Genomic DNA, 113,968 nt, shown 5'->3' on the forward strand with positions numbered 1-113,968 from the left:
GCTGCTGCGCCGCATCCCCACGATTCGGCTCGCCGTGCCGCTCGACGAATTGCCGTTCAAACACGACGCCCTCGCCTACGGCCTCTACGAGCTGCCGGTCACCTGGTGAAGGACGGCCTGACCCTCGACGTTCCCGAGCTCACCGGCAGACTCGCCGTCGTCACCGGCGCCAACAGCGGGCTGGGCCTCGGGCTGTCGCGAGCACTGGCAGCGGCCGGCGCCGACGTGGTGCTCGCGGTCCGCAACCGCGCCAAAGGCGAGACGGCCGCCGCCGACATCCGTGCCGCCATGCCCGCCGCGAAATTGTCCATCGCGCAGCTTGACCTCGCTTCCCTGGAAAGCGTTGCCGCGCTGGGGGAGTACCTCGGATCCGAGGGCCGGCCGATCGACATACTGATCAACAACGCCGGGGTGATGACGCCACCGCACCGCCAGCAGACCGGCGACGGCTTCGAGCTGCAGTTCGGCGCGAACCACCTCGGGCACTTCGCCCTGACCGGTCATCTGCTGCCGCTGCTGCGCGCGGCGCCGTCCGCGCGGGTGGTCACCGTCAGCAGCATCGCCGCCACCCAGCGCCACCTCGACTTCACCGACCCGAACGCCGAGCGCGGTTACAAATCGATGCAGAGCTACGGCATCGCCAAGCTGGCGCAGTTGATGTTCGCGATGGAACTCGACCGGCGCAGCCGCCGCAACGGCTGGACCGTCAGCTCCAACGCCGCGCATCCGGGCCTGGCCAAGACCAACCTGCTCAGCGGCGCCTCTTACGGTCGCGACGCCCCTACGCTGCAGGCCCGGCTCACCCAGCTGACGTGGCAGCTGCTGCCGTTCATGTGGCTCGAGGTCGACGAGGCGATCAAGCCGACGCTGTACGCCGCCGTGTCATCGGCCGCCGACGGCGCCGCCTACTACGGGCCGCGCGGGTTCTACGAAACTGCAGGCGGGGGAGTCACATTCGCCAAGGTGCCACGACGGGCGCACAGCGAGAACGACTGCCGCGAACTGTGGGCCCTCTCCGAGCGGCTCACCGGGATCAGCTATGGCGGGTGACGAGCTGTTCCACCCGCCGGGGGACGACCCGTACTGGAACGAGAGCGGCTGGTTCGGCTTCGCCGTGCCCGAGCGCGACATCAACGGGTTCATCTACTACTTCCATGACGCACGCACCGGGATCTCCGGCGGCGGACCGGCACTGTGGGACCCGACGGGCGAGGAGGTCTACGACTGCCTCTTCTACGACTGGCGGTGGCAGCAACCACCGACCGGCGCCCTGGACTTCGGCGACTTCACCCTGCCGAACTCCTTGCGCCACAAGGTCGTCGAACCCACGCACCGCTACCGGCTGTCGTACGACGCGCTCGGGTTCGAACTCGACCTGGAATGGTCGTCGCTGATGGCGCCGCACACGCTGGGCGACGGCACCGGCGGTGCGCCGCACCACTTCGACCAGCCGGGCCGGATGACGGGATCGCTCGTGCTCGACGGCGAGCGAACCGACGTGGACTGCTACTCGATGCGCGACCGCACGTGGGGTCCGCACGACCCCGGCGCCAGGCGGCCGGGTGACTACCTGTGGGCGATCGCCTCACCCGAAGCGCACTGGCACACCATCACGATCGCCGGCCGCGAACCGGGCGGCGACGTCGTCATCGGTGGCTACCTGATGCGCGACGGTGAACTCGGCGAGCTGGTCAAGGGCACCCGGCGCGTGCTGAGTCGACGTGCCGGCGCGCCCGCGCAGGTGGTGCTCGACGCCGAGGACCACCTGGGCCGCAGCCTGCATGCCGAGGGCGAGGTCCGCACCGCGCTGCGCTGGCTCGGTTGGCCGGGCCGCATGACGTTCTGGACGTTGACCGACTGGCGGTGGGACGGCCTGCAGGGCTGGGGCGAGGACCAGGAATTCTTCGCCCGCGAGCAGGTCCGGTCGCTCATCCGCTCGTCGGACCCGGACGTCTCGTCCCGCTGACCGCTATCCCTTCGCCGCTCGACTCAGTTCCGCGGTTGCCTGGTCGGCGGTCATCGGCTTGCCGAGGAGGAAGCCCTGCGCGAGGTCACATCCGCACGCCCGCAGGATCTCCAGTTGCTGCACCGTTTCGACGCCTTCGCCGACGACGGTGAGATCGAAAGCGCGGGCGAGCATCACCACCGCGGCGACGATTGCACTCGGGCGAGCGGCGGGAAGGTCCTGGATGTACGACTTGTCGATCTTGAAGCACTCGAACACGGGGTAGCGAGTCAGATAGGCGATCGAGCTGTATCCGCTGCCGAGGTCGTCGAGCGAGATCCCGATGCCCATGTCGTGCAATGCCGTCAGCGTGCCCGCTACCCGCGCGGTGTCCGAAACCCACACCGTCTCGGTGATTTCCAGCCCCAGAGCGGCGGGATCGAGCCCGGTGGACACCAAGACGGCGACCACCTTGTTCACGAATGCGGCGTCGCGCAGCTGCAGCGCGCTCACGTTGACGCGGACACCGACATCACAGAACGTGCGCCACGAGGTCGCCTGCGCACAAGCCGTGTAGAGCGCCCATTCGCCGAGATCGCCGACCACACCGGTGCGCTCGGCAACCGCGACGAACTCGGTCGGGTCGATCACGCCGAGGTCCGGGTGCGACCATCGGGCCAGAGCTTCCATGGCCACGAGCTCGCCGGTGGCGATGGAGAAGATCGGTTGATAGAACAGATTCAGCTCGCCATCACCGAGCGCGGTGCGCAGATCGACCGAGAGGCGTCGCGTCCGTTCGGCGTCGTAGAGGTCGCCGTGGTCGAAGACGGCGCTGCCACCGTTTCCGGAATCCTTGGCCCGATACATCGCCAGATCGGCGTGGTGGATCAGCTGCTGCCGCGTGGAGTCGGCTTCCGAGACCGCGATGCCGATGCTGACGCTGAGCGGTGTCGGGTCGACGCCCGTCGGTGGTGGACTGTTGACCGCGGTGGTCAGCGCGCTCGCCAACTCGCATGCCTGGTCGATTCCCCGGATGTCCTCGGCGATGACGAGGAATTCGTCGCCGCCGACGCGGGCTACCGTGTCCTGCGGTCGGACGGCCGTGGCGAGACGACCGGCGAGACGGACGAGTGCGCGATCGCCGGCTTCGTGCCCGAGACTGTCGTTGATGATCTTGAAGTCGTCGATGTCGAGCACGAGCACCGCCATCGTCGTCCCGTCGTGTTGTGCGCGGGCAAGCGTGTGTTCGATGCGTTCGTAGGCCAGTGTCCGATTGGGCAGTCCGGTCAGCGAATCATGCATACTGCGCTCGCGCAGTTGCCGATCGAGTTCGACGCGCCGGATCGCTGCCGAGAGCACGTCTGCCACGGTCTGCAGGAAGGCCACGTCGCGTTCGCTGTACACGCGATTGTCGTTGCTGTGCACCGACAACGCTCCCCACGGGCCGTCGGTTCCGGGTATGGGTACGCAGGCGCCGCTGCGAAAGCCGTAACTTGCCATTCCCTCTGTGGAGAATCGTGATTCCTGGTCGCGGTCTTCGCACACCACCACGTCGTTGACGGCGAGTGTGTATCCCATCAGCGACCGGTGTCCGGCGGGCAGGAGCAGCGGTCTCGGCGGTTGACCGGAGAACCCCACCACGGCAATCGATTCGTCGTCGCCCTCGACCGGGCAGGTGACCATCGATCGATTGACGCCCATGAGCGTCGAGGCCGCGGTGGTGGCCGAGTCGAGTAGCTGATCGAGGTCCCCATCGAGGGCCAGCCTGCTCAATTTGGCCACCGCCCTCTGCTCAGCGGCCAGGTAGGTCGATTCCCGCGCGGCAGCATGCCATTTGTCGTGACTCTGGGCGCTTCTGCGATCCCGGATGACGGACACGACGACATTGCCCCGGCCATCGGGTCGGTCGACGACGAAAGTCGTGATCTCGACCGGTATGGGCCCGTCGCTGGCGAAGGAGAAGTTCTTCAGTTCCGAGAATCCGTGCCCCTCCCTCGAGAAGTCGACGGGCATCTCCGTCTCGACCGTGCTTCCGGATCGAACGAAGAATTCATCCATTGTCAGCGGCCGAACCGGTGACAATGCCGTCATTCCCACCATGGCCAGGCCGGACGAGTTGATGTAGAGGACGTGTCCCGAGGCTTCCGAGATGGTCACCATGTCCGGTGAACTGTCGAGCACCGCCTGGAGGACATCGACATCGTTCAGCGCATCGCGCACGATGCTCTCGATGTCTGACGAGCGTGGAGTCGGCGGTCCGCGAAGCTGCCTGCGACGGTCGCGCCCGCCGGCACGCGGAGGGTCCGCGACCTCCGGCGCACTTTCGTTTCCAGCGGACAAGATTTGCTCCATACCCTTCCCGACCGCGTCGATTGTCACAGAACCACTGGACGATGCCGCCGTGTGTTTGCTAGGCACCGATCGTGACGATAGCAAAGCGGGCTGAGGACGTCACTCCCAAGCGCGCTACCCGAGTTCGGTCAGGGCCGCGGCCAGGTCCCGGGTACGCCAGAGGTTGAGGACGTTGCTCAGCATCTGCAGCGGTGCCCGCACGCTCTCGTCGTCACGGATGCGCGGGTCGAAGCGGGTGGTGTCCGGGCCGGCGTCGGGCACCCGGGCCGCCACCAGCGCCGGCACACCGAGCAGCCAGGTGATGCCCATCAATGCGGTGTAACGCAGCACGTGCCGGCGCAGTCCGGCGGGATCGAGGTGCGGTCCGCCCGAGGCGGCCACCTCGGCGCAGAACACCTGGGTCAGCTCGTCGAAACTCTCGTCCCACAACGCGGTCTCGGCGCCGCTGAGCGATCCCCAGATCGCCATCGCGACGTTCATCCGGCTCACACAGCCCCAGTCCAGCAGTCCGCAGCGCATGGTGCCGTCGGCGTCGCGCCAGAACCAGGCGTTGTCGACGTTGGCGTTCCAGTGGCACAGCGCGATGTGATCCGACGCGGCGGCCAGGCTGTGCCAGATGTCCGGTTCGCGGCGCATCACCTCGTGGGCCTGTTCGCCGAGCCGGTCGAGGAAATCCGGCGCACCGGTACCGGTGGGCAGCAGCGCGGGGTGGGCGCGCGCGAACTCGCCGAGCCGGGCCAATCGTCGATCGAGGCGGTCGGCGGTCAACGGCGCGGGTTCGCCGACGGCGGCGGCCTGCAGGTCGACGGGAAAGGACCCGGTGAGGTGGGCGGGCAGCAGCCCGGACCTGTGCGCCCCCACCAGCCGGGCCAGGGCGGTGAGCAGCGCCCGGTAGTGCTCCTCGGGCGACGCCATCTCGTCGTCGCGGCACTTGTGATGCTGCGGCTCGATGCCGTTGCGGCCGAACGGTATCCGCTCGGTGATCAGCACCCCGGTGCCGCTGGCGCCGTGGTAGTCGGCGAACATGGTGCGCGGTACCGCGATCGGGAAACCGGGCGCCTGGGCGAGCATCGCGAACGTGACCTCGGCTGCCATCTGCGTTCTGCCGTGGTCGCGTACCGGATTGTCGAAGTCGCGGGAGAACTTCACGAACAGCGCCGTGGGTGGGCCTGCGCGCTGATACTCCACGTCCAGCGACGCCTTGCGCCCCGTGCTGCCGCCGGGCACCTCGTCGCAGCCGACGACCCGCACGATCCGGTTGTCGGCGTCCAGCGCCCCTGCCGCCCGGAACGCCTCGGTGAGGAACGCCGCGCCGCCGTCGCGCAGGGCGGCTATGTGTGCGGGGAACGCGATGCCGAGGTGGTCGCCGGTGGGCCAGGCGCCGCTCACCACGTCTGCTCGGCGGCACGCACCAGAATGTGGTTGACGGCCACCCGCCGATCACGCGTCACCATGTAGGTCACCGCGTCGGCGACGTCCTCCGACCGCAGCTTCACCATCCCGGCGGTGCGCTGTTCGATCGCCGCGCGGGAGTCGGCGGGCAGGTGGTCGTTGATCTCCGTGTCGACCGTGCCGGGGCCGACGACGCCGACGCGTACCCGGCTGTCGACGAGTTCCTGCCGCAGTCCCTCGCTGAATGCGTTGACGCCGAACTTCGTCAGCGAGTACACCGCGGTGCCGGGCCGGGCCACCCAGCCTGCGGTGGAGCTCACGGTGACCACGTCGGCGACACCGCGCGGCGAGTCGGCGGCCGCGTCGACCAGGTGCGGCAGCGCGGCGCGCGTCGCGTACAACACCCCCTGCACGTTGACGGTGACCAGGTCGTCCCAGTCGTCGAGGGAGGCGCCGACCGCCTCGCCCGTGCGGATCAGCCCGGCGTTGTTCACCAGGATGTCCAGCCTGTCCCACCGGGACACCGCGGCGGCCACGGCTGCGGTGACCTGCTCCCTGTCGCTCACATCGGCGGGCACGGCCAGCGCGGCGCCGCCGTCGGCCTCGATGGCCGCGGCCACCTCGGCGAGGCGGTCGGCGCGGCGAGCCAGCAGCGCCACGTTCGCTCCCTGTGCCGCGAGCATCCGCGCCGTCGCCGCGCCGATGCCGCTGCTCGCGCCGGTCACCAGGGCGACGGTGCCGGTCAGTGCTGCTGTCATCGCATCTCCTGCGCGCCGAGGATGTCACCGAACACGTAGTCATTGTGCTCGCCGAGGTCGGGTGCCCCTCGTTCGACGCGGGCGGGGTCCCGTGCCATCCGCCACGACGGCCCGAGCACCGGCCGTGCGCCTTCCCGGTGGTCGGACACGAATCGGTACAGGCCGCGCTCCCACAGGAGTTCGTCACCGATCACGTCGAGCGCCGTGGCGCTCTTGGCGGCCGCAACCCCGGCGTCCTGCAGGCGGATCGCCAGCGGCCCGGCGTCCAGGCCGGCGGTGAGACCGGCCAGGGCGGCGTCCAGCGCGGCGGCATGGCGCAGCCGGTCCGGCTTGGTCCGGTACCGCTCGTCGCCCCCGAGGTCGTCGGCGCCGAGCGCGGCACACAGTGCCGACCACTCGGCGTCACCGTCGACGGCGATGCTGACCCAGTCCCCGCCCGTGCAGGGGTAGCAGCCGTGCGGCGCCATGTCGGGGTGCCGGTTCCCGGCGGGTGCGGGAACGCGTCCGGTCAGGTCGTGGGCGAGCAGGCTGTCGCCGATCATCGACGACAGCACCTCGACCGCGGACACGTCGACGAATTGTCCTTCGCCGGTGCGGTCTCGGTGCAACAGTGCCGCAACGGCGGCGAAGGCTGCGGCGGCGCCGACCGTGGAATCGCCGTACCGCATGCTGGCGCCGAGCGGTGGGCCACCCTCGTAACCCACCAGCGAGGCGAGGCCGGCCAGTGCGGCGAAGCACGGCGCGTAACCGGTCTGGTAGCCCAGCGGTCCGTCGTTGCCCCACATCTTGATCGACACCGAGATGAGGTCCGGTCTGATGGCCGTGAGGTCCGCGTAGCCGAGGCCCTGACGTTCCATCGCGCCGGGCCGAAGATTGTTGAGGACGATGTCGCTGTGGGCGATCAGCTCGCGCAGCCGGCCCATCCCGTCGGACGTCTTGATGTCGAGGTCGACGCTGAGGATCTCGGGATTGATGCTGAGGAAGTAGGGGGCGTGGTTGACGTCGGTGCCGCCGTAGGCCCGCATCTCCTCCGGCCGGGCGGCGTTCTCGACCTTGATCACCTCGGCGCCGAGGAAAGCCAGCAGCTTGCCGGCATACGGCCCGGCCCACACCTTCGTCAGCTCGACGACGCGCACCCCCGCCAGCGGTCCGCCGCGCTGCGTCGTCGCCGGCGGGTGCGTAGGCCCGTGCCGGTCGGGTCGCGGGGGCCACGGTGTCTCGGCACTGTGGCGGCCGAGAGCCGGTGCGGCGCAGGGCACCTGTGCCGGCGACGCGCTCATCACGTAGGGGACAGTGGGGTGATGACCGACGCCGAGGACCGGGTGAACCACGTCGCGGAAGAAGCCGCGGTGGCGGTACTGCGGCGAGCGGTGCAGGTCCTCGGCGTCGTTGACGGGCACCAGCGGCACGCCGGCGCGCTGAGCCTGCTCGGCGACGGTCTCCCGGCGGCGGCCCTCGATCCAGCCGGCGAAGCCGCGGTGGAAGGTGGCCACCTTCTCGGGAGTGACGGAGAACTCCAGCCAGTCGTCCTCGAAGGCGTCCAGCCACGCCGGGTGGCCCATCAGCACTTTGAGGTTCGCCCAGTGGGTGCCGCTGGTCATGTACAGGTAGACGTGGCCATCGGCGCAGGTGAAGAACGACGCCGGGCCCTGCTGGTCGAAATCGTCGCGGGTGTTCTCCGGTGCGATCTCACCGGCGACGAATCTGCCGAGGATGCAGTCGGCGCGCGAGACCAGCACGGCCTGCTGCGAGATGTCAACGAACTCGCCTGCCCCGCAGAGTGATAGGGAGTACAGGCACGCGGCGACACACATCGCCGCGTCCAGCCCGGCCTCGTAGTCGGTGAGCAGCCGGCCCGGCGCCTGAAGCGGTGGCCTGGTCGGATCGGCGTGGCTGGGTGTGTGGTAGCCCCAGCCGCTGCTGTGGAACACGTTGATGCCGCGCGCGTTCTGCCGGGTGGGTGACGCGCCGCGGCCGTAGGCCGTCACCGAGCAGAACACCACCGCCGGATGGCGCCGGTGCGCCTCGGCGGCCCACTCGGGATCGTGGTCGTCGATCACGGCGTCGGCCGTGGCGACGAGGGCGTTCACGGCGTCGGCGTCGTCGACGCGATCGAGTGCGACGGATCGCTTGTTGGTGTTCAGGTAGGCGAATACCACACTCTCGCCGTCGATCACGGGTGCCATGGCCCGGGTGGGACTGCCCCACCCGGGCCGTTCGACCTTCACCACGTCGGCGCCGAAGTCGGCGAGCAGCTTGCCGCAGTACTCGCCGGCCACCGACTCGGCGAGTTCGACGATCCGCATGCCCGTCAGTGCCGACATGGCAGGTCAGGGCTTGGCGCGGCCCGAGCGGCTCAACCGCCACTCCGGCGGGAAGTTCATGTCGTTGTCCTTGACGACGTTGTTGAGCCCCTTCTCGAACGTGCCCGCCGTCAGGTCGACGTCGTTCTGCTGGTCGTTCTGGATCAGCGGCAGCATGCCCTCCACCATGCCGGTCAGCAGGCTGCCGAAGTACTCGCCCTTGTGCTGCTTGTACAGCTCGAGGAACGTCTTCTGCACGGCCACGGTGTCGGTGGGGCGCGACCGCGAGCAGGCCATCGCGTACTTGAGGGTCTCCGCCTCGAGATCCTCGCGCGGCACCACGCTGTTGACGAAACCGCAGTCGTACATCTCCTTGGCGCTGAACGGTCTTCCGGTGAACAGCATCTCGGAGAACTTTCGCAGGCCCATGGTCTCGGCCCACCACCACAGCCGCGGACCCCAGCCGACGTAGCGGAACGCCGGGTGGCCGAACAGCGCGTCGTCGGAGGAGATCACCAGGTCGGCGTCACCGGCCTGGTAGAAGTGCCAGCCGTAGCAGTACCCCTTCGCCTCGATGATGCTCACCTTGCGCAGCTCCTGGAGCGGCCGGTTGCCCGCGGGCGCCTTGGCGTAGAAATCGGTGACCGTCGAGAGATACCGGTAGGACCCGCCGGGCGGGTACTTGACGCTGTCGTCGTTGATGGCCAGCTCGTGCAGCAGCGGCATCCCCGGGTTCTCCAGCATGCCGCGCTGCTCGGGCAGGTCGCCGCCGCTGCCGAAATCCTCGCCCTCGCCGCGAATCACGACGACCTTGACATCGTCGTCGACGTTGCACTTGTGGATCAGGTCGGCATAGTTCTGCCGCATCCCCAGCGTCGCCGAGTTCTGCGCATCGGGGCGGTCGAAGGTGATGTAGGCGATGCGGTTCTTGGTGTCCTTCTCGAACTTGATGTACTGCTCGGCTTCCTTCTTCATCTCTTCGTAATCGTGCTCGGGCATGGGTGTCTCCGCTCTTTTCGGTTCGATCGGTTACTTGAGTAGGCAGCCCGCATCGACGGGCAGCTGAACGCCTGTGACGTATCGGGATTCGTCAGAGGCGAGGAACAACACGGCGTTGCTGACGTCCTCGGGTTCCACCCACGGAATCGGCAGCGTGTGCATCATCTGGGAGATCGGCGCGAAGTCCTCCGGCCCCGGGTGCTCCTTGTGCGGTGCGAACAGCCGGAAGGTGGCGTCGTTGATCGCCATCGGCGTGTTGACCTGTGTCGGGTGTATCGAGTTGACACGGATCGACTGCGGGCCGAGCTCGACGGCAAAGGTCCGCATCAGGCCGACGACGCCGTGTTTGGCGGCGATGTAGTGGCCGGTGTGCGGGTGGGCCTTCATGCCGCCCACGGAGCTGGTCAGGATGATCGATCCGCCCCTGGCGCCGGAGAGTAGATGCGGCACTGCGGCTTTGACGGTGTGCCAGACGCCGGTGAGGTTGATGTCGATCATGTCCTGCCAGATGTGCTCCCGCAGCTTGTGCAGTTTGTTGCCGGCGTTGCCGATGCCCGCGTTGGCCACGACGATGTCGAGGCGGCCGAGCTCGTCGACACCGGCGGCGAGCGCCGCCTGCAGCGCGTCGTAGTCGCGGACGTCGACCTGCGCGGCGACGATGCGCCGGTTCTGGGCCTCGACCAGGGCCACCGTCTCGGCGAGGTCGGCGGGCGTGGACGCGGGATAGACGACGTCGTCGATCGCCCTGCAGATGTCGATCGCGATGATGTCGGCGCCCTCCTGCGCCAGGCGCACGGCATGGCTGCGGCCCTGCCCGCGCGCCGCGCCGGTGATGAACGCGACCCTGCCCTCGACGCGGCCCGTCATGGCAGCAGCGCCGGCATCGATTCCCACCCGCGCACCGTCGACGTCGGGCTGAGTTCGGCGTCGGTGAGGTCGACCTCCCATTCCGGAAAGCGGTCGAGGATCTCGTCGAGCGCGATCCGGCCCTCGAGCCGGGCCAGCGCATTGCCGAGGCAGAAGTGCGTGCCGACGCCGAACCCGACGTGCTGGTGCGGTTCGCGGTGGATGTTGAACGATTCGCTGTCTGGCCCGAACCGGCGTGGGTCGCGGTTGGCGGCGCCGAGCAGCATCATCATCGCGCTGCCTGCCGGAACGGTGTGCCCGTGGTACTCGACGTCGCGGGTGACATAGCGGCTGATGTGCGGGGCGGGCGGTTCGAAGCGCACCAGCTCCTCGACGGCGGCGGGCAGCAGTGTCCGGTTGGCGACCAGGGTGCGGCGCTGGTCGGGATGTTCGGCGAGCACCTTGCCGGCCCAGCCGAGCAACCGGGTGGTGGTCTCGGCACCCGCGGTGGCGATCACCTGGAGGTAGAGCAGGAGTTCGTCGCGCCGGAGCCGCCGGGTGGCACCGGTCTCGTCGGCGAACTCGGCGGTGAGCAGTTCGGTCATGATGTCGTCGGACGGGTGCTCGGCGCGCCAGTCGATGAAGGAGGCGAACACCTCGCCGGTGGCGATGGCGCCGTCCGGGTTCTCGGTCATCTTGCCGCCGCGTTCGGTGCGCAGCGTGGAGTCGCCGTGGTCGACGACATGCTGCTGGTCGGCCTCCGGGATCCCCAGCAGCATGCCGATCACCCGCATCGGCATCTGCGCGCCGAGGTCCTTGACGAAGTCGAAGCGGCCCGTGCCGACCAGCGGGTCGAGGCAGCCTGCGGTGAATTCACGGATCTTCGGCTCCAGCGCGCTGACCTTGCGGGGGGTGAAGATCCGCGACAGCAGCTTGCGGTGGACGTTGTGGATCGGCGGGTCCTCGAAGATCAGGGTGCCGGGCGGGATCTCCATCCCGGACTGGATGATCTCGAGCACCGCGCCGTGGGCCGAGCTGAAGGTCTCGTGATCGATCAGTGCGGCGTCGACGTCGTCGAAGCGGCTGAGCGCGTAGAAGTCGTGCCGGTCGTTGCGATAGAGCGGCATCTCCTCGCGGATCCGGGCGAACATCGGGTACGGATCGAGGTTGAGCGCCACGTCGTACGGGTCGTAGTGGATGTCCGGCGGAGCCCCGTCCCGGACGCCGTCCTCGGTGCTGACTGACACGAGATCCCGCCTTTCCCTGCGGGTTCCACACGCCGACCAGCGGTGCCGAAGTGGAACCTCCGCCAGTTTGGCAGGCGGGCCGCGGCATTCGGGCGGTTTACACTTTTCGCTTAAGTCGTCCGCTCGTCGGCTAGAGGCGGGCGGCCAGTTCGGTGCCCTGACGGATGGCCCGCTTGGCGTCCAGTTCGGCGGCGAGTGCGGCGCCACCGATCACGTGTGGTTCGACGCCTCGGCCGCGCAGGCCGTCCTCGAGATCGCGCACCGACTCCTGGCCCGCGCAGATCACCACGGTCTCGACGGCGAGCAGCCGGGCGTCGAGTCGCTTGGGTCCGAAGGTGATGTGCAGCCCCTCGTCGTCGATCCGCTCGTAGTTGACTCCCGACAATTGCTGCACCCCTTTGGCTTTCAGCGACGCCCGATGCACCCAGCCGCTGGTCTTGCCGAGCCGGCGGCCCTGGGCGCCCGCGGTGCGTTGTAGTAGGTACACCTCGCGCACCGCGGGTGCGGGGATCGGTGTCACCAGCGCGCCGCGGGCCTCTTGCGGGTCGGCCGCGCCCCACTCGGCCTTCCATTCCTTGAGGTTGAGTGTGGCCGACTCGTCGGTCACCAGGAACTCGCTCACGTCGAACCCGATGCCGCCTGCGCCGATCACCGCGACCGACCTGCCGATCGGCCGGGCGCCGATGATCGCCTCGGCGTAGGACAGCACCTTCGGGTGGTCGATACCCGGGATCGCGGGAATGCGCGGGGTCACCCCGGTGGCCAGCACGACGTCGTCGAACGACGCGAGATCGTCGACACCTGCCCGGGTGCGCAGCCGAACGTCGACGCCGTGCTTGGCGAGCATCGTGGCGTAATAGCGCAGCGTCTCGGTGAACTCCTCCTTGCCCGGGATCCGCCGGGCAAGGTCGAACTGGCCGCCGACTGCGTCGCCCGCCTCGAACAGCGTGACCCGGTGGCCGCGTTGGGCGGCCGCGACGGCGGTGGCCATGCCCGCCGGTCCGGCGCCGACGACGGCCACCCGCCTGGCGCGCCGCGTCGGGCTCAGCACCAGTTCGGTCTCCCGGCCTGCCACGGGGTTGAGTAGGCAGGACACCTTCTTGTGCGCGAACGCGTGGTCCAGGCAGGCCTGGTTGCAGGCGATGCAGGTGTTGATCTCGGCGGCGGCGTCCCCGGCGGCCTTGTTCACCCAGTCGGGGTCCGACAGCAGCGGGCGCGCCATGGACACCAACTGGACGTGGGTGTCGGTGAGGATCTGCTCGGCGGCCTGCGGCATGTTGATCCGGTTCGACGCGACGACCGGGATGCGCACGTGGTCGGCCAGTGCGCTGCTGATGTCGACGAAGGCACCGCTGGGCACCGAGGTGACGATGGTGGGCACCCGCGCCTCGTGCCAGCCGAATCCGGAGTTGATGATGGTGGCGCCCGCGGTCTGCACCTCGGTGGCGAGCGCGACGATCTCGTCCCAGCTCTGACCGTTCTCGACGTAGTCGGCCATCGACATCCGGTAGCAGATGATGAAGTCGTCGCCCACCGCGCGCCGGGTGCGCCGGACGATCTCCACCGGGAACCGGCGACGCTTCTCCGGGCTGCCGCCCCAGGCGTCGGAGCGCCTGTTGGTGCGAGGCGCCAGGAACTGATTGAGCAGGTATCCCTCGCTGCCCATGATCTCGACACCGTCGTAGCCGGCTTCCCTGGCGCGCAGCGCACAGCGGACGAAGTCGTCGATCGTGCCGTCCACGTCGCGCAGCGCCCGCGGGCGGAACGGATTGATCGGCGCCTTGACGGCCGATGCGCTCACCGAGAACGGGTGATACGCATAGCGTCCCGCGTGCAGGATCTGCAGCAGTATCTTGCCGCCGTGGTCGTGCACCGCCCCGGTGACGGTGCGGTGCCTGCGTGCCTCGGACGAGGAGGTCAGCTGCGATGCGAACGGCAGCAGCCACCCGGTGCGGTTGGGCGCGTATCCGCCGGTGATGATCAGGCCGACGCCGCCGCGGGAACGTTCGGCGAAGTAGGCGGCGAGTCTGTCGGTGTCGCGCGCCCGGTCCTCCAGCCCGGTGTGCATCGACCCCATCACCACGCGGTTGCGCAGCGTGGTGAAGCCGAGGTCCAGCGGCGACAACAGAGTCGGATACGGGTTCATCGCGTCTCCTCGGTTCCGCGCGCCAGGGCTGCGCCCACCTCGTCGAGCCAGTCGACGGCGCTCTCCTCGGCGCGGATGCCGCCGCGCAGCACCAGGTACTGGTGCAGTGCACTGCCGGCGAGTCGGGTGGGGTCGGGGAACTGCCGTTTCTCGAAGACGCGGAAGGTGTCCAGCAGGGCCGCGCGTTCGGTGCGCAGCGCGGCGACCTGGACCTGCAGCGCCGCGACGTCGCCGTAGGTCGCTGCGCGAACTTTCACGGCGAGGTCGCGGGTGCGGTTGTCGGCGACCGAGCCTCCGCGCCCGGTCAGCGGCGCGGCGATCCAGCGGGCGAGTTCGGCGCGGCCCTCCGCGGACACGGTGTAGACCTTCTTGTCCGGCCTGCCCTGCTGAACGACGGGGGTGACCTGTACCCAGCCGTTGTCCTCGAGGGTGTGCAGTGTGCGGTAGATCTGCTGGTGGGTCGCGGACCAGAAGTAGCCGATGGAGCGGTCGAAGCGGCGGGCCAGCTCGTAGCCGGAACCGCTCTGCTCGCACAGCGACACCAGGATCGCGTGGGGAAGTGCCACCTGCGCACGGTAGAACGCCCGACGGCCATATGCAACTGAGTGCACAGCAACGAGGTGCATACATGGCCGAATCGGCGTTCACATCGTGGCAACCGCAACCAGTTTGCTGACTTCGCCAGATCTGCATCCCTGTGTGCAGTAGATCACACGGCTATGCCATTCAACAGCCTGTATAGGAAGGCATTGGCAGATGGTTCGTAGTCCTTTACGCTTTGCCAATGCCGACGACCTCAACGCAAAGCGCGCCCAAAGGGCCTTTGGTCCGAGATATCGTGACTTCGCTCTACGAGCGATCCGACGGTGGCACCGAGGCGCCGGTCAGCGTCTTCGGGCTGGGGTATGTCGGTTGGGTCAGCGCCGTCTGCCTCGCCAGTCGTGGCCACCGCGTGGTCGGCGTGGACATCGACGCGGCCAAGGTGGCGACCCTCGGCAGCGGTGCGGCGGCCGTCGGCGAGCAGCTGCTCCCCGAGATGGCCGCCAGCGTGGTCGACAGCGGCAGGCTCACCGCCACCACCGACGCCCGATCGGCCGTCGCTGCCACGGACATCTCGCTGATCTGTGTGGGTACACGGTCGGGCACCGACGGCGAACCGTCGGTCGCGAACCTGGAGACCGTCACCGACGAGGTGGGTTCCGCGCTGGCCGCCAAGGACGGCTGGCACGTCGTCGTGTACCGCAGCACGATGGTGCCCGGCACCTGCGAGAAGCACCTCGTGCCACGGCTGGAGGCGGCGTCGGGCAAGCGCGCAGGCATCGACTTCGGTGTCTGCGTCAACCCGGACTTCCTCCGCGACGGGACCGGGGTGCGCGATTTCATGGCCCCGCCGAAGACCGTCGTCGGGCAGAGCGACACCCGCAGTGGCGACATGGTCATGGAGCTCTATCGCGGCCTGCCGGGGCCCCGCCTGCGGGTGCCCGTCGCGGTCGCCGAGATGGCCAAGTACGTCGACAACTCTTTCCACGCGCTGAAGGTGGGATTCGCGAACGAGATCGGGGCGATCTGTGCCGCCGTGGACCTCGACTCGCACGCGGTGATGGACGTGTTCCTCGCCGACACAACACTCAACGTCAGCGCCGCGTATCTGCGACCGGGCTTCGCCTTCGGCGGGTCATGCCTGCCGAAGGACGTCCGCGCGCTCACCCACACCGCCCGCCACAACGACGTCGACACCCCTCTGCTGGCGAACCTGTTGGCATCGAACGAGACGCACCTGCGTCGCGCCGTGGACATGGTGATCGCACGCGGGCGGCGCAACATCGGCATCTTCGGACTCTTCGCGAAGCCGGGCGCGGGCGACCTGTGTGACAACCCCATGGTCGAACTGGCTGACCGTCTCATCGGTAAGGGCTTCGACGTGAAGATCTACGAGCCGAGCGCCAGGCTGTCCCGGCCGCTCGACGCCGACATGGCCTACCTGAAGAGACGGCTGCCGCACATCGCGGAGCTGCTCACCGACGACGTCGACGCCGTGCTCGCACACGGCGAAGTCCTCATCGCGGGCTCGAGGTCTGGCGAGGTGGTCAAGGCCGTCGACCGGGCGAAGGCCGATCAGCTGATCATCGACCTCGTCCGCCTGCCCGACGCCGACCGGCGCCGGGGCACCGTCGGTTACGCCGGCATCGGTTGGTGACGACGCCCGATCCGTAGGCGGCTGCCTGAGCACCGGCCGGCACGACGTGCGGCATGCACGCATGGCGTTGCTGAGCGATCGTCCAGCAGTTGGGTATCGAGGTGGTGTGGCGACTAGGCACTTGTATGTGCGACGTCTAGTATCAGTAACCACGCGCCACCCGTAAGGGCGGCGCGTGAAGTTAGGGCACACTGAGACGAACGTCCAGGTATCGCTCCTTCATACTTGCGGCGAACTCTCAGGGCCCGCCATATACCGCAGCCCAACTGGACATTCAGACAGGAAGACTGAGGAGACCCCGGTGACGTACACGATTGCCGAACCCTGCGTGGACATCAAAGACAAGGCGTGCATCGAGGAATGCCCTGTCGACTGCATCTACGAGGGCGCACGCATGCTGTACATCCACCCGGACGAGTGCGTCGACTGCGGCGCCTGCGAGCCGGTGTGCCCCGTGGAGGCCATCTACTACGAGGACGATGTCCCCGACCAGTGGAGCCAGTACACCCAGATCAACTCCGATTTCTTCACCGAGCTCGGTTCTCCGGGCGGCGCCTCGAAGGTCGGCCAGACCGACAACGACCCGGCGGCGGTCAAGGAGATGCCTCCGCAGGGTGAGGGCTGATCACGTCGCCTGACCCGGCCCGCGAACGGGCCCGGCAGCGGGTGTCGGCGAAGCTGCCGACCTTCCCGTGGGACACCCTGTCGGCGGCGACCGCCCAGGCGCGCTCGCACGCCGGGGGCCTGGTCGACCTCTCCGTCGGCACACCCGTCGACCCGGTGGCGCCCGTCATCCGCGATGCGCTGGTCGCAGGCAGTGCCGCGCCCGGATATCCGACCACCGCCGGCGGTCCGGAACTGCGCGCCGCCGCCGAGCACGCACTGCGTCGCCGTTACGGCGTCACCGGCCTGACGCCCGACGCCGTGCTGCCGACGATCGGCACGAAGGAACTGATCGCGTGGCTGCCGACGCTGCTCGGCCTCGGCGCGGACGACGTGGTGGTGGTGCCGGAGCTGGCATACCCGACCTACGACGTCGGCGCGCGACTGGCGGGAGCCCAGGTGGTCCGCGCGGATTCCCTGACCCAGCTCGGACCGCAGACGCCCGCGCTGATCTACCTCAACTCGCCCAGCAATCCGACCGGCAAGGTGCTCGGTGTGGACCACCTCCGCAAGGTGGTCGGCTGGGCACGCGAGCGCGGCGTACTGGTCGCCTCCGACGAGTGTTACCTCGGCCTCGGCTGGGGCCAGCGGCCGTTCTCGGTGTTGCACCCGAGCGTCTGCGACGGCGACCACACCGGACTGCTCGCCATCCACTCGCTGTCGAAGACGTCGTCGCTGGCGGGATACCGCGCCGGTTTCGTCGCGGGTGATCCGGCGGTGGTCGCCGAGCTGCTGGCGGTCCGCAAGCACGCGGGCATGATGGTGCCGACGCCGGTGCAGGTCGCGATGGTCACCGCACTCGACGACGACGAGCACGAACGCCTGCAGCGCGAGCGCTACGCCCGTCGGCGGGACGCCCTGCTGCCCGCGGTCCGCGCGGCCGGCCTGCGCGTCGACGACTCCGAGGCCGGGCTCTACATCTGGGCCACGCGCGGCGAGCCGTGTCGCGACACCGTCACCTGGTTCGCCCGGCTCGGCATCCTGGTCGCGCCCGGGGAGTTCTACGGGCCGCGCGGTGGCGAATACGTCCGCATCGCGCTGACCGCCACCGACGAGGCCATCTCGGCGGCGGTCGACCGGCTGAGCTGACCGGGCGTCAGCCCATCGCCGCCAGCCGCTGGAACACCGGGGCGGCCTTTATCAGCAGATCGGCCTCCTCGCCGGTCATCTCCGCCAGCTGATCCCGCACGGCGTCCGACCAGACCGCGTCGATCATCTTCTTGTGTCCGGCGGCCTTCGCCGTCAGCCGGAGCCGGATCGACCGACGGTCGTTGGCGTCGACCGCACGCTCGACCAGCCCGCGGTCGACGAGTCGGCGGACGGTGGTGCTGACGTTGCTCGGCTGGACGGCCACCATGCGCGCCACGTCGGACACGCTGATGTCCGGGTGGTCGGAGACGGTGCGCAACACCTCGAACTCGGAGTGCGGCAGCGGTTCCAGCCCGGCCTGGCGCTCGCCGAACCGGCGCAGCGACCACACCACGGTCCGTACGGCCACGGCGATGTCGCGAACATCACGCGCACTGACGTCTTCTCGGACGGGAGCCATGCCGCTATATTAGCTCTAGAAATAGCTATAAATCTATACATAGTGAATCGAGTGTGATGAGTTCCCAGACCACCGTCGGCGTCGACGCTCCAGCGACGCACGCCGCTACCCGCCCGCTGCCCCTGAGCTGGCTCGGCGTGCTCGCGCTGCTGACCGCCGTCGCTCCGCTGGCCACCGACATGTACCTGCCCGCGTTCCCGGCGATGGCCGAGGAGTTCGGCACCACGGCGTCGGCGATCCAGCTGACGCTGACCACGTTCATGATCGGGCTCGCCATCGGTCAGCTGGTCATCGGCCCGCTCTCCGACCGGTTCGGCCGGCGCCCGTTGATGCTGGCGGGAACGCTGGTGTGCGTGCTGGTCGGCGCGGCATGCGCGCTGGCGCCCACGATCGAACTGCTCACGGCCTTCCGCTTCCTGCAGGGTTTCAGCGGGGCGGCCGGCGTGGTGCTCAGCCGCGCCGTGGTGTCCGACCGGGCGCACGGCGCCGCTGCGGCGCGGGTGTTCAGCCTGATGATGATCATCAACGGCGTCGCCCCGGTGGTGGCACCCTTGCTCGGCGGATCGCTGATGAGTCACATCGGGTGGCGCGGCGTCTTCTGGATCATCACCGGGCTGGCGGCGGCGATGTTCGTCGGCGTCGTCGCGGTGCTCGGCGAGACCCATCCCAGGGAACGCCGGATGACCGGCGGGGTGACGGCCATGCTGCGCGACGCCCGGTCGGTCCTGTCCAATCGGCACTACATCGGCTACACCGCGGCCTTCGCGTTCAGCTTCGCGGTGATGTTCGCCTACATCGCGGCCTCGCCGTTCGTGTTGCAGAACGTCCTCGGGCTCTCCGAGATCACCTATGCGATCGCGTTCGCCGCCAACGCCGTCGGCCTGGTACTGATGAACGCGCTCAACGCCAGGATCGTCGGCCGCTTCGGTCAGCGCCGACTGCTCGCGCTGGGCACCTCGCTGCTGGTCGTGTTCGCCGCGCTGCTGCTCGTCGACGCCGTGCTCGGCCCCGTGCTGTGGGCGACGCTCGTGCTGCTGTGGGGCACGGTGACCTCGCTGGGCTTGGTGATGGCGAACGCGACGTCGCTGGCCCTCGACGAGGTGCGGGCCACGGCGGGCACCGGATCGGCGGTGCTCGGCGCGCTGCAGTTCGGTCTCGCCGCGGTGGTCTCACCGCTGGTCGGGGTCGGTGGCGACCACACGGCGGTGCCGATGGCGGTCGCGATGACGGTCAGCGCCGTGATCGGGGCGGGCGCCCTGTTGCTCACCCGGCGATCGGCCTGACCTGCCGCGGTGGAGGCCCGCGCCGTAATACGGTCGTCGCATGCGCGACTACGACGTCGAAGCCGTCGACCGGCTTCCGTTCAGCACCGAGGAGAAGGCCGACCGGTACCGCACTGAGGACTTCGGTGGCGCCGTCGGACTGAACTGGTACGCATGCGATCCCACGCTGCAGGCCACCATGGCCTACTACCTGCAGCCCGACGAACTCGCCTTCGCCGAACCGCACCTCACCCGGATGGGCGAGTTGATGGGCGGCCCGGTCGCGCGCTGGGCCGAGGAGACCGACCGGAACCCGCCGCGGCTCGAACGCTACGACCGCTGGGGACACGACGTGGGCCGGGTCGTCATGCCGGAGTCGTTCACCGCGGCCAAGCGTGCGGTGCTCGACGCCCAGCAGTCGCTGCGCGCCGATGCGCGTGCGGGCGGGCACAGTTCGGGTCTGATGCTGTTCGCGTCGAACTATCTTCTCGACCAGGCCGACATCGGAATGGGATGCGCGCTGGGCACCGGCGGCGGCATGGTGCAGTCGCTCGTCGCGGCCTACGCGCCTGACGACGTGCGGGAGCACGTGCTGGCCAAGTTCGGCTCCGGTGAGTGGGCCGGCGAGACGGCCCAACTGCTCACCGAGCGCACGGGCGGATCCGACCTGGGCGCCCTGGAGACCACGGCCACCCGCCGCGGCGACGCCTGGCTGCTCAACGGCTTCAAGTGGTTCGCCTCCAACTGCAACGGCGAGGCGTTCGTCGTGCTCGCCAAACCCGAAGGCGCGCCGGACTCGTCGCGCGGCGTGGCCACCTTCCTGGTGCTGCGCACCCGCCGCGACGGTTCCCGCAACGGCGTGCGGATCCGCCGGCTGAAGGACAAGCTCGGCACGAAGTCGGTGGCCTCGGGTGAGATCGAGTTCGTCGACGCGCAGGCCTTCCTGCTCTCCGGTGAGCCCAGCGACGATGCGGGTCCGTCCGACGGCAAGGGCCTGGGCCGGATGATGGAGCTGACCAACTCCGCACGGCTGGGCATCGCGCTGTTCGCGCTCGGCAACGCGCGCCGGGGCCTGGTCGAGTCGCTGTGCTATGCCCGGCGCAGGCAGGCGTTCGGCGGCGCGCTGATCGACAAGCCGTTGATGCGGCGCAAACTCGCCGAGATGATCGTCGACGTCGAGGCCGCCCAGGCCATGGTGTTCGACGGCACCGGCGCGGCCAACCATCGTCAGCCCCGCCGGATCCGGCAGCGCATCGCGGTGCCCGTCACCAAGCTCAAGGTGTGCCGGCTCGGCATCACCATCGCCTCGGACGCGATCGAGATCCACGGCGGCAACGGCTACATCGAGAGCTGGCCGGTGGCGCGGCTGCTGCGCGACGCACAGGTGAACACGATCTGGGAGGGACCGGACAACATCCTGTGCCTCGACGTGCGCCGCGGCATCGAACGCGCGCAGGCGCACGAACCGCTGCTGTCGCGCATGCACGACGCGGTCTCGGTGTCCGACGGCGACGACGTGACGGGGCTGGTGGCGCAGCGCATCGGCGACCTCGAGGCCGCCATCACCGCGTGGACCAAGCTCGACGGCGCGGTCGCCGAGGCGCGGTTGTTCCCGCTGACCCGGTTCATGGGCGACGTCTATGCCGGCGCCCTGCTGACCGAACAGGCGGCCTGGGAGCGGGCCGAGGGTCGTGGCGAACGGAAAGCGTTGGTGGCGCGCCTGTATGCGCAGCGACACCTCGCCGACCACGGACCGCTGCGGGGGATCGACGCCGACGGCGACGAGGCGATCGAACGGTTCGACGAGCTGGCCGCCGGCGCGCTGCGGGTCTAGTTCTCTTGCGCTAGGTGGGTTCGGTCGCACGCAGGCCGAGCGCCAGCACCAGCCGGTCGTCGGGGTCGGTGAGCGACGTCGACAGCAGTGTCTCGATGCGCCGGACGCGGTAGCGCACGGTGTTGGGGTGCACGTGCAGCCGCTGCGCCACCGCGGCGATGTCACCGAACCCGTCGAGATACGCACGCAGTGTCTGGGCCAGCATCGGGTCCTTCTCGCGCAACGCCCGCACGCGCGGATCCACCAGCCGGGGCTGGGCGGCGACCTGGGACACGATCTCGTCGAGCAGCACGGTGGTGCGGGCCTCGTCGACCGTGGTGACCTCGGCGATGGCGCCGGGATGGCGTGCGGCGCTGTCCAGCACCCGATCCACCTCGGCGCGCGCGGCGGCGATCCCGGCCAGTCCCTCCGGTGAGTGGGCGACCACCGCGCGCACGCTCAGACCGAGTTCGCGGCGCAGCGCGGCCACCACGCCGCGGGCCCACGAACCGATGGTCGACACGGCGCCGGCACGCGGGATCAGCACGTACACCCGGTCGCCCGACGAGGCCACCTGCGCGTCGCCGCGAAAAGCGCCCGCGCTCAACGCGATCACCTCCGGCGGCACCGCTGCCCCGGCGCCGTGGAAGCCGATCAGCGCGGCGCGGCCGGCGGCGTCGATGCCGAGTTCGCGGGCGGCCGTCAGCACGTCCCCGGGGTCGTCGCCGGCGAGGCCGAGCAACTGCTGCACCAGGCGGCTGTGCGACGACGGCGCGGTGGCCAGCCGCGACAGCACCCGTGCGGCGAGCACCGCCCCACCGCGCAGCACGTCCTCGGCGTCGTCGGCCAGCGGCCCGGCGCCCTGCTGCAGCCAGATCGTGCCCGCGAACCCCGGCGGGCGGCGATCACCGGCCGACGGCAGGTGGACGCCGACGGCGAGCCGGGGCCGCAGGCCCAGCTCCGGGCGCTCGGCGACGCGCACCACGTCGCCGCCGGCCCGCAGGGAGTCGAAGATGCCCCACTGGCCGATCCACTCGAGATGCTCCGGCGGCCCGGCGCGACCGAGGATCGACAGCCGCCGCAACTCGTCGGCTTCGGCGTTGGACGAGGAGTACGCCAGCACGTGGGAGCTCGCGTCCTCGATGCTGACCAGGCCGCGGGTGCGGTCGGCGATCGACTGGGCCAGCGCGAAAAGATCGGTGCCGCCGGGCAATTGCGTGTCCGCGAGGTCGTTGCGGTGGTCGAAGATGTGGTTCACCAGCCGGTAGAGCCGCTCCCACCTGGCCTGCGGGTCCACCGCCACCACGGCCACCCCCGCCGCGCCGGCGTGCTCGACGAGCCGCGGCGCCGGCGCCTTGACGAAGATCGCGACCGGTGGCCGGGACTGGCCGGCCAGCCAGCGCGCCGCCGCGTCGTCGGGCACACCGAGCAGGAAGAACAGATCGGCACTGCCCGCGCCCAGCGCCAGACCCAGCCGGACGTCGTCGGCATCGACCAGCGCCACCGAACCGACCGGGACGTCGAGGCCGCGCGGGGCGTGCTCGAGGCCGACCATGGTGCGGTCCAGGGCCAACAGCAGCTCACCGAGCGGTATGCGGGCCGACGCCATACTGTCCGATTCTATAGCCGACGCCACTATCTCTTGGCCGATCGGCCAGTCTGCTGGAGGCCCGGTTCGGGGATCCTCATTCCATGGACGCCATCACCGATGTGCCGTTGCCGGCGAACGAGCCGGTGCACGACTACGCCCCCGGCTCGGGTGAACGCACCCGCCTCACCGACGCACTCGCGGCGCTGGCCGCCGACCCCCTCGACCTTCCGCACGTCATCGGCGGTGAACACCGGATGGGCGGCGGGGCGCGCATCGACGTGGTGCAGCCGCACCGCCACGGCGCGCGGCTCGGCACGCTGACCAACGCCGAGCACGCCGACGCCACCGCCGCCATCGACGCGGCCCTCGCCGCCAAGGCCGGATGGGAGGACACCCCGTTCGACGAACGCGCCGCGGTGTTCCTGCGCGCGGCCGACCTGCTGGCCGGGCCGTGGCGGGAGAAGCTCTGTGCGGCAACCATGCTCGGGCAGTCGAAGTCCGCCTACCAGGCCGAGATCGACGCGGCGTGCGAGCTGATCGACTTCTGGCGGTTCAACGTGGCGTTCGCCCGGCAGATCCTCGAACAGCAGCCGCTGAGCACCCGCGGTGTGTGGAACCGCACCGACTACCGACCGCTCGAGGGGTTCGTCTACGCGATCACCCCGTTCAACTTCACCGCGATCGCGGGCAACCTCCCGACCGCCCCCGCCCTGCTCGGCAACACCGTGGTGTGGAAGCCGTCACCGACCCAGACGTTCGCCGCCTACCTGACCATGCAGCTGCTCGAGGCCGCGGGCCTGCCGCCGGGGGTGATCAACCTGCTCGCCGGCGACGGTCAGGCCGTCTCCGAGGTGGCACTGTCCGATCCGCGGCTGGCGGGCATCCACTTCACCGGCTCGACGGCGACCTTCCAGCACCTGTGGCGCGAGGTCGGCGGAAACATCGACCGCTACCGCACCTATCCGCGGCTGGTGGGGGAGACCGGTGGCAAGGACTTCGTGCTCGCGCACACCAGCGCCGACCCCGACGTGCTGCGGACCGCGCTCATCCGTGGCGCGTTCGACTACCAGGGACAGAAGTGTTCGGCGGCCTCGCGGGCATTCGTGCCCAGGTCGGTATGGCAGCGGATGGGTGACGACTTCCTCGGCGCCACCGAGACCCTGCGCTACGGCGACGTCGCCGACCTGGCGAACTTCGGCGGCGCGCTGATCGACGACCGCGCATTCGCCAAGAACGTCGCCGCGATCGAGCGGGCCAAGAGCGCGCCGAACGTGACGATCGCCGTCGGCGGTGAATATGACGACAGCGAAGGCTATTTCGTGCGGCCGACCGTGCTGCTGTCCGACGACCCCGGCGACGAGTCCTTCAGCACCGAGTACTTCGGGCCGATCCTCAGCGTGCACGTCTACCCCGACGGCGACTACGAGCAGATCCTCGAGACCGTCGACGCCGGTGCCGCCTACGCGCTCACCGGCGCGGTGATCGCCACCGACCGCACAGCGGTGCTGGCCGCACAGCGCCGACTGCGCCACGCGGCGGGCAACTTCTACGTCAACGACAAACCGACCGGCGCCGTCGTCGGCCAGCAGCCGTTCGGCGGATCCCGCGGGTCGGGCACCAACGACAAGGCCGGGTCGATGCAGAACCTGCTGCGCTGGACGTCCGCCCGGTCGATCAAGGAGACGTTCGTCCCGGCCACCGATCACCGCTACCCGCACATGGGCGCCTGACATGGGTGTCTTCCAGCGGGTGGCCCGTCCGGCGATCCTCGCGGCCGGCCGGTCGAAGCGGTTGCGGCGCACCGCCGAACGAATCCCGCTGACCCGCAGCGTCGTGCACCGGTTCGTCCCGGGGGAGACGGTCGACGATGCGCTCGCCTCCGTTGCGGCGCTGCGTGACTCGGGTCGGATGGTCAGCATCGACCACCTCGGCGAGGACGTCGCCGACGCCGAGGCCGCCACCGCCAACGTCGACGCCTACCTCGGTCTGCTGGACGCGCTGGGCCGGCGCGGTGACACCGGTACGGCGGTGCGGCCACTGGAGGTGTCGCTGAAGCTGTCGGCGCTTGGGCAGGCGCTGCCGCGCGACGGCGAGAAGATCGCACTGGAGAACGCACACACGATCTGCGGGCGGGCCCAGCAGGTCGGAGCCTGGGTGACCGTCGACGCCGAGGACCACACCACCACCGACTCGACACTGTCGATCGTGCGGGAACTGCGCGCCGACTTCGGCTGGCTGGGCACGGTGCTGCAGGCCTATCTGCGCCGGACACAGGGCGACTGTGAGGACTTCGCGGCGGCCGGGGCACGGATCCGGTTGTGCAAGGGCGCCTACGACGAACCGGCGGCGGTGGCCTACCGCGACGCCGACGACGTCACCGACTCGTACCTGCGCTGCCTGCGGGTGCTGATGAACGGATCGGGCTACCCGATGGTGGCGTCCCACGATCCGGCGATCATCGACGCGGTGCCCGCCCTGGTGCGCGAATCCGGCCGCGGCGCCGACGAATTCGAATACCAGATGCTCTACGGCGTCCGGGACCCCGAGCAGGTCCGGCTGGCCGAACGCGGTGACCCGGTGCGGGTGTACGTGCCGTTCGGCACCCAGTGGTACGGCTACTTCGTCCGCCGGCTGGCCGAGCGCCCCGCCAACCTGACGTTCTTCCTGCGCGCGCTCGCCGAACGCCGCTGACTCTGCGCCCAGGGCGCATTGACATTGCTCACAGATCGCCGCAACGCGGCATTTCGCGATCTGAGTGCAAACTCAACGCGCAGAGGCTCTCAGAAGACGGGGGAGGCGTCGACGGCCATCTCGACCGAGCCGTTGCACGGCCCGCCCTGGATGTCGGTGCGCCAGTTGCCCCGCAGGACGCCGTCGGAGCTCGGCGCGTACCACGCCACCGATCGGGCAGGCGCCCACACCTTCTCCACGCCCGGGCCCTGATAGCAGTCCCACTGCCAGTCGTAGACGTGCACCCACTTCTCGCCGTCCCAGGTATAGCGGGGCGGCTGGGGCAGGGTCGGGTTCTGCGGCTTCGGCCCGCCGATCACCGTGGCGATGCACCGTCCCGTCGAGCAGTCGGTGCTGAAGAGGTACACGTCGCTGAAGGTGGGCTCCCACTGCTGGGCGGCCAGGCTCGTCCCGGTCTTCTCGGCGGCGTAGCGCACCAGCGAGTACCGGCCGGACCACACCTGTCCCGCCGCCTGGGCGGTCGAGGGGATCACGAACGCGGCCGCGGACACGGCGGCCAGCAGGACCGCGCCGAGGCGGCGAATGTGCATTGACCCACCGTATGACGGTGAACGCCGAGCAGCCGGTTACGCCACGCCTTACTCGCGGCTGCGCCGGGAGAACCGGCCGTCGGTGACCTCGTCCCACTTCTGGCACACCGCCTCGACCCGGGGGTCGCCCTGCTGTCTGATCCATTCACAGGTCGCGACGTCGGTGGACGGGTTCGTGACGATGATGGTGTGCAGTTCGGGCCGTTCCTCGGCGAGCTCGCGCAACTGCTGCGGCGAGGTCGACGGGTCGGCCGCCCGCAGTGCGTCGAGCGGATCGGGCAGCGCGCCGCGCGGCGCGTCGTAGGCGGCCGGGCTGTCGTCCTCGTCCGGGGCGGCCCGGTGGCGGTTGAGCAGCAGGTTGAGCGCGATCGCCGTCACGGCTCCCGCCGAGATGCCGGAATGGAAGATGGTCTGGAACCAGTCGGGGAACCGGTGGTAGAGGTCGAGTGAGACGTTGACCGGGCTGCCCGCCAGGGCGCGGTCGGTGTAGTACAACTTGGCCTCGGTGAGCATCGCGACACCCACCGAGATGGCCACCACCAGCACGTTGGTGTTGTCGAATCGCACCTTCGCCAGGGTGCGCACCCCGCTCGCGGCGACCATCCCGAACAGCGCCAACCCGGCGCCGCCGAGCACCGGCAGCGGGATGCCCTCCACCACGGCGGCCATCTTCGGCAGCAGGCCCAGCAGCACCAGGATCACCCCGGCTGCCGTCGCGACATGGCGGCTGCGCACGCCGGTGATCGCGACCAGGCCGACGTTCTGCGCGAACGCCGTGTACGGGAACGTGTTGAAGACGCCGCCGAGCACCGTGCCGAGCCCGTCGGCGCGCAACCCGTCGGCCAGCCGCCTGGGTGTGATCTTCTCGTCGACGATCTCGCCCACCGCCACGATGTCGCCGGTGGTCTCGGTCATGATCACGATCGCCACGATGAGCAGCGCGATGATCGAGCTGATCTCGAAGGTCGGCAGCCCGAACTGGAACGGTGTCACCACGCCCACCCAGCCGTACTCGCCCATGTGGCTCCAGTCGGTCATCCCGAGCGGGATAGCCACCACCGTGCCGACGATCAGGCCGAGCAGGATCGACACCCGCCGCACACTCTCGGGGGCGAAGCGTTCGAGGGCGATGATGACGGCGAGGGTGAAGAAGCCCATGCCGACGGCCTTCGGGTCACCGAAGTCGGGACCCGTTCCGCCGCCGAACCAGCCGGCGGCCACCCGCATCAGCGACACCCCGATGATGAGGATGATCGTGCCCGTCACCAGCGGCGGGAAGAACCTGATCAGCTTCCCGAACACCGGTGCGAGCGCCATCATGAACAGCCCGCACGCGATGACGGACCCGTAGATCGTCGTGATGCCGTGGTTGGTGCCGATGGTGATCATCGGCCCGACGGCGGCGAAGGTGACGCCCTGCATCAGCGGCAGCCGGACCCCGAACCGCCAGAAGCCGACCGCCTGCACGATCGTCGCGATGCCTGCCACCAACAGGTCGGCCATGATCAGGTGCACGATGTCGGACTGCTCGAGCCGGCCGGCAGCGACCATCGCCCCACCGACGATCAGGGGCACCGCGACAGCGCCGGCATACATCGCGAGCACGTGTTGCAACGCCAGCGGGACGAGCCGGCGCAGCGGCGGGATCTCGTCGACCGGGCGGCCGTTCGCCGTGCCGTCGATGAGCGTTCTGGTCAACGTGGCCATGGTGCACCCATCTTGAGGTGGCGCTGTTTCGCGGCTTTTCCGCGCCGATGACCGTTGTATTACTCCGCTCAGTCGAGCATCGGGAAGGAATGGTGCTCGTGGGTCACCCGCCAGCGGCCGTCGACCCTGCGCAGGCCGATCGTGATCCGCAGGCGATTGTCGGGGTTCGTCTCGAACTCCGCAGGTTTCCCGCACCGCAGCAGGCCCCACGCGAAGGCGACATCATCGCCTGCGGTGACGTCGAGCTCCTCGATCTCGAATTGCGCGCCCTGGCGGATGTATTCGAAGAACGGCGGCCACGACGCCCGGTACTCGTCGATGCCGCGCACGCCGCGGAAGGGCGGTGGGACGTCGAACATGACGATGTCGCGGTCGTGGTCGACCAGCACACCGTCGTGGTCGCAGTCGCGGATGGCGGCGGCCCACCGGGTGATGACGTCGCGGATCTCGGTGTCGTCGGAACTCATGGGATTTCCTTTCGTCCTGAGTGCTGACCTCACCCGGCCGCCCGAGTCATCGGCCGCCAGGCGTGCTCGCTGAGCGACAGCAGGGTCCACGCGGCCATGGACTGAGCATCGGTGATGTCGCCGTCGCGCATCATCGTCTCGACCTCGGCGCGGGAGAACCAGGCGCTGCGCATGTCCTGCTCCTCGTGCTCGCGGTCGTGGTCGCCCTCGGTGACGCCGGTGGCCAGGAACACCCAACCGCGCTGGCTGCTCATCCCGGGGGCGACGTCGAGCCGGCCCAGCAGTGTCAGCGTCGCCGCACGCAGCCCGGTCTCCTCGCGCAGTTCGCGGGCGGCCAGCGGCTCGGCGTCCATCGCCGCCATCCCGGGCGCGGTGCCCTGCGGGAATTCCCAACGCCGCAGACCGAGCGGATACCGGTACTGCTCCACCAGCGTGAACCGGTCACCGTCGCGCGGGATCACCAGCGCGTAGGTCGGCTTGTCGACCACCGCGTAGGTGCCGGGGCTGCCGTCGGGGCGGCGGATGTCGTCCTCACGCAGCGTCAACCACGGATTGCGGTACACCTCTCGCGACCCGACGCGTTCGATGGAACTCACCGGCACAGTATCGCCGAGCCGCGGCGAGTAGCCTCGCTGGCGTGTTGCTGGCCTCGCTGAATCCCGCCGCGGTCGCCGGGGGAGCCGACATCGCCGACGCGGTCCGCATCGACGGCGCAGTGCTCAGCCGCAGCGATCTCGTCGGCGCCGCGACCTCGGTGGCCGAACGTGTCGGCGGCGCGCAACGGGTCGCGGTGCTGGCCACACCGACCGCGACGACGGTGCTGGCCATCACCGGCTGCCTGATCGCCGGTGTCCCCGTCGTGCCGGTGCCCGCGGACGTCGGCGCCGCAGAACGCCGCCACATCCTCACCGACTCGGGCGCGCAGGCGTGGCTCGGCACCCCGCCCGCCGACGACGGCGGGCTGCCGGTGGTGCCGGTGCGGATGCACGCGCGGTCCTGGCACCGCTACGCCGAACCGCCGCCCGAGGCGCCGGCGCTGATCATGTACACCTCCGGCACCACCGGCCCACCCAAGGGCGTGATCCTGAGCCGGCGGGCGGTCGCCGCCGACGTCGACGCCCTGGCCTCGGCGTGGCAGTGGACCGCCGACGACACCCTGGTGCACGGCCTCCCGCTGTTCCACGTGCACGGCCTGGTGCTGGGCCTGCTCGGTTCGCTGCGCATCGGGAACCGGTTCGTGCACACCGGGCGGCCCACCCCGGCCGGCTACGCCGAGGCGCGGGGATCGCTGTACTTCGGGGTGCCCACGGTGTGGTCGCGCATCGCCGCCGACGCCGACGCGGCACGCGCCTTGTCGTCGGCGCGGCTGCTGGTCTCGGGCAGCGCGCCGCTGCCGGTGCCGGTGTTCGAGCGGCTCACCGAGCTCACCGGCCAGGCGCCGCTGGAGCGGTACGGCAGCACCGAGACCCTGATCACCGTGAGCACCACGGTCGATGGCGAGCGCCGGGCCGGCTGGGTCGGACTCCCGGTGTCCGGTGTCCGGACGCGGCTGGTCGACGAGGCCGGGGCCGAGATCGCGCACGACGGCGAAACCATCGGCCGGCTGCTGGTGTCGAGCCCCACGATGTTCGACGGTTACCTGAACCTGCCCGACGCGACGGCCGCGGCCGTCGACGGCGACGGCTGGTTCCGTACCGGTGACGTCGCGGTGGTGGACCACAGCGGCATGCACCGCATCGTCGGCCGCGAATCGGTGGACCTGATCAAGTCGGGCGGTTACCGGGTGGGGGCCGGCGAGGTGGAGGCCGCACTGCTCGGACATCCCGGCGTCGCGGAGGCCGCGGTCGTCGGCGTGCCCGACACCGACCTCGGGCAGCGGATCGTCGCCTACGTCGTCGGCACGGCGGATCCGGACACGCTGATCGCCTATGTCGCCGACCAGTTGTCGGTGCACAAGCGGCCGCGGGAGGTCCGGGTGGTCGCCGAGCTTCCCCGCAATGCGATGGGCAAGGTGCTCAAGAAGGAACTCGCACAATGGGATTGAGGTTCACCGAGCTGTGCGTCGACGCGGCCGACCCCCGCGCTCTCGGCGCCTGGTGGGCCCGGGTGCTCGGCTGGCCGCACGAGGTGGACGACGACGGCGACGTGCTGCTGCGCGCGCCCGACGGCGCGGGCCCGGACTGGTTGTTCCTGGCGGTCCCCGACGACAAGATCGTCAAGAACCGGATCCACTTCGACTTCACCCCAGCCGACCAGCAGGCCGAGGTCGACCGGCTGATCGGCCTCGGGGCGCGTCACGTCGACATCGGGCAGGGCGACCGGAGCTGGGTGGTGCTGGCCGATCCCGAGGGCAACGAGTTCTGCGTCCTCGCCGCCTCGTAGACGGGCCCGTCGGTCAGTTGGCGTGCAGCGCCTCGTTGAGCGTGATGCCGGTGCCGTCGCGTTTGACCACCTCGACCGCCCCGGACAGCGAATTGCGGCGGAACAGCAAGTTGTTCGAGCCGGACAGGTCGCGCGCCTTGACCGTCTGCCCGTCGGTGGTCTGCACCTTGGTGCCCGCGGTGACGTACAGGCCTGCCTCCACCACGCAGTCGTCGCCCAGCGAGATACCCAGCCCGGCATTGGCGCCCAGCAGGCAGCGTTTCCCGACCGAGATCACGTCCTTCCCGCCGCCGGACAGCGTGCCCATGATCGACGCGCCGCCGCCGACATCCGATCCGTCGTCGACGACGACACCCGCCGAGATCCGGCCCTCGACCATCGAATTGCCCAGCGTTCCGGCGTTGTAGTTGACGAAGCCCTCGTGCATCACCGTGGTGCCGGTCGCGAGGTGCGCGCCCAGCCGCACGCGGTCGGCATCGGCGATCCGCACGCCCGTCGGGACGACGTAGTCGACCATGCGCGGGAACTTGTCGATGCCGTAGACCGTCACCGGCCCGCGTCGGCGCAACCGGGCCCGCACGGTCTCGAAGCCGGGGACAGCGCACGGGCCGAAGTTCGTCCACACCACGTTGGCCAGCACGCCGAACACGCCGTCCATGTTCGCCTCGTGCGGCTTGATCAATCGGTGGGAGAACAGATGCAGCCGCAGGTAGGCGTCGTAGCCGTCGACCGGCTTGTCGGCCAGCGAGCCGATCACCGTGCGCACCACGATGGTCTCGACGTCGCGCTCCTCGTCACGCCCGGCCAGCACCGCCAGCTCCTCGGGCACCTCGGCCACCGACAGCCGCACCGTGCCCGGATCGCCGTCGATGTCCAGTTCGGGAGCCGGGAACCAGGTGTCGAGCACCGTCCCGTCGGCCGCCAGCGTCGCCAGGCCGATTCCTACAGCAGAAGTCACGGTGCCCCAGGCTACTGGAATAGGGTCTAGTGCTGTGGCCCTGGACCTGCATGCCGACCCCGTCGCGCTCACCGCCGCGCTGGTCGACATCCCCAGCGAATCGCGGCACGAGCAGCGCATCGCCGACGAGATCGAGGCCGCGCTGCGCGCACAGACCCAAGGCTTCGAGATCGTCCGCAACGGTGACGCGGTGCTGGCGCGTACCAACCTCGGCCGGCCGTCGCGGGTGCTGCTGGCCGGGCACATCGACACCGTGCCCGCCGTCGACAACGTGCCGAGCCGGATGGACGGCGACGAACTGCACGGCTGCGGCACATCGGACATGAAGTCCGGCGATGCGGTCTTCCTCCACCTGGCCGCCACCATCGCCGAGCCCAGCCACGACCTGACCCTCGTGATGTACGACTGCGAGGAGATCGAGGCCAGCGCCAACGGCCTCGGCCGCATCGAGCGGGAGCTGCCGGACTGGCTGCAGGCCGACGTCGCGATCCTCGGCGAGCCGTCCGGGGGTTATATCGAGGCGGGCTGCCAGGGCACGCTGCGGGTGGTGGTCAGCGCGACGGGCACCAGGGCGCATTCCGCGCGATCATGGCTGGGCGACAACGCGATTCACAAGCTCGGAGCGGTCCTCGACCGGCTGTCGGCATATGAGGCGCGCAGTGTGGACATCGACGGCTGCGTCTACCGAGAGGGGCTGTCGGCGGTGCGGATCGACGGCGGCGTGGCCGGCAACGTCATCCCGGACGCCGCGTCGGTGACGGTGAACTTCCGCTTCGCGCCGGATCGCAGCGTAGAACAGGCCCTCGCCCACGTGCACCAGGTCCTCGACGGCCTCGACGTCCGGATCGAGCAGACCGACGCCGCGCCGGGTGCGTTGCCCGGGCTCACCCAACCGGCGGCGGCGAAGCTGGTCGAGGCCGCAGGCGGACAGGTGCGGGCCAAGTACGGGTGGACCGACGTGGCGCGGTTCGCGGCGCTGGGCATCCCGGCGGTCAACTACGGGCCCGGCGACCCCAACCTCGCCCATCGCGCCGACGAGCGCGTGCAGATCGGCCGCATCACCGAGACAACGGACATGCTGCGGGCTTACCTGACGGCCTGACGACTCCCGAAATCAGCGTCACGTTCACCTCGGTACCGCGGATTAGCCTCGAGGCAGGAGACGGGGGTGTGGGCCGATGCGGAGCGTGAATTGGCGTCAGGCGTTGTACTCCGGCGCCGCGGGGGGCGGCTTGCTGTGGGGCGTACTCACCACGCTGTTCGTCGGGTTCGGTGCCGACAGCCCCGGCAGAGACCGCGAATTCGGCGGCGGGCAGTGGTTCGCGGCGGCCATCGCGACGGTGCTGGCGCTGACGGTGGCCGCGACGCTGGTAATGCGGGGGCAGTCGATCGGTCGACGCAGCGCGGGAGTCGGCGTCGCGGTGGCCGTGCTCAGCGGTTGGCTGGTGATCGGCTGGGTTGCCGTGCAAGTCAGTGGAATCTGAGCACGGTGTCCTACGAATCGGAGGCGGCGAAGCGTCCTTCGCTCGACCGGTCACCGGGGTCGCCACTGATGCTCGTCGGGTTCGGGCTCGGTGTCCTGGCGGCGTCCAGCAACGTCTTCCTGTACTTCTGGCTGTACGCCTGGCTGGCGCCGCTGATCCTGGCCGGACTGTGCAGCCTGCTGTCCCTCCTGCCCCGATGCCGCCGACTGCTCGAGGTGGCCGAAGGGGCCTTCGCCGCGGTCGTGTTCGCCGCGATAGCGGTGTGCGTCAGTTTCGTCGGGCTGGCCGCCTCGCTGGGTTGACGGTCCGGATATCCGCTTGACGGCGCTCCTAGAGTGGGCAGCGGACGAATGTTCCCGATCGAGGTGGGCTGAAGACATGTGGGGAGACGACGACATCTCCGGGTGATCCGGAGAGATCGCAGTCGTCCATCGTCCTTGTCGCGGCACCGGTCTGTCCGCGACCCCACGAAAGCCTCCTCATGTCTTCGATCATCGCTACGAATCTGTCCTTCGCGTGGCCCGACGGGTCGCTCCAGTTCGCCGACCTGTCCTTCGCGCTCGGTGACGGGCGCACCGGCCTGGTCGCGCCCAACGGTGCAGGCAAGACCACCCTGCTCAGACTGATCGCCGGCGAACACGACCCGACCTCGGGCGCGGTCACCGTCGACGGGGTACTGGGCTACCTGCCGCAGGCACTGCCCTTCACCGCCGAGCGCGGCGTCGCCGATGTGCTCGGAATCGCCGGTGCACGCGACGCTTTGGCCGCCCTGGCCGCCGGCGACGCACGCGAGGAGGTCTTCACCGCGATCGGTGACGACTGGGATGTCGAGGAGCGCACCCGCGCGCAACTCGACCGCCTCGGACTCGGGCACGTCGCGCTGGACCGCACCCTGGGCACGCTGTCCGGTGGTGAGGTGGTCACCCTGGGTCTGGCCGCGCAACTGCTCAAGCGGCCCGACGTGTTGCTGCTCGACGAGCCGACGAACAATCTCGACGCCGATGCCCGGCACGCGCTGTACGCCGCTCTGGACGACTTCGCGGGGTGTCTGGTGGTGGTGAGTCACGACCGGATGCTGCTCGACCGGATGGACCAGATCGCGGAGCTCTACCGCGGCGAGATGCGGTTCTACGGCGGGGGTTTCACCGCCTACGAGGAGACCGTCGCGGCGGACCAGCAGCTCGCCGAGAGCAACCTGCGCAACGCCGGGCAGCAGCTCAAACGGGAGAAGCGGCAGATGCAACAGGCCCGCGAACGCGCGGTCCGCCGCTCGGGCACCGCTGCGCGCAACGTCAAGGACGCCGGCCTGCCGAAGATCATCGCCGGTGCGTTGAAACGCAAGGCGCAGGAGTCGGCGGGCCGGGCCGACGACGTGCACGAAAAGCGCGTCGACGACGCACGCTCCCGACTCGACGATGCCGAGCGGGCGCTGCGCGACGACGACGCCATCGTGCTCGACCTGCCCGCGACCGCCGTGCCCGCCGGACGAACCGTGCTGGCGGCCGAGGGGCTGCAGGTCACGCGTGGTGACCGAAAGCTGTTCGCGGACAACGGAGTCGGGCTGACCGTCCAGGGTCCGGAGCGCATCGCGCTGACCGGTCCGAACGGGGCGGGGAAGTCGACTCTGCTACGCCTGATCTCCGGTGATCTGCCGCCCGACGCGGGCAGCGTGAAACGGGCCGAGGGCAGGGTCGCGTACCTGTCGCAGCGACTGGACCTGCTCGACACGCAGCGCTCGGTCGCCGAGAGCCTGGCGGCGTTCGCACCGAGCCTGTCGCACACCCGCCGGATGCACCTGCTGGCGCAGTTCCTCTTCCGCGGTGACCGCATCCACCTGCCGGTCGGGGCGCTGTCCGGCGGCGAGCGACTGCGCGCCACCCTGGCGTGCGTGCTGTTCGCCGAGCCGGCGCCGCAGCTGCTTCTGCTCGACGAGCCGACCAACAACCTCGACCTGGTGAGCATCGGGCAGCTGGAGGCGGCGCTGAACGCCTACCGGGGCGCGTTCGTGGTGGTGAGTCACGACGACCGCTTCCTCGACGAGATCGCGGTGCAGCGCCGACTGCATCTCGCCGACGGGGTGCTGGTGCCTAGGTGAGTGTCGCGTCGGCAACCGGGGGACGTGTCGGCGCGGGCGCAGGCCGCTCGTCCTCGGGCTTCTTCTCCGGCGCGGGTTCCTGCTCGCCGCGCTGCCGGTCATCCGCGTCCTTCTCGTCGCCGGGCTGCCGGTCGTCCGCACCGGCCGGGCCACCGCCGGCCGGATCGGCGGGCGCCGCAGGGGTGTCGCCGCCGGCCGGGCCGGTGGCCGCCGCGGCGGTGTCCGTGCCTGCGCCCGTGGCGGCCTCGACGATGCCCTGCACGCCCTGCAGCACCTGCGCCGGAATCTGGCCGATGCCGGCGACGGCCTGACCGGCCGTCTGCGCGAGCTGACCGACCTGCTGGCCGGCCTGCTGTCCGAGTTGACTCAGCATCTGGCCCGCCCCCGACGAGGCGCTGTTCGCGGTCGACGGCGATCCGGTGGAACCGGTCGATGCGGCGTTGATCGACTCGGCGCCCTGCTGATCGCTCTGCTCGTACAGGCCCGCCGAGTTCATCAGACCATCCGCCAGCTGCCGGGCCTTGGACGCCGTCGAGGTCAGTGCGCCGCCCCGTGCGCCGAGCAGATCACCCAGTGCCGTGGAGACACCCGAGGCGATGTTTCCGTAGGTCGTGGAGATCGCGGAGACGTCGGGAGTGTTCGCAGAGACCTGCGTGACGGCACTGGCGACGTCCCCATGCTGCTGGGAGTACGTCCGCAGGCTCCCGGGTTGGACGGACAGCGACCCTGACATGTGCCACTCTTTCGGTTCGACGGCGACGTGCAGCAATCCTAAAGCCGCGCGGTCGCTGCTCCTCGCACCGATGTGGCGTCAGGTGGGGCGACCACCCGGGACCGGCAGAGGAGCGGGCGCGCCGGCCGGGGGTGTGGTGGTGATGTCGGGGAACGGGAAGTCCACGCCGCCACCCCAGGCGCCTTCGATGCGCTGCGCCCCGTCGTCGTCCAGGCCGGCGTATTCGCGCGCCGCCGTCTGCAGCATCTCGGCGATGCCGTCGCCGCTGCCCGCCGTCGTCTGCAGGCTTCCCAGACGCGCTCCGAGCAGTTCCTTCAGCGCGGCCTGCATGCCGAACCCGATGGTGCCGTGCGTCGACGCGACCTCGGCTCCGTCGGGCGCGCGCCGGGCCAGTTGCGTGATGTCGGACGCGACGTCGGCGTGCCTGCGCGAAAACGCGCGCAGGTCGCCGGTTTCCACGGACAACGGCTCACTGAACACGACGCACCTCCCGGATCGGCTGGTGTTTCGAGCTTAAGCGGGGGCTGTGTGCGCCCTGTGCACCAAATTCCGACGGCGGCCGGGACTAGGACGGACGGGAATCCGCCGCCTGCCGTCGGGCATCGCGCGCGGCGCCGTGCATCCCGACCGCATCGAAACGCCCGGCGACGGCGTTCAGCGCCGAATGGTCCCCTGCAGTCAGAGCTTTCGCGTACTCGAGGGTGAGCCCGCCGAACACACATCGCACGTCGAGCCGGGCGAGCGTGCCGGCCGCCCGTACGTCGCCCAACCGCACCGCGTCCAGCAGTGCCCGCAGCGCCAGCGCCGTCTGCCCGCCCCGCTCGGCCGTCTTGGCGGCATCTCTCGCGGCCGCCACCGCGGCGTGCACGTCCCGGCGCGCGTGATGCGTCCACGCCCTGGCCAGCCCCAGCTCCGGAGCGAACAGCATCGACTTGAGGCCGTGCCGGGACTCCGCGCGCGCCAACGCCTTCCCCGCCTCCACCGTGGCGCCCTGCTGACCGAGCGCCTGCGTCAACAACATCCACGCCAGCGACGCCCAGGAGTAGCCGGTCGGCGCCAACTCCGCCGTCGCCCGGCGCAGCAGTTCGGTGGCAGCCACCAGCTCACCCCGGGCGATGAGCACGTCGGCGACCACGACCTCGCCGATCGCCTGGCCCGGCTGCTGCAGCTGCGTGACATCGGCCAGTTGCCGGGCCAGCTCCAACGCCTGCTGCAGCTCGCCGGCCATCAGCAGCGCGGTGGTCTGGCCGAAGCCACTGGTGAATCGCAGCAACCCCGGGTGATCAGCGGCCTGCGCCCGCTCGGCCAACGCGTCCACCTCGTCGAACCGGCCGAGCCGGGCACAGCTGAGTGCGGCGGCCGAGGCGGCCCAGCCCACCGCCGTGCCGTCGGCCTCGGGAGTGGCCAGCACCTCGGTGGCGATCTCGACCGCCCGTGCCGGCGTCCCGGCGTTCATCGCGAACGTCGCCGACAGCGCGTCGACCGTCGCGCGGGCGCCCGGTGCGGACACCCGGGCCCGCACCGTCCGCAGGAATGCCGTCGCGCGCTCGGGCTCCGACAACATCCAGAACTGGTTCGCCGCCCGCGGCAGCGCCCACTCCATCAGGTCGTCCTCGCTGAGATCGGTGGGGTCGACCGCGGCGAGCACAGCGTCGGCGTCGCGGCCGCGCCCCTGCCACGCCAGCGCGTAGGCCAGCGGGAGCCGGGTGGCCAACCCACTGGCCGGGGTGACCGCCGCGCGGCCCAACTGCTCACTGAGGTGCAGGTCGCCCAGCCGCAGTGCCTCGGCGGCCGCATCGGCCATCACATCCGCCGGAAGTGCGTAGTCGCTCTCGGCGGCGATGACGGCCAGCCACAACCGGTCGACCACCCCACCCGGCCCCGCCGCCGCCAGCTTCTCCACGAGTTCGGTGCGCATCCGGCGCAGGTCGGGTCCGCCGAGTTCGTCACGGGCCGCGTCGACGAACAGCGGGTGCCCGGCTCGCACCAGTTCGTCGTCGACGGCGATCAGGCCGTGGCGCTGCGCGTCGGCGACCGCGTCGGCGCCGACGAGCGCCCGCAGAACCGGCAGCGGCACCGGGTCGGTGACCACCAGGTAGTGCACCGCCCTGCGGGTGGCGGCAGGCAGGTCGGCGAGGAACTCGGCCACCTGGGTCTCCAGCCGGGCATCGTCGTGAGCCGCCGGATCGACGTCCACCCGGGCCAGCAGGTCGTCTTTCCACAGCGCGGACACCTCGTCGGGCGCCGGACCGCCGACGGTGACGACCAGCCGGGTCGTCCCACGCAGGGCGAGCCGGTACAGCAGCGTCGCCGACAGCCGGTCGAGCAGATGCGCGTCGTCGACCACGATCAGCCGCCCGGCGAGCGCCGCCTCGGCGGCCCGCAGCACCGCCGCCGTCTTGCCGTGCGCCGGGATGTCGACGACATCGCGGAACGCCCCGAACGGCACCGCCCTCGCCGGCGCCGTCGCGATCACCCAGTCGGCAGGCCCGAGGTGCTCGACGGTCTGCCGCGCCAGCGTGGTCTTGCCGACCCCGGCCGGACCGACCAGCACCACCCCGCCGCGGTCTCGCACGCCCGCCTCGAGCGCTCGCAGCGCCGGTTCGTGGTCAGCGGTAACCCAGTCGACAGGCACCGCCGGATCCTATGGCCAGCAGCTCAACTGCGACCGCGGAATCCCGATGCCGGCCGTGCGTCCGGGCCGGTGTGGCTCGTCTAGGTTGGCGGAATGTCTTCCCCAGCCGATCCCGTCGCCGACCGCCAATGGGCGGTGTGCGTCTACTGCGCGTCGGGTCCGACGCACCCCGAACTGTTGGATCTCGCCACCCGGGTGGGGGCGGCGATCGCCGACCGCGGCTGGACGCTGGTGTCCGGCGGCGGCAACGTCTCGGCGATGGGAGCGGTCGCCGACGGCGCGCGCTCACGCGGCGGCCGGACCATCGGCGTCATCCCCAAGGCGCTGGTGCACCGCGAGCTGGCCGACGTCGAGGCCGACGAACTCGTCGTCACCGACACCATGCGGGAGCGCAAGCAGGTCATGGAGGACCGCGCCGACGCCTTCGTCGCGCTGCCCGGCGGGATCGGGACGCTCGAGGAATTCTTCGAAGCCTGGACCGCCGGATATTTGGGTATGCATAGCAAACCCCTGGTCATGCTCGACCCGTTCGGGCACTACGCCGGCCTGATGGCGTGGTTGCACGGCCTGGTCGACAGCGGCTATGTCTCTCCCGGGGCGCTCGACCGGCTGGTTGTCGTCGACGACGTCGACGCCGCCATGGCGGTATGCGCACCGGTCGGGTGATGGCGGTCACACGCGGGGATAGGGTGTTGCGCACATACGACCATCGGAGGGGACGCACCGCATGACCGACGAGAAATCCGGCACCCGCAGCAGCGTGGGGCTGCTCGACATCGCCAGCCGCGTGCCGGGCCTGATCATGGACGTGCCGACCATCGTGCGAGGCGTGGTGACCGGATTCGGCGCCCGCCCGTCGGCCAAGACGTCGATCGGAAAGGTCTTTCAGGACCGGGCGGCCCGCTACGGCGACAACCTGTTCCTGAAGTTCGAGGATCAGGAGCTGACCTACCGCGAGGCGAACGAGACCGTCAACCGGTACGCGGCGGTGCTTTCGGCCCGTGGCGTCGGCCACGGAGACGTCGTCGGCATCATGCTGAAGAACTCGCCGGAACCGGTGCTGATCATGCTGGCCGCGGTCAAGTGCGGCGCCATCTCGGGAATGCTGAACTACAACCAGCGCGGCGACGTTCTCGAGCACAGCCTTGGCTTGCTCTCGGCGACCGTCGTCGTCGCCGACCCGGACTTCGTCGACCCGATCAAGGAGAGCGGCGCGGACACCGACGCGCTGCTCACCCTCGACGAGCTCAAGCGTCTCGCCGAGGAGGCGCCGACGGAGAATCCCGCCACCGCCTCCGCGGTGCTGGCCAAGGACAAGGCGTTCTACATCTTCACCTCCGGCACCACCGGGATGCCCAAGGCGAGCGTGATGACCCACTACCGCTGGCTGCGCGCGCTGGCGGGATTCGGTGGCCTCGGCATGCGGCTCAACAGCGACGACATCCTGTACTGCTGCCTGCCGCTGTACCACAACAACGCGCTGACGGTCGCGCTGTCGTCGGTGCTCAACTCCGGCGCGACGCTGGCGCTCGGCAAGTCGTTCTCCGCGTCGAAGTTCTGGGACGACGTCATCCGGTACGACGCGACCGCGTTCGTCTACATCGGCGAGATCTGCACCTACCTGCTCAACCAGCCCGAGAAGGACACCGACCGGAAGCACCGGGTGCGGGTGATCGGCGGCAACGGGTTGCGGCCGGCCATCTGGGACGACTTCACCGAGCGCTTCGGTATCGACCGGGTGTGTGAGTTCTACGCGGCCAGCGAGGGCAACACCGCCTTCGTCAACTTCTTCAACGTCGACAAGACCACCGGCATCTGCCCGACGCCGGTGGCGTTCGTCGAGTACGACGAGGAATCCGGCGACCCGGTGCGCGACGACAAGGGCCGGGTGAAGAAGGTCAAGAACGGCGAGCCCGGCCTGCTGCTGTCCAAGGTGAGCAACTTCCAGCCGTTCGACGGCTACACCGACGAGAAGGAGTCGGAGAAGAAGCTCGTCCGCGATGCGTTCAAGAAGGGCGACGTGTGGTTCAACACCGGCGACCTGATGCGCTCGCAGGGCTTCGGGCACGCCGCGTTCACCGACCGCCTCGGCGACACGTTCCGCTGGAAGGGCGAGAACGTCGCCACCACCGAGGTCGAGGCCGCGGTCTCCAGCGACCCCCAGGTCGAGGAGTGCACGGTGTTCGGCGTCGAGGTGCCCGACACCGGCGGCAAGGCGGGCATGGTCGCCATCCAGCTCAAGGACGGCAAGGAGTTCGACGGGAAGGCGCTGGCGAAGGCGGCCTTCGACAAGCTGCCGGTCTACGCGGTGCCGCTGTTCGTCCGGGTGGTCGAGGAACTCGCGCACACGTCGACCTTCAAGAGTCAGAAGGTCGACCTGCGCAAGGAGGGTTACGGCGGCAACTCCGGCGAGGGCGACGAAGAGGCGAACGACATCGAGGACCCGATCTACGTGCTGTCCGGCAAGGACGAGGGATACGTCGAGTACTACGACGAGTACCTCAGTGAGGTGAAGGACGGCAAGAAGCCCAAGTAGCGGGTGATCTCGGCGTGGAAAGGCGCCCTCAGCGTGCTGAATCACGCCGTAATCGCCGGCGTCGATAGCCTGGACGGGTGGCGGCGACATTCCTCGGCCGCCCGGTCACCGGTGACCGGGCGCTGATCATGGCGATCGTGAACCGCACGCCGGACTCGTTCTACGACCGCGGCGCCACGTTCAGCGACGACGCCGCCAAGGCAGCCGCGCACCGCGTGGTCGCCGACGGCGCCGACGTGGTGGACATCGGCGGGGTCAAGGCGGGGCCGGGAACGGTGGTCGACGCGGCCGAGGAGATCGCCCGGGTCGTGCCGTTCATCGAGTGGCTGCGCGGCACGTACCCCGACGTGGTGATCAGTGTCGACACCTGGCGCGCCGAGGTGGCCAAGGCGGCGTGCGCGGCGGGGGCCGACCTGATCAACGACACCTGGGGCGGGCACGATCGGGATCTGCCCGAGGTGGCCGCCGAGTTCGGCGCCGGGCTGGTGTGCTCACACACCGGCGGCGCCGTCCCGCGGACCCGGCCGTTCCGGGTGCGCTACGGCATCTCCGAGCGCGGCGTGGTCGACGACGTCATCGCCGAGGTGACGCAGTCCGCCGAGCGGGCTGTCGCCGCCGGAGTGCCGAAAGACCGCGTCCTGATCGATCCGACGCACGATTTCGGCAAGAACACTTACCACGGTCTTACTTTGTTGCGTCACGTGGAAGACCTTGTAAAAACTGGATGGCCGGTCCTGATGGCCCTGAGCAACAAGGACTTCGTCGGGGAGACTCTCGGTGTGGGTCTGACCGAACGCCTGGAGGGCACGCTCGCCGCCACCGCACTCGCGGCGGCGGCAGGAGCGGCGATGTTCCGTGTGCACGAGGTCGGACCCACTCGACGTGTACTCGAGATGGTCGCGTCGATACAGGGCGTGCGTCCACCGACGCGCACGGTGAGGGGACTGGCATGACTGCGATATCCGATCTGACAGCCGCCGAGGCGATCGCACGACACCGGTGGCTCGCCGACCACAGCTGGAACCGACCGTCGTGGACCGTCGCCGAACTCGAGGCCGCCAAGGCCGGCCGCACCGTCTCTGTGGTGTTGCCGGCACTCAACGAAGAGGCCACCGTGGCGAGCGTGGTGGAGACCATCACGCCACTGCTCGGCGGGCTGGTCGACGAACTGATCGTGCTGGACTCGGGATCCACCGATGACACCGCCATCCGCGCGATGGCCGCAGGCGCCCGGGTGATCAGCCGCGAGGCGGCGCTGCCCGAGGTGGCGCCGCAACCGGGCAAGGGCGAGGTGCTGTGGCGGTCCCTGGCGGCCGCCACCGGTGACGTGATCGCCTTCGTCGACTCCGACCTGATCGACCCCGACCCGATGTTCGTGCCGAAGCTGCTCGGGCCGCTGCTGACCTGCGACGGCGTGCACCTGGTCAAGGGCTTCTACCGGCGTCCGCTCAAGGTGAGCGGTAGCGAGGACGCCAACGGCGGCGGCCGGGTCACCGAACTGGTGGCGCGTCCCCTTCTGGCCGCGCTGCGCCCCGAACTGACCTGTGTGCTGCAGCCGCTGGGCGGCGAGTACGCGGGCACCCGCGAACTCCTCACCGCGGTGCCGTTCGCCCCGGGCTACGGGGTGGAGATCGGCCTGCTGGTCGACGCCTACGACCGGCTCGGCCTCGACGCGCTGGCCCAGGTGAACCTCGGCGTGCGGGTGCACCGGAACCGTCCGCTCACCGAACTCGCGTCGATGAGCCGTCAGGTGATCGCCACCCTGCTGACCCGCTGCGGCATCACCGACTCCGGGGTCGGGCTCACCCAGTTCTTCGCCGACGGCGACGGCTACACGCCGCGCTCGTCCGGCGTGTCGCTGGAGGACCGGCCACCGATGGTGACGCTGCGCCCCCGCTGACCCTGCTGCAGGCTGTCACACCGGTCAGGCAGTATCGAGGACGTGACCCTGATCCTGCTCTACCTGGTGGTGCTGGTACTGGTGGCCATCGTGCTGTTCGCCGTGGGCAGCGCGCTGTTCGGCCGCGGGGAGTCGCTGCCACCCCTGCCCCGCGACACCACCGCCACGGTGCTGCCGGCCTCCGGCGTCACCGGCGCCGATGTCGACGCGCTCAAGTTCACCCAGACCCTGCGCGGTTACAAGGCCGGCGAGGTCGACTGGGTGCTCGACCGGCTCGGCCAGGAACTCGACCAGCTTCGCGGTGAACTCGCCGCGGTCCGCGGTGCACACGGACTCGACGCGGACACCGGGGCCCGACGGGACCCCGCCGAGGCCGGCGCGCACGCCGCACCTTCGGGCGAGCCGGAACAGCCGTGACCACCCCCACCGCGGACGACGGCCGGACGCGGTGCGGCTGGATCGACCAGAGCCGGTTGGCGCCGCCGGATTTCGTTCTCTACCGCGACTATCACGACACCGAGTGGGGCAGGCCGCTGCACGATGCCGGCGCCCTTTTCGAGCGCATCAGCCTCGAGGCGTTCCAGAGCGGGCTGTCCTGGCTGATCATCCTGCGTAAGCGGGACAACTTCCGGCGCGCCTTCGCCGGGTTCGACGCCGAGAAGGTCGCCCGCTTCACCGACCGCGACGTCGAACGCCTGCTGGCCGACACCGGCATCGTGCGCAACCGCGCGAAGATCGACGCCACCATCGCCAACGCCCGCGCGGTCGCCGACCTCAACGACGCCGGAGTGGACCTCGGTGAACTGTTGTGGTCGTTCGCGCCCGCGGCCCGGCCGCGCCCCGCCGACCTCTCGCAGGTGCCTGCCGTCACGCCCGAGTCCACCGCGATGGCCAAGGACCTCAAGCGGCGCGGGTTCCGGTTCGTCGGTCCCACAACGGCGTATGCGTTGATGCAGGCCACCGGGATGGTCGACGACCACGTCGCGGACTGCTGGGTTCCGGTCGCCGCCGGGCATCGGGCGGGGGCCGCGTCGGACTGATCTTGGCGTCGTCCTGGGCGCGTCATCGACGGGTCTTGCACATCCACCCCGGTGGATAGGGAACAATAGAGGTCGTAGCAGTTCAGCTCCGGGTGCTGCCGACGAGTGGGCAGCCCGGCCGACCAGGTGTGGCGCAGCCGCACCCGGCGGGATGGTTCATGGTGGAGGGAGCACTCGATGGCGGCGATGAAGCCCCGGACCGGCGACGGTCCTCTGGAAGCAACCAAGGAGGGGCGCGGCATCGTGATGCGGGTACCACTTGAAGGCGGTGGTCGACTCGTCGTCGAACTCACACCCGATGAGGCGGCCGCCCTGGGCGACGAACTCAAGGGCGTCACCAGCTAGTCGGTCAGCCGGCTTCGGCCGCTACGGGCAGATGTCGCGGTAGATCTGCAGGGTCTCCTCGGCGATGTGCGCCCACGAGAACTCCTTGATGCAGCGCTGCCTGCCAGCCTGCCCGTATTCGCGGGCCTTGGCCGGCTCGGCGACCAGGGAGTTGACCGCGTCGGCCAACCTGGTCTCGAAGAACGCCGTGTCGGTGGGGTCGTAGTGCACCAGTAGCCCGGTCTGGTGGTCGGCCACCACCTCAGGGATGCCGCCGACGTCGGAGGCCACCACCGGCGTCGAGCACGCCATCGCCTCGAGGTTCACGATGCCGAGCGGTTCGTACACCGAGGGACACACGAAAACCGTCGCGGCAGAGAGAATTTCGCGGATCTTGCCGATCGGCAGCATCTCGCGCACCCAGAACACGCCCGTGCGCGCCCGCGCCAGCTCCTGCACGGCGGCGGTCACCTCGGCGGCGATCTCCGGTGTGTCCGGGGCGCCTGCGCACAGCACCAGCTGGACCTCGGGGGCGAACCCGTGGGCGGCGGCGACCAGATGGGCGACGCCCTTCTGGCGGGTGATCCGACCGACGAAGGCGGCGATCGGCCGGCTCGGGTCGACGCCGAGTTCGGCCAGCACCGATTCGCCTCGCTGCGGCTCGGCGGGGTACCACACCTCGGTGTCGATCCCGTTGCGCACGACGTGCACCCGAGCGGGACTCAACGCCGGGTAGGTGCGCAGCACGTCGGCGCGCATGCCGGCGCTGACCGCGATCACGGCGTCGGCGGCCTCCACCGCGGTGCGCTCGACCCAGGACGAGACCCGGTAGCCGCCACCGAGCTGTTCGGCCTTCCAGGGCCGCATCGGCTCCAGCGAGTGCGCCGTCAGCACGTGCGGAACGCCGTAGAGCAGCGCCGCGAGGTGACCGGCCAGCCCGGCGTACCAGGTGTGCGAATGCACGACGTCGGCCTGGCCGGCGCCGTTGACCATGGTGAGATCGGCCGACAGCGTGGACAACGCGGGATTGGCGCCCTTGAGCGCGGGATCGGGCTGCGCGACGAATGCGCCGGGGCGTTCGGCGCCCATGCAGTGCACGTCGACGTCGCACAGCTTGCGTAGCTGGGCGACGAGTTCGGTCACGTGCACGCCGGCTCCGCCGTACACCTCGGGTGGGTACTCCCGCGTCATCATCGCCACCCGCATGCCTACGACGGTAGTTGTCGCGACGCGCCACCGCAGGCTTGTTTTGAAGCTGCCGTGAGCCGGGTACGCCTATGCCGTTGCGGAGCCAAACGCCTTGACAGACCGGCCTTCAAAACGGTCAATGGCTGGCCCTGGTGGGTACCGGCGGATAGGTTTGGATCATGAGGGAATTGCCACATGTGCTGGGCATCGTCCTGGCCGGCGGGGAAGGCAAGCGGCTCTACCCGCTGACGGCTGACCGGGCGAAGCCCGCGGTTCCCTTCGGCGGCGCCTACCGGCTCATCGACTTCGTGCTGTCGAACCTGGTCAACGCCCGGTATCTGCGGATCTGCGTTCTCACGCAATACAAGTCGCATTCACTCGACCGCCACATCTCGCAAAACTGGCGGCTGAGCGGCCTGGCCGGCGAGTACATCACCCCGGTGCCCGCCCAGCAACGGCTCGGGCCGCGCTGGTACACCGGGTCGGCCGACGCGATCTACCAGTCGATGAACCTGATCTACGACGAGGATCCCGACTACATCGTCGTGTTCGGCGCCGATCACGTGTATCGGATGGACCCTGAGCAGATGGTCCAGTTCCACATCGAGAGCGGTGCCGGGGCGACCGTGGCCGGTATCCGGGTGCCCCGCGCCGAAGCGAGTGCGTTCGGGGTCATCGACGCCGACGAGTCCGGACGGATCCGCAGCTTCATCGAGAAGCCCGCCGATCCGCCGGGCACGCCGGACAATCCCGACGAGGCGTTCGTCTCGATGGGCAACTACATCTTCACCACCAAGGTGCTCATCGACGCCATCCGCGCCGATGCCGACGAGGACCATTCCGACCACGACATGGGCGGCGACATCATTCCGCGGCTGGTGTCCGACGGCATGGCCGCCGTCTACGACTTCTCCAACAACGAGGTGCCCGGCGCCACCGAACGCGATCACGGCTACTGGCGCGACGTCGGAACCCTCGACGCGTTCTACGACGCGCACATGGACCTGGTGTCGGTGCACCCGGTGTTCAACCTCTACAACAAGCGCTGGCCGATCCGCGGGGAGTCCGGGAACCTGGCGCCGGCGAAGTTCGTCAACGGCGGTTCCGCGCAGGAGTCGGTGGTCGGCGCCGGGAGCATCATCTCCGCGGCGTCGGTGCGCAACTCGGTGCTGTCCAGCAACGTCGTCATCGACGACGGCGCGATCGTCGAGGGCAGCGTCGTCATGCCGGGCGCCCGCGTCGGCCGGGGTGCGGTGGTGCGCCACGCGATCCTGGACAAGAACGTCGTCGTCGGGCCGGGGGAGATGGTCGGCGTCGACTTGGAGAAGGACCGCGAACGCTTCGCGATCAGCGCCGGCGGAGTGGTCGCCGTCGGTAAGGGCGTCTGGATCTAGCTCGTCACCCGCCGCGGAACGGCGTTCCCGGCGCTCAACTGGGCGGCTCGAGCGCCGTGCCCGCCGTCTCGGTTCGGCGGCGCCGTCGCCGGCGGCGCAGCAGCGCGACCGCCATCCACGCCAGCAGCACCAGTGCGACCAGCACCAGCACGGGCAGCAACACCGCCACGAACACCAGGCCGATGCTGGTGACGTCCTCGAGTGTGGAGAGCACCGGCGCGGCGACACCGGCGGTGGCGACGTTGGCCGCGGGCCGCATAGCCGACTTGGTCAGCGACACGGCGAGCGCGGTGACGACGCCGATCGCGACGGGCACCCACTGACCGGACTCGGCGAACGCGCCGGGGTCGGTGACCGCACCGGTCTGTGCCGCGGTGCCGGAGCCGAAGACGATGCCGCCGGCGGTGGGTCGCACGAACGTCTGGATCATGTCGTTGACGGTGTCGAGCGCCGGGATCTTGTCCGCCACCACCTCGACGGCCAGCAGCGCCGCGACGATCACCATCACCCAGCCGTTCTCCAGCCAGGACCAGGTGTGTGGCAGCGACACCAGGTCGGTGAACCGGGCCAGCAGCCCGAGAGCGAGCAGCGGGATGTAGGCGTTCAGTCCCGCGGCGGTCGCCAGGCCGAGGCCGGTCAGCAGCTCCACTGGGTCATTATGAGCGCGTCACCACACGAAGGGCAGCAACCTGAAGCGCACCTGCCCGGTGTATTCGCGGTACCCGGCGAGTTGTTCGACCAGCAGCTTCTCCTCGTCGAGGATCCGCAGGGCGAGCAGCGCCAGTCCCGGCACGATCGCGACGAGACCCCAGTAGGAGTCCAGGGCCGGCGGGGTGCCGAGGAGCATGACGACCGCGCCGGTGTACATCGGGTGCCGCACGATGCCGTACAGCCCGGTGGACGCCAGCGGCTGGTCCGCCTCGACGGTCACCGTCGCTGCGGCGTAGCGGTTCTGGATCACCACCAGCTGGGCGACCAACAGGCCCACCGCGACAAGCACGTAGCCGATGACGACGACGGGTCCCGGCACCGACGACCAGCCGAACCGGTGATCGAGGGCGCTGACCACGAGCATCGCGACGACCAGCAGCACGACACCGGCGACGACGAATCGTTGCACCGGACGCGCCTCGGCGGTCGGGCCTGCGTTCATCCGGCGCTGCATGGCGGCGGGATCGCGGATCGCCAGGTACAGACTCGGCCCGATCGTCGACACCACGAACACGGCGATGAACACCCACGCCTGCCAGTAGTGGACGGTGCCGGCGGGCACGAACAGTGCCAGCCCGAAGAAGGCGAAGGAGAACAGTGCCGATCCGAAAGTCTGCAGTGCGATCTTCACGGTGCTCCTCAGCGCACGTCGCGGCGGCGGAAGGCGAGGACGCCCGCAGCGATCAATGCGGCGTCGATCGTCAGCAACCACAGTAGCGGCGTCGCGGTGAACCCACCGGTGCCGACATGCGGGATGTGCACGAACGGTTCGAGATCGATCAGCCACTGCGGTGAATTGCCCAGCGATCCCAGCAGGAACACGGCGACGAACACCACCAGGACACCCCACGCGACCGGCGTGAACCGCGGCGCGATCCCGAAGATCGCCACCGTCACCGCCGCTAGCAGCCACACCGCGGGCAGCTGCACCGCGGCGGTGCCCAGCACCGTGGGCAGCGTGCCGGAGACGTCTCCCGCACTTGCGCCGTAGACCAGGCCGGTGACCGCGCCCGACAGCAGCAGTGCGACTGCCGATCCCACGATGGGAAATACGAGATGACCAGCCAGCCAACGGGTTCGGGCAATGGCGCCGGCGAGCAGTGTCTCCGCCCGCGCGCTGCTCTCCTCCTGGTGCAGCCGCAGGGTCAGCGAGATCGCGAACGCCGCGGTCACCATGCCGAGCATGTTGAAGGCCACCGCGATGAACGCCTGTTCCATGACCTCGCTGCCGCCGAGACGGCTCACGATGTCACGGGAGATCTCGCTGTTGCCGATCTCTTCGCCGATGCCGTTGACGATGCTGCCGATCAGCAGTCCGTACAGACAGAGGCCGACCGTCCAGACCAGCATCGACCCGCGGTTGAGGCGCCATGCCAGCGACGTCGCGCCGCGCAGGCCGCCACCAGCGCGAGGTGCGCCGGGCCGCTCGGCGATCAATCCGGCGCCGACGTCGCGACCGGCCAGCAGCCGATAGGCGACGACCGCCAGGATCGCGGTGAGCAGCACGTGCAGCGCCAGCACCGCGAACCGGTCGCCTGCGAACGGGCGCACCTGCAGCGACCAGCCCAGCGGAGACAGCCACGTCAGGAACTCCGCGCGAGGTCCGGCGTCGCCGACGGCGCGCAGGGTGAACGCCGCGCCCAGCGCACCGAATGCGGCGCCACGGGCGAAGCGGGCGCTCGGCGAGAGCTGGGCCGCCACGGCCGCGACGGCGGTGAAGACCAGGCCCGAACACGCCAGCGCCAGTGCGAAGGCGAGTGAGCCGGTGACGGGAATGTCGAGGGTGGCCAGGCCCGCGAAGCCGATGACCCCGGTGAGCACCGACGCACCGGCCGACAGCAGCAGCGCCGCAGTGAGGCTCGCGTACCGCCCGACAGCGGTCGAGTCGAGGAGTTCGGTGCGGCCGGTCTCCTCGTCGGCGCGGGTGTGCCGGATGACGGTCAGGATCACCGCCACTGCGATGAGCACGTGGAACATGCCGGCCTTCCAGATGCCGACGGCACCGAGGCTGTCGTTGTAGACCTGGCCGTAGAGCGCCCGTTGGGCCGGGCTGGCCATGATGGTCGCGGCCAGCGACGCGCGGTCGGCCTGCGTGGGGTAGACGGCCTCGGTGCTGCCGACGTACACGGTGGCCAGCGGGACCGACAGCAGCAGCACCCACAGCGGCACCACGATGCGGTCGCGACGGAGGTAGAGACGAAGCAGCCCAGCGGTTCCCGAGAAATGAGAGCCCCGTGGCGGGGCCTGATGGGCGGGCTGGTGGTGCGGGCGGTCCAGTGTGGTGCTCACGCCGTCACCTTCTCGGGCTCGTCGTCGGAGGTGTCGCTGGTGTCGTAGTGCCGCAGGAACAGGTCCTCCAGCGTGGGCGGCTGGCTGATCAGGCTGCGCACCCCGGCGTCGCCGATCGCCTTGATCACCTCACCGAGCCGTTCGGCGTCGACCTGCGCACGCAGCGTGTGCCCGTCGACCGAGACGTCGGCCACGCCGTCCATGCCCAGGAGGCGCTCGAGCTGACCTGCGTCGCCGACCATCTCGGCCTTGATCGACGTCCTGGAGAGGTGCCGCATCGACTCCAGCGTGCCGGATTCGACGGTGCGGCCCGCGCGGATGATGGTCACCCGCTCACACAGCGCCTCGGTCTCGGCGAGGATGTGGCTCGACAGCAGCACCGTGGCGCCACGGTCGCGCGCCTCGGCGACGCACTGCTGAAAGACGTTCTCCATCAACGGGTCGAGTCCGGTGCTCGGCTCGTCGAGCAGCAGCAGGCGGGCGCGTGAGGAGAACGCGGAGATGAGCGAGACCTTCTGCCGGTTGCCCTTCGAGTACGTTCTGGCCTTCTTCGACGGGTCGAGGTCGAAGCGCTCGATGAGCTCCCGGCGGCGCGTCTCGTCGAGACCGCCGCGCATCCGGGCCAGCAGGTCGATGGTCTCGCCGCCCGTGAGCGACGGCCACAGCGTCACGTCGCCGGGCACGTAGGCGATCTGCCGGTGCAGGTCGACCGCGTGGGTCCACGGGTCGCCGCCGAGCAGTCGCACGGTGCCGCCGTCGGCGCGCACCAGGCCGAGCAGGATGCGAATGGTCGTCGACTTGCCCGCGCCGTTGGGGCCGAGGAAGCCGTGCACCTCGCCTTCGGCGACGGACAGTTCGAGCCCGTCGAGTGCGCGGGCCGCGCCGAATCTCTTGACCAGGCCGTGGATCTCGATGGGTTGGTTGCCGGGTGTCGTGGCCATCACTTCTCCTTCGACGTGGGGATGGGCTCACCCGTCGCCTGTTGGGCGACGAAAGCGTCGTACATCGTCGAGTCGGTCATCAGGCCGTGGGAGTACACCTCGAGCGCGGGGACGACCATGTCCTGGGCGTAGTCGCGCAGCACGGCGCGCAGATCGGTCGGGTCGGCGTGCATCTGCAGGTACAGCAGGAAGCTGCCGCCGTTGGTCATCGCAAGATATTTGGCCCGCGCCTTGGGGTCCCGGCTCGGCTTGATCGTGCCGGCGCGCACGCCTTCCTCCATGTACTGCTCGACGTTGTCGATCATGTTGTGCCAGAACGCTTTCGCCAGATCGCCGCCGGACTGCATGCTGCGCACCAGGTAGGCCATCATCGGCGCGTAGGACTCGATCTCGGCCATTTGGGCGAACCACGTCGACGGGTCTTTGCTCTGGATCGATGCCGACTTGGTGCTGCGGATCTGCTCGGTGATGTAGTCGTCGCACACTTTGCGCAACCCGTCCTTGGAGCCGAAGTGGTGGATCACCAGTGCGGCGCTCACCCCGGCGGCGTCGGCGATCCTGCGCAGTCCCACCGTGAAGCCGTTCTGACCGAACTGGTCGATCGCCGCGTCGCGGATGCGTGCGACGGCCGTCCTGTCCTCCGGTGCTGAACGCATGTTCAGTAGACTAAACGCGCGTTCAGCCCACGGTCAAGAGCTGACCACGAGAAGGCCCCCGCAAGCGGGAGGTGCCCCCCGCAAAGTGGCCCGACACGCCGTCGAACCGGCGCACTTTGTGTCTGCTCGCGCTGAGATCAGGGGCGTGCAGAGGGTGTCAGTCGCGCGCGGCGGCCAACAGGCCGTCACCGAGCGGTACCAGAACGGGGGTGAACCGCTCGTCCTCGGCGATCAGCCGGGCCGCTTCGCGCACCGCGCTGACCTCGGCGTCGTGCGCCGACGCGTCGCCGGCACGGCCGCCGAGTGCCGCCCGGTGCACCACGATCGCGCCGCCGGAGCGCAGCAGCCGGACGCCTTCGACGACGAACTGCGGCTGGTCGATCGGGTCGGCGTCGATGAACACCAGATCGTAGGACTCGTCGGCGAGGCGGGTCAGCACATCCTGGGCGCGGCCGCTGATCAGCCGGCTGCGGCCCGGCCCGATTCCCGCTTCACCGAATGCCTGCTTGGCGATCCGCTGGTGCTCGGGTTCTACGTCGATGGTGGTGAGCACGCCGTCCTCGCGCATGCCCGACAGCAGCCACAGGCCGCTCACCCCGGCGCCGGTGCCGACCTCGACGACCGCTCGCGCGCCCGTCAGCCGGGCGAGCACGCTGAGCAGCGCGCCCACCGCGGGCGTGACCGCGCCGGCGCCGATGTCGACCGCGCGCTCACGGGCGGCCGCGACGATGGAATCCTCCGAGATGGACTGCTCGGCATGGTTGACGATCGCCGCGGCACGGCTGGACGGCTGCGCGGTCGGGTCGTCGGTGCTGGCCATGCCCGCAGCGTAGATCGCGCGTCCTGCGGCCAAAGCGTCGACACGCCCGCGCGGCAACGTGTGATTTGCGTCGTAAATCCCGGGTTTTCGCTGGTTGGACTAGGGGTAGACACGTTTCTCAGGGAAACTTCAGTGTGCTCATACGCGCTGCACACAGCGATGAGGAACGGTATCGGCATGGAGAACGGCGGACGCTGGCGCTTCGGGAATAACGACCTGGACGGTCGCGTTGCCGCGAACATCGAGCAGTCGTCGTCTGACGACGGCCCTGACCTGGAGGATCTGACGACCACCACCGCTGCACAACCGGCTCCCGTCACGATGGCGCACCTCGAGCAGTACGCCGACTCGGACTGGGTGGAGACGACCGACGAGCTGACCGGAACCGCGGTCTTCGACGCCACCGGCGACAAGTCGTCGATGCCGTCCTGGGACGAGCTCGTCCGCCAGCATGCGGATCGGGTGTATCGGTTGGCCTACCGCCTGTCGGGCAACCAGCATGACGCCGAGGACCTCACGCAGGAGACGTTCATCCGCGTGTTCCGGTCGGTGCAGAACTACCAGCCCGGCACCTTCGAGGGCTGGCTGCACCGCATCACCACCAACCTGTTCCTGGACATGGTCCGGCGTCGCGGCCGCATCCGCATGGAGGCGCTGCCCGAGGACTATGACCGCGTCCCGGCCGACGACCCCAACCCGGAGCAGATCTACCACGACTCGCGCCTGGGCCCCGACCTGCAGGCCGCCCTCGACTCGCTGCCGCCGGAGTTCCGGGCCGCGGTTGTGCTGTGTGACATCGAGGGCCTGTCGTACGAGGAGATCGGCGCCACGCTCGGAGTGAAACTGGGCACCGTGCGCAGTCGCATCCACCGCGGCAGGCAGGCGCTGCGTGACCACCTGGCCCGCCACTCGTCGGAAACGGCCAGATCCGCCTGACCGTCACAGGTGTCCGGCGGGACGTCTCGCGCTACATTCGAAGTGAGCACCGCGCGCCGTGATGAGTGGAGAGGAGCTGGGTGATGGTCGACCCGGGACATGTGTTCCGTCGCGCTTTCTCCTGGTTACCCACCCCGTTCGCGTCGCAGAACGACGCGCCGGTCGGAGCGCCGCGGCAGTTCGGCTCCACCGAGCACCTCTCGATCGAGGCGGTAGCCGCGTTCGTCGACGGCGAACTCGGCATGAACGCCCACCTGCGCGCCGCGTCGCATCTCTCGCTGTGCGCACAGTGCGCAGCCGAGGTGGAGGCGCAGGGCCAGGCCCGCTCGGCGTTGCGGGACTCGCGCCCGATCGCCGTGCCGACCTCCCTGCTCGGGATGTTGTCGCAGATCCCGCACTGCACCCCGCCTCAGTCGGCCGAAGAGCCGGCACAGCCGCAGTTTGCTGACGACCCGAGCCGAGCCCGTCGCAAGCGCCGGTAGGCTAGATGCGAGTCAGCTCGACCTGCGCCGGCGACGGCGGGCGCTCCCAGCAGAAGGTGAATGACGCGTGACCAACCAGGACCCGTCCGGCGACAGCCAGCGTCTGGACCCGCGCCCTGTCGACCGCCCCGCAGTCGACCCCGCTGCCCAGCGCGCGTTCGGCCGCCCCGACGGGTTCCGCGGCTCCTTCGTGGCCGAGGCCGAATTCCGCGACCGCGGCGAGTACACGCCGAGGGACAAGGCGGCCGACCCCGTGCTGGCCGAGGCGTTCGGGCGGCCGCGGGCAGGCGGCGAGTCCCTGCAGCGCCACCCTGCGGACGCCGGCGCACTGGATGCCGAACGCGACGCCGGACTCGCCGACGAGACCGACGACCCCTGGCGCAATCCCGCGTCCGCCGCGTCGCTGGGCACCCCCGCCATGCCGCAGTCCACGGCGACGCACGCTGCCGCGCCTGCCGGCCGGCTCGGCGTCCGTGACGTGGTCTTCGGTCGGCGGGTGTCGTTCGTGGCACTCGCGATCGTGGGCGTGATCGCCCTCGTCGTCGGCGTGCTCGGCGGCTGGATCGGCTACCTGACGGCCGACCCGGTGTCGGCATTCACCACCTCCGAGGCGACGCTCGACACCGCCGACGCCGACGACCCGCCCGAGGGCCGGTTCATGAAGGTGGCCGCCGAGGTCGCCGACGCGGTGGTCACCATCGAGGCGACCGTCGGCAAGGAGGGCTCCCAGGGCTCCGGGGTGGTGGTCGACCCCCGCGGCTACGTCGTCACCAACAACCACGTCATCTCCGAGGCGGCCACCAAACCGGCCGAGTCGAAGATCAAGGTCGTGTTCAACGACGGCAAGGAGGTTCCGGCCAACCTGGTGGGCCGCGACCCCAAGACCGACCTCGCCGTGCTGAAGGTCGACAACGTCGACGACCTGAGCGTCGCGAAGCTCGGGGACTCCGACAAGCTGCGGGTGGGCGAAGAGGTGATCGCCGCGGGCGCGCCACTCGGCCTGCGCAGCACGGTCACCCAGGGCATCATCAGCGCGCTGCACCGGCCGGTGCCGCTGTCGGGTGACGGCTCCGACACCGACACCGTGATCGACGGTGTCCAGACCGACGCGTCGATCAACCACGGCAACTCCGGCGGTCCGCTGATCGACATGAACGCCAACGTCATCGGCATCAACACCGCGGGCAAGTCACTCTCCGACAGCGCCAGCGGCCTCGGCTTCGCGATCCCGGTGAACGAGGTCAAGATGGTGATGGACGCGTTGATCAAGGACGGCCGGATCTCGCATCCGACCCTCGGCCTCACCGCGCGGTCGGTCAGCAACGACGTCGCGTCCGGCGCCCAGGTCGCCAACGTGAAGGCAGGCAGTGCCGCGGAGCAGGCCGGCATCCTGGAGAACGACGTCGTCGTCAAGGTCGGGTCGCGGGAAGTGGCCGACGCCGACGAGTTCGTCGTCGCGGTGCGGCAGCTCAAGATCGGCGAGCCCGCGCCGATCGAGGTGATGCGCGAAGGCCGTCCGGTGACGCTGACCGTGACCCCGACGCCCGACAACACCGTCTGACCGTGTTCGCCAACATCGGCTGGGGCGAGATGCTGCTCCTGGTGATCGCGGGTCTGGTGATCCTCGGCCCGGAGCGGCTGCCCGGCGCCATCCGGTGGACGTCGGGGGCACTGCGCCAGGCCCGCGACTACGTCAGCGGCGCCACCACCCAGTTGCGCCAGGATCTCGGACCGGAGTTCGACGACCTGCGCGAGCCGCTCAGCGAGCTGCAGAAGCTGCGCGGGATGACGCCGCGGGCCGCGCTGACCAAACACCTGCTCGACGGCGACGACTCGATCTTCACCGCGTTCGACAAGCCGACCGAGAAACCGGTGAGCGCACCGACTCCGCCGGTCCCGCCGCAGGCCGCGACCGAGCCGCCGAGCCCGAGTACGCCGGCGACCACGCGGTTCGACACCGACGCGACCTGATCAGCGCCCGTCGATCCGTTCCGTAACAGCCGCGGGATCAGACGAAGTACTTCTCGTTCCCGCTCGGGTATCCGCCGCCGTTGGTGGCGATGTGGACGTGGTCGAAGTGGTTGAGCGTCTGGTTGCCGTAGTCCGCGGTCCAGCTGGGGGCACCGACGCCCGGATAGAAGCCCTGCCGCCAGATGACGTGGATGACGCCCCAGCGCTTGGCGTTCGCGAGGGCGTAGCCGGCGATCTGGTTGCCGAGCGCGATGCCTTCCTCGCTGCCGTGGTTCGGGATCATCACGTCGATCGCCAGACCGTTGGGGTGCCATTTCAGCGCGTCCTGCCGGTATCCGCCGATGGTCTTGATCTCCGGGAACAGCGCACTGATGGCACGCGCGGCGCGGATGGTGTTCACCTGCAGACCGGATTCCGGGGCGATGCCGCGCGGCAGCTCGAACAGGGTGGGGGTGGTGGCGACCGGCGCCTGTGCCGCCAGCAACTCGGCGACCGGCGCGGGATTGCCGGCAGGCGGCGGCCCGGGGGGGACGATGGCCTGCTGGCTGGCCGCCTCGGGGGGTGCCTCGGCGGACGGCGGCTTGGCGGCCTGCACGTAGAGCAGCGCTGCTGAGACGACAACGGAACCCGCCAGCGCCAGCAACCGGCCGCGGCCGTTGGCGGAAGGTGCGCTAGTCACGAGTCAGCACTCTAGTGTCGTGGGTCGCGTGGTGTGGGGCTGTTGGTGTTGATGGTAAGAAAATCGACCCTCAGCGGCCGGCGGGATCGAGGCCCAGCGACATGCCTGCCAGCCCGCGCTTGCGTGCCGACAGCGCGTCGGCGACGCCGCGAAGCTCCTTGCCCGCCGGCGAATCCGGGGCGCTGAGCACCAGCGGAACGCCCGAGTCGCCCGCGTCGACGAGCGCCTTGTCGATCGGCACCTGACCGAGCAGTGGCACGTCGGCGCCCACGGAACGGGACAGGCTCTCGGCCACCTTGCGGCCACCGCCCTCGCCGAACAGCTGCAGGGTCGACCCGTCGGGCAGCAGCAGTCCCGACATGTTCTCGACCACGCCGACGATTCGCTGACGGGTCTGCAGGGCGATCGCGCCCGCCCGCTCGGCTACCTCGGCGGCGGCCGCCTGCGGCGTCGTCACCACCAGGATCTCCGCGCCCGGGATCAGCTGTGCCACCGAGATCGCGATGTCACCGGTGCCGGGCGGCAGGTCGAGCAGCAGCACGTCGAGATCGCCCCAGTACACGTCGGCGAGGAACTGCTGCAACGCGCGGTGCAGCATCGGCCCGCGCCACACCACCGGGGTGTTGCCCTGGGTGAACATCGAGATCGAGATGACCTTCACCTCGTGGGCGATCGGCGGCAGGATCATCGAGTCGACCTGGGTGGGCCGGTCCGTCGTGCCCATCATCCGGGGCACCGAATGGCCGTAGATGTCGGCATCGAGCACACCGACGGCGAGTCCACGCGCGGCCATCGCGGCGGCCAGGTTCACCGTGACGCTGGACTTGCCGACGCCGCCCTTGCCGGAGGCGACCGCGTACACGCGGGTCAGCGAATTGGGTTGGGCGAACGGGATCACCGGTTCGCGGGAGTCGCCGCGCAGCAGTACGCGCAGTTCGGCCCGCTGCTCGTCGTTCATCACGTCGAGGCTGACCTTGACGGCGCCGGTGCCGGGCACGTCGGCGACCGCCTGCTGCACGCGTTCGGAGATCTCGGTCTTCTTCGGACACGCGGAGGTGGTCAGGTAGATCTCGACGTGGACGCTCGAGTCGGCCTCGATCGTCACGTCCTTGACCATGCCGACCTCGGTGATCGGCCGTCGCAACTCGGGGTCGATGACCTTGGTCAGCGCGGCGCGCACCGCACTCTCGAGCTCAGAGGAAGAAGAAGACATCACCCGCGAGTGTAGGCCGCTGCTGCGGTCCGTCGTGACCGCGGCCGGTCAGGCGGGAGGGCCGGGCGCCGGGCCCGGTGCCGGGCCGGGCGCCGGTGGAGCTGCCGCGCCTGCCGCCGGCCCGGGGCCGGCCGCCGGGGGAGCGACGGGGCCGGGCGCAGGAGCCGATGCCGGAACACCGGGGCCGGGAGCGGGAGCCGATGCGGGAGTGGCGTTCCCGTCGAGGCAGAACACCACGCAACGCGGTGCCGGCGGTGGCTGCATCCACGGCGGTGTCCACGGCGGCGGAACCGGCGCGGGGGGTGCGGAGGCGACGGATGCCGGTGCCGGTCCGGGCAGCGGGCCGAGTGACTGGCCGGGCGCGAAGCCGGGGACGTCTCCGGGAGGGGCGCCGGCGCGGCCCATGAGCGGCATCAGAGCCAGCGGGTCGTCGGCGGGCAGGCCTGACGCGTCGCGCGGCATCCCCGGGCCCAGTCCCTGGTAGGCGGCGAGGTGACCGGCATCCAGCGGGCCGAGTACCGGCGCGCTCCCGGTGATCGGCGGCAGGTTCACCGGCATCACGCCGGTCGCGTAACCGGCGGCCCAGCTCAGCACGTTGCGGGCGTAGGCGACGGAGTTGTTGTACCGCAGGATCGCCGTCATCACCTGGGACTGGTCGCGAAGGTTGAGCCCGCCGCTGCAGAGGTAACGCGCGGCGCCCAGCGTCGCGTCGAACAGGTTCTGCACCTCGGCCTTGCCGTCGCCGTCGCCGTCGGACTTGTAGCGGGCCCATGTGCCGGGCAGGAACTGCATCGGACCCTGCGCCCTGGCGTACGTCACCCGGTCGGCCGTGCGGCTCTGGACGATGACCTCGTTGCCCGCCAGGGTGCCGTCCAGTGCCGGACCCAGGATCGGCTGCCGTGCGGTGCCGCGGGCGTCGGTGGCGCCGCCGTTGGCGTGCATGGACTCGATGCGTCCGATTCCCGCCAGCAGGTTCCAGCTCACGCCGCACCCGGGGTACGTCTTCGCCATCATCCGTTCGGCATTGCGGTACGCGCTCAGTGCCATGGCCGGGATGCCGAGGCTGCCCGGCGCGTTGACGACTGCGGCCGGGGGCGGGGCGGACGCCGACGAGGCGGCGATCCGGTAATCCCGCGGCGCCATCTTGACCGCGATCACGTTGGGACCCACCCGGTCTCGGGGAGAAGGCTCGACGGCGGCCAGGGGAGTCACCGCCGAGTCCCGCGTCGTGGAGCTCGCATCGGGTGCGGAGGCGCCGACGGCGCCGACGAGAATGACGGGTATCAGCACGGCGATACCGAACGCGGGCGAGCCCAAGGCCCGCCCTGCGTGACGTCGTGCGGCCGCGACGGCCGCCCCTCCCCCTATGCGCACTCAACCGTCCTCGGTCCGCGGTGACGTGTGAACCAAGTCACCATACCCATCTCTTGTTACGCGTGTTATCGCATTGGTCCACTGATGCGTTAACTGGACCGCTTGCCCCGGCGTTCGCTCCCGTCGGGCCTCGCGTCCCTTGTCGCTGCATCCCCGGCCGGTTCGAGCGCGGCGATCATTTCGCGGATCTCCTCGAGTTCGCGCCTCATGTAGTCGCGGGTGACCACCTCGCCGACGGCCAGTCGCAACGCCGCCAGCTCACGCGCCAGGTACTCGGTGTCCGCCTTGGTCTGGGTGGCGCGGCGCCGGTCCTCTTCGAGCGACACCCGGTCGCGGTTCTCCTGCCGGTTCTGGGCCAGCAGGATCAGCGGCGCGGCGTAGGCCGCCTGGGTGGAGAACGCCAGGTTGAGCAGGATGAACGGGTAGGGGTCCCACCGCAGGCCGACCGCGAACAGGTTCAGCGCGATCCAGACGATCACGATCATCGTCTGCACCGCCAGGTAGCGGCCGGTGCCGAGGAAGCGCGCGAGTTTCTCGCCGTACTGCCCGACGACCTCGCGGTCGAAGTTGACGGAGAAGCGCCGCCGCGACGACCGCGGGGTGTCGAGCCGGCTGCGCGCCGACGAGTCGCTCATGCCGAACCCTCGGTGCCGGAGAGCTCCGGTTCGTCGGCACGCTCGCGCCAGTCGTCGGGCAGCAGGTGGTCGAGCACGTCGTCGACCGACACCGCGCCGACCAGATGGTTCTCCTCGTCGACCACCGGACCGCAGACCAGGTTGTAGGCGGCGAAGTAGCGGGTGACGGCGGCCAGCGAGTCCTCGGGCGCCAGGCTCGGCAGGTCGGAGTCGAGGATGCCGCTGACGAGCGCGGCCGGCGGCTCCCGCAGCAGCCGCTGCAGGTGCACGCAACCGAGGTACTGGCCGGTCGGGGTGGCGGTGGGTGGCCGGGCGACGAACGCCAGCGACGCCACCGCCGGCGTCAGGTCGGGGTCGCGCACCCGGGCGAGTGCCTCGGCGACGGTGTTGTCGGGGGCCAGCACCACCGGTTCGGAGGTCATCAGTCCGCCCGCCGTGTCGGGTGAATGGCTGAGCAGGCGTCGGACGTCCTCGGAATCCTCGGGATCCATCCGCCGCAGCAGCGCCTCGGCGTCGGCCGGCGTCATGGTGCCCAGCAGGTCGGCAGCGTCGTCGGGGTCCATCGCCTCCAGCACGTCGGCGGCGCGGTCGGTCTTCAGATGATTCAGCACGTCGGCCTGGTCGTCCTCGGGCAGCTCCTGCAACACGTCGGCGAGGCGTTCGTCGTCGAGGGCCGCGACGAGTTCGTAGCGCCGCTTGGCGGGCAGCTCGCGGATCGCGTCGGCAACCTCGATCGGCCGCTGGCCCTCGAACTGCTCGAGCAGTGAGGCCACTCCCTGGTCGGGCATGGCCAGCCCGGACGGCGTCAAGCCGTGCACGTTCTGCCAGTCGACGATGTGGATATTGCTGCGCCTGCCGAGTCTTCGCTGCGGGCGCACCGCGACGCGGGTGACCTTCCAGTCCCTCGTCCTGGTCTGCTCGATGCCGAGATCGACCACCACGACGTCGATTCCGGCGAGCTGCGGCAGATCGGGATCGTCGACTCTGACCCGGGTCTCGAGCACCTGCCCGAGCACCAGCACCTCACCGGGCCGCTGCGAGAACTTGCGCAGCGACACGTTCGCGGTGTTGAGTGTCGCCGCGCTCGGCTCGATCGCCGTCACCCGCAGGATCGGCACGAAAATCCTTCTGCGGGTGAGCAGTTCGACCACGAAACCCAGAACACGAGGCTGATGCCTGACGATGCTGATGCTGATCACGACGTCGCGCACCCGGCCGATCGATTCGCCGTCGGGACCGAGCACGGCCATGCCCGCCAGCCGTGCCGCATAGACCCTGTTCACCGACGCCATGCCTCAAAGGGTAAAGAGTGGACCCGTGCACAACGCATATCGACCCCGCCGAACCTGCCTGTCCGTTCCCGGTAGCAGCGCCAAGATGATCGAGAAAGCCAAGGGCCTGCCCGCCGACGAGGTGTTCCTGGACCTCGAGGACGCGGTGGCCGCCGACGCCAAGGCCGACGCCCGACGGCAGGTGGCGGCCGCCCTGGCCGGCCCGGGGTGGTCGGGTCAGCTGCGCGGTGTCCGGGTCAACGACTGGACCACGCCGTGGACCCACGCCGACGTGATCGATGTGGTCACCTCCGTCGCCGAAGCCGGCGCGACGCTGGATCTCATCGTGCTGCCCAAGGTCACCGACGTGGCGCACGTCCAGGCGCTCGATCTGCTGCTGACGCAGCTGGAGACGATGCACGGCCTCGAGATCGGCGGAATCGGCATCGAGCCGCAGATCGAGAATGCCCAGGGGCTGACCAACATCGACGCGATCGCCGCGGGCCCGCGGGTGCAGGCGCTGGTGCTCGGCCCCGCCGACATGATGGCCAGTCTCAACATGCGCACGCTGGTGGTCGGTGAACAGCCCGAGGGCTACGACGTGGGCGACGCGTATCACCATGTGCTGATGCGCATCCTGATCGCCGCGCGCACACACGGGGTGGCGGCGATCGACGGTCCGTTCCTCAAGGTGCGCGACGTCGACGCCTTCCGCCGGGTCGCCGGCCGGTCGGCAGCGCTGGGCTACGACGGGAAGTGGGTGCTGCACCCCGGGCAGATCGCGGCGGGCAACGAGATCTTCAGCCCGCGGCAGGACGACTACGACCGCGCCGAGCTGATCCTCGAGGCCTACGAGTGGCACACGTCGCGCGCGGGCGGTGCACGCGGTGCGGTGATGCTCGGCGAGGAGATGCTCGACGAGGCGAGCCGGAAGATGGCTTTGGTGATCGCCGCCAAGGGCCGTGCCGCAGGGATGAGCCGTACCGGCGAGCGGTTCGAGCCGCCCGCTCAGGCAGGTAGCGCTACGGCGCCCACTGCGGGCTCATGAACACCAGACCCGCGATGACGATGAGGTAGATCGCGTAGAACGCCAGTACCACGGCGCCGAGGATGACCGCCGTCAGAGCCAGCCCGTGACCCTCCTGGCCGGTGCGGCGGGTGTCGCGCATCGCGATGACGCCGAGGACCACGCCCACGATCGCCGGTACGCCGCACAGCACGAGGCCCACCGCCGACGCGATCAACGCGATGATCGCGTTGGTGTTGGTGCCCGGCGGACGGCCGTACCCACCTGGCGGTGGGGGATACCCGGCATAGCCCGGATGGCCCGACGGGTGATTCGGAGTCGCGGCCCACTGGCCGGGCCATGGCGCTTCGGGTGGACGCGGCGAGTTTCCCAGCGACGGGTACTCGATGCCGCGCGCGTGCGGTTCCGGGTCGCCGGTCACGCCGAACTCATCATCGCGCCCCAGACGATCAGACTCAGGAACAGCGTGACTCCGCCGACCGCGATGCCCGCGATGGCGAGGCCCCTACCGCCCTCCTGGTCCTGTTTGATCTGGTTCAGCGCGACGATGCCGAGCACGATGCCGATGATCGACCCGATGAAGCACAGCAACCCGACGGCCGAGGCCACGAGTGAGCCGATGGCCAGACCGTTCGTCTTGCCCGGCGCGCCGTAGGCGCCGTAGTAGTCGGGCGGGGGGTAGCCGGCGGGCGAGCCGTAGCCGGCCGGTGGCGGATATCCGGGCTGAGCCGGGTAGCCCTGCTGCGACGGGTACCCCGAGGGCGGCGGGTAGCCGGAGGGCGGCGGATAGCCCGCAGGCGGCGGATAGTCGCCCGGGGTGCCGTAGCCGCCCCCGGGCGCGGTGTAGCCGCCGGCGTCGTACTGCGGCGGCGGGTAGCCGCCCTGGCCCTGGTACGACTGATCCGGGTAGGACGGCGGCGGGTAGGAAGAACCCGGGTAGGCCGGCGGCGGCGGGTAGTCCGGCGGCGAGAAGCCCGGCGGCGGATAGCTCGGGGGAGCGGCGTACGCGGGCGGCAGGTCGGTGGGCCCGGCCGACGAGGGAGCCACGTCGGCCTGGGCGGACTGCTCGATCGGCGGCGCCTCGTATCCGCTGGTCCCGGGCGCCTCGTAGCCGCCCGAGGCCGGCTCGGCGGACCCGGAGGAGGACTCGGATGATGACGTCTCGCCTGCGTTCCCGTCCGGATTGGTCATGGGTTTCAACCTAGCGCAACACGCCCATCGCCCGTGATCATGTGCGCGGCGGGCACCAAGTCGGCCGCAGGGGCGTTGAACTGGTGTGAGAAGGCTGCGACGGAGGCCTTCATAGAGGAGAATGACCACCGATGACGAGCCCCTTTTCCGCCGGCCAGACCCCCGGCGCGACGCCCGCCAACCCTTCGCCGGTGCGCGGCGGGCCGGCCGCGCTGCCCACCCCGCCGAAGGGGTGGCCGATCGGCTCGTACCCCACCTACGCCGAGGCGCAGCGGGCCGTGGACTACCTGTCCGACCAGGAATTCCCGGTGCAGCAGGTGACCATCGTCGGGGTCGACCTGATGCAGGTGGAACGGGTCACCGGCCGGCTGAGCTGGCCCAAGGTGCTCGGCGGCGGGGTGCTCTCCGGTGCCTGGCTCGGCCTGTTCATCGGTCTGATCCTGGGCTTCTTCAGCCCCAGCCCCTGGGGCGCGCTGCTGACCGGCCTGATCGCCGGCGTGTTCTTCGGGCTGATCACCTCGGCCATTCCCTACGCGATGGCGCGCGGCACAAGAGATTTCAGCTCGACCATGCAGCTCGTCGCCGGACGCTACGACGTGCTGTGCGATCCGCAGGGCGCCGAGCGGGGCCGGGATTTGTTGGCCCGCTTGACCATCTGACGTCCCCCGGGGGACCCGTGGCCCGCCCGGGAAACGGCCGGGCGCGGAGGCGTCCGCAGGTCACGATTGCCCGTCGATATCCCGGCACGCGCCGAAAGTGTTGCGCATCACGCGCGAATCGCTCTACGGTTTGCGCGCGGGAGGTTCCCGCAGCGGAGCCGCCTCGGCGGTGACATCGGATGTGGACGGGAGACCGGTGGTGCGCGCTCGGCGGCTATGTGCTGCAGCAGTCGCCGCGTTGTCGACGGCGTCGGTGGTGTCGGCGTGCGGATCGGATGGCGGCGGCAATGTCATCAATCTGTACACCTCGGCTAACGAACTCGCGACGTTCTCCGCACTGGCCAAGCGGTGCGAGGAGCAGCTGGACAACGGCTTCTCCATCCGACAGATCAGTTTGCCCAAGAGCGCCGATGAGCAGCGGTTGCAACTCGCCCGCCGATTGACCGGCAACGACAAGACGCTCGACATGATGGCGATGGACGTGGTCTGGACGCCAGAGTTCGCCGAAGCCGGCTGGATCGTCCCGCTCTCCGATGACCCCGCCGGGCTTGCGGAAACCGATGCCACCACCGACACGCTGCCCGGGCCCCTGGAGACGGCGACGTGGGACGACGAACTGTACGCGGCGCCGGTCACCACGAACACCCAGGTGCTCTGGTATCGCGCCGATCTCATGCCCGAGCCACCCGCGACGTGGGACGCGATGGTCGCGGAGGCGGGCCGGCTGAAGGCGGCCGGTCAGCCGAGCTGGATTGCCGTGCAGGGCAAGCAGTACGAAGGTCTGGTCGTGTGGTTCAACACGCTTCTGGAAAGCGCGGGCGGACAGGTGCTTTCCGACGACGGCAAGACGGTCACGCTCACCGACACGCCGGAGCACAGGGCTGCGACCGTCAAGGCGTTGCAGACCATCAAGTCGGTTGCCACCGCACCGGGTGCCGATCCGTCGATCACCCAGACCGACGAGAGCACCGCCCGCCTGGCGCTCGAGCAGGGCAAAGCCGCACTGGAGGTGAACTGGCCCTTCGTGCTGCCGTCGATGCTGGAGAACGCGGTCAAGGGCGGCGTCGGTTTCCTCCCGCTGGACAAGCGACCGGACCTGACGAGCGCCATCAACGAGGAGGGGACGTTCTCGCCCAGCGACGATCAGTTCCGCACCGCCTATGACGCCAGCCGCGAGGTGTTCGGGTTCGCACCCTTCCCGAGGGTCGACCCGAGCCGACCCGCGAAGGTCACCCTCGGCGGGCTCAACCTCGCCGTGGCCGAGACCAGCCGGCACAAGGCGGAGGCGTTCGAGGTGGTCCGCTGCCTGCGCAGCCCGGAGAACCAGCGGTACACGTCGGTCGAGGGCGGCCTGCCCGCGGTCCGGGCCTCGCTGTACGACGACCCGGCCTTCCAGGCGCGCTACCCGCAGTACGAGATCATCCGTCAACAACTCACCGACGCCGCGGTCCGACCGGCCAGCCCGCAGTATCAAGCGGTGTCCACCCGGATCTCGGTAACCCTCGCGCCGATCACCGCGATCGATCCTGAACGCACCGCCGACGAACTCGCCGAACAGGTTCAGAAGGCGATCGACGGTAAGGGACTCATCCCGTGACGGCCGGAGTGGACTCCGTGGCGACAACCGGTACCGACGACACCAGGTCGGAGCGTCGGCTCGCGTTCCTGCTGATCGCCCCGGCCGTGCTCCTGATGCTCGCCGTCACCGCCTACCCGATCGGGTACGCGGTGTGGCTGAGCCTGCAGCGCTACAACCTCGCCACCCCCGACGACACCGAGTTCGTCGGATTGTCGAACTACGTCACGGTCCTCACCGACGGTTACTGGTGGACGGCACTGCTGGTGACCCTGGCGATCACCGTGGTGTCGGTCGCGATCGAATTCGTGCTCGGCATGGCGCTCGCCCTGGTCATGCATCGCACCATCTTCGGCAAGGGCGTGGTGCGCACCGCTGTCCTCGTCCCGTACGGCATCGTCACCGTCGCGGCGTCCTACAGCTGGTACTACGCGTGGACGCCGGGCACCGGCTACCTGGCGAACCTGTTGCCCGAGGGCAGCGCACCGCTGACCGAACAACTGCCGTCGCTGGCGATCGTCGTGCTGGCCGAGGTGTGGAAGACCACCCCGTTCATGGCGCTGCTGCTGCTCGCCGGGCTCGCGCTGGTGCCCCAGGATCTGCTCAGCGCCGCGCAGATGGACGGAGCCGGCGCCTGGAAGCGGTTGGTCAAAGTCATTCTGCCGCTGATCAAACCGGCGATCCTGGTGGCCCTGCTGTTCCGTACGCTCGACGCGTTCCGGATCTTCGACAACATCTACGTACTGACCCAGGGCGCCAACAACACCGGTTCGGTGTCGATTCTCGGCTACGACAACCTGTTCAAGGCCTTCAACATCGGGCTCGGTTCGGCGATCAGTGTGCTGATCTTCCTGTGCGTGGCGCTGATCGCGTTCATCTACATCAAGCTCTTCGGGGCGTCCGCGCCCGGATCCGACGAGGAGAGGCGCTGACGTGGCCGAGCGGATTGGTCCCGGACGCGGCGCCGGGTGGGCCGTCGCGAACGTCCTCGTGGTGATCTACGCGCTGGTGCCGGTGTTGTGGATCTTGAGCCTGTCCCTGAAGCCGACGTCAACAGTCAAGGACGGCAAGCTGATTCCGTCCGAGATCACCTTCGAGAACTACAAGGGCATCTTCTCCGGTGACGCCTTCTCCTCGGCCCTGATCAACTCGATCGGCATCGGCCTGATCACCACGGCGATCGCCGTGCTCGTCGGCGGCATGGCGGCCTACGCGGTGGCGCGGCTGGTGTTCCCGGGCAAGAAGCTGCTCGTCGGCGTCGCGCTGCTGATCGCGATGTTCCCGCAGATCTCGCTGGTGACCCCGCTGTTCAACATCGAGCGCCGGATCGGCTTGTTCGACACCTGGCCCGGCCTGATCATCCCCTACATCACCTTCGCGCTGCCGCTGGCGATCTACACACTGTCGGCGTTCTTCCGGGAGATCCCCTGGGACCTGGAGAAGGCGGCGAAGATGGACGGCGCCACACCCGCCCAGGCGTTCCGCAAGGTGATCGCGCCGCTGGCGGCGCCGGGCATCGTCACCGCCGCGATCCTGGTGTTCATCTTCGCCTGGAACGACCTGCTGCTCGCGTTGTCGCTGACCGCCACTCAGCGGGCCATCACCGCGCCCGTGGCGATCGCGAACTTCACCGGCAGCTCGCAGTTCGAGGAGCCCACCGGGTCGATCGCGGCGGGGGCGATGGTGATCACCATCCCGATCATTATCTTTGTTCTCATCTTCCAGCGACGGATCGTCGCTGGCCTGACGTCCGGTGCGGTGAAGGGGTAGTCGATGGCCGAAATAGTGTTGGACGGGGTGACGAAGAGTTACCCGAACGGCGCGACGGCGGTCAAGGACCTGTCGATCTCCATCGCCGACGGCGAGTTCATCATCCTGGTCGGCCCGTCCGGGTGCGGAAAGTCCACCACGCTCAACATGATCGCCGGGCTGGAGGAGATCTCGTCGGGTGAACTCCGCATCGGTGGCGAGCGCGTCAACGAGAAGGCGCCCAAGGACCGCGACATCGCGATGGTGTTCCAGTCCTATGCGCTGTACCCGCACATGACGGTGCGGCAGAACATCGCCTTCCCGCTGACTTTGGCGAAGGTCAAGAAGGACGAGATCGCCTCGAAGGTGGCCGAGACGGCCAAGATCCTCGACCTCACCGAACTCCTCGACCGCAAGCCGGGTCAGCTGTCGGGCGGGCAGCGGCAGCGGGTGGCGATGGGACGCGCGATCGTGCGCGACCCCAAGGCCTTCCTGATGGACGAGCCGCTGAGCAACCTCGACGCCAAGTTGCGGGTCCAGATGCGTTCGGAGATCTCGCGTCTGCAGAGCCGGTTGGGCACCACCACGGTCTACGTCACGCACGACCAGACCGAGGCGATGACCCTGGGTGACCGGGTGGTGGTGATGCTGGCCGGTGTGGCTCAGCAGATCGGCACCCCCGAGGAGCTCTACAACCGGCCGGCCAACCTGTTCGTCGCGGGCTTCATCGGCTCCCCGGCGATGAACTTCTTCCCGGCGACGATGACCGACGTCGGGGTGCGGTTGCCGTTCGGCGACATCACCCTCACACAGCACGTGCACGACATGCTCGCCCGCCACCCCAGGCCGGCCAACGTCATCGTCGGGATCCGTCCCGAACACCTCGAGGACGCGGCCCTGCTCGACGGCTATGCCCGTATCCGCGCACTGACCTTCGACGTCGAGGTCGACATCGTGGAGTCGCTGGGCGCCGACAAGTACGTACACTTCAGGTCCGAAGGAGCAGGCGCGCAGTCCGCTCAGCTGGCCGAGCTCGCGGCCGAGTCCGGAGCCGGTGAGAACGAGTTCGTGGCAAGGGTTTCCACGGAGTCCAAGGTCGCGGTGGGCCAGTCGCTGCAGCTGGCCTTCGATACGTCGAAGCTGGTGATCTTCGACGCGGACACCGGTGCGAACCTGACCATCCCGCCTGCGGGGGAGCGCACGGAACCCGCGGCCGCCGACGAGGTCCCCGCAGCCGAGAAGCCTGCTGCGGAGAAGCCTGCCGAAGCGCCCGCCACCGAGACATCCGCCGAGGGGGCGCACGACAAGCACGACAAGCACGACAAGGCGCCTGCCGACGCTGCCGAGGAGCGCGACCCCGACCAGCCGACCAAACCGCCTGCCGAGTGACCGACGTCCTGGCCGTGGTCCGCGCCCGGCTGGGCGAGCACTTCGCTCGGGCCGGCATCGTCGCGGACCCCGCCGCGGCCAGCATCACGTTCCTGGGCACCGAGCGCATCGACGTGCTGCGCTTCGGTCCGGACGGCCGGCCCGGGATGGAGGGCGTCAATCACTTCGTCTCCCTTGGCTGTTCGCGACACCCGATGTTCGATCCGACCGAACTGGTGACCGACGCCATCCACGGCCCCCGCGCCGAGGTGACCGTCGCCCTGCGGGGCACCACCCCGAAGGGCCTCGCCCGTTCGGTGGCGGTACTGGCCGCCGCACCCGCTGTCGAAGGGCTGGTGCTCGAACCCGGCGCACTCGTCGACCTCGGCGAGCCGCTGTTCGACCGGGCGCCCTTCACCGCATTCCTGTTGAGCGACAGCGACATCGGCGAGATCGCACTGCCCGGGCCGATCGCCCCGGTCGCCGTGCTGACGGCGACACCCATCACTCCCACCGAGGCGGCGTGGGTGCGACTCAAGGGCGCCGACGCGATGCGGGACGCCTGGACCGCCGACGGGGTCGACATCCTGGACCCGGACAGGCCCGCGGCGCGCCCCGTTTAGAGCCAGTGGTTGCGGCGGAACGTGCGGTACAGCAGGAAGCACACCGTGACCATCACCAGCAGCACCGCCGGGTAGCCGTACGTCCAGTGCAGTTCGGGCATGTTGTCGAAGTTCATCCCGTAGATGCCCGCCATCGCGGTCGGCACCGCCGCGATCGCCACGTACGCCGAGATCTTGCGCATGTCGGTGTTCTGCTGCATCGACACCTTGCCCACCGCCGCCTGCACCAGTGAGCTGAGCACCTCGTCGTAGCTGGCGATCCGGTCGGCGGCCTGGGTGTTGTGGTCGAGCACGTCGCGCATGTAGCGCCGGACCTCCTTGGAGATGAGGTCGTTGTGATCGGTGCCGATCCGCTGCAACGCCAGCGTCAGCGGGGTGACCGCGCGGCGCATCTCCACCACTTCCCGCTTGAGGAGGTAGATGTGCTCGATGTCGGTGGTGCTGGCGGGGGAGAAGATGTTCTCCTCCATCGCGTCGATGTCGGTCTCGACGAGGTCGGTGACGTCGAGGTAGCCGTCCACGACGTGGTCGGCGATCGCGTGCATCACCGCGTACGGACCCAACGCGCAGTTGGTGGGGTTGGCGTCCATCCGCTTGCGCACCCCGGCCAGCCCGCTGAAGTCGCCGTGGCGGACGGTCACCACGAAGTCCGCGCCGACGAACACCATGATCTCGCCGGTCTCGACGATCTCCCGCGCGTTGTCGATCGACGAGTGCTCGACGTAGTTGATGGTCTTGAGCACCAGGAACAGGGTGTCGTCGTAGCGCTCCAGCTTCGGTCGCTGGTGGGCGTGCACCGCGTCCTCGACGGCCAGTTCGTGCAGGCCGAAAACCTCTGCGACAGACTGCATCTGGTGCTCGTCGGGCTCGTGCAGCCCGATCCACACGAACGCCGGGCGGCCGTCGGCCTCCAGTTCGCGCACCCGGGAGAGCGCCGCGGCGTGGGTGAACTTGCCCGGCAGCCGCCTGCCCTCGCAGTACACCCCGCAGTCCACCATCGCCCGCGCGACGGGGACGTGGATGGTCGAGGCGTCGGGATGCACGGACCTGTTGCGGGTGGAGGTTCGCACCATCGACGGCGGCAGGGAGCGGAACGACGGCATGGGCCCACCTCCTGCGACACGGTCGAAACCCCTGTTCGGGCCGTACAGATGCTACGCGCCGAAGCTGGGGCCCACCTGCGCGCCGCGGTACTCACGCGGGGGGAATGGGGCACTGTGAGATTTCGCGGTCCGATACCCTTGCGCAGTGTCGGAAAGCATCGTCGCCTCCTCGCCTGACCGTGAGTCGCAGGCGCGCACCCCACAGGTCGTCATCGATGACGCCGAGATCTTCGCGGCGCACGAGGGCGGAAAACTCTCCGTCGGCATGAATTCGCCGCTGGACACCCAGCGCGCGTTGTCGATCGCCTACACGCCGGGGGTGGCTCAGGTCAGCCGCGCGATCGCCGCCGACCACACCCTCGCCGCGAAGTACACGTGGGCCAGCAGGCTGGTCGCCGTCGTCAGCGACGGCAGCGCGGTTCTCGGCCTCGGCGACATCGGTCCCGCCGCGTCGCTACCGGTGATGGAGGGCAAGAGCGCACTGTTCAAGACGTTCGGCGGGCTCGACTCGATCCCGATCGTGCTGGACACCAAGGATCCCGACGAGATCGTCGAGACCCTGATCCGGCTGCGCCCGACATTCGGCGCGGTCAACCTCGAGGACATCTCCGCCCCGCGCTGCTTCGAGATCGAGCGCCGGGTGATCGAGGCGCTGGACTGCCCGGTCATGCACGACGACCAGCACGGCACCGCCATCGTGGTGCTGGGCGCGCTCCTCGGCGCGGTCCAGGTGCTCGGCCGCGACATGCACGCCCTCAAGGTGGTCATCTCCGGCGCCGGCGCCGCGGGGGTGGCCTGCGCGAACATCCTGATCGCCGCGGGCATCCGCGACATCGTCGTGCTGGACTCCAAGGGCATCGTGCACAGCGGGCGCGACGACCTCAACACCTTCAAGGCCGAACTGGCAGCGAGCACCAATCCGCGGAATCTGACCGGCGGCATCGCCGAGGCCGTCAACGGGGCCGACATGTTCCTCGGCCTTTCGGCCGGGGTGGTGCCCGAGGAGATCATCGCCACGATGGCGCCCAAGGGCATCGTGTTCGCCCTGTCGAACCCGGATCCGGAGATCCACCCCGACGCCGCCCGCAGGCACGCGGCGGTGGTGGCGACGGGGCGCAGCGACTTCCCGAACCAGATCAACAACGTGCTGGCGTTCCCCGGTGTGTTCCGCGGTGCGCTCGACGCCGGCGCCCGCCGCATCACCGAGAAGATGAAGGTCGCCGCCGCCGAGGCCATCTTCTCCGTGGTCGGCGACGACCTGGCCGTCGACCACATCGTCCCGAGCGCGCTCGACCCGCGGGTCGGGCCCGCGGTGGCCGAAGCGGTGGCCGCGGCGTCGCAGGCCTGAGCCGACGATGCGCCGGCTGGGGTTGGCGCTCGTCGCACTCGTGCTCAGCGGCTGCGGCGGTCCGCCCGCGCCGCCGCTGATCACGATCGGCTCCTATACCGACACCGAGTCGGTGGTGATCGCGCACCTGTATGCGGCGGCGCTGCGCAACTACGGCACGGCCACCGTGGTGCTGCCGTCGGACGATCCGCTGACTGCGCTGGACGCCGCCGAGGTCGAGGTGGTGCCCGGGCTGACCGGCCGCCTGCTGCAGCGCTTCGAACCCGGCGCCACCGCCCGTGCGGGCGAGCAGGTGTACCGGCAGCTGCTGGGGGCGCTGCCCGAGGGGGTGGCCGCAGGCGACTACGCGATGTCGGCGCAGGACCGGCCGGCGCTCGCGGTCACCGAGGCGACCGCCGAGGCGCAGGGGGAGCGGCTGTCCGCGCTGACCGGCCGTTGCGCCGAGGTCCGCCCGGGGAGGGTGGCCGGGGTGCAGACGCCGTCGGTGGTGGGCACTTGCCGGCTGTCTGCGCCGCGCGAGTTCCCCGACGAGGCCGCGCTGTGGACGGCGCTGCGGGGTGGCCGGGTGAACGCCGCTTGGACCACCACCGCCGCAGCCGCGATCCCGGACGACATCGTGGTGCTGGCGGACCGATCGGCGCTGATCCGGGCCGAGAACGTGGTGCCGCTGTACCGGCGCAACGAACTCGACGAGTCACAGGTGCTGGCGCTCAACGAGGTCGCCGGGGTGCTCGACACCGCGGCGCTGGCGGAGATGCAGCAGGCAGTGGACGACGGGGCCGACCCGGGGCGGGTGGCCGACGACTGGCTGTCCGCCCACCCGCTGCGCGACTGACGTCTGCCCGCGTCCGTGCCTGCCGGGCGTGCGGCTACTTCGGCGGCGGTGGCATCATCCGCGACGTGAAGGCCGCGAACAGCCGCTGGTAGTGCGGCCCGGTGATGCGGACGATCGCGTCGAGCACCTTGGCGTCGTTGCCGATCAGGACGCGGGCCTTGTTCTTGCGCACGCCGTCGAGGATGACCACGGCCGCACGGCGCGGCGACATCGACGCCAGCTTCTTGTCGAAGACATTCGCCAACTGCTCGGCGTCGAGTCCTTCGGCCGCGGTGGCGTTGCGCGCGATCGCGGTCTTGATGCCGCCGGGGTGCACGGTCGTCACCTTGACCGGATGCTGGGCCAGGATCATCTCCTGCCGCAGCGCCTCGGTGAATCCGCGGACCGCGAACTTGGCGGCGTTGTAGGCGGCCTGGCCGGGCACCGAGAACAGCCCGAACACGCTCGAGACGTTCACCACGTGGCCGTCACCGGACTCGATGAGGTGCGGCAGGAACGCCTTGGTGCCGTTCACGACGCCCCAGAAATCGACGTCCATCACCCGTTCGATGTCCTTGTACTGGCTGACCACCACGTCACCGGTGAAGGCGATCCCGGCGTTGTTGTAGATCTGGTTGACCTTGCCGAAGTGGTTCTTGACCTCGTCGGCGTAGAGGTGGAACGCCGCGCGCTCGGTGACGTTGAGGCGGTCGGCCTTCACCGATGCCCCGATGGCCCTCAGCCGCTCCTCGGTGGCGGCCAGCCCCTCGGTGTCGACGTCGCTGATCGCCAGCTTGGCTCCCGAGCGGGCCAGTTCGATGGCCAGCGCCTGGCCGATGCCCGATCCAGCTCCGGTCACCACGGCGACCTTTCCGGCGAAGCCGTCCATGTGTGCACTCCTCTTGTCGTTGCCTCGGGACGAGGTTAGTCGGTACCCGCGGTACCACTCCCGCGGGGGCGAGGCGTAACGGCGCCGCCGCCGGCCGCGATGCCAAGTCATGCAGCGAAACAAGCGCAACCACCGCGTGGCGGCCGCCGCGCTCGCCGTGACGGCAGGCGTGTTCGGCGCCGCCCTGTCGGTCGGGGCGGCTCCCGCCCAGGCCGATCCCGCCACCGATGTGTTCCTCGACAGCCTCGGCGGTCCGGGGCTCTCGGGGATCGACCCGGCGACCGCGACTCAGGTCGGCCAGCAGATCTGCCCGATGCTCGTCGAGCCCGGCCAGAATGCGGCCAACGTCGCCGGCGAGGTGTCCGACGCGCTCGGCCGCCCGCTCGGCCCGGCCACGATGTTCACCGGCCTGGCGATCTCGGCGTTCTGCCCGGGCGCGATGGCGTCGCTGGCCAACGGCCAGACCCCGTTCCCGCTGCCGATGATGGGCTTCTGAAGTCTCGAAAGCGAAGTCAGGGTCGTGGTCCGCTACGGATCACGACCCTGACTGCTCTCTGGTGAACCAGAACTACGGGGCGAAGGCCTCGTCGAGGATCTCCTGCTGCTCGACCGCGTGCACCTTCGACGACCCGGACGACGGCGCCGACATGGCCCGCCGCGACACCCGCTTGATGCCGGTGAAGTAGTCCGGCAGCAACTCGGGCAGGATCAGGCCGAACGACGGCCACGCACCCTGGTTGGCCGGCTCCTCCTGCACCCAGAACTTCTCCTCGACGTTCGGGTACATGTCGAGCGTCTCGGCGAGTCGCCGCCGCGGCAGCGGCGCCAACTGCTCGACGCGCACGATCGCGACGTCGTCGCGGTTCTCCTTGGCCTTGCGGGCTGCCAGCTCGTAGTAGATCTTGCCGCTGGTCAGCAGCACCCGCTTGACCTTCGACCGGTCGCCGTCGCCATCGGTGTAGGTCGGCTCCTCCAACACCGAGCGGAACTTGCCCTCGGTGAACTCGCGCAGATCGCTGACCGCGGCCTTGTTGCGCAGCATCGACTTCGGCGTGAAGACGATCAGCGGCCGCTGGATGCCGTCCATGCCGTGCCTGCGCAACAGGTGGAAGTAGCTCGCCGGGGTCGACGGCACGGCGATGGTCATCGAGCCCTCGGCCCACAGCTGCAGGAACCGCTCGATGCGGCCCGACGTGTGGTCGGGACCCTGCCCCTCGTGGCCGTGCGGCAGCAGCAGCACCACGTCGGAGAGCTGACCCCACTTGGCCTCACCGGAGCTGATGAACTCGTCGATGATCGATTGCGCGCCGTTGACGAAGTCGCCGAACTGCGCCTCCCACAGCACCATTGCGTCGGGGTTGCCGACCGAGTAGCCGTACTCGAAGCCGACCGCCGCGAACTCCGACAGCGCCGAGTCGTACACCAGGAACTTGCCGCCGGTGGGCGTGCCGTCCGGGTTGGTCGCCAGCATCTGCAGCGGCGTGTACTCCTGCCCGGTCTTGCGGTCGATGATCACCGAGTGGCGCTGGGTGAACGTGCCGCGTCGGGTGTCCTGACCGGACAGCCGCACCAGCTTGCCCTCGGCGATCATCGAGCCGAGCGCGAGCAGTTCGGCGAAGGCCCAGTCGACCTTGCCCTCGTAGGCCATCTCGCGGCGCTTCTCCAGCACCGGCTTGACCCGTGGGTGCACGGTGAAGCCGTCGGGGACGTTGAGGAACGCGTCGCCGATGCGGGCCAGCTCCGCCTTGTCGACCGCGGTCGCCAGCTTCGCGGGCAGCACCTGGTCGGCCTCGACGGACTCACTGGGCGCGATGTCGTGCTTCTCGAGTTCGCGGACCTCGTTGAACACCCGCTCGAGCTGGCCCTGGTAATCGCGCAGGGCGTCCTCGGCTTCCTTCATCGAGATGTCGCCGCGGCCGATCAGCGCCTCGGTGTAGGTCTTGCGGACCCCGCGCTTGGTGTCGATCACGTCGTACATGCCGGGCTGCGTCATCGACGGGTCGTCGCCCTCGTTGTGCCCGCGGCGGCGGTAGCACAGCATGTCGATCACGACGTCCTTCTTGAACTTCTGCCGGAAGTCGACGGCGAGCTTGGCCACCCACGCGGCGGCCTCGGGATCGTCGCCGTTGACGTGGAAGATCGGCGCACCGATCATCTTCGCCACGTCGGTGCAGTACTCCGACGACTTCGAGTCGTGCGGCGAGGTGGTGAATCCGATCTGGTTGTTGACGATGATGTGGATAGTCCCGCCGGTGCGGTAGCCGCGCAGCAGCGCCAGGTTCAGTGTCTCGGCGACCACGCCCTGGCCGGCGAACGCCGCGTCGCCGTGCAGCATCATCGGCACGACGGTGAACGCGTCGTCGCCGTCACCCTTGTCGAGCAGGTCCTGCTTGGCGCGCACCAGGCCCTCGAGAACCGGGTCGACGGCCTCCAGGTGTGACGGGTTGGCGGTCAGCGACACCGCGATGTCGTTGTCGCCGAACATCTGCAGGTAGATCCCGGTCGAGCCGAGGTGGTACTTGACGTCGCCGGAGCCGTGCGCCTGCGACGGGTTCAGGTTGCCCTCGAACTCGCTGAAGATCTGCGAGTAGGGCTTGCCGACGATGTTGGCCAGCACGTTGAGCCTGCCGCGGTGCGGCATGCCGATGACGACCTCGTCGAGGCCGTGCTCGGCGCACTGGTCGATGGCGGCGTCCATCATCGGGATGACGGTCTCGGCGCCCTCCAGGGAGAACCGCTTCTGCCCGACGTACTTGGTCTGCAGGAACGTCTCGAAGGCCTCGGCCGCGTTGAGCTTGCTCAGGATGTACTTCTGCTCGGCGACGGTCGGCTTCTCGTGCTTGACCTCGACGCGCTCCTGGATCCACGTCTGTTGCTCGGGCTCGAGGATGTGGGTGTACTCGACGCCCACGTGGCGGCAGTAGGAGTCCCGCAGCAGGCCGAGCACGTCGCGCAGCTTCTTGCGCTCGGCGCCGGCGAAGCCGCCGACCTTGAACTCGCGGTCGAGGTCCCACAGCGTCAGGCCGTGGCTGTTGACGTCGAGGTCCGGATGGCTGCGGAACCGGTTCTTGTCCAGCCGCAGCGGGTCGATGTCGGCCATCAGGTGACCGCGGTTGCGGTACGCCGCGATCAGCTCGATCACCCTGGCGTTCTTGTCCTCGATCGGATCGGGGTTGTCGATGCGCCAGCGCACCGGCTCGTACGGGATGCCGAGCTCACGGAAGATCTCGTCGAAGAACTCGTCGGACAGCAGCAGCTGGTGCACCGTGCGCAGGAAGTCGCCGGACTCCGCGCCCTGGATGATGCGGTGGTCGTAGGTGGACGTCAGCGTGATGAGCTTGCCGACGCCCATGTCGTTGATGCGTTCCTCGCTGGCGCCCTGGAACTCGGCGGGGTACTCCATCGCGCCGACGCCGATGATGGCGCCCTGGTTGCGCATCAGCCGCGGCACCGAGTGCACGGTGCCGATGGTGCCCGGATTGGTCAGCGAGATCGTGACGCCGGAGAAGTCCTCGGCGGTCAGCTTGCCGTCGCGGGCGCGCCGCACGATGTCCTCGTAGGCGGCGATGAACTGGCCGAACGCCAGCGACTCGGACTTCTTGATGGCCGCGACCACGAGTTGACGGTTGCCGTCCTTGCCGGGCAGGTCGATCGCCAGACCGAGGTTGGTGTGGGCGGGCGTGACGGCGTTGGGCTTGCCGTCGACCTCGGCGAAGTGCCGGTTCATGCTCGGGAACTTGTTGACGGCCTGCACGATCGCGTACCCGATCAGGTGGGTGAACGAGATCTTGCCGCCGCGGGTGCGCTTGAGGTGGTTGTTGATGACGACGCGGTTGTCGATCATCAGCTTCGCGGGGATGGCGCGCACGCTGGTGGCGGTCGGCACCTCCAGCGAGGCGGACATGTTCTTGGCGACGGCCGCGGCGGCGCCGCGCAGCACCTGGTTCTCGTCGGAGTCGGCGTCACTCGAGGCGGCCTTCGGCTTGGCGGCCGGCGCCTTGTCGTTCTTGTCGTCGTTCTTGTCGCTCTTCTCGGCGGGCTTGTCGTTCTTGGCGGCAGGCTTCTGGGAGGACTTGTCGGCAGGCTTCTCGGAGGACTTCTCGGAGGACTTCTCGGCGGGCTTCTCGGCGGGCTTGGCCGGTGCCGGCTTGTCGTCCTTGGCGGGTGCCGATCCCGATTTCGCGGTGCCGTTGGCGGCGGCCTTGTCAGCTGATGTGTCAGCCGACTTGTCGGCCGATTTGGCCTGCGGCGGCGGCGCGGGTGCGGGTTCCGGTGGAGACTTCGGCGACGCGCTGCGGGCCGGTTGGCCGTTACCGGCCCTGGCCGTTGACGAGTCCCCGGTCGGCTCGGGGTTGTAGTCGACCAGGAATTCGTGCCAGCTGGGGTCGACCGACGAGGGATCCTCGCGGAACTTGCGGTACATCTCCTCGACCAACCACTCGTTCTGTCCGAATGGTGAAGGTGAACTGCTCACGGCAGCTACTCGCCTCGATTCCGTCGCCTCGGGCAAGCATTGGCAAGGTGCTCGCCGCTTTCGTGTCCTGGTTTAGCGTCCTCGTGTTCGCGGCCTACGTTGCGGTTACCCGCTCGTCCGCCGCCTAAAGGCTAGCGCTCTGGCATCGGCCGGACCACGTCGATGCACTTATGGTCTTAGTGGTCTCGCGGGGCGCATCGATCTGCGCCGAGTCAGGGCTGCGCGGACGGCAGCACATGCAGCGTCGACGGCCACCGCGGCGGCGGCGCACCGAACGCCTTGCGGGCGTTGTCGACGATCTTGCGGCCCATCATGCGGTTGCCCACACCGCCGACGACCGCGCCGATGCCGACCGGCAGCACCTTGCCGAACGCCAGCGCACCGCGCTTGAGGGTGTAGCGCTTGACGAAGTACTTGAGCAGCCGCGAGTTGAGTTGTGTCACGGCGGGCAGCGGGAGTGTCGCCGCGCCGTCGCTGATCCACCCGCCGCTGGTGCGGCCGGGTCCGATCAGGTCGGCGAGGGCGTGCTTGCTGTCCTCGCCGACCAGGACCGAGAGCACCAGCGCGCGGCGGCGCTCGCGGTGCTCGGCGGGGATGCCGTGCACCTCGGCGACCGCGAGCACGAACACCGACGTCGCCTCGAGGAACAGCACGGTCTCGCCTGCCACCGCCGACATCGCGGTGAGCGTGCCGATGCCGGGGAACGCCGCGGCCGATCCGACGGCTGCGCCGCTGGCCATCACCGCGCCCACGTAGTGCTTCTCCAGCGAGGTGATGATCTCGGCCGGTCCGGCGTCCGGACGGGCTTTGCGCAACCGGTCGACGTAGGCGCGCACCGCAGGCGCCTGCACCCGCGTACTGCCCTCGATGATCTGGGACAGCACCCGCGCGGCGGTGCCAGGACTCTCGGCCGAGCCGTCCGTGGTCGCAGGCAGCTTGGTCTTGCGGGACCGAGCGCTCATTCCGGGCCTCCCCGTGGGCGAACAGTGCGTGAGCCGTGGTTGTCCAGGCTATCGGGTCGACAACGAGCGGCGACCGGCGCGGGTGCCCGGCGGTGATCGCGGTCACGGCCGGGAAGAAAATATTGATATGCGGTGCTAACCAATTGCATGGCATCATCCCCACGCGTGAGCCCGCCTGTGCCAGCAACCCGCGCCTCGCGGCGCGACGCCTCGCCGCGGCGGGTGAAGATGATCCTCGTGCTCGGCGCCCTGGTCGCGCTCGGTCCGCTCACCATCGACATGTACCTGCCCGCCCTGCCCAGCATCGGCGAGGAACTCGGGGTGTCGTCGTCGGTCGTCCAGCTGACCCTGACGGGCACGCTCGCCGGCCTGGCGCTGGGCCAGCTCATCGTCGGCCCGCTGTCGGACTCGCTGGGCCGCCGCCGGCCGCTGATGGTCGGCATCGTGCTGCACATGCTGGCGTCGGTGCTGTGCGTGCTGGCGCCGAACATCGCCGTTCTCGGGGTGGCCCGCGGCCTGCAGGGGATGGGCGCCGCGGCCGCCGCCGTGGTGGCGATCGCCGTCGTGGGTGACCTGTTCTCCGGGTCGGCCGCCGCCACCGTCATGTCGCGGCTGATGCTCGTGCTCGGCGTGGCGCCGGTGCTGGCGCCCTCACTGGGCGCCGCTGTGCTGCTGCACGCCTCCTGGCACTGGGTGTTCCTCGCGCTGGTCCTGCTGGCCGGTCTGCTGCTGCTTCTCGCCGCGCTGGCGCTGCCGGAGACGCTGCCGGTCGCACACCGGCGGCCGCTGCGGGTGCGCGGCATCGCCGCCACCTACGCGGGCCTGCTGCGGGACGCCCGCTTCGTGATCCTGGTGCTGGTCGCCGCGCTCGGGATGTCGGGCCTGTTCGCCTACATCGCCGCCGCTCCGTTCGTGCTGCAGGGCCGCTACGGCGTGGACCAGCAGGACTTCGCGCTGCTGTTCGCCGCGGGCGCGGTGGCGCTGATCGGGGCGACGCAGTTCAACGTCGTGCTGCTGCGCCGGTTCACGCCGCAGACCATCGTCGTGTGGGCGCTGTCCGCGGCGTCCCTGGCCGGAGCGGTGTTCGTGGGGATCACCGTCGCCCAGGTCGGTGGACTGTTCGGCTTCCTGGCGCCGGTGTGGGCGATCCTCGCCGCCATGGGACTGGTGATCCCGAACGCACCCGCCGTGGCGCTGTCGCGGCACTCCGAGGCCGCGGGCACCGCCGCCGCGTTGCTGGGCGCCGCCCAGTTCGGGCTCGGCGCCGCCGTGGCACCGCTGGTCGGTGTGCTCGGCAACGGCGAGTTCGCGCTGGCCGTGGTGATGACGGCGGGCATGGTGATCGCCCTGTTAGCCCTGCTCGCAGTGGGCGCACCGGCTTCTGAAGACGAGGCCGACGCCGAGCGTGAGGCGGTCGCCGAAGCCGTGTGAGCGGCGGCGCAGCGCCGACCCGGACTTGTCGTGCCTGCAGCGGGTACGTAGCGTCGGTGGATCGTTGGTTAGCGAGTCGACGCCATATGTTCTCTTCACCTGCTGCCCGGAGGCCGGGACGTGACGGTGCGGCCATGCCGCGACCGGGCGATGCCGTGACCCCTGACGAGCCGGCGGCCAACCCGTGGCATGCCCTGTGGGCGATGATGATCGGCTTCTTCATGATCCTCGTCGACGCCACCATCGTGGCCGTCGCCAATCCGTCGATCATGCAGAGCCTGCGCACCGACTACGACGCGGTGATCTGGGTGACCAGTGCCTACCTGCTGGCCTACGCCGTGCCCCTGCTGCTCGCGGGCCGGCTCGGCGACCGGTTCGGTCCGCGCAACGTATACCTGGCCGGGCTTGCGGTGTTCACCGTCGCCTCGTTGGGGTGCGGCCTGGCGGGCAGCATCGAGATGCTGATCGCCGCGCGGGTGGTCCAGGGTGTCGGGGCGGCGCTGCTCACCCCGCAGACCCTCTCGACGATCACCCGCATCTTCCCGCCCGAGCGGCGCGGTGTGGCGATGAGCGTGTGGGGAGCCACCGCGGGCGTCGCGACGCTGGTGGGTCCGCTGGCAGGCGGCGTGCTGGTGGACACCCTCGGCTGGCAGTGGATCTTCATCGTCAACGTGCCGGTCGGCGTGGCAGGTCTGCTGCTGGCCGCCCGGTTCGTGCCTGCGCTGCCCACCAGGAAGAACGGCTTCGACATCCCCGGTGTGCTGCTCTCCGGGCTGGGCATGTTCCTCATCGTCTTCGCCCTGCAGGAGGGCCAGTCACACAGCTGGGCGGCGTGGATCTGGGGTTGCGTCGCACTGGGTATCGGCGCGATGGCCGGGTTCGTCTACTGGCAGTCGGTGACCCCGCACGAGCCGCTGATCCCGCTGCAGATCTTCCGGGACCGCGACTTCAGCCTGTCCAACCTCGGCATCGCCACGATCGGCTTCGTCGTCACCGGGATGATCCTGCCGCTGATGTTCTACGCGCAGGCCGTCTGCGGCCTGTCACCCACCCGGGCGGCACTGCTCACCGCGCCGATGGCGATCGCGACCGGGGTGCTGGCGCCGCTCGTCGGGCGCATCGTGGACCGCTCGCACCCGCGGCCGGTGGTCGGGTTCGGCTTCTCCGCGCTTGCCATCGCGCTGACCTGGCTGTCGATCGACATGACGCCGTCCACGCCGATCTGGCGGCTGGTGCTGCCCATCATGCTGATGGGCATCGGCATGGCCTTCATCTGGTCACCGCTGGCCGCCACCGCCACCCGCAACCTGCCGCCGACGCTCGCCGGTGCCGGGTCGGGGGTCTACAACGCCACCCGCCAGGTCGGCTCGGTGCTGGGCAGCGCCGGGATGGCGGCGTTCATGACGTCGCGGATCGGCGCGGAGCTGCCGGGGGGCGGGTCGGCGCCGGTCGGGGAGGGGGCCGTCACGGCGCTGCCGGCGTTCCTGCACGAGCCGTTCGCCGCGGCGATGTCCCAGTCGATCCTGCTGCCCGCGTTCGTGGCGCTCTTCGGGGTGGTGGCCGCACTGTTCCTGCTGGGCTTCGGCGGGCGGTCGGGGCGGACGTCCGGCGCGGCAGGCGAGGTGGATCCCGAGGCGCGCACCGACGTGATGCACGCGGCCGCGCACGCCGACGACATGTACGACGCCTACGACTTCGACGACGACGATTACCTCGAGTACACCGTCGAGTGGGACGACCCGCCGCCCACGCCCGCGCGGCCCGCACCCGTCGCGGACGTCGACGATGCGGTGACCGAACCCCTGGCGTCGCGAGTCGAGCATCCGCTGCCCGCCCCCGCCGAGGTGTGGCACAGCGATCCGGTCGAGTCGTGGCACAGCCTGCTCGCCGCCGACGAACCGGCCGACGAACCGGCCGACGCGCCCGCCGACACAGATCCCGCTCCGGAGCCCGCGTTCATCCCGATGCGGGCCGAATCCGAGCCCGACCCCTGGCGCAACATCCTGGAGGCGTTGATGGCCGACGCTCCGCCGGAGCCGTCGGGCGAAGCAAACGGGCGCGCGCACAACGGTTTCCACGTCGACGAGGAGCAGCGCCTGCAACTGCTGCCGCAGGTCGAGCCGCCGCCCGTCGAGCCGCCTGCGCCGCCGCGCGACCCGTTCCAGACCAACGGCCACCCTCGCGACCGACACGTCGAGGCGCCGCGATCGAACGGGTCCGCCGGCAACGGACGGCACTACCGGCACGACGACCACGACTCAGCCCCACGCGGCCGTCACTCCCGGCCGTGATGCGGCACCGGACGCCTCAGCGGAACAGCACCGCCGCGTTCAGGTAGCCGGTCGGATCGAGCGCCGACTTCAGCGCCCGCATCGTGGAGACGTCGTCCTCGGTGCGCGACATCGTCAGATAGTCGCGCTTGCGTGACCCCACGCCGTGTTCGGAGCTGACGTTGCCGCCGTGTTCAGCGATCAGCGTCATCATCGCCGCGTACAGGTGCCGCTCGGCGGCGGTGTCCACCCGCAGCACATTGAGGTGCAGATTGCCCTCGCCGATGTGGCCGAACAGCACCGGTATCGCGTCGGGAGCGTGCGTGCCCACCAGGTCGGTCGAGGCCGCGGCGAACCCGGCGACCGATTCCAGCGGCAGTGACACGTCGAACTTCAGCGGCGGGCCGTACACGCCGAGTATCTCCAACACCGCCTCGCGCACCCGCCAGAGCCGTTGCTGCGCAACAACGTCCACACCGACGGCGGGTTCTCCGCTGACGTCGATGTCGTCGAACGCCGCCGCGAGCCGCTCGCCGGGATCGTCGGTGCCTGCGAGTTCGACCAGCAGCAGCCACGGCGCGTCCACCGGCGCCGCGACGCCCATCTGCTCGGCGGTCACCGCGCAGGCGCGCCCGTCGATCATCTCGAGCGCCGCGATCCCGTCGAGGTCACGGAACAGGCGGCCGGCGGCGACGAGTGCCGACAGGTCGGTGAACCCGCAGACGGCGGTGATCCGGTGTGCCGGTGTCGGATACAGCCGCAACTCCAGTTCGGTGAGCACACCCAGCGTGCCCTCCGCTCCGACGAAGAGCGACGCCAGGTCATATCCGGTGTTGTCGCTGCGCACCCGGCTGAACCGGCGCAGCAGCGTGCCGTCGGGCAGCGCGACCTCCAGCCCGAGCACCTGCTCGCCCATGTTGCCGTAGCGCACCGTGCGCAGCCCGCCGGCGTTCGTCGACGCCATTCCGCCCACGGTCGCCGAATCGCGGGCCGCCAGGTCGACGCCGAACACCAACCCCGCGGACACGGCGGCCTGCTGCACGGCGCCGAGCGTCACGCCCGCACCCACCCGCAGCCGTCGGTCTGCGACATCGAGTTCGCCTGTCTGCGTGAGCCGTTCGGTGGACAGCAGCACGTCGTCGTGTTCGGGCACGGTGCCCGCGACCAGAGACGTCCGGCCGCCCTGCACGGTGACGTGGGCGCCGGCGTCCCGGCACTCCCGCAGCACCTGTGCCACCTGCGCCGCGTCGCCCGGCCGGACCAGCGCCGCGGCCCGGCCGCGGTATCTGCCGGTGTAGTCCACGCTGCGCCCGGCCAGCAGGTCGGCGTCGGTGCTGACGTACGCCGCGCCGACGACCTCGGACAGCGTGCGGGGCAGCGAGCCGGTCACTGCGATGCCACGGTCAGGAACGCGCCCAGCTCGACGAGCCGGTCGGGGGTGGCGGGCAGGTACTCGGTGAGTGTCTCCGCCCGCACGACGAACGCCGCGTACTTCGCCCGGCTGATCGCCACGTTGAGCCGGTTCCTGTTGAGCAGGAACGAGATTCCGCGCGGAACGTCGTCGATGGATGAGGCCACCATCGACACGAACACCACCGGCGCCTGCTGGCCCTGGAATTTGTCGACGGTGCCTGCCCGCACGCCGTCGAGGCCCGTGGCGTCGAGGTGCCTGCGCAGCAACGTCACCTGCGCGTTGTAGGGCGTGACGATCAGCACGTCGTGCTGGTCCAGCGGGCGGGTACCGTCCTCGTCCGACCACGCCGAGCCGATCAGTCGCCAGATCTCGGTGAGGATCGCCGCGGCTTCCTCCGGACTCTCGGTCGCATTGCCGTCGTGGCGCACGGGCAGCACCCGCACGCCCGGTGCCAGACCCTCGAGCCGACGGGCCGCGGTCACGGCCTCGAACGAACGCAGCCGCCCGTCGTAGGACAGCCGCGACACCGCCGTGCACACGTCGGGATGCATGCGGTACGAGCGGTCGAGGAAGTAACCGAGCTCGGCGGGCAGCGTCTGCGCGTCGGCGACCAGCCAGCCCAGGGCCGAGCAGTCGACGGGCTCGGGATGGGTGCCCGCACTGACCTGCGGCAGCTGCTGCGGATCGCCCAGCAGCAGCAGATTCGCGGCGGCAGGCGCCACCGCGATGGTGTTGGCCAGGCAGAACTGGCCGGCCTCCTCGATCACCAGCAGGTCGAGGCAGCCGCGGGGAACCCGGGAGTCATTGGCGAAATCCCATGCGGTGCCGCCGATCACGCAACCGGTGCGGGCGGCGGCGTGCTCGGCGAGGAATGCCGGGAACTTGGCTTCGTCGAGCACCGTCCAGCCGGGGTCGGCGCCGCCCTTCTTCTTGGCGACGTGGACGGCGTCCACACCCGCGGCCAGCACATCGCGGAACAGGTTCTCCACCACGGCGTGCGACTGCGCCACCACACCGACGCGCCAGCGGTGGTCGTTGACCAGCCGCGTGACGATCGCCGCCGCGGTGAAGGTCTTGCCGGTACCCGGCGGACCGTGCACGGCCAGATACGACGAGTCCAGGTCGAGCAGCGCGGCGGTGATCGCCTCGGCGGCGCCGGCGTCGGTGCCGGGCAGCGGATCCCCGGAGCGGGTGCGCGGCGGCCTGCGCAGCAGGATGTCGACGACGGCGTTGACCGGCAGCCGCGGCAGCCCGGCGGCCAGTGCCGTCGCCGTGGTCTCGATCGAATCCTGCAGCGCTGTCGTGCGGATGGGCGGGCCTGGGGTCAACGCGAAGGGCAGTGCGTCGAACGTGCCGCCGCCCTTCGGTTCCCGCTCGATCACCAGCACCTCGGTTGGCGCCTCGGGGTCGTCGCACGCCTCCACCCGCACCGGGGCGAACGCCCGCCGGTCGGGATCGTCGGACAGTCCGGCGGGCGCGGGGGGTTCGTAGAGGGCGTACATCTCGCGGCCGAGCCCGCCGGCGGCGACCGACCCGGTCAGCGTCAACCAGCGCTGCGGCTTGCGCGCCCGCGGCGGGGTGTGCCAGTCGGTGTGCACCTCGGCGTGCTCGGCGAGGAAGACGTCGGTGGTGTCGGCCCACTCGTCGACCGGGTTGTTGAGCCGGTCGAAATGCGCCCACCAGTACGGCTTGTCCTCCCGGCGGTGGTATCCGCGGGCGGCGGCGACCATCGCGACCGCGGACTGCTCGGGGGTGCGCAGAGCGGCGTCGTCGCCGACGAATCGGGCCAGCCGGCGGGCCAGATGGTCATCGGGGTCCACCGTCGCGCCGTCGGTGACCGGCTGGGGCCCGCGCGGCGGCACCGCACAGTCGATGGCACGGCAGATCAGCCAGTCCCGCAGCTTGCGGGTGGACGTGCAGTCGTAGCGGTTGTATTCCTCGATCTCCTTGAGCACCACCGCGGCCTCGTCGTCGCGCCCTTCGGCGCGCAGCTCGCAGTAGCGGGCGTACTGCGTGATGGAGTCGGTCGCGGTGGTGACGTCACCGCTGCGCAGCTGGGCGCCCATGTACAGCGGCTCCAGCGACTTGAGGCTGTAGTTCTCGGTGCCCACCCGGATGCTCTTGCGCACCAACGGGTAGAGATCGACGAGCACGCCGCTGCGCAGCAGGTCGTCCACCTCGTCCTCGCCGACGCCGTAGCGGCCGGCCAGCCGCAGCAGCGCCGTCTTCTCGTAGGCGGCGTAGTGGTAGACGTGCATCCCGGGGTGGCGCTTGCGGCGCTTGCGCACCACTGCGAGGAAGTCCAGCAGCGCCCGGCGCTCCTGCCCGCGGTCGTGCGCCCACAGCGGGGTGAACGTGTCGGCGGTGTCGAGGACGCCGAAGAGGTACTCGATACCCCATTCGCGGCCGTCGGCCGTCCAGAGCGGATCGCCCTCGAAGTCGAAGAACAGGTCGCCGCGATCGGGTTCGGGCAGCGCCATCAGCGGCTGCGGATCAGCGATCTCGTAGGGCGGCTTGCCGTCGATCCGGGCGGTGGTCTGCAACCGCGCCTGCGCACTCAGCGCCGTGTCGGCGCGGGCCGGGAGCTCGAGCACCGGACCGTGATGGCCGGCCAGCTCGGCGACGGTGGTGATGCCTGCGTCGATCAGGCGGGCGCGCTGGCTGACCCGCATGCCGGCGACCAGCAGCAGGTCGTCGTGCGCCCGCACCTGGGCGGTGCACTCGGGGCAGCGGAAGCAGGCCCGCACCTCGGTGTCCTCCCACGACACGGCGGCGTCGCCGGCGAGATGGCGGTCGAGCAGGCGCTGCAGCGCGGCGCGCCGCGGCCGGTACACCGGCAGCAGTTCGTCGACCGCGTACCGGGCCACCGCACCGTCGCCGAGCACCAGTTCGACCTCGGGCGCCACCTCGATGCCCGCGGCGGTCAGTGTCTCGGCATAGGCGGCCAACTGCAGCAGGGCCTCGACCTTCACCGAGCGGGCCAGCTTCGTGTCCCGCAACCGGTAGCGGCCGTCGTCGTCGAGGAGCAGGAAGTCGGCGAACCCGGCGAAGCGACCGTCGAACATGGCGGCCTGGTAGATGACCGGGGCCCGCCGCTCGACCGCGCTGCGGGTGGCCTCGGCCGCGGCCGTCAGCCCGGCGATGGTGTACCGCGGACGGCCGATGACGGTGACCGTCGCGTCGGCCGTCGCGCGGATGGCATCGAGGTGCCGCTGCTCGTGGTCGTCACCGAGTTGCGCAGTGCGCGCGAGCAATTCGTCTTCGGCGGCGACGGCGGGCCCGCGGCTCAGCCGGGCGTCGAACGAGCGCAGCAGCGCGTACTCGCAGCGGGCGGCCGCGGCGAGGTCGGAGGCGCTGTAGACGACCAGTGGTCCGGACGTGGCGCCCGGGCCGTCGTCGTCGATGACGAACACGAGGGCAATGCTAGGGGAGCGGGCCGACAGCAAGACCCCACGCCGAGTCTGCGGTGAGAGCGCGTCACCCACCTGATCGGCGCTCCCACCGCAGTGTCGCGGCCCGGGTGTACCTCGGGTTACCTCTGCGGGCCGCGGCCGTAGCCCTGCTGCGGGTAGTCGCCGTAGCCCTGCGGCGGCGCCTGGTGCTGCGGCGGCGGGGGATAGGACGCGCCGCCCTGACCCTGCGGGTAAGGCTGCTGCCCTGGGGCCGTCGGCGTGGGACCGGTGGGCGTCGGGCCCGAGGGCGCAGCGCTGTAGGCAGGCAGCTGCTGGGTCGGCTGCTGGACGCCTGCCGAACCGCCCGACGAGCGCCGGTCCAGGTGCTCGCGCATGTTGCGGCCCTCGCGCTCGGCCTTGTCGAGGTAGTCCTCCCAGCGCTGTTGCATCGGCTTGATCAGGCCGCCCCCGACGCCGACCACGAGGATCCCGCCGATGGTGCCGAGGATCGCGACGAGCACGGGCAGCGTCACGGTGAGCGCGATACCGACCTGGTTCAGCGCCGCGATGATCCCGAGCCCGAGGATGAAGATGCTGGCGATGTTGGCGAGCATCCGCCCGTAGGACAGGCCGCCGAGCGCGTTCGACACGATGTCGCGGACGGCCGCGGCGATCGCGGCCGCCACGACGACGATGATGAGCGCGACCAGCAGCTTGGGCAGGAAGGCGATGACTCCCGCCAGCAGGTCGCTGATCGGGTTGGAGCCGAACACCCCGAACGCCAGCTGCAGGACGAACAGCAGCAGTGCGTAATAGACGATCTTGCTGACGATGGTCGAGGCGTCGTAGTTGCTCTGCTGCAGCGCTTTCCTGATGCCGCCGCGCTCGACGGCCCGGTCGAATCCGACCCGCTCGAGCACCTTGTCGATGGCCTTGGCGACGAGCTTCGCCACCAGCCAGCCGACGATGAGGATGACGATGAACGCCAGGAGTTTGGGTGCGAATGTGGCCACCGACCGCCACATGTCTCGGAGTGCGTCCTCCATTGGACCTATCCCTTCACCGGAGTCCCCGAACTATTGACACCGGCGTCATACCCGGGCGGGTGTGATGTAAACCACAACCGCGCTGTGGCTGGTCAGCCGGTGTTGCCGATCAGCTCGACCCCATTGCCGTTCCAGCGGAAGCGCACCACGCTGTCGAGGCCCTCGATGCCGCCGGAGTACCGCAGCGCGACGGTGTCCCCGGTCGACGCGGAGTCCTCGATCCCGTTGAACCCGTAGGTGTCGGGCACCCCGGTCGGGATGAACTTGCCCTGGTGGAACATCACCGCGCGGGTGTTCGGACCTTCGGCGTTGGTGTTGGCCCGCACGATCACCGCGGACAGCTGGGCGCACTCGTTGTAGTTCCCGGCCACCGGCTCCGGACTCCAGGCCTGATTGCTGCGCGGGTCGCGGGGCAGTTCGGACACCGCCTTGGCGATCTCGGGCGCCGCGAGGTTGACCGCGCACGGGTCGACGGGGCCCGCTGTCGCGGCGGTCGACGGGCCCATGGTCGGCCGGACGGCGGGCGGCGGTGCCGCGCTCGGGGCCGCTGTCGCGGCCTCGGGTGTCTTGGACGCCGTCGAATCGCCCGATCCGCACCCGACGACGACCAGCGCCAGGGCCGCGACCGGTGTCACGAGCCACTTCACACCAGGCACCGTACCGGCCGGCTCGCGACTCGCCGGGGAGGTCATGCGGGGCGCGTCAGCGCACTGCGCACCTGATCGATCTGTTCGTGGGCGAAGTTGACCATCTCGTTCGTCGAGGTGGTCGCCCCGGCGTGCGCCAGCGATGCGTACCGCGTCTCGCCGAGAGCCTCCTGCAGATGCTCGAGTGCGTCCTGGATCTCCGGGAACACCGCGGTCGCGAACGGACTGGCCGCGAAGCCGGCGAGGCGCGCCGCCGGTTCGTAGCGCCCGATCCGATCGAAGAGGTAGGCGAGTATCGCCAGCCGGCGGCTCGCGACGATCCTGTTCGCGGCGTCACCCTGGTTGCCGATGGCCATCGCGACGTGGTCGAGCGCCGTCATGGTGTCGCCGTGGGTGGCCTCCACGATCGCCATGTTGACCGCCAGGTGCGATTCGTTGGTGCGGTTGCCGCTCTCCCTGGCGATCGTCAGGCCGCGGCGCATCGCGTCGAGGGCGCGGATGTGATCGACGCTTCTGAACGCGCGGCCGTAGGCGAACAGCGCGAAAGACATCATGTGCGGATTGCCCGTGCCTTCCGCCGTTTCCAGCAGGCCTTCGGTGGCCGCCGTCGCCTCCTCGACCGTTCCGAGGTTCCACAACGCCATCACCAGGCAGGCCCGCACCAGGCCGTGGGAATCGGGGTGGCGGGCCAGCCGGCTGCGGCACCACGCGGCGGCGCGGTCGGGTTCGCCGATCGCCAGGAGGGGACCGGCGAGCCAGCCCTCGAGACCGAAGGCCATTCCCGGGCTGTCGCCGATCGCGAGCTGTCCCCACTCGCTGTAGCGGACAGCGTCTTCGAAGCGGCCGGGCCACATGGACAGCGCCGACGCGACGCAGAGTGCGGCGAGTCGGGGATGGTCCGTGTCTCGCGCCGGCTCGACGAGTTCCTCGGCCCACGCGATCGCCTCGAAGTTCTCCACCATGTATCCGAGCGGCGCGCAGCTGCAGGCGATCGCGGCGGCCGCCTCGATGTCACCGCTGTCCGCGGCGCACCGGAACGCGGTGCGCAGGTTCGCCCACTCGGCATCCAGCCAGGCGTAGGCCTCCCGCTGGCGCGGGCCGTCCCACAGAGTCAGCAGATCGTGTTCGCAGCCTGCGAAGTGCCGTGAGTGAGCCGATCTCGTCGCGGCGGCGTCGCCATCGGCGGCGAGTTGCTCCTCACTGAACTCGCGGATGGTCTCGAGCATCGAGTACCGCGTCGCGCCCGCGCGCTGATCGGCGCTGAGCAGCGATTTGCGCACCAGGGCGTCGAGGACGTCCAGCACCGCGACCTCGTCGTCGCAGCCGGGTCCGGCGACGGCGCACGCGCTCGTCAGCGTGAAGCCGCCGACGAATACCGAACACCTCGTCAACATCGCCTTCTCGCGATCGTCGAGGAGTTCGTAGGACCAGCCGACGGCGTGCCGGAGCGTCTGGTGCCGCTGCAGCCCGCGCCGCGTACCGGTGAGCAGCCGGAAGCGCTGGTCGAGATGGTCGCGGATGTCCATCGCCGACATCGACGCCATCCGTGACGCCGCGAGTTCGATGGCCAGCGGTATGCCGTCGAGGCGGCGGCAGATCTCGAGTACGGCGTCGGCTGTTCGCTGGTCCTGCATCGAGAAGCGCTGTGACGCGGCGTCGGCGCGCTCGACGAACAGGGTCACCGCAGCGGAGTCGGTTCCGGCGACCGCGAGGGACGGCACGGTGCGGACGCGTTCCTCGGCAAGGCCGAGGCCTTCCCGGCTGGTCGTGATGATCTTCACCGTCGCCGAGTGCGCGACGACGACGTCGATCAAAGCCGCGGACGCCTCGAGGAGGTGCTCGCAGTTGTCGAACACGAGCAGTTGGTTCCGGTCCTGGAGCGCGGCGCCGATGGTGTCGACCAGACTTTCGCCCGGCTCCTGGGTGATGCCCAGCACGGTGGCGACCGCGTCGGGCACCGCGGCCGGGTCGGCCACCGCGGCCAGTTCGATCACCCAGACGCCGTCGGGCATCTCGTTCTCGAGCCGCGCCGCGACGGCTAGCGCCAGCCGGGTCTTGCCGACACCGCCGACGCCGGTCAGCGTGACCAACTGGTGACTGCGCACGGTGTCGGTGATCTCGGCGAGGTCCGCGTCGCGGCCGACCAGCTTGGCCACCTGCGGACGCAGATTCCCCGGTGTCGGGCCGCCGGCCCGCAGCGGCGGGAACGTCGCCTGCAGGCCGTCGGCGCAGACCTGGAAGATCGTCACCGGGACGGGGACGTCGCGCAGGCGGCGCGGCCCGAGGCGGATGAGTTCGACGTCGCCGATCAGGGCCGCCGTGGTTTCGGCGAGCAGGATCTGGCCACCGTGACCGGCGGCCATCACTCTTGCGACCCGATTGAGCACGACACCGAAGTAGTCCTGGCCGCGCCGCTCGGCCTCGCCGGTGGCGATGCCCATCCGCACGGGCAACTCGAGTGCCCGCTGCGCCGCCACCGCCGCGTCGACTGCCGCACGCGGTGAGGCGAACGCGGCGCAGACACCGTCGCCGGTGTGCTTGAACAGCCAGCCGCCATGCGAGTCGATCACCTGCCGCAACGATTCGTCGTGCTCGGCCAGGGCGACTCGCATCCTGCCTGCGTCGGCCTCCCACCGACGCGTCGAACCCTCGATGTCGGTGAAGAGGAACGTCACGATTCCCGAGGGCCCCACCGGAGCGGACACCCACGCAGGATGTCACGTCGCAGACCTGGCGGGTCGAAAGTCATCGAACATGCGCGCTGGGCGACCGGCGTGCTTCGGCGCATTAGACTTGCCTCGCTATGACGCCGCCTGAGCCGGAAGAATCCGGAGCCGAACCTTCCTTCGCTGACCTGCACATTCACCCTGAGGTGCTGCGGGCAGTCGCTGACGTCGGCTATGAGTCGCCGTCGCCCATCCAAGCCGCCACGATCCCGGCCATGCTGGCGGGGTCAGACGTCGTCGGCCTGGCGCAGACGGGCACCGGCAAGACCGCGGCATTCGCCATTCCGATCCTGTCGAAGATCGACACCTCGAGCCGCACCACGCAGGCGCTGGTGCTGGCGCCGACGCGCGAGCTGGCACTGCAGGTCGCCGAGGCGTTCAGCCGGTACGGCGCTCACCTGAAGGTCAACGTTCTGCCGATCTACGGCGGCTCGCCGTACGGTCCCCAGATGGCCGGCCTCAAGCGCGGCGCGCAGGTCGTCGTCGGAACGCCGGGCCGGGTCATCGACCACCTCGAGAAGCGCACTCTCGACCTGTCGCACCTCGACTACCTGGTCCTCGACGAGGCCGACGAGATGCTGCAGATGGGCTTCGCCGAGGACGTCGAACGCATCCTCTCCGACACCCCGGAGTACAAGCAGGTGGCGCTGTTCTCGGCCACCATGCCGCCTGCCATCCGCAAGATCACCAACAAGTACCTGCACGACCCGGTTCAGGTGAAGGTCGAATCCAAGACCGCGACCGCCGACAACATCACCCAGCGCTACATCCAGGTCTCCGGACATCGCAAGATGGACGCGCTCACCCGGTTGCTCGAGGTCGAACCGTTCGAGGCGATGATCGTGTTCGTCCGGACCAAGCAGGCCACCGAGGAGGTCGCCGAGAAACTGCGCGCCCGCGGGTTCTCCGCGATGGCCATCAACGGCGACATCGCGCAGGCCCAGCGTGAGCGCACCATCGCCTCGCTCAAGGACGGCAAGCTCGACATCCTCATCGCCACCGACGTCGCCGCCCGCGGCCTCGACGTCGAGCGCATCTCACACGTGTTGAACTACGACATCCCGCACGACCCCGAGTCCTATGTGCACCGCATCGGCCGCACCGGCCGGGCGGGCCGCTCGGGCACCGCGCTGTTGTTCGTCACCCCGCGCGAGCGCCACCTGCTCAGCTCGATCGAACGCGTCACCCGGCAGAAGCTCGTCGAGTCCCCGCTGCCGTCGGTCGACGACGTCAATGCCCAACGCGTGGAGAAGTTCCGGGACTCCATCAGCGAATCGCTCAATGCTCCCGAGCTCAGCCTGTTCCGCCGCCTCATCGAGGACTACGAGCGGGACAACAACGTCCCACTGGCCGACATCGCGGCGGCGCTTGCGGTGCAGGCCCGCGACGGTGCGGAGTTCCTGATGGTCGAGCCGCCGCCGGAGAAGAAGCGGGAACGCGACGAACGTCCCCGCAAGGAACGCGGTGAGGGCAGGCCGCGCGAACGGCGCAGCGATCTCGCGCTGTACCGCATCGCAGTGGGCAAGCGGCACAAGGTGATGCCCGGCGCGATCGTCGGCGCCATCGCGAACGAGGGCGGGCTCAACCGCAGCGACTTCGGTCACATCACCATCAAGCCCGACCACTCGTTGGTCGAGCTGCCGGCGAACCTGCCGAAGCAGACGTTGAAGGCCTTGGAGAAGACCCGGATTCAGGGTCAACTCATCCACCTCGAACCCGACAGCGGGCCCAAGGCGCACCGCAAGGACAAGTGACCGCACCGCGAGGCGTTCAAGACACCGGGCAGCAGAACGACGCCCAAGGCGGGCTCGAGTCCGTCAGCGCCGCCGAGCGGGTCGCCTCGCTCACCGGTGTGCGGGCAGTCGCCGCCTTGCTGGTCGTGCTCACCCATGCCGCCTACACCACCGGCAAGTACACCCACGGGTACGAGGGGCTCGTCTACGCCCGCATGGAAATCGGCGTCCCGGTCTTCTTCGTGCTGTCGGGTTTCCTGCTCTTCCGGCCGTGGGTGAAAGCCACGGCGACGGAGGCTGATTGGCCGTCGGTGCGCCGGTACGCCTGGCACCGGGTCCGACGGATCATGCCGGCCTACGCGGTGACGGTCATCGCGGCGTATCTCGTCTACCACTGGCGCATGGCCGGGCCGAATCCCGGGCACACCTGGGAGGGGCTCTTCCGCAACCTCACCCTGACGCAGATCTACACCGACCAGTACATGTATTCGTTTCTGCACCAAGGCCTCACCCAGATGTGGAGCCTGGCCGTGGAAGCCGCGTTCTATGTGGTGTTGCCGCTGTTGGCCTGGCTGTTGTTGGCGGTGCTGTGCCGCCGCCGGTGGCGGCCGTGGCTGCTGCTCGGCGGCCTGGTGCTGCTGGGCGCTGTGACGCCCGCCTGGTTGATCTTCGTGCACACCGTCGACGGGTTACCCGACGGGGCGCGTCTGTGGTTGCCGACCTACCTGCTCTGGTTCGTCGGTGGCATGCTGCTCGCGGTCCTTTCCGTGATGGGTGTCCGCTGCTACGCCTTCGCGGTGCTGCCCATCGCGGTGGTGAGTTACTTCATCGCCTCGACACCGCTTGCGGGAGAACCGACGACGTCGCCCTACGCGTTGGCGCCTGCGATGTGGAAGGCGGCCTTCTACGCCGTGATCGCGACGCTCATCGTGGCGCCGGTGGCACTCGGCGACCGGGGGCTGTACTCGAAATTCCTCGCCAGCAGGCCCATGGTGTTCCTGGGCGAGATCTCCTATGAGATCTTCCTGATCCACCTCGTCACCATGGAATTGGTGATGGTCGAGATCTTGGGCTTTCCGATCTACACCGGGTCGATGCCGGCGCTGTCCGTCGGCACGCTGGTGGTGACCATCCCGCTCGCGTGGCTGCTGCACCGCTGCACTCGCGTGCGCCCTGCGCGCTGACGGACGAGCCAACCGGGGACCGACTAAGGGTACCCTTACCTGCATGGCTGATCAGAAGGCGACGCGCGGTTGGCAGGGCACGGTCCTCAAGCTGTTCCGCGCGGGTGACCACGAGTTCACCGTCACCGGCAAGCGGCAGGTCGGCCCGCACTACCTGCGTGTCAGCTTCACCGCAGGCGGCATGTTGGCCGGGCGGCCGACACATCCGACGCAGTGGGTGCGGATGTGGTTCGCCGACGGCGAAAGGCTGCATCAGCGCGGCTACACGCTTGTCGACCCCGACCCGGAAGCCGACACCGTCGACGTCGAATTCGCGTTGCACGAGGGCATTGCGTCGCAGTGGGCCGAAGACGCCGAGCCGGGGGACACCATCGAGGTGACGGTGCTGGGCAGCAATTTCGCCCTGCCCGAACCACGGCCCGCCGGCTACGTGATCGTCGGTGACACCGCGTCGCTGCCGGCGATCAACTCGTTGCTCGACGCCATCGGCGACGCGCCGGCGCGGGTGTTCCTCGAGGCCGGCCACGCCGACGACAGAGAACTGCCGGTGGCGCGCGCCGTCGACATCACCTGGGTGGACCGGGAGAACGCCGGCGCCGGACTGGTCGATGCGGTGACCTCCTCGGCGTTCGACGCCACCGACCACTTCGGCTGGGTCGCCAGCGACAACCGGACCACCCGCGCGGTGGCCAAGGTGCTGCGCGAGGAGTACCGGATTCCGCGCAAGTCGATCAAGGCGCAGGCCTACTGGGTGGCCTGACGGCGAACAGTTCTTTCGGCGGGTCGATTACGGGGCGGCCCGGAGTCGGCGGACATAGGCTGGCCCCCTCGGGCTACAGACACGTGGTCCGTGCCACCCGCGGTGGTGCCTGCGTCGATCGGACATTCATGAACCCTGACCTTCGGCGCGACATCCTGCCGATCCCCGACGTCGCCCATGTCGGTCTCACCACCTACGACGCCAAGGATCCCGACACCAGCTATCCGCCGATCTCCGACGTGCGGCCGCCCGATGGTGCGCCCAACGTGCTGGTCATCCTCATCGACGACGTCGGCTTCGGCGCCAGCAGCGCCTTCGGGGGGCCCTGCGAAACCCCGAACTTCGAGAAGCTCGCGACGGGTGGCCTCAAGTACAACCGCTTTCACACCACAGCCCTGTGCTCACCGACGCGCCAGGCGCTGCTGACCGGACGCAACCACCACTCGGTGGGCATGGGCAATATCACTGAAACCGCCACCGCCGCACCCGGGTACACCTCGGTTCTGCCCAATACCAAGGCACCCTTGGCATTGACCTTGAAGCTCAACGGCTACTCCACCGCGCAGTTCGGCAAGTGCCACGAGGTGCCCGTCTGGCAGACCAGTCCCGCCGGGCCGTTCACCGCATGGCCGACGGGCGGTGGCGGATTCGAGTACTTCTACGGCTTCATCGGTGGCGAGAACAATCAGTGGGACCCCGCGCTGTATCAGGGCACCACGCCGATCGAGCCGCCGAAGACCGCGGCCGAGGGCTATCACCTCACCGAGGACCTGACCGACAAGGCGATCAACTGGGCACGTCAGCAGAAGGCCCTGCTTCCGGACAAGCCGTTCTTCATGTACTTCGCACCAGGCGCCACCCACGCTCCGCACCATGTGCCGGCCGAGTGGATCGAACGGTATCGTGGCAAATTCGCCCACGGCTGGGATCGCCAGCGGGAGATCACCTTCGAACGACAGAAGGAACTCGGTGTCATCCCGCCGGACGCCGCGCTCACCCCACGCGATCCGGAGATCCCAGCGTGGGACGACATGGACCCGGCGCTGAAACCCGTCCTCGAGCGCGAGATGGAGGTGTACGCCGCCTTCCTGGAGCACACCGATCACCACGTCGGCCGACTGCTCGACTCGCTCGGGCCCGTCCTCGAGGACACCCTGGTCTACCTGATCATCGGCGACAACGGAGCGTCGGCCGAAGGCACGTTGCAGGGTTCGTTCAACGAGATGGCCAACTTCAACGGCATGGCGGCAATCGAGACCCCCGAGTTCCTGATGTCGAAGATCGACGAGTTCGGCGGCGAGGGCTCCTACGGGCATTACGCCGTCGGGTGGGCGTGGGCGATGGACACGCCGTATCAGTGGACCAAGCAGGTGGCGTCGCACTGGGGCGGCACCCGCAACGGCACCATCGTGCACTGGCCGAAGGGGATCGAGGACAAGGGTGGACACCGCAACCAGTTCAGCCACGTCATCGACTTCGCGCCGACCGTGCTCGAAGCGGCGGGGATCCCGGCGCCGACGATCGTCAACGGTGTCCTGCAGAGTCCGTACGAGGGCACCAGCATGGTGTACAGCTTCAACGAGGCCGACGCGCCCGAACGACATCAGACGCAGTACTTCGAGATGTTCTGCAACCGCGGCATCTATCACAAGGGCTGGAGCGCGGTGACCAAACATCGCACGCCCTGGGCAATGGGCGGGGCCGTCATGCCCGCCTTCGATGAAGACGTGTGGGAGCTCTACGACGGCAACGTCGACTGGACACAGGCAAACGACCTCTCGGAGCAGAACCCGGACAAACTCCACGAGCTGCAACGGCTCTGGTTGATCGAGGCGGTCAAGTACAACGTGCTGCCGCTCGACGATCGCCAGATCGAGCGCATCAACCCCACGTTGGCCGGTAGACCGTCCTTGATCAAGGGCAACAGTCAGATGCTCTTTCCGGGCATGGGCCGGTTGTCGGAGAACAGCGTCGTCGACATCAAGAACAAGTCGTTCGCCGTCACCTCCGAAGTGGAGGTCCCCGACGGCGGCGCCGGCGGTGTGATCATCGCCCAGGGCGGGCGATTCGGTGGCTGGAGCCTGTATGCCGCGAACGGTCGCGCCAAGTTCCACTACAACGTGCTCGGCATCACGTCATACGACATCGAGGCCGCCGAGCCCATCCCGGCAGGCAGCGTCCAGGTACGGATGGAGTTCGCCTACGACGGTGGCGGGATGGGTCGTGGCGGCGACGTCACGCTGTACTACGACGGCAAGGAGGTCGGCAGGGGACGCGTCGACCAGACGCAGGGCTTCATCTTCTCCGCCGACGAGACCACCGACGTCGGCTACGAGTCCGGGACCACGGTCAGCCCGGAGTACACCGCCCACACCAGTGCGTTCAACGGCAGGATCGACTGGGTGCGCATCGATCTCGGGGAAGACTCGAAGGATGCCGACCACTACATCGACCCGGAGGAGCGCTTCCGGGTGGCGATGGCGCGGCAGTAGTCAGCGCGTCGCTTCGTTCACCGGCACCACCGTCGGCACCACGAACTGGGTCAGCATCGCCCGTTCGTCGGCCTCGTCGCGGCCGGGGAACATCAGCAGTGACGTCAGCACACGCACCAGCCAGCGTGCCCGCCGCTCGACGTCGTCATCGTCGTCGACGCCCAGCGCTCTCACGAACGACTCGACGAGTGCCTTGATCACCTCCGACTGCTCGGCCATCTGGCCGCCGATCGGCCGCTCCGTCGAGGCGAACCACGATGACATCGCCGGGCTGTCGCGGACGCTGGCGACCGCGGTCAGCACCCCTTCGACCATCCGCTCCGCCGGATCGGTCAGTCCGCCCACCCGACGCGCCAACTCCTGGTAGAGCCGCTGGGCCTCGCGGTGCACATAGGCAGCGTGCAGCGCGTCGCGGTTCTCGAAATACCGGTACAGCGTGGCCCTCGAACACCCCGCTGCTTTGGCGATGTCGTGCATGCCCACGGTGGCGGCGTCGCGTTCGGTGAACAGCTGCTCCGCGGCGTCGAGGATGCGGTCGGCGGCAACCTCGGTGCGCCGGTCGGCCAGCCAGTCGCCCGGCATCAGGCGGTGACGGTGAACGGCACGGACAGCGGTCGCCGGACGTAGCTGCCGCCGGCCCACACGACGCCCGCCTCGTCCACCTCGAATTCGGGTATGCGGGTGAGCAATTCCTCGAGTGTCACCCGCGACTGCATGCGCGCGGCCGCGGCGCCGAGGCAGTGATGTGCGCCGTGGCTGAACGTCAGGATGTTGCGCGGCCGGCGGGCCACATCGAGTTCGCCAGCGTCGTCGCCGTACTGGCGCTCGTCGCGGTTGCCCGAGCCGTAGAGGAACATGGCCCGGCGGCCCTGGGGGATGGTGGTGTCGCCGATGGTGACGTCCCGGGTCACCGTGCGGCCGAGCATCTGGACGGGGGAGGTGAGTCGGAGGAACTCGTCGATGGACTCCGGGATCAGTTCGGGGTTCTCGGCCAGCAGCCTGCGCTGGTCGGGCCGCTGGTGCAGGAGTTGCACTGCGCCGCCGAGCATTCCGGTGGTGGTGTCGTTGCCGCCGGTGACCATGGTGAACGTGAAGGCGAGGATGGACAACACTCCGGCGATGTCACCGTCGGCGCCGACACCGGCCGCGACGAGGTGCGACACGGTGTCGTCCTCCGGCTCGACGCGCCTGCGTTCGATCAGCGCCGTGAAGTAGGCCATCATCGCGCCGAGTGAATCGCCGAGGGTCTCCAGCGCGCCGCCGAGCCCGCCCTCGGCGGTGTTGGCGGCGACGATCGCGTCGGTCCATCCGTCGAACTGGTGGCGGTCGGCGTCGGGCACCCCGAGGTAGTGCGCGACGACCATCGACGGCAACGGTTTGAAGAGTTCGGCGACGATGTCCCCGCCGCCGTTGGAGCGCAACCCCTCGATGCGCTCCACGACGAACTCGCGGACCTTCGGCTCGACGGCCTCGACCTGCCGCGGGGTGAAGCCACGTGACACCAGTCTGCGGAACTCGGTGTGCACGGGCGGGTCCTGCATGACCATCGGCGGATTGTCCTGCAGGCCGATCATTTCGAGCTCGCCATAGTTCACGGTCAGGCCCTGGGCAGACGAGAAGGTCTCGTGATCGCGGGCCGCGGTGAAGATGTCGGCGTGCCGGGAGAGCACGTAGTAGTCGTGCTCGGGCTGGTTGCTGGGGACCACGTGATGCACCGGGTCGTGATCCCGCAGCGCGCGGTACATCGGCCACGGGTCCGGCCAGGTCTCGGCGTCGGCGAGTTCGAACCGCGCCGACGACTCATGAGACAAAGTCGCTGTCATGTCTCATGCCTACGACAGTAGAGCGTGAATGTCAAGGGTTGCGCGGCTGGATCTGCTTTGCCGCGATCCTCAGCCGGGGAGCGATCGTGGTAGCCCGAACGACGGCAGCACGTCGTTGTCGAAGCGGGTCAACGCGCAGATCCGGTCGCCCGAGACAGTGAGGACGAGCAGGCCTGACCCGTGCCGGATGCCGCCGGCGGGGGTGCGGAGGTAGGCCCCGAACGCCAGCTGGCCGTTGGCCCGCGTCGGCATGAGGTCATATCTCGGCCCACGGCCGAAGATGCTGGCGTAGAAGCGTGCCACGACGTCGCGGCCGTGGTACTCGAGAGGAATCGGCGGCATGGACACGGAGACGTCGGCGGTGAGTAGGGCGACCAGCTCATTGACGTCACCAGACTCGTACGCGCGCACGAACTTCGCCACCAGCTCCCGCTCGGCGGGGGAGTCGGGAGCGGGTGGCGGGGAGTCTTCGCCTCTTGGCGGTAGGCGCCGCAGCAGCGTGCTACGGGCTCGTTTGAGCGCGCTGTTGACCGAGTCGACGGTCGCCCCCAGCATGTCGGCGACCTCGTCGGCGTGGTATCCGAGCACCTCGCGCAGGACGAGCACCGCCCGCTGGCGGGCCGGCAGGACTTGCAGCGCGGTCACGTAGGCAAGAGAAATGGCTTCGGTCTGCTCGTAGCGAGCCTCCGGGCCCAGCTGCGTGTCGGCCGCACCCTCGAGGAGAGCGTCGGGAAAGGGCTCCAGCCAGACGATTTCGCCCAGCCGACTCGGTTCTGGCAGTTCGATCTCGGAGATGTTCCACTCCTTGGCCGGGCGGCGTTTGGCCGAGCGAAGCGCGTCAAGACATCGGTTGGTGGCGATTCGGTAGAGCCAGGTGCGGATCGAGGCGCGTCCCTCGAACCGTTCGAGCCCCTGCCAGGCGGACAGCAGTGTGTCCTGCAGGGCATCCTCGGCGTCCTGAAAGGAACCGAGCATCCGGTAGCAGTGCACCAGCAACTCTCGGCGGTACGGCTCGGTCAGCGTCTGAAACGCGTCGCCGTCTCCGGCCCGCGCCCTCGCGATCAGCTCGGTTGTCACCACGCGTCACCACTTCGCCCTCGCGTCACGGCACTCCCTCTGATTGCACCTACACAAGTATCGACGCCGGCCGGGCCGCCAACTGGGCGCACAATCCGCGCCCAGTTTCGCGGTGTCGCTGCGCCTACATCTTCGACAGTTCGAAATCCCTCAGTAGGAGGACGCATGACCATCTCAGACAAGGCGGTTCTGGTGACCGGGGCCAATCGCGGAATCGGACGGGCACTCATCGAGGAAGCCCTGGCGAGAGGCGCGAAACGGGTGTACGCCGCCGCGCGTCAGCCGATGACGCACTCGGATCGGCGCGTTACACCCCTGACCCTCGACGTGACCAACCCCGCGCAGATCCGGAGGGCCGTCGATGACGTGGAATCTCTCGACATCCTCATCAACAACGCCGGCCTGGCGCTGTACGACGACTTGAGCGATCCCGCCGCGCTCGAACAGCAACTCGCCGTCAATCTCTTCGGCACGTACGGCGTGACCCGGGCTTTCCTGCCGATGCTCACTCGTTCCCGCGGAGCGATCGTCAACGTGGGATCGGTGACGGCCCTGGCCGCCCTGCCGGTCATACCGGCCTACTCGATTTCAAAAGCAGCCGTCTTCAACCTGACGCAATCGCTGCGTGCTCTCTTGGCCGGACATGGCGTGAGCGTGCACGCCGTTCTGGCCGGCCCGGTGGACACGGACATGTCCCGAGACCTCGACGTACCGAAGGCCTCCCCGGAGTCCGTTGCACGCGCCATCTTGGACGGACTGCAGATCGGGGAGGAAGACATCTTCCCCGATCCGATGTCGCAGTCAATGGCCGAGAGCTGGCGCAGCAGTGCGGCCAAAGCGCTCGAGCGTCAGTTCGCGGCACTCCACAACGCACAGCCGGTCACGTCGTGATCAGAGGCCACACGGAGAAAGTCGGCCCTCCCTCCAGCGCCCAGTTCTCGGCTCGGCCGCAGTCAATACAGACAGGCGAAATCGTGAGACTCGAAAGGCGGAGACCGCAATGAACACACCACCGATCGTGTCGGCGCAGGAGTGGGAGGCTGCACACCAGCAGCTGCTCGTCAAAGAGAAGGAGATCCTGCGCGCCCGAGACGCGCTGGCCGCCTCGCGTCGACGGATGCCATGGCTGCCCGTGGACGAGCAGTACGAATTCGACGGGCCCAGCGGCCGGGCCACTCTGCACGACCTGTTCGACGGACGCCGTCAACTGATCGTCTACCGCGCCTTCTTCGAACCCGGCGTGCACGGATGGCCCGACCATGCCTGCCGCGGTTGCTCCATGGTTGCCGACAACATCGGCCACGTCGCCCACCTGAACGCCCGCGACACCACGCTCGTGCTGGTTTCACGCGCACCGCAGGCCGACATCGAGCGGGTGAAGGCGAGGATGGGCTGGCGGATGCCGTGGTACACGCTCACCGACGACTTCGACGTCGACTTCGGGGTGGACCAATGGCACGGAACCAACGCGTTCATCCGTGACGGCGACACGGTGTACCGCACCTACTTCGTCAACAACCGCGGCGACGAGTCCTTGGGCAGCACGTGGAGCTACCTCGACATCACCGCCCTCGGGCGGCAGGAGAATTGGGAAGACTCACCCGACGGCTACCCGCAGACCCCGCCCTATGAGTGGTGGAACTGGCACGACGAATACGGTGACCCCGCGTCGTCGTCCGAGGAATGGAAGCAACGGTCGGCTGCCGCACAGGCCCTGCTGCGCACGGATCCGAAGGCCCGCGCCACATGAAAGACCGTGCCGCCGTCTTCGGGCGCAGAGCGTGTGCCGCACTGGCAGCGTGTTCAGCTGTGCTGCACGGCGTTGCGCTCCCGCACACGACGAGCGTCTCTGCGGCCGCGCTGATTGTGGTGATGCTCGCAGCGTGCTTGTTCTGCGCGCGTGACCTGTGGACGCGCGGCACGCTGCGGGCCTGGGTCCTGGTTGCGTTGATGAACCTCGCCATGATCGCCGTCCACGCCCCTCTGTCGGCGACGCATCACCACGGGGGCGGTGTCAACGCAGATGCGTCAGCGCACCATTCGACGGTCATGACCCTGGCCACCGCACTCGCGGCGGTCGAGGTCATCGCCGCCACCGCGGTGCTGTACTACCGGACCCGCGCACGTCGGCCCGGCCGGTCAGCTACGGGCGAACACGGGCTGAGCTCGCACCGAGCTTCGGTACTGTCATCGAATGATCGTCACACGCGAAATCACCTATGAGGCCGACGGATTGACGATGATCGCGCACTTGGCGCAGCCGTCTGGCACGGGCCCCTCGCCGGCTGTGCTCATCGGACATGACGGGATCGGACTCGAGGACTATCAACGCAGCCGCGCCGACATCCTCGCCGCGCACGGTTTCATCGCCCTCACGATGGACTACCACGCCGGCCAGACGTACTTCGGCGACCCGCAAGGGATGCTGGCTCGCGTCATGCCATTGCTGGCCGACCCGACCCGCATGCACGCGATCGGCCGTGCCGCGCTCGACGTCCTACTCGATGTACCCGGCGTCGACCACGACCGGCTCGCCGCGCTCGGCTACGGCGCCGGCGGCTCCATCGTGCTGGAACTCGCCAAGGCCGAGGTTCCTTTCAAAGCACTGGCCGCGATCCATCCGGGCCTGCCCGCTGCCCATGCCGAGGTGTGGCCCGACGTGGGCGGCGCCTTCCTGCTCTGCACGGGTTCCGAGGATCCACTGTGCACCCCCGCTCAACTCATGGAGTTCGCGAGCGGACTTCAGAACGCCGGGGTTGACTGGCGGGTGAACATCTACGGCGGAGCCAAGCACGCGTTCTGGGCCGATCCCCACCAACTTGTCGACTCATCTGCTCCCACTGTGCCCGGCGTAGGACACCACGCTCCGTCGTCGACACGAGCGTGGCAGGCGGTACTGGACCTGCTTGATGAGGTATTCGCTGCGGAGAGTAGTCAGTAGTCATGACCGGCTCGTTGCGGTGGGACCTTGCGATCGGTCTCGCCGGGGCACTGGTGCTGGCGTGGCTCGCACTCGTCATCGCCCTGGTGGTCGTGCGGCCCCGCGGCGGGCTGCTGCGCGAGGCGCTGCGCATTCTGCCCGACGCGTTGCGGCTCATTCGCCGCCTCGCCGCAGACGAAACACTGCCGCGCGGGGTACGGGTGCGGATGGCGCTGCTGCTGATCTACCTCGCGCTGCCGTTCGACCTGATCCCTGACTTCGTCCCGGTTCTCGGATATGCCGACGACGCGATCATCGTCGCTGCGGTGCTACGCAGCGTCGTGCGCCGCGCCGGGATCGACGCCGTCCGGGCGCACTGGCCCGGCAGCGAGGACGGATTCGCCGCGCTCGTCCGACTCGCAGGCCTGGGACGCGCCACCGACGCGTGAGCCATTCGCGAGAAACCCGAAACGCTAGAAGGCTGCGCCGGGATTGAGGATGTTGGCCGGATCGAGCGCCGCCTTGATGCGCTGATTGAGGGCCATCACGTCGGGCCCCACCTGACCCGCCAGCCACGGCCGCTTGAGCCTGCCGACGCCGTGCTCGCCGGTGATCGTCCCGCCCAAGCTGATCGCCAGGTCCATGATCTCACCGAAGGCGGTCTGGGCCCGCTGCGCCATGTCGGCATCGGCGGGGTCGAACACGATCAGCGGGTGGGTGTTGCCGTCGCCGGCGTGCGCGATCACCGAGATCATCACGTCGTGCTGGGCGGCCAGCTTCTCGACTCCGGCGACCAGGTCGGCCAGCGCGGGCAGCGGCACCCCGACGTCCTCCAGCAACAGCGACCCCTTGGCCTCGACGGCCGGGATGGCGAAGCGCCGCGCCGCGACGAAGGCCTCGCCCTCGTCCGGATCAGCGGTCGAGAACACCTCCGTCGCACCGTGTTCGGTGAACACCCGGGCCATGTACTCGGCATCCTCGGTGCCTGCCGCGCCGCGGTCGTCGGACGCCGCGACCATCATCGCCGCGGCGTTGCGGTCCAGGCCCATCTTGAGCTTGTCCTCGACGGCGTTGACGGCGACGGAGTCCATGAACTCGAGCATCGACGGCCGGATCTTCCCGGTGATCTCGACGACGGCGTCGGCAGCGGCGGCCACGGAGTTGAACGAGGCGACCACCGTGCTCGCGACCTTCTGCGGCGGCAGCAGCTTCAGGGTGACCTCGGTGATCACGCCGAGCGTGCCCTCGCTGCCGACGAACAGTTTCGTCAGGCTGAGGCCGGCGACGTCCTTGAGCCGCGGGCCGCCGAGCCGCACCGCGGTGCCGTCGGCCAGCACCACCTGCAGGCCGAGCACGTAGTCGGTGGTGACGCCGTACTTCACACAGCACAGCCCGCCCGCGTTGGTCGCGATGTTTCCACCGATGCTGCAGATCTCGTAGGACGACGGGTCCGGCGGGTACCAGAGGTCGTACTCGGCCACCGCCTTCTTCACCTCGGCGTTGAGCAGTCCGGGTTGCACGACCGCGGTGCGGGTGACGGGGTCGACGGTGATGTCGCGCATCTTCTCGGTGGACAGCACGATGCCGCCGTCGAGCGCGGTCGCCCCGCCCGACAGTCCGGTGCCCATGCCGCGGGGTACCACCGGCACGCCGTGCGTACTTGCCCACCGCAACACCGTCTGCACCTCCTCGGTGCGGCGCGGCCGGACCACCGCCAGCGCGGTACCCGCTGCGGGGTCGGCGGCGCGGTCGTGGCGGTAGGCGGCGACGACGTCGGGATCGGTGACGACGACGCCGTCTGGCAGTTCGTCGACCAGTTCGGCAACCCGCTGATCGGTCATGGGGGAGATGCTACGAGTCGTCATGAGGGCACCATCCAGGACAGCACCGGCGAGGCCTGCAGCGCCGACAGCGCACACAGCAGCACGAGGAAGCCCAGGCTCCACAGGACGACCCGCCGGAAGATGTCGCCCTCCTTGCCGTCGAGGCCCACCGCCGCCGCGGCGATCGCCAGGTTCTGCGGGGAGATCATCTTGCCGAGCACGCCGCCGGAGCTGTTCGATGCGGCCATCAGCACGTCGGACAGTCCGGCCTGATTCGCGGCCGTCACCTGCAGCGCGCCGAACAGTGAGTTGGCCGACGTGTCCGATCCGGTGACCGCGACACCGAGCCAGCCCAGGATCGGCGACAGCAGCGCGAACGCCCCACCCGTGCCGGCCAGCAAGGTGCCGAGGGTGATGGTCTGTCCGGACAGGTTCATCACGAAGGCCAGGGCGAGCACCGTCATCACGGTGACGATCGCCCAGCGGAGTTGATGCAGCGTCACCCCGTAGGCCTTCAGCGCCCGTGCCGCCGAGAGCTTCAGCGCCACCATGGTGAGCACGCCTGCGATGAGCATCTGTGTGCCCGGGGTGGTGAGCAGGTTCAAGTTGAACTTCGTCAGGGTGGACGGGTCGCCGTCGGCGTCGACCACGTTCAAGCCTGGCCAGGTGAAGGCGAAGGTCGCCGAATCGAGCAGGCTCTTCACCGCGGGGATCTGGCAGATCACGAAGACCCCGATGATGATCCCATACGGCGCATACGCCTTGACGACGTCGGCGCGGGAGTCCTCCACCTCGCGGTCGGCTCCATCGTCGTCACCGACACCGACAGCGGGGGCGGGGGGCTCACCGGGGCCGGTCGCGCCTGCGGTCACCGGAGTCTCCGCGGGCTCGGTGTAGGCGTGCCGCGGCCGCCACACCCGTACCAGCACGACCACCGCGGCCGCTGACAGCAGCGCGGCCACCACGTCGGCCAGCGGCACCGAGACGAAGTTCGACGTCGCGTACTGCGCGACCGCGAACACCACGCCGCACACCACTGCGGCTGGCCATGTCTCGCGCATGCCGCGCTTGCCGTCCACGATCGCCACCAGGGCCAGCGGCACCAGCAGCGCCAGGATCGGCGTCTGTCTTCCGACCATCGCGCCGAGTGTGTCGACCGGCAGTTCGGTCACCTTGCTCAGTGTGATGATCGGCGTGGCCATGGCGCCGAACGCGACGGGCGCGGTGTTGGCGACCAGCGCCAGCACGGCCGCCTTCAGCGGGCGGAAGCCGAGCGCCATCAGCATCACCGACGTCACCGCGACCGGGGTGCCGAAGCCGGCGAGCGCCTCGATCAACGCGCCGAACGAAAAGGCGATGATGATCGCCTGGATTCGCTGGTCGTCGCTGACCGAGCTGAACGACCGCCGAAGCACGTCGAAATGCCCTGTCTCGACTGTCATCTGATACACCCAGATCGCATTGATGACGATCCACAGGATGGGGAAGAAGCCGAATGCCGCGCCCTCGCTACCGGCGAGCAGGGTCTGGCCGACCGGCATGCCGTAGACGAAGACGGCGATCGCGATGCTGACGGCCAGCGAGATCAGCGACGCCTTCCACGCCGTCATCTTGAGTGCGCCGAGCAGGACGAACAACAGCAGCAGAGGTATCGCCGCCACGACGGCGCTCCACGCGAGGGAACCTGCGACTGGATCGAGAACCTGCTGGTACACGGCTCACCTCGGGTGTGGTGTGGGTCACAACCTCGGGTGGCTACCCGCTTCGGTGGTCACGGTAAACGCACATTCAGCGGGCCAGGGCCGCGGCGAACTGCACACCGTCGACGAACGTGTCCTTGCGGGCGACCCGCCAGTCGTCGGTGACGGTGACGAGGTCCATGCAGTCCCAGCGGGCCGGGCGACCGTCGGGTCCCGAGCACGTCAACGTCCAGTCCAGCACCCAGTGCCGCGGTCCGAACTCGGTGCGGTGCACGACGAAGCCGAAGTCCGGCAGCGCGGCGAACATGTCCGCGAACGCGGCCCGCACCGCGGGGCGGCCGTCCACCGCGGGCCTGCCGTGGTGCAGCCAGAACCGGGTCTGCTCGGCGTGCAGCGCCACGATGGCGTCCGGATCACGGGCGGCCCACGCGGCGACGTATTCGTCGTACAGCTCGGCGAGTGACTGCGGCGCGCTCATCGGACCTCGAACACCCGGTAGTGCACCTCGCTGAGAGAGGCCTGGTTGATCGCGACCGTGTGGACGGCGTTGATCCACCGGTAGCGCTCGTCGTCGGTGTCGAACAGCGGGGTCGAGTGCGCCACCATCTCGTCGTGCCGGATCAGTTCGCCCGCGGCGAATCTCGTGGCGGCCTCTGGCGGCATCTGCACCCGTCCGGTGCACGTGAGGTGGATGAGCGCACCGTCGTCGGTGCGCATGGTGGCGCGCACGTCGAGGCGGGCGACGCGGTCGCTGCCGAAGAGGATCCAGTCGCCGCCGCCGGGCAGGATGTCGCCGGCGATGCGTGGGCCCTCGCAGCGGCCGTGCCGGACCACGTAGGTGAAGCGGGTGCCGACCGGGGTGTCGAAGATCTGGACGGGATCGAACCCGATCCGGATGTCCAGCAGGTGTTCCAGCGTGGGGGCGATGTCGATATCGGTGAGAGCGGTTGTCATGGCGAGCCTTTCGTCACAGGGGTGTAATGGCGGAGGGGAACAGCGGTGCCAGGTGGTGCGGGTCGAGGAGGTCGATCCGCGGGTCGGTGATGTCGAGCCGGCGCAGCATCAACCGGGCGACCGCGTCGTCGGACCCGGCAATCCGGCACTCCCTTGCGGCGTCGGCCCCGCGGATCCAGCGGTCGCCGGTCCAGGTGACCGACAGCGTCGCCGACGGTGCGGCCAGCGTGAAGGCGCACGCCGACGCCTCGAGCGGTGCCGCCTGCCGCAGCAGGTAGTGCTCGCCGAAGCCGAACAGCGCGGTGCGCGTGGCGTCGGAGAACGGCATGATGCCGCGCCCCGTCGCGATCTCGAGATCGTTGCGGTGCACCCCGAATTCGACGATCAGGCTCCGCAGCGCGGCGGTGACGGGGTAGGGGCCGAAGGGCAGCGGGATGGTCGGCCACGTCTGCGGACCCCGGGTGATCGCGCCGACGAGGTGCTCCACGGCGGCGCGGACGACCAGGGCAGGGTCGGCGCCACCCAGCATCACCTCGCCCGGCGGTGACGGGACGCCGAAGCGGGCCCGGTGAAACGCCTCGGCGTCACGGACGACGCCGACCGCGACATGGGTGGCGAGGTCGTCGATCGTCCAGTCGGCGCACGGCGTGGGCGCGCCTCGTCCGTCCGGGTGCACGGTGTCCAACCGGTCGGCGAAGGCGAGGGCCTCTGCGGCGACGGCGTCGGCGAGGGGGAGCAGCGAGTGCATTTCTGCAACGTAACCATATTGCTTGGAAAAAACAAGTATGTGCTTGGACAAGTCAAGTTGCGGGTAGGATGACCGGGTGCCCAATCGCTCCTACGGCCAGCACTGCGCCGTGGCCAAAAGCCTCGACGTCGTCGGCGACCGCTGGACGCTGCTGATCGTGCGCGAACTCCTCGACCGCCCACAGCGTTACGGCGATCTGCTCAGCGGGCTGGCGCCGATCGCCACCGACATGCTGGCCGGGCGGCTGCGCGATCTCGAACGGCACGGGCTGGTGGTCAAGCGGGAACTCCCGAAGCCGGCGTCGGGCAGCGTCTACGAACTCACCGACCACGGGCGGGCACTCGAAGACGTGATCGACGCGCTGGCGCGGTGGGGCCGCCCGCTGCTCGCCACCCGCGAACCGAGGGCGGTGGTGCGCCCGCAGTGGCTGGCCCGCGCGCTGCGCGCCTACCTGCGGCCGGACCGCGGCGGCCCCGACCTCGTCGTGCGTCTCGCCACGCCCCAGGGCGGCACCACGATGCGCATCACCGCCGAGACGGTCGAGGAGGAACCCGACGACACCGTCGCCGACGTCATGCTGACCGGAGACATCGAGGTGCTGGGCGCCGCGCTGGACCCCGACCAGGTGCCTGGGCTGATGTCGGCGGGCCGCCTGCACATCGGCGGAGAGCCCGCCGCGGTCCGCCGGTTCGCCAAACTGCTGCTGCCGCAGCGGGTCTAGCCTCGACCGGCGACCGGCGCCCGGTCCAGCTCGCGCAGCGCGGGCAGGAACACCGCCGCAACGCCGAGCAGCAGCATCGGCACCGACAGCGCCAGGAACGTGATGTGCAGGCCCGCCGAATCGGCCAGCGGTCCGGCCAGGATCAGTCCGAGTGGTCCTGCGGCATAGGCCAGCGACCCCATCACGCCGACCACCCGGCCGCGCAGGTGCTGCGGCGCCCTGGTCTGCATGACGTAGTTGTAGATCGGGGCGATCGGCCCGTAGACGAAACCGACGATCGCCGACAGCACCAGGATGATCGGCAACGGGGGCAGGAAGGCGATCACCGTCATCGCCACGCCGAGCGTGAGCAGCGCGGTGAGCATCACCGCGCGCCGGGACATGTGCCGGGACAGCACCGCGTAGCCAAGCGCGCCGATCAGCCCGCCGATGCTCAACGCCATCAGCACCCAGCCCAGCTGGGCCGGCTCGTCGCGATCGGTGAAGTACTTGGGGAACAGCACGCTCTCCATCGGCATGTACAGCCCGGTGGCGGCGAGGTCGACGAACGCCAGCGTGCGCAGCACCGGTGTGTGCCACACGAACTTGAGTCCCTCGACGATTCCCGCCCACACGCCCTCGGGCAGCTCGGCCCGGTCGGGCGTGCCCGCACCTTCGAGCCGCAACACCGTGATCGCGGCGATCGACAGCAGGAACGCCCCGGCCGTCACCCACATGGTGTTGACCCCGCCGAGTGTGGCGATCAGCAGTCCGCCGATGCCCGGGCCGACGATGTAGGCCAGGTTGAACGCCGCTTCGTAGACACTGTTGGCGCGGTCCAGCGTCCAGCCCGCCCGGTGTGCGGCCTCGGGCAGCATCGTCTCGCGGGCGGTCAAGCCTGCGGGGTCGAAGAACGCCCCGAGGGCGGCGAGGCCCGCCAGCACGCCGACGTTGATCACCTCGACGCCGAACGACAGGGCGAGTATCGGCACGGCGGCGACCGAGATCGCCGACAGCGCATCGGAGATCATCGACACCCTGCGCCGGCCGAGGTAGTCCACCGCGGCGCCCGCGATCAGCGTGGCGACCAGCAGCGGCAGCGTCCCCGCCATCGCGACGATCGAGGCGTCCACCGCAGAACCGTTGCGCTGCAACACCAGCCACGGGAAGGCGACCATCGAGATGCCGTTACCCGCACCGGCGGTCAGCGCCGCGAACAGGATGAGGTGGAGCGGACCGCGCGAAGTGGTGATCATGGGGTATCGCGGCCGAATCTAGCAGCGCGGGCACCGCCGCGGCGACGGGTTTTCCGGCTCGGGCACAGTGGAGTCGTGCCACTGCCCCATCCACGTACCGGAGCGCTCTTCGGCTCCCCGGTGCCACCCGGCTCGGGGTGGCCCGGTGATCCGGCGACCACGCACATCGCGGTGGCGTCGTCCCCTGCGCAGGTGGTGGCGATGGCCGCGGCGACCGGGACGCTCGACGAGCTCGACGCCGTCGTGTCGGTGTGCCGGGCCTGCCCGCGGCTTGTCGAATGGCGCGAGGAGGTGGCCGTCACCAAGCGCAAGTCGTTCGCCGGCGAGCCGTACTGGGGCAGGCCGATCACCGGCTGGGGTGCGGCGCGGCCGGCCATCATGGTCGTCGGCCTGGCCCCCGCCGCACAGGGCGGCAACCGCACCGGCCGGGTGTTCACCGGGGACCGGTCCGGTGACTTCCTGTTCGCCGCGCTGCACCGCACCGGGCTGGCGAATCAGGCGACGTCGGTGGACGCCGCCGACGGGCTGACGCTCCTGCACACCCGGATGGCGGCCGCGGTGCGCTGCGCCCCGCCCGGCAATGCGCCGACCCCCGCGGAGCGGTCGGCGTGTGCGCCGTGGCTGGACGCCGAGTGGCGGCTGGTGAGCGCCGATGTGCGCGTCGTCGTCGCGCTCGGCGGGTTCGCGTGGCGGGCGGCACTGCAGATGGTGCGCACCGGCGGCGGCACCGTCGCCACCCCCGCGCCGGCGTTCGGGCATGCCGTCACCGCCCGGCTGACGACCCCGCACGGCCCGCTCGCGCTCATCGGCTGCTACCACCCCAGCCAGCAGAACACGTTCACCGGCAGGCTCACTCCGGCCATGATGGACGACGTTTTCACCCTGGCGAAACAGGAGGCGGGACTGTGATGTTCACACCGAAGGACTATCCGGGTGTCGCGGCGCGTTGAATTTCGGGTGCAGCTCTCCGTACTCGACCTCGTACCGGTGCGCACCGACCAGACCACGTCGGACGCGCTCGCGGCCACCACCCACCTCGCGCAGACCGCCGACCAGCTCGGATACACCCGCTACTGGATCGCCGAGCACCACAACATGCCCGCCGTCGCGGCCACCAGCCCGCCGGTGGTGATCGCGCACCTCGCCGCGCAGACGCAGCGGGTCCGGCTGGGCTCGGGCGGGGTGATGCTGCCCAACCACGCGCCGCTGGCAGTGGCCGAGCAGTTCGCGCTGCTCGAAGCCGCCCACCCCGGCCGCATCGACCTGGGCATCGGGCGGGCGCCGGGATCCGATCCGGTGACGTCGATGGCGTTGCGCGGCGCCGCCGGGCGGGACGACCGCGACATCGAGGCGTTCCCGCAGTACCTCGACGACGTCGTCGCGCTGATGGGTGCGCGCGGGGTGCGGGTGCCGCTGCCGCGTGACCTGATGCGGGAGAACTACGTGCTCAAGGCGACGCCCGCGGCGGCCAGCGAGCCGCGGCTGTGGCTTCTCGGCTCGTCGATGTACTCGGCGCATCTGGCGGCGGCCAAGGGCTTGCCCTACGTATTCGCCCACCATTTCTCCGGCCAGGGGACCAAGGAGGCGCTGGCGGCCTACCGCTCGGAGTTCCGGCCCAGCGAGCTGGCGGCCGAACCGGTGACGTTCCTGACCGTCAACGCCTCGGTCGCCGAGACCCGCGACGAGGCGATGGCGCTGCTGCTGCCGAATCTGCACATGATGGCGCGGCTGCGTACCGGGCAACCGCTGGGTCCGCTGGAACTGGTCGAGGACGCCGAGCAGATCCGGTTCGGCCCCCGCGAGCAGGCGGTGGTGGACCACGGACTGGCCCGCGCGGTGGTGGGGTCACCCACCGAGGCGGCCGACCAGGTCCGCGCGCTGGCCAAGGAGTTCGGCGTCGACGAGGTGATGGTCAACCCGGTGGCCTCGGCCCGTCGCGGCACCGACCCCGCGAGCGCGCCGGGCCGGGACACGACGCTCGAACTGCTGGCGAAGGAACTCTTCTAGCCGCGCGGCGTCAGCACGACCACCGGGATCGGCCGGGTGGTCCGCTTCTGGTAGCCGATGTAGCGGTCCTTGTTGCCCTTCATGTTGTTGACGATCGGCCACAGCCGGGTGAACTCGGGATCGTCGGGGAAGACGGCGCGGGCGGTTGCCGGAATCCGCTTGGGTCCGACGTTGATCTCGACGTCGGGGTTCGCCTTGAGGTTGTGGTACCAGCCCGGCGCCCGCGGTTCGCCACCCATCGACGCGACAACCAGGTAGTCGTCACCGTCGCGTGCGTAGCTCAGGGTGTTGGCCCGCTGCTGGCCGGTCTTCGCGCCGATGGTGTGCAACAGCAGGTTCGACGGGCCACCCGGGATGGTGTGCCCGACGCGGCCGTTGGTGGCCTTGTAGAGCTTGTCGTGCAGCAGCAGTAGCCGGTATCCGATGTTCTTTTCCCACCACGGCATGCCCATGGCTCAATCCTGCCCCGCCGAGTCGAGTTGTTCCAGCGCTTCGCGCAGAAGACGGCCGCTCTCTTCCCGGTCCGGGTCGCGGCGCAGCAGCATGCCCTTGGCGAACGACAGCTTGTCGCCGTCGCGGCGGGGCAGCACGTGCAGGTGGATGTGGAACACGCTCTGGAAGGCGGCCTTGCCGTCGTTGATGGCGATGTTGTTGCCGTCGGCGTGCAATCCGGAGGCGCGCGCCGCCCTGGCGATGCGCTGACCGATGGTCGCCATGTCGGCGACGGTCTGCGGCGGCGTGTCGGTCAGGTCCACCAGGTGGCGCTTGGGAAACACCAGGGTGTGACCGCGGGTGAAGGGGCGGATGTCGAGGATCGCCAGGTAGTCGTCGTCCTCGTAGATGCGGATGGCGGGGGCCTCGCCGGCCACGATGGCGCAGAACACACAGGACATCCCGCCCACGCTAGCGGGGGACGG

At 69.6% G+C, this 113,968-nt stretch carries 105 protein-coding genes (1 of these 105 cut by a window edge); 52 read left to right on the forward strand and 53 right to left on the reverse strand.

The features are described 5' to 3' along the window. The 3 genes in view from ACPCHZ_RS21020 to ACPCHZ_RS21030 are tightly spaced (each overlapping or abutting the next) and all read left to right on the forward strand, a layout consistent with a single transcriptional unit that may run on beyond the window. Window positions 1-109, forward strand: partial view of a cytochrome P450 gene (locus ACPCHZ_RS21020; protein ID WP_423486507.1) — the final stretch only. The gene continues 1,118 nt to the left of window position 1, outside the view; 109 of the gene's 1,227 nt are visible here — the last part of the coding sequence; its start codon lies off the left edge, out of view; its stop codon occupies window positions 107-109. Beyond that, a complete protein-coding gene (locus ACPCHZ_RS21025) occupies window positions 103-1,050 on the forward strand; it encodes an SDR family oxidoreductase (RefSeq protein WP_423486681.1) in 948 nt (315 codons plus the stop codon). The genes ACPCHZ_RS21020 and ACPCHZ_RS21025 overlap by 7 nt, the downstream gene beginning before the upstream one ends. Beyond that, entirely contained in the window at window positions 1,040-1,966 is a 927-nt protein-coding gene (locus ACPCHZ_RS21030; RefSeq protein ID WP_423486508.1) for a DUF7065 domain-containing protein, read from the forward strand. The genes ACPCHZ_RS21025 and ACPCHZ_RS21030 overlap by 11 nt, the downstream gene beginning before the upstream one ends. 3 nt (window positions 1,967-1,969) lie before the next feature. Here ACPCHZ_RS21030 and ACPCHZ_RS21035 read toward each other — a convergent pair whose 3' ends face one another. The 9 genes from ACPCHZ_RS21035 to ACPCHZ_RS21075 form a co-directional block, all read right to left on the reverse strand. Continuing rightward, complete coding sequence (locus ACPCHZ_RS21035) at window positions 1,970-4,165, reverse strand: EAL domain-containing protein (RefSeq protein ID WP_423486509.1); 2,196 nt, start codon at window positions 4,163-4,165, stop codon at window positions 1,970-1,972. A gap of 246 nt (window positions 4,166-4,411) precedes the next feature. Beyond that, on the reverse strand, window positions 4,412-5,686 hold the full coding sequence (locus tag ACPCHZ_RS21040) for a hypothetical protein (protein WP_423486510.1): 1,275 nt from the start codon (window positions 5,684-5,686) through the stop codon (window positions 4,412-4,414). Then, window positions 5,683-6,447: an SDR family NAD(P)-dependent oxidoreductase gene (locus ACPCHZ_RS21045; protein WP_423486511.1), complete on the reverse strand. Its 765-nt coding sequence runs from the start codon at window positions 6,445-6,447 to the stop codon at window positions 5,683-5,685. The genes ACPCHZ_RS21040 and ACPCHZ_RS21045 overlap by 4 nt, the downstream gene beginning before the upstream one ends. Beyond that, window positions 6,444-8,771, reverse strand: a complete 2,328-nt coding sequence (locus tag ACPCHZ_RS21050; protein ID WP_423486512.1) for a CaiB/BaiF CoA transferase family protein — start codon at window positions 8,769-8,771, stop codon at window positions 6,444-6,446. The genes ACPCHZ_RS21045 and ACPCHZ_RS21050 overlap by 4 nt, the downstream gene beginning before the upstream one ends. A gap of 6 nt (window positions 8,772-8,777) precedes the next feature. Further along, on the reverse strand, window positions 8,778-9,749 hold the full coding sequence (locus ACPCHZ_RS21055; protein WP_423486513.1) for an enoyl-CoA hydratase/isomerase family protein: 972 nt from the start codon (window positions 9,747-9,749) through the stop codon (window positions 8,778-8,780). 30 nt (window positions 9,750-9,779) lie between these two features. After that, entirely contained in the window at window positions 9,780-10,616 is an 837-nt protein-coding gene (locus ACPCHZ_RS21060; RefSeq protein WP_423486682.1) for a mycofactocin-coupled SDR family oxidoreductase, read from the reverse strand. After that, complete coding sequence (locus ACPCHZ_RS21065) at window positions 10,613-11,842, reverse strand: cytochrome P450 (RefSeq protein ID WP_423486514.1); 1,230 nt, start codon at window positions 11,840-11,842, stop codon at window positions 10,613-10,615. Before ACPCHZ_RS21065 ends, ACPCHZ_RS21060 begins: the two co-directional genes overlap by 4 nt. A 130-nt stretch (window positions 11,843-11,972) precedes the next feature. After that, entirely contained in the window at window positions 11,973-13,988 is a 2,016-nt protein-coding gene (locus ACPCHZ_RS21070; protein WP_423486515.1) for an FAD-dependent oxidoreductase, read from the reverse strand. Next, the gene (locus ACPCHZ_RS21075) at window positions 13,985-14,554 is read right to left on the reverse strand and encodes a PadR family transcriptional regulator (RefSeq protein WP_423486516.1); all 570 of its coding nucleotides are present in this window, start codon (window positions 14,552-14,554) and stop codon (window positions 13,985-13,987) included. Before ACPCHZ_RS21075 ends, ACPCHZ_RS21070 begins: the two co-directional genes overlap by 4 nt. A 272-nt stretch (window positions 14,555-14,826) precedes the next feature. On the opposite strand from ACPCHZ_RS21075, the gene ACPCHZ_RS21080 reads away from it, so the two are divergent. The 3 genes from ACPCHZ_RS21080 (at window position 14,827) to dapC (ending at window position 17,937) form a co-directional block, all read left to right on the forward strand. Further along, a complete protein-coding gene (locus tag ACPCHZ_RS21080; protein ID WP_423486517.1) occupies window positions 14,827-16,185 on the forward strand; it encodes a nucleotide sugar dehydrogenase in 1,359 nt (452 codons plus the stop codon). A 301-nt stretch (window positions 16,186-16,486) separates the two neighbouring features. Beyond that, window positions 16,487-16,810, forward strand: a complete 324-nt coding sequence (gene fdxA / locus ACPCHZ_RS21085) for a ferredoxin (RefSeq protein ID WP_264013218.1) — start codon at window positions 16,487-16,489, stop codon at window positions 16,808-16,810. A 41-nt stretch (window positions 16,811-16,851) separates the two neighbouring features. Beyond that, a complete protein-coding gene (gene dapC, locus ACPCHZ_RS21090) occupies window positions 16,852-17,937 on the forward strand; it encodes a succinyldiaminopimelate transaminase (RefSeq protein WP_423486518.1) in 1,086 nt (361 codons plus the stop codon). 7 nt (window positions 17,938-17,944) lie between these two features. Here the strand turns inward: dapC and ACPCHZ_RS21095 are convergent, their stop codons facing one another. Next, window positions 17,945-18,397: a MarR family winged helix-turn-helix transcriptional regulator gene (locus tag ACPCHZ_RS21095; RefSeq protein ID WP_423486519.1), complete on the reverse strand. Its 453-nt coding sequence runs from the start codon at window positions 18,395-18,397 to the stop codon at window positions 17,945-17,947. A gap of 56 nt (window positions 18,398-18,453) precedes the next feature. Here ACPCHZ_RS21095 and ACPCHZ_RS21100 point away from each other — a divergent pair, with 56 nt between their 5' ends. Both ACPCHZ_RS21100 and ACPCHZ_RS21105 read left to right on the forward strand, forming a co-directional pair. After that, window positions 18,454-19,680: a multidrug effflux MFS transporter gene (locus ACPCHZ_RS21100; protein WP_423486520.1), complete on the forward strand. Its 1,227-nt coding sequence runs from the start codon at window positions 18,454-18,456 to the stop codon at window positions 19,678-19,680. Between the two features lie 40 nt (window positions 19,681-19,720). Further along, on the forward strand, window positions 19,721-21,493 hold the full coding sequence (locus ACPCHZ_RS21105) for an acyl-CoA dehydrogenase family protein (RefSeq protein ID WP_423486521.1): 1,773 nt from the start codon (window positions 19,721-19,723) through the stop codon (window positions 21,491-21,493). 10 nt (window positions 21,494-21,503) lie between these two features. Here ACPCHZ_RS21105 and ACPCHZ_RS21110 read toward each other — a convergent pair whose 3' ends face one another. Next, entirely contained in the window at window positions 21,504-23,081 is a 1,578-nt protein-coding gene (locus ACPCHZ_RS21110; protein ID WP_423486522.1) for a PucR family transcriptional regulator, read from the reverse strand. Window positions 23,082-23,164: 83 nt separating this feature from the next. Here ACPCHZ_RS21110 and pruA point away from each other — a divergent pair, with 83 nt between their 5' ends. Together pruA and ACPCHZ_RS21120 are read left to right on the forward strand one after the other, a co-directional pair. Next, a complete protein-coding gene (gene pruA / locus ACPCHZ_RS21115) occupies window positions 23,165-24,793 on the forward strand; it encodes an L-glutamate gamma-semialdehyde dehydrogenase (protein WP_423486523.1) in 1,629 nt (542 codons plus the stop codon). A 1-nt stretch (window position 24,794) separates the two neighbouring features. Further along, window positions 24,795-25,754 (forward strand): proline dehydrogenase family protein, encoded by a 960-nt coding sequence (locus ACPCHZ_RS21120; RefSeq protein WP_423486524.1) that lies wholly within the window; start codon window positions 24,795-24,797, stop codon window positions 25,752-25,754. An 89-nt stretch (window positions 25,755-25,843) separates the two neighbouring features. Here ACPCHZ_RS21120 and ACPCHZ_RS21125 read toward each other — a convergent pair whose 3' ends face one another. From ACPCHZ_RS21125 to ACPCHZ_RS21140, 4 genes are all read right to left on the reverse strand, one after another. Further along, window positions 25,844-26,344, reverse strand: coding sequence for a hypothetical protein (locus ACPCHZ_RS21125; protein WP_423486525.1), 501 nt, complete (start codon window positions 26,342-26,344; stop codon window positions 25,844-25,846). A 48-nt stretch (window positions 26,345-26,392) separates the two neighbouring features. After that, window positions 26,393-28,051 carry a nucleobase:cation symporter-2 family protein gene (locus tag ACPCHZ_RS21130; protein ID WP_423486526.1) on the reverse strand — a complete coding sequence of 553 codons (1,659 nt, stop codon included), beginning with the start codon at window positions 28,049-28,051 and terminating at the stop codon, window positions 26,393-26,395. A 68-nt stretch (window positions 28,052-28,119) separates the two neighbouring features. Next, window positions 28,120-28,518 (reverse strand): YybH family protein, encoded by a 399-nt coding sequence (locus tag ACPCHZ_RS21135; RefSeq protein WP_423486527.1) that lies wholly within the window; start codon window positions 28,516-28,518, stop codon window positions 28,120-28,122. A gap of 29 nt (window positions 28,519-28,547) precedes the next feature. Next, window positions 28,548-29,114 carry an NUDIX domain-containing protein gene (locus ACPCHZ_RS21140; protein WP_423486528.1) on the reverse strand — a complete coding sequence of 189 codons (567 nt, stop codon included), beginning with the start codon at window positions 29,112-29,114 and terminating at the stop codon, window positions 28,548-28,550. A gap of 41 nt (window positions 29,115-29,155) precedes the next feature. Between ACPCHZ_RS21140 and ACPCHZ_RS21145 the strand changes: the two genes are divergently transcribed. Further along, entirely contained in the window at window positions 29,156-30,562 is a 1,407-nt protein-coding gene (locus ACPCHZ_RS21145; RefSeq protein WP_423486529.1) for an acyl-CoA synthetase, read from the forward strand. Then, entirely contained in the window at window positions 30,553-30,900 is a 348-nt protein-coding gene (locus ACPCHZ_RS21150; protein ID WP_423486530.1) for a VOC family protein, read from the forward strand. The genes ACPCHZ_RS21145 and ACPCHZ_RS21150 overlap by 10 nt, the downstream gene beginning before the upstream one ends. A gap of 13 nt (window positions 30,901-30,913) precedes the next feature. Here ACPCHZ_RS21150 and dapD read toward each other — a convergent pair whose 3' ends face one another. Then, window positions 30,914-31,879: a 2,3,4,5-tetrahydropyridine-2,6-dicarboxylate N-succinyltransferase gene (dapD, locus tag ACPCHZ_RS21155; protein WP_423486683.1), complete on the reverse strand. Its 966-nt coding sequence runs from the start codon at window positions 31,877-31,879 to the stop codon at window positions 30,914-30,916. 13 nt (window positions 31,880-31,892) lie between these two features. On the opposite strand from dapD, the gene dapE reads away from it, so the two are divergent. From dapE to ACPCHZ_RS21175, 4 genes are all read left to right on the forward strand, one after another. After that, window positions 31,893-32,960: a succinyl-diaminopimelate desuccinylase gene (dapE, locus tag ACPCHZ_RS21160; RefSeq protein ID WP_423486531.1), complete on the forward strand. Its 1,068-nt coding sequence runs from the start codon at window positions 31,893-31,895 to the stop codon at window positions 32,958-32,960. A 76-nt stretch (window positions 32,961-33,036) separates the two neighbouring features. Next, window positions 33,037-33,342, forward strand: a complete 306-nt coding sequence (locus tag ACPCHZ_RS21165) for a hypothetical protein (protein WP_423486532.1) — start codon at window positions 33,037-33,039, stop codon at window positions 33,340-33,342. 5 nt (window positions 33,343-33,347) lie between these two features. Continuing rightward, on the forward strand, window positions 33,348-33,644 hold the full coding sequence (locus tag ACPCHZ_RS21170; protein WP_423486533.1) for a hypothetical protein: 297 nt from the start codon (window positions 33,348-33,350) through the stop codon (window positions 33,642-33,644). Between the two features lie 179 nt (window positions 33,645-33,823). Then, window positions 33,824-35,437 carry an ABC-F family ATP-binding cassette domain-containing protein gene (locus ACPCHZ_RS21175; RefSeq protein ID WP_423486534.1) on the forward strand — a complete coding sequence of 538 codons (1,614 nt, stop codon included), beginning with the start codon at window positions 33,824-33,826 and terminating at the stop codon, window positions 35,435-35,437. Here ACPCHZ_RS21175 and ACPCHZ_RS21180 read toward each other — a convergent pair. From ACPCHZ_RS21180 to ACPCHZ_RS21190, 3 genes are all read right to left on the reverse strand, one after another. Beyond that, entirely contained in the window at window positions 35,430-36,170 is a 741-nt protein-coding gene (locus tag ACPCHZ_RS21180; RefSeq protein ID WP_423486535.1) for a type VII secretion target, read from the reverse strand. The genes ACPCHZ_RS21175 and ACPCHZ_RS21180 overlap by 8 nt on opposite strands. Before the next feature lie 78 nt (window positions 36,171-36,248). Then, window positions 36,249-36,629: a type VII secretion target gene (locus tag ACPCHZ_RS21185; RefSeq protein WP_423486684.1), complete on the reverse strand. Its 381-nt coding sequence runs from the start codon at window positions 36,627-36,629 to the stop codon at window positions 36,249-36,251. A gap of 106 nt (window positions 36,630-36,735) precedes the next feature. Continuing rightward, window positions 36,736-38,805: an AAA family ATPase gene (locus ACPCHZ_RS21190; protein WP_423486536.1), complete on the reverse strand. Its 2,070-nt coding sequence runs from the start codon at window positions 38,803-38,805 to the stop codon at window positions 36,736-36,738. Between the two features lie 93 nt (window positions 38,806-38,898). On the opposite strand from ACPCHZ_RS21190, the gene ACPCHZ_RS21195 reads away from it, so the two are divergent. The 7 genes from ACPCHZ_RS21195 to ACPCHZ_RS21225 all read left to right on the forward strand — a co-directional run bounded on the left by ACPCHZ_RS21195 (window position 38,899) and on the right by ACPCHZ_RS21225 (window position 44,626). Then, window positions 38,899-39,471: a TIGR00730 family Rossman fold protein gene (locus tag ACPCHZ_RS21195; RefSeq protein WP_423486537.1), complete on the forward strand. Its 573-nt coding sequence runs from the start codon at window positions 38,899-38,901 to the stop codon at window positions 39,469-39,471. 61 nt (window positions 39,472-39,532) lie between these two features. Next, window positions 39,533-41,341, forward strand: a complete 1,809-nt coding sequence (fadD6, locus tag ACPCHZ_RS21200; RefSeq protein WP_423486538.1) for a long-chain-acyl-CoA synthetase FadD6 — start codon at window positions 39,533-39,535, stop codon at window positions 41,339-41,341. 128 nt (window positions 41,342-41,469) lie between these two features. After that, window positions 41,470-42,294 carry a dihydropteroate synthase gene (gene folP, locus ACPCHZ_RS21205; RefSeq protein ID WP_364976659.1) on the forward strand — a complete coding sequence of 275 codons (825 nt, stop codon included), beginning with the start codon at window positions 41,470-41,472 and terminating at the stop codon, window positions 42,292-42,294. Beyond that, a complete protein-coding gene (locus ACPCHZ_RS21210; RefSeq protein WP_423486539.1) occupies window positions 42,291-43,241 on the forward strand; it encodes a glucosyl-3-phosphoglycerate synthase in 951 nt (316 codons plus the stop codon). Before folP ends, ACPCHZ_RS21210 begins: the two co-directional genes overlap by 4 nt. A 42-nt stretch (window positions 43,242-43,283) precedes the next feature. Beyond that, window positions 43,284-43,658 (forward strand): DivIVA domain-containing protein, encoded by a 375-nt coding sequence (locus ACPCHZ_RS21215; protein WP_423486540.1) that lies wholly within the window; start codon window positions 43,284-43,286, stop codon window positions 43,656-43,658. Beyond that, complete coding sequence (locus tag ACPCHZ_RS21220; RefSeq protein WP_423486541.1) at window positions 43,655-44,281, forward strand: DNA-3-methyladenine glycosylase I; 627 nt, start codon at window positions 43,655-43,657, stop codon at window positions 44,279-44,281. Before ACPCHZ_RS21215 ends, ACPCHZ_RS21220 begins: the two co-directional genes overlap by 4 nt. Before the next feature lie 177 nt (window positions 44,282-44,458). Further along, complete coding sequence (locus tag ACPCHZ_RS21225) at window positions 44,459-44,626, forward strand: DUF3117 domain-containing protein (protein ID WP_003406247.1); 168 nt, start codon at window positions 44,459-44,461, stop codon at window positions 44,624-44,626. Between the two features lie 21 nt (window positions 44,627-44,647). Here ACPCHZ_RS21225 and glgA read toward each other — a convergent pair whose 3' ends face one another. After that, window positions 44,648-45,811, reverse strand: coding sequence for a glycogen synthase (glgA, locus tag ACPCHZ_RS21230; protein ID WP_423486542.1), 1,164 nt, complete (start codon window positions 45,809-45,811; stop codon window positions 44,648-44,650). A 161-nt stretch (window positions 45,812-45,972) separates the two neighbouring features. Between glgA and glgC the strand changes: the two genes are divergently transcribed. Next, window positions 45,973-47,187 carry a glucose-1-phosphate adenylyltransferase gene (gene glgC / locus ACPCHZ_RS21235; protein ID WP_423486543.1) on the forward strand — a complete coding sequence of 405 codons (1,215 nt, stop codon included), beginning with the start codon at window positions 45,973-45,975 and terminating at the stop codon, window positions 47,185-47,187. Between the two features lie 34 nt (window positions 47,188-47,221). On the opposite strand, the gene ACPCHZ_RS21240 is transcribed toward glgC, so the two are convergent. From ACPCHZ_RS21240 to ACPCHZ_RS21265, 6 genes are all read right to left on the reverse strand, one after another. Next, on the reverse strand, window positions 47,222-47,836 hold the full coding sequence (locus ACPCHZ_RS21240) for a DUF4126 domain-containing protein (protein ID WP_423486544.1): 615 nt from the start codon (window positions 47,834-47,836) through the stop codon (window positions 47,222-47,224). 18 nt (window positions 47,837-47,854) lie between these two features. Continuing rightward, window positions 47,855-48,529, reverse strand: coding sequence for a methyltransferase family protein (locus ACPCHZ_RS21245; protein WP_423486545.1), 675 nt, complete (start codon window positions 48,527-48,529; stop codon window positions 47,855-47,857). An 8-nt stretch (window positions 48,530-48,537) separates the two neighbouring features. Beyond that, window positions 48,538-50,187: an ABC transporter permease gene (locus tag ACPCHZ_RS21250; protein WP_423486546.1), complete on the reverse strand. Its 1,650-nt coding sequence runs from the start codon at window positions 50,185-50,187 to the stop codon at window positions 48,538-48,540. Further along, window positions 50,184-51,128, reverse strand: coding sequence for an ATP-binding cassette domain-containing protein (locus ACPCHZ_RS21255; protein WP_423486547.1), 945 nt, complete (start codon window positions 51,126-51,128; stop codon window positions 50,184-50,186). Before ACPCHZ_RS21255 ends, ACPCHZ_RS21250 begins: the two co-directional genes overlap by 4 nt. After that, on the reverse strand, window positions 51,128-51,784 hold the full coding sequence (locus tag ACPCHZ_RS21260) for a TetR family transcriptional regulator (protein WP_423486548.1): 657 nt from the start codon (window positions 51,782-51,784) through the stop codon (window positions 51,128-51,130). The genes ACPCHZ_RS21255 and ACPCHZ_RS21260 overlap by 1 nt, the downstream gene beginning before the upstream one ends. Window positions 51,785-51,941: 157 nt before the next feature. Next, window positions 51,942-52,604: an O-methyltransferase gene (locus ACPCHZ_RS21265; RefSeq protein WP_364974169.1), complete on the reverse strand. Its 663-nt coding sequence runs from the start codon at window positions 52,602-52,604 to the stop codon at window positions 51,942-51,944. A gap of 177 nt (window positions 52,605-52,781) precedes the next feature. Here ACPCHZ_RS21265 and sigE point away from each other — a divergent pair, with 177 nt between their 5' ends. From sigE to tatB, 4 genes are all read left to right on the forward strand, one after another. After that, window positions 52,782-53,540 carry an RNA polymerase sigma factor SigE gene (gene sigE / locus ACPCHZ_RS21270; RefSeq protein WP_364976654.1) on the forward strand — a complete coding sequence of 253 codons (759 nt, stop codon included), beginning with the start codon at window positions 52,782-52,784 and terminating at the stop codon, window positions 53,538-53,540. Window positions 53,541-53,623: 83 nt separating this feature from the next. After that, on the forward strand, window positions 53,624-54,022 hold the full coding sequence (rseA, locus tag ACPCHZ_RS21275; protein ID WP_423486549.1) for an anti-sigma E factor RseA: 399 nt from the start codon (window positions 53,624-53,626) through the stop codon (window positions 54,020-54,022). A gap of 67 nt (window positions 54,023-54,089) precedes the next feature. Beyond that, complete coding sequence (locus ACPCHZ_RS21280; RefSeq protein ID WP_423486550.1) at window positions 54,090-55,583, forward strand: S1C family serine protease; 1,494 nt, start codon at window positions 54,090-54,092, stop codon at window positions 55,581-55,583. 2 nt (window positions 55,584-55,585) lie between these two features. Then, window positions 55,586-55,993, forward strand: coding sequence for a Sec-independent protein translocase protein TatB (gene tatB, locus ACPCHZ_RS21285; protein WP_423486551.1), 408 nt, complete (start codon window positions 55,586-55,588; stop codon window positions 55,991-55,993). A 37-nt stretch (window positions 55,994-56,030) separates the two neighbouring features. Here the strand turns inward: tatB and ACPCHZ_RS21290 are convergent, their stop codons facing one another. From ACPCHZ_RS21290 to ACPCHZ_RS21310, 5 genes are all read right to left on the reverse strand, one after another. Further along, the gene (locus ACPCHZ_RS21290) at window positions 56,031-56,672 is read right to left on the reverse strand and encodes a glycoside hydrolase (RefSeq protein WP_423486552.1); all 642 of its coding nucleotides are present in this window, start codon (window positions 56,670-56,672) and stop codon (window positions 56,031-56,033) included. Between the two features lie 70 nt (window positions 56,673-56,742). Beyond that, window positions 56,743-57,885: an Mrp/NBP35 family ATP-binding protein gene (locus ACPCHZ_RS21295; protein ID WP_423486553.1), complete on the reverse strand. Its 1,143-nt coding sequence runs from the start codon at window positions 57,883-57,885 to the stop codon at window positions 56,743-56,745. Between the two features lie 48 nt (window positions 57,886-57,933). Then, the gene (locus ACPCHZ_RS21300; protein ID WP_423486554.1) at window positions 57,934-59,259 is read right to left on the reverse strand and encodes a lytic transglycosylase domain-containing protein; all 1,326 of its coding nucleotides are present in this window, start codon (window positions 59,257-59,259) and stop codon (window positions 57,934-57,936) included. Between the two features lie 89 nt (window positions 59,260-59,348). After that, window positions 59,349-59,894: a DUF1003 domain-containing protein gene (locus ACPCHZ_RS21305; protein ID WP_364974152.1), complete on the reverse strand. Its 546-nt coding sequence runs from the start codon at window positions 59,892-59,894 to the stop codon at window positions 59,349-59,351. Continuing rightward, window positions 59,891-61,186 carry a magnesium transporter MgtE N-terminal domain-containing protein gene (locus tag ACPCHZ_RS21310; protein ID WP_364974149.1) on the reverse strand — a complete coding sequence of 432 codons (1,296 nt, stop codon included), beginning with the start codon at window positions 61,184-61,186 and terminating at the stop codon, window positions 59,891-59,893. Before ACPCHZ_RS21310 ends, ACPCHZ_RS21305 begins: the two co-directional genes overlap by 4 nt. A 25-nt stretch (window positions 61,187-61,211) precedes the next feature. Here ACPCHZ_RS21310 and ACPCHZ_RS21315 point away from each other — a divergent pair, with 25 nt between their 5' ends. Continuing rightward, window positions 61,212-62,213, forward strand: a complete 1,002-nt coding sequence (locus tag ACPCHZ_RS21315; RefSeq protein ID WP_423486555.1) for an HpcH/HpaI aldolase/citrate lyase family protein — start codon at window positions 61,212-61,214, stop codon at window positions 62,211-62,213. Here ACPCHZ_RS21315 and ACPCHZ_RS21320 read toward each other — a convergent pair. After that, window positions 62,188-62,613 carry a DUF4190 domain-containing protein gene (locus ACPCHZ_RS21320; RefSeq protein ID WP_423486556.1) on the reverse strand — a complete coding sequence of 142 codons (426 nt, stop codon included), beginning with the start codon at window positions 62,611-62,613 and terminating at the stop codon, window positions 62,188-62,190. The genes ACPCHZ_RS21315 and ACPCHZ_RS21320 overlap by 26 nt on opposite strands. Then, window positions 62,610-63,383, reverse strand: coding sequence for a DUF4190 domain-containing protein (locus ACPCHZ_RS21325; RefSeq protein WP_423486557.1), 774 nt, complete (start codon window positions 63,381-63,383; stop codon window positions 62,610-62,612). Before ACPCHZ_RS21325 ends, ACPCHZ_RS21320 begins: the two co-directional genes overlap by 4 nt. Window positions 63,384-63,514: 131 nt before the next feature. Between ACPCHZ_RS21325 and ACPCHZ_RS21330 the strand changes: the two genes are divergently transcribed. The 6 genes from ACPCHZ_RS21330 (at window position 63,515) to ACPCHZ_RS21355 (ending at window position 69,358) form a co-directional block, all read left to right on the forward strand. Further along, on the forward strand, window positions 63,515-64,042 hold the full coding sequence (locus ACPCHZ_RS21330; protein WP_364974138.1) for a general stress protein: 528 nt from the start codon (window positions 63,515-63,517) through the stop codon (window positions 64,040-64,042). A 199-nt stretch (window positions 64,043-64,241) separates the two neighbouring features. Further along, window positions 64,242-65,639, forward strand: a complete 1,398-nt coding sequence (locus ACPCHZ_RS21335; protein WP_423486685.1) for an ABC transporter substrate-binding protein — start codon at window positions 64,242-64,244, stop codon at window positions 65,637-65,639. After that, window positions 65,636-66,550 (forward strand): carbohydrate ABC transporter permease, encoded by a 915-nt coding sequence (locus ACPCHZ_RS21340; RefSeq protein WP_423486558.1) that lies wholly within the window; start codon window positions 65,636-65,638, stop codon window positions 66,548-66,550. The genes ACPCHZ_RS21335 and ACPCHZ_RS21340 overlap by 4 nt, the downstream gene beginning before the upstream one ends. A gap of 13 nt (window positions 66,551-66,563) precedes the next feature. Next, the gene (locus ACPCHZ_RS21345) at window positions 66,564-67,388 is read left to right on the forward strand and encodes a carbohydrate ABC transporter permease (protein WP_364976652.1); all 825 of its coding nucleotides are present in this window, start codon (window positions 66,564-66,566) and stop codon (window positions 67,386-67,388) included. A gap of 3 nt (window positions 67,389-67,391) precedes the next feature. Next, window positions 67,392-68,756: an ABC transporter ATP-binding protein gene (locus ACPCHZ_RS21350; protein ID WP_423486559.1), complete on the forward strand. Its 1,365-nt coding sequence runs from the start codon at window positions 67,392-67,394 to the stop codon at window positions 68,754-68,756. Next, window positions 68,753-69,358: a suppressor of fused domain protein gene (locus ACPCHZ_RS21355; RefSeq protein WP_423486560.1), complete on the forward strand. Its 606-nt coding sequence runs from the start codon at window positions 68,753-68,755 to the stop codon at window positions 69,356-69,358. The genes ACPCHZ_RS21350 and ACPCHZ_RS21355 overlap by 4 nt, the downstream gene beginning before the upstream one ends. Here the strand turns inward: ACPCHZ_RS21355 and corA are convergent. Continuing rightward, entirely contained in the window at window positions 69,355-70,461 is a 1,107-nt protein-coding gene (corA, locus tag ACPCHZ_RS21360; protein ID WP_423486561.1) for a magnesium/cobalt transporter CorA, read from the reverse strand. The genes ACPCHZ_RS21355 and corA overlap by 4 nt on opposite strands. Window positions 70,462-70,606: 145 nt before the next feature. Between corA and ACPCHZ_RS21365 the strand changes: the two genes are divergently transcribed. Continuing rightward, complete coding sequence (locus tag ACPCHZ_RS21365; protein WP_423486562.1) at window positions 70,607-71,809, forward strand: NAD(P)-dependent malic enzyme; 1,203 nt, start codon at window positions 70,607-70,609, stop codon at window positions 71,807-71,809. Window positions 71,810-71,816: 7 nt separating this feature from the next. After that, window positions 71,817-72,644, forward strand: coding sequence for a glycine betaine ABC transporter substrate-binding protein (locus tag ACPCHZ_RS21370; protein WP_423486563.1), 828 nt, complete (start codon window positions 71,817-71,819; stop codon window positions 72,642-72,644). 34 nt (window positions 72,645-72,678) lie between these two features. On the opposite strand, the gene ACPCHZ_RS21375 is transcribed toward ACPCHZ_RS21370, so the two are convergent. Next, window positions 72,679-73,512, reverse strand: coding sequence for an SDR family NAD(P)-dependent oxidoreductase (locus ACPCHZ_RS21375; RefSeq protein ID WP_423486564.1), 834 nt, complete (start codon window positions 73,510-73,512; stop codon window positions 72,679-72,681). A 109-nt stretch (window positions 73,513-73,621) separates the two neighbouring features. On the opposite strand from ACPCHZ_RS21375, the gene ACPCHZ_RS21380 reads away from it, so the two are divergent. Continuing rightward, window positions 73,622-74,008 (forward strand): DUF732 domain-containing protein, encoded by a 387-nt coding sequence (locus tag ACPCHZ_RS21380; protein WP_364974116.1) that lies wholly within the window; start codon window positions 73,622-73,624, stop codon window positions 74,006-74,008. Window positions 74,009-74,080: 72 nt separating this feature from the next. On the opposite strand, the gene ACPCHZ_RS21385 is transcribed toward ACPCHZ_RS21380, so the two are convergent. Both ACPCHZ_RS21385 and ACPCHZ_RS21390 read right to left on the reverse strand, forming a co-directional pair. Then, window positions 74,081-77,986, reverse strand: a complete 3,906-nt coding sequence (locus ACPCHZ_RS21385; protein WP_423486565.1) for a multifunctional oxoglutarate decarboxylase/oxoglutarate dehydrogenase thiamine pyrophosphate-binding subunit/dihydrolipoyllysine-residue succinyltransferase subunit — start codon at window positions 77,984-77,986, stop codon at window positions 74,081-74,083. 212 nt (window positions 77,987-78,198) lie between these two features. Further along, window positions 78,199-78,948, reverse strand: coding sequence for a hypothetical protein (locus tag ACPCHZ_RS21390; RefSeq protein ID WP_423486566.1), 750 nt, complete (start codon window positions 78,946-78,948; stop codon window positions 78,199-78,201). A gap of 147 nt (window positions 78,949-79,095) precedes the next feature. Between ACPCHZ_RS21390 and ACPCHZ_RS21395 the strand changes: the two genes are divergently transcribed. Both ACPCHZ_RS21395 and ACPCHZ_RS21400 read left to right on the forward strand, forming a co-directional pair. Beyond that, window positions 79,096-80,379: a multidrug effflux MFS transporter gene (locus ACPCHZ_RS21395; RefSeq protein ID WP_423486567.1), complete on the forward strand. Its 1,284-nt coding sequence runs from the start codon at window positions 79,096-79,098 to the stop codon at window positions 80,377-80,379. Window positions 80,380-80,513: 134 nt separating this feature from the next. Next, complete coding sequence (locus ACPCHZ_RS21400) at window positions 80,514-82,670, forward strand: MFS transporter (RefSeq protein WP_423486568.1); 2,157 nt, start codon at window positions 80,514-80,516, stop codon at window positions 82,668-82,670. Window positions 82,671-82,686: 16 nt separating this feature from the next. Here ACPCHZ_RS21400 and ACPCHZ_RS21405 read toward each other — a convergent pair whose 3' ends face one another. From ACPCHZ_RS21405 to ACPCHZ_RS21425, 5 genes are all read right to left on the reverse strand, one after another. Continuing rightward, the gene (locus ACPCHZ_RS21405; RefSeq protein WP_423486569.1) at window positions 82,687-84,039 is read right to left on the reverse strand and encodes an FAD-binding oxidoreductase; all 1,353 of its coding nucleotides are present in this window, start codon (window positions 84,037-84,039) and stop codon (window positions 82,687-82,689) included. Further along, window positions 84,036-87,476 carry a TM0106 family RecB-like putative nuclease gene (locus tag ACPCHZ_RS21410; protein WP_423486570.1) on the reverse strand — a complete coding sequence of 1,147 codons (3,441 nt, stop codon included), beginning with the start codon at window positions 87,474-87,476 and terminating at the stop codon, window positions 84,036-84,038. Before ACPCHZ_RS21410 ends, ACPCHZ_RS21405 begins: the two co-directional genes overlap by 4 nt. 119 nt (window positions 87,477-87,595) lie before the next feature. After that, window positions 87,596-88,501 (reverse strand): mechanosensitive ion channel family protein, encoded by a 906-nt coding sequence (locus tag ACPCHZ_RS21415; protein WP_423486571.1) that lies wholly within the window; start codon window positions 88,499-88,501, stop codon window positions 87,596-87,598. A gap of 92 nt (window positions 88,502-88,593) precedes the next feature. Continuing rightward, the gene (locus tag ACPCHZ_RS21420) at window positions 88,594-89,148 is read right to left on the reverse strand and encodes an LppP/LprE family lipoprotein (protein WP_423486572.1); all 555 of its coding nucleotides are present in this window, start codon (window positions 89,146-89,148) and stop codon (window positions 88,594-88,596) included. A gap of 41 nt (window positions 89,149-89,189) precedes the next feature. Beyond that, window positions 89,190-91,853: an ATP-binding protein gene (locus ACPCHZ_RS21425; protein ID WP_423486573.1), complete on the reverse strand. Its 2,664-nt coding sequence runs from the start codon at window positions 91,851-91,853 to the stop codon at window positions 89,190-89,192. Between the two features lie 98 nt (window positions 91,854-91,951). Between ACPCHZ_RS21425 and ACPCHZ_RS21430 the strand changes: the two genes are divergently transcribed. The 4 genes from ACPCHZ_RS21430 to ACPCHZ_RS21445 all read left to right on the forward strand — a co-directional run bounded on the left by ACPCHZ_RS21430 (window position 91,952) and on the right by ACPCHZ_RS21445 (window position 98,043). Then, window positions 91,952-93,628 (forward strand): DEAD/DEAH box helicase, encoded by a 1,677-nt coding sequence (locus ACPCHZ_RS21430; protein ID WP_423486574.1) that lies wholly within the window; start codon window positions 91,952-91,954, stop codon window positions 93,626-93,628. Next, window positions 93,625-94,791 carry an acyltransferase family protein gene (locus ACPCHZ_RS21435; RefSeq protein WP_423486575.1) on the forward strand — a complete coding sequence of 389 codons (1,167 nt, stop codon included), beginning with the start codon at window positions 93,625-93,627 and terminating at the stop codon, window positions 94,789-94,791. The genes ACPCHZ_RS21430 and ACPCHZ_RS21435 overlap by 4 nt, the downstream gene beginning before the upstream one ends. 43 nt (window positions 94,792-94,834) lie before the next feature. Further along, on the forward strand, window positions 94,835-95,551 hold the full coding sequence (locus tag ACPCHZ_RS21440) for a siderophore-interacting protein (RefSeq protein WP_423486576.1): 717 nt from the start codon (window positions 94,835-94,837) through the stop codon (window positions 95,549-95,551). A gap of 128 nt (window positions 95,552-95,679) precedes the next feature. Beyond that, complete coding sequence (locus ACPCHZ_RS21445) at window positions 95,680-98,043, forward strand: arylsulfatase (RefSeq protein WP_423486577.1); 2,364 nt, start codon at window positions 95,680-95,682, stop codon at window positions 98,041-98,043. Here the strand turns inward: ACPCHZ_RS21445 and ACPCHZ_RS21450 are convergent, their stop codons facing one another. The 3 genes from ACPCHZ_RS21450 to ACPCHZ_RS21460 all read right to left on the reverse strand — a co-directional run bounded on the left by ACPCHZ_RS21450 (window position 98,044) and on the right by ACPCHZ_RS21460 (window position 100,946). After that, window positions 98,044-98,625, reverse strand: a complete 582-nt coding sequence (locus ACPCHZ_RS21450; protein WP_423486578.1) for a TetR/AcrR family transcriptional regulator — start codon at window positions 98,623-98,625, stop codon at window positions 98,044-98,046. It lies immediately after the preceding gene. Further along, window positions 98,625-99,866 (reverse strand): cytochrome P450, encoded by a 1,242-nt coding sequence (locus tag ACPCHZ_RS21455; protein ID WP_423486579.1) that lies wholly within the window; start codon window positions 99,864-99,866, stop codon window positions 98,625-98,627. The genes ACPCHZ_RS21450 and ACPCHZ_RS21455 overlap by 1 nt, the downstream gene beginning before the upstream one ends. A 69-nt stretch (window positions 99,867-99,935) precedes the next feature. After that, window positions 99,936-100,946 carry a sigma-70 family RNA polymerase sigma factor gene (locus ACPCHZ_RS21460; RefSeq protein ID WP_423486580.1) on the reverse strand — a complete coding sequence of 337 codons (1,011 nt, stop codon included), beginning with the start codon at window positions 100,944-100,946 and terminating at the stop codon, window positions 99,936-99,938. Between the two features lie 162 nt (window positions 100,947-101,108). On the opposite strand from ACPCHZ_RS21460, the gene ACPCHZ_RS21465 reads away from it, so the two are divergent. From ACPCHZ_RS21465 to ACPCHZ_RS21485, 5 genes are all read left to right on the forward strand, one after another. Next, window positions 101,109-101,834, forward strand: coding sequence for an SDR family NAD(P)-dependent oxidoreductase (locus ACPCHZ_RS21465; RefSeq protein ID WP_423486581.1), 726 nt, complete (start codon window positions 101,109-101,111; stop codon window positions 101,832-101,834). 109 nt (window positions 101,835-101,943) lie between these two features. Continuing rightward, window positions 101,944-102,693, forward strand: coding sequence for a DUF899 domain-containing protein (locus ACPCHZ_RS21470; RefSeq protein ID WP_423486582.1), 750 nt, complete (start codon window positions 101,944-101,946; stop codon window positions 102,691-102,693). A 59-nt stretch (window positions 102,694-102,752) separates the two neighbouring features. After that, window positions 102,753-103,166, forward strand: coding sequence for a hypothetical protein (locus ACPCHZ_RS21475; protein WP_423486583.1), 414 nt, complete (start codon window positions 102,753-102,755; stop codon window positions 103,164-103,166). Continuing rightward, window positions 103,138-103,884, forward strand: coding sequence for a dienelactone hydrolase family protein (locus tag ACPCHZ_RS21480; RefSeq protein WP_423486584.1), 747 nt, complete (start codon window positions 103,138-103,140; stop codon window positions 103,882-103,884). Before ACPCHZ_RS21475 ends, ACPCHZ_RS21480 begins: the two co-directional genes overlap by 29 nt. Window positions 103,885-103,886: 2 nt before the next feature. After that, window positions 103,887-104,312 carry a YkvA family protein gene (locus tag ACPCHZ_RS21485; RefSeq protein ID WP_423486585.1) on the forward strand — a complete coding sequence of 142 codons (426 nt, stop codon included), beginning with the start codon at window positions 103,887-103,889 and terminating at the stop codon, window positions 104,310-104,312. Between the two features lie 24 nt (window positions 104,313-104,336). On the opposite strand, the gene ACPCHZ_RS21490 is transcribed toward ACPCHZ_RS21485, so the two are convergent. The 5 genes from ACPCHZ_RS21490 to ACPCHZ_RS21510 all read right to left on the reverse strand — a co-directional run bounded on the left by ACPCHZ_RS21490 (window position 104,337) and on the right by ACPCHZ_RS21510 (window position 109,088). Then, a complete protein-coding gene (locus tag ACPCHZ_RS21490; RefSeq protein ID WP_423486586.1) occupies window positions 104,337-105,704 on the reverse strand; it encodes an FAD-binding oxidoreductase in 1,368 nt (455 codons plus the stop codon). A 20-nt stretch (window positions 105,705-105,724) separates the two neighbouring features. Continuing rightward, window positions 105,725-107,401, reverse strand: coding sequence for an L-lactate permease (locus tag ACPCHZ_RS21495; protein WP_423486587.1), 1,677 nt, complete (start codon window positions 107,399-107,401; stop codon window positions 105,725-105,727). Window positions 107,402-107,474: 73 nt separating this feature from the next. Beyond that, complete coding sequence (locus ACPCHZ_RS21500) at window positions 107,475-107,864, reverse strand: nuclear transport factor 2 family protein (RefSeq protein ID WP_423486588.1); 390 nt, start codon at window positions 107,862-107,864, stop codon at window positions 107,475-107,477. Further along, a complete protein-coding gene (locus ACPCHZ_RS21505) occupies window positions 107,861-108,340 on the reverse strand; it encodes a DUF3237 domain-containing protein (protein WP_423486589.1) in 480 nt (159 codons plus the stop codon). Before ACPCHZ_RS21505 ends, ACPCHZ_RS21500 begins: the two co-directional genes overlap by 4 nt. Window positions 108,341-108,353: 13 nt before the next feature. Then, a complete protein-coding gene (locus tag ACPCHZ_RS21510; RefSeq protein ID WP_423486590.1) occupies window positions 108,354-109,088 on the reverse strand; it encodes a maleylpyruvate isomerase family mycothiol-dependent enzyme in 735 nt (244 codons plus the stop codon). Between the two features lie 76 nt (window positions 109,089-109,164). Between ACPCHZ_RS21510 and ACPCHZ_RS21515 the strand changes: the two genes are divergently transcribed. Then, a complete protein-coding gene (locus ACPCHZ_RS21515; protein WP_423486591.1) occupies window positions 109,165-109,809 on the forward strand; it encodes a winged helix-turn-helix transcriptional regulator in 645 nt (214 codons plus the stop codon). Here the strand turns inward: ACPCHZ_RS21515 and ACPCHZ_RS21520 are convergent. Continuing rightward, window positions 109,806-111,044 carry an MFS transporter gene (locus tag ACPCHZ_RS21520; RefSeq protein ID WP_423486592.1) on the reverse strand — a complete coding sequence of 413 codons (1,239 nt, stop codon included), beginning with the start codon at window positions 111,042-111,044 and terminating at the stop codon, window positions 109,806-109,808. The two genes, ACPCHZ_RS21515 and ACPCHZ_RS21520, sit on opposite strands and share 4 nt — an antisense overlap. A 75-nt stretch (window positions 111,045-111,119) precedes the next feature. On the opposite strand from ACPCHZ_RS21520, the gene ACPCHZ_RS21525 reads away from it, so the two are divergent. Further along, window positions 111,120-111,953, forward strand: coding sequence for a uracil-DNA glycosylase (locus tag ACPCHZ_RS21525; protein WP_423486593.1), 834 nt, complete (start codon window positions 111,120-111,122; stop codon window positions 111,951-111,953). A gap of 48 nt (window positions 111,954-112,001) precedes the next feature. Continuing rightward, window positions 112,002-113,051, forward strand: a complete 1,050-nt coding sequence (locus ACPCHZ_RS21530; protein WP_423486686.1) for an LLM class flavin-dependent oxidoreductase — start codon at window positions 112,002-112,004, stop codon at window positions 113,049-113,051. Here the strand turns inward: ACPCHZ_RS21530 and ACPCHZ_RS21535 are convergent. Continuing rightward, window positions 113,048-113,497 (reverse strand): nitroreductase family deazaflavin-dependent oxidoreductase, encoded by a 450-nt coding sequence (locus tag ACPCHZ_RS21535; RefSeq protein ID WP_423486687.1) that lies wholly within the window; start codon window positions 113,495-113,497, stop codon window positions 113,048-113,050. The genes ACPCHZ_RS21530 and ACPCHZ_RS21535 overlap by 4 nt on opposite strands. Before the next feature lie 9 nt (window positions 113,498-113,506). Continuing rightward, the gene (locus ACPCHZ_RS21540) at window positions 113,507-113,944 is read right to left on the reverse strand and encodes an HIT family protein (RefSeq protein WP_364974042.1); all 438 of its coding nucleotides are present in this window, start codon (window positions 113,942-113,944) and stop codon (window positions 113,507-113,509) included. Between the last annotated feature and the right edge of the window lie 24 nt (window positions 113,945-113,968).

The sequence above is a fragment of the Mycobacterium sp. NPDC050041 genome (assembly GCF_049541695.1).
Classification (GTDB): domain Bacteria; phylum Actinomycetota; class Actinomycetes; order Mycobacteriales; family Mycobacteriaceae; genus Mycobacterium.

What these genes read in the sequence shown, in the direction of transcription:
- ACPCHZ_RS21455 (WP_423486579.1), bottom strand. Translation starts at nt 99,866, where the DNA reads ATGACAGCGACTTTGTCTCATGAGTCGTCGGCGCGGTTCGAACTCGCC.
- ACPCHZ_RS21175 (WP_423486534.1), top strand. Translation starts at nt 33,824, where the DNA reads ATGTCTTCGATCATCGCTACGAATCTGTCCTTCGCGTGGCCCGACGGG.
- ACPCHZ_RS21390 (WP_423486566.1), bottom strand. Translation starts at nt 78,948, where the DNA reads ATGAGCGCTCGGTCCCGCAAGACCAAGCTGCCTGCGACCACGGACGGC.
- ACPCHZ_RS21050 (WP_423486512.1), bottom strand. Translation starts at nt 8,771, where the DNA reads ATGTCGGCACTGACGGGCATGCGGATCGTCGAACTCGCCGAGTCGGTG.
- ACPCHZ_RS21480 (WP_423486584.1), top strand. Translation starts at nt 103,138, where the DNA reads ATGATCGTCACACGCGAAATCACCTATGAGGCCGACGGATTGACGATG.
- ACPCHZ_RS21130 (WP_423486526.1), bottom strand. Translation starts at nt 28,051, where the DNA reads ATGGCCACGTTGACCAGAACGCTCATCGACGGCACGGCGAACGGCCGC.
- ACPCHZ_RS21490 (WP_423486586.1), bottom strand. Translation starts at nt 105,704, where the DNA reads ATGACCGATCAGCGGGTTGCCGAACTGGTCGACGAACTGCCAGACGGC.
- ACPCHZ_RS21195 (WP_423486537.1), top strand. Translation starts at nt 38,899, where the DNA reads ATGTCTTCCCCAGCCGATCCCGTCGCCGACCGCCAATGGGCGGTGTGC.
- ACPCHZ_RS21095 (WP_423486519.1), bottom strand. Translation starts at nt 18,397, where the DNA reads ATGGCTCCCGTCCGAGAAGACGTCAGTGCGCGTGATGTTCGCGACATC.
- ACPCHZ_RS21060 (WP_423486682.1), bottom strand. Translation starts at nt 10,616, where the DNA reads ATGACGGGCCGCGTCGAGGGCAGGGTCGCGTTCATCACCGGCGCGGCG.
- ACPCHZ_RS21120 (WP_423486524.1), top strand. Translation starts at nt 24,795, where the DNA reads ATGGGTGTCTTCCAGCGGGTGGCCCGTCCGGCGATCCTCGCGGCCGGC.
- ACPCHZ_RS21465 (WP_423486581.1), top strand. Translation starts at nt 101,109, where the DNA reads ATGACCATCTCAGACAAGGCGGTTCTGGTGACCGGGGCCAATCGCGGA.
- ACPCHZ_RS21370 (WP_423486563.1), top strand. Translation starts at nt 71,817, where the DNA reads ATGCGCCGGCTGGGGTTGGCGCTCGTCGCACTCGTGCTCAGCGGCTGC.
- ACPCHZ_RS21505 (WP_423486589.1), bottom strand. Translation starts at nt 108,340, where the DNA reads ATGACAACCGCTCTCACCGATATCGACATCGCCCCCACGCTGGAACAC.
- ACPCHZ_RS21330 (WP_364974138.1), top strand. Translation starts at nt 63,515, where the DNA reads ATGACGAGCCCCTTTTCCGCCGGCCAGACCCCCGGCGCGACGCCCGCC.
- ACPCHZ_RS21125 (WP_423486525.1), bottom strand. Translation starts at nt 26,344, where the DNA reads ATGCACATTCGCCGCCTCGGCGCGGTCCTGCTGGCCGCCGTGTCCGCG.
- ACPCHZ_RS21210 (WP_423486539.1), top strand. Translation starts at nt 42,291, where the DNA reads ATGACTGCGATATCCGATCTGACAGCCGCCGAGGCGATCGCACGACAC.
- ACPCHZ_RS21375 (WP_423486564.1), bottom strand. Translation starts at nt 73,512, where the DNA reads ATGGACGGCTTCGCCGGAAAGGTCGCCGTGGTGACCGGAGCTGGATCG.
- glgC (WP_423486543.1), top strand. Translation starts at nt 45,973, where the DNA reads ATGAGGGAATTGCCACATGTGCTGGGCATCGTCCTGGCCGGCGGGGAA.
- ACPCHZ_RS21395 (WP_423486567.1), top strand. Translation starts at nt 79,096, where the DNA reads ATGGCATCATCCCCACGCGTGAGCCCGCCTGTGCCAGCAACCCGCGCC.
- ACPCHZ_RS21430 (WP_423486574.1), top strand. Translation starts at nt 91,952, where the DNA reads ATGACGCCGCCTGAGCCGGAAGAATCCGGAGCCGAACCTTCCTTCGCT.
- ACPCHZ_RS21325 (WP_423486557.1), bottom strand. Translation starts at nt 63,383, where the DNA reads ATGACCAATCCGGACGGGAACGCAGGCGAGACGTCATCATCCGAGTCC.
- ACPCHZ_RS21265 (WP_364974169.1), bottom strand. Translation starts at nt 52,604, where the DNA reads ATGGCCAGCACCGACGACCCGACCGCGCAGCCGTCCAGCCGTGCCGCG.
- ACPCHZ_RS21310 (WP_364974149.1), bottom strand. Translation starts at nt 61,186, where the DNA reads ATGGCGTCGGTGAACAGGGTCTATGCGGCACGGCTGGCGGGCATGGCC.
- ACPCHZ_RS21165 (WP_423486532.1), top strand. Translation starts at nt 33,037, where the DNA reads ATGCGGAGCGTGAATTGGCGTCAGGCGTTGTACTCCGGCGCCGCGGGG.
- ACPCHZ_RS21400 (WP_423486568.1), top strand. Translation starts at nt 80,514, where the DNA reads ATGCCGCGACCGGGCGATGCCGTGACCCCTGACGAGCCGGCGGCCAAC.
- ACPCHZ_RS21535 (WP_423486687.1), bottom strand. Translation starts at nt 113,497, where the DNA reads ATGCCGTGGTGGGAAAAGAACATCGGATACCGGCTACTGCTGCTGCAC.
- glgA (WP_423486542.1), bottom strand. Translation starts at nt 45,811, where the DNA reads ATGCGGGTGGCGATGATGACGCGGGAGTACCCACCCGAGGTGTACGGC.
- ACPCHZ_RS21105 (WP_423486521.1), top strand. Translation starts at nt 19,721, where the DNA reads ATGCGCGACTACGACGTCGAAGCCGTCGACCGGCTTCCGTTCAGCACC.
- ACPCHZ_RS21150 (WP_423486530.1), top strand. Translation starts at nt 30,553, where the DNA reads ATGGGATTGAGGTTCACCGAGCTGTGCGTCGACGCGGCCGACCCCCGC.
- ACPCHZ_RS21445 (WP_423486577.1), top strand. Translation starts at nt 95,680, where the DNA reads ATGAACCCTGACCTTCGGCGCGACATCCTGCCGATCCCCGACGTCGCC.
- ACPCHZ_RS21100 (WP_423486520.1), top strand. Translation starts at nt 18,454, where the DNA reads ATGAGTTCCCAGACCACCGTCGGCGTCGACGCTCCAGCGACGCACGCC.
- ACPCHZ_RS21470 (WP_423486582.1), top strand. Translation starts at nt 101,944, where the DNA reads ATGAACACACCACCGATCGTGTCGGCGCAGGAGTGGGAGGCTGCACAC.
- ACPCHZ_RS21440 (WP_423486576.1), top strand. Translation starts at nt 94,835, where the DNA reads ATGGCTGATCAGAAGGCGACGCGCGGTTGGCAGGGCACGGTCCTCAAG.
- ACPCHZ_RS21510 (WP_423486590.1), bottom strand. Translation starts at nt 109,088, where the DNA reads ATGCACTCGCTGCTCCCCCTCGCCGACGCCGTCGCCGCAGAGGCCCTC.
- sigE (WP_364976654.1), top strand. Translation starts at nt 52,782, where the DNA reads ATGGAGAACGGCGGACGCTGGCGCTTCGGGAATAACGACCTGGACGGT.
- ACPCHZ_RS21540 (WP_364974042.1), bottom strand. Translation starts at nt 113,944, where the DNA reads ATGTCCTGTGTGTTCTGCGCCATCGTGGCCGGCGAGGCCCCCGCCATC.
- ACPCHZ_RS21380 (WP_364974116.1), top strand. Translation starts at nt 73,622, where the DNA reads ATGCAGCGAAACAAGCGCAACCACCGCGTGGCGGCCGCCGCGCTCGCC.
- ACPCHZ_RS21030 (WP_423486508.1), top strand. Translation starts at nt 1,040, where the DNA reads ATGGCGGGTGACGAGCTGTTCCACCCGCCGGGGGACGACCCGTACTGG.
- ACPCHZ_RS21135 (WP_423486527.1), bottom strand. Translation starts at nt 28,518, where the DNA reads ATGAGTTCCGACGACACCGAGATCCGCGACGTCATCACCCGGTGGGCC.
- ACPCHZ_RS21260 (WP_423486548.1), bottom strand. Translation starts at nt 51,784, where the DNA reads ATGCGTTCAGCACCGGAGGACAGGACGGCCGTCGCACGCATCCGCGAC.
- folP (WP_364976659.1), top strand. Translation starts at nt 41,470, where the DNA reads ATGGCGATCGTGAACCGCACGCCGGACTCGTTCTACGACCGCGGCGCC.
- ACPCHZ_RS21070 (WP_423486515.1), bottom strand. Translation starts at nt 13,988, where the DNA reads ATGAACCCGTATCCGACTCTGTTGTCGCCGCTGGACCTCGGCTTCACC.
- ACPCHZ_RS21415 (WP_423486571.1), bottom strand. Translation starts at nt 88,501, where the DNA reads ATGGAGGACGCACTCCGAGACATGTGGCGGTCGGTGGCCACATTCGCA.
- ACPCHZ_RS21350 (WP_423486559.1), top strand. Translation starts at nt 67,392, where the DNA reads ATGGCCGAAATAGTGTTGGACGGGGTGACGAAGAGTTACCCGAACGGC.
- ACPCHZ_RS21180 (WP_423486535.1), bottom strand. Translation starts at nt 36,170, where the DNA reads ATGTCAGGGTCGCTGTCCGTCCAACCCGGGAGCCTGCGGACGTACTCC.
- corA (WP_423486561.1), bottom strand. Translation starts at nt 70,461, where the DNA reads ATGCCGTCGTTCCGCTCCCTGCCGCCGTCGATGGTGCGAACCTCCACC.
- rseA (WP_423486549.1), top strand. Translation starts at nt 53,624, where the DNA reads ATGGTCGACCCGGGACATGTGTTCCGTCGCGCTTTCTCCTGGTTACCC.
- ACPCHZ_RS21485 (WP_423486585.1), top strand. Translation starts at nt 103,887, where the DNA reads ATGACCGGCTCGTTGCGGTGGGACCTTGCGATCGGTCTCGCCGGGGCA.
- ACPCHZ_RS21045 (WP_423486511.1), bottom strand. Translation starts at nt 6,447, where the DNA reads ATGACAGCAGCACTGACCGGCACCGTCGCCCTGGTGACCGGCGCGAGC.
- ACPCHZ_RS21295 (WP_423486553.1), bottom strand. Translation starts at nt 57,885, where the DNA reads ATGTCTTCTTCTTCCTCTGAGCTCGAGAGTGCGGTGCGCGCCGCGCTG.
- ACPCHZ_RS21500 (WP_423486588.1), bottom strand. Translation starts at nt 107,864, where the DNA reads ATGAGCGCGCCGCAGTCACTCGCCGAGCTGTACGACGAATACGTCGCC.
- ACPCHZ_RS21520 (WP_423486592.1), bottom strand. Translation starts at nt 111,044, where the DNA reads ATGATCACCACTTCGCGCGGTCCGCTCCACCTCATCCTGTTCGCGGCG.
- pruA (WP_423486523.1), top strand. Translation starts at nt 23,165, where the DNA reads ATGGACGCCATCACCGATGTGCCGTTGCCGGCGAACGAGCCGGTGCAC.
- fadD6 (WP_423486538.1), top strand. Translation starts at nt 39,533, where the DNA reads ATGACCGACGAGAAATCCGGCACCCGCAGCAGCGTGGGGCTGCTCGAC.
- ACPCHZ_RS21255 (WP_423486547.1), bottom strand. Translation starts at nt 51,128, where the DNA reads ATGGCCACGACACCCGGCAACCAACCCATCGAGATCCACGGCCTGGTC.
- ACPCHZ_RS21450 (WP_423486578.1), bottom strand. Translation starts at nt 98,625, where the DNA reads ATGCCGGGCGACTGGCTGGCCGACCGGCGCACCGAGGTTGCCGCCGAC.
- ACPCHZ_RS21055 (WP_423486513.1), bottom strand. Translation starts at nt 9,749, where the DNA reads ATGCCCGAGCACGATTACGAAGAGATGAAGAAGGAAGCCGAGCAGTAC.
- ACPCHZ_RS21305 (WP_364974152.1), bottom strand. Translation starts at nt 59,894, where the DNA reads ATGAGCGACTCGTCGGCGCGCAGCCGGCTCGACACCCCGCGGTCGTCG.
- ACPCHZ_RS21225 (WP_003406247.1), top strand. Translation starts at nt 44,459, where the DNA reads ATGGCGGCGATGAAGCCCCGGACCGGCGACGGTCCTCTGGAAGCAACC.
- ACPCHZ_RS21110 (WP_423486522.1), bottom strand. Translation starts at nt 23,081, where the DNA reads ATGGCGTCGGCCCGCATACCGCTCGGTGAGCTGCTGTTGGCCCTGGAC.